We start from the raw sequence: 111,955 nt of genomic DNA, 5'->3' as shown, positions 1-111,955 counted from the left end.
ACAGGCCCAGATACAGCACAAAGAACAAAATGATGGGCTTGCGAAAGGCCGCCATGACTTCCTGTGGAGTGGCATTGCTGTTGTCCATCAACTGGGACAGCTCATTCACAAAAGGGAAAGTCGCCACAAAGCCGACGACCAGGCAGGCCAACAAGTAAATGATGCCCAGTTTGATCAGGCGGTTGCGTACCGGGGCGGGCTTCAAGGGCTCGGTCCACATGCCCAGGCGAATGACCTCGCCCTCATGAATGCGGCGACAGGCATTCTGAATGATAAAGGTCATGGTCGGGACCAGTACGATCAGTACCATCTGGCCGATGATGGGGAAAATATTGCTCAGATTGATCAGGATGGAGGTGATCAAGCTCCAGAAGAACAGAGCAGCTGGTTGCAGCTTGAACAAGCGCAATCCTTCCTGAATCCAGTACCACCCGTAAAGAAAGGGGAGCTTGGCAGCTTGCATATCAGTATCCGTGTTTATCGAGGGAGCGCCGGTACAGCATGGTCGCGACGCTGGCGCAGCACACGCTCAAAGTGCCGCGGGTCATGCGGCTTGAGGGTTTGAGCGGGGCGGGGCAGATAAAAGTCGTACAGGCGCGAGATCCAGAAGCGCAGCGCGGCGGCCTGGATCAGTATAGGCCAGGCGCTGTGCTCGGCTTCGGTAAAGGGCCGCACCTGGGCGTAGGACTCCAGCCAGGCCTGGGCTTTTTCCAGATTCAGGGCACCGCTCAGGCGGTCGATACACCAGTCGTTTACGGCAACGGCCACATCAAACAGCCAGGTGTCGCAACCGGCAAAGTAAAAGTCGATAATGCCGCCCATCTGGGGCGCTTCCGAGGTGCCGGCAAACAGCACGTTGTCGCGGAACAGGTCGCAGTGAGCCGGGCCTTGTGGCAAGGCGCGATAGGTGTCGCTGTCGGCAAAACGGCTTTGTTCTTGCAAGACGGTCTGGATCAGCTCGGACTGGCTCTCGTCCAGAAAGGGCAGAACCTGGGGAACGGTGGCTTGCCACCAGCTCAGGCCGCGCAGATTGGGTTGTTCCAGAGGGAAGTCCTGGGCAGCCAGGTGGGCCTGAGCTTGTGTACGGGCGATCTGGCGGCAGTGTTCAACCGTGGGCTCGGGCTCGTAACCACCACGCAGGCGCGTCACAATCGAGCAAGGCTTGCCGTGCATGACACAGATGCGTTTGCCATCGCGGCGAGTCATGGGCTCGGGCACTGGGACACCTTTGGCGGCCAGGTGGTGCATCAGCTCGATATAGAAAGGCAGTTGTTCCAGCGTCAGGACTTCAAACAAAGTCAGAACGTACTCGCCCTGGGTGGTGCTCAGAAAGTAATTGGTGTTTTCAATGCCGGCGGTAATGCCACGTAAGGAAACAAATTCGCCAATTGTGTATTGTTCCAGCAGTTCGCGGGCGTCAAGTTCGCTGACAGAAGTAAAAACAGCCATGCTTTCAGTGAGGGTCCGGTTGTTGGCGCACTATCAGGCGCGCAAGTATGTCAAACGGCCGATTTTAGACCAGTGCGCCCGCTTTTTGGAGCCTTGCGGCGATTTACCGCGCTTTATCTTCATCCTGTGGTCGGCTGAAACCATTAAAATGGGTGTTTTCCCTTTTTCACCAAGCCTGCAATCAGGCTATTTGCTCCCTGTTTATGACTAATTTTGTGAAGCCGGACAGCCAGATGTGGCGTTTGAGTGTGGCGCCCATGATTGATGTGACTGACCGCCACAGCCGCTTTTTTCATCGTCTGCTGGCGCCGCGCGCTTTGCTGTTTACTGAAATGATCACCACGGGTGCACTGACGCACGGCGATCAGGCACGTCATCTGGATTTTGATCAGGCAGAGCATCCGGTGGCCTTGCAACTGGGTGGCAGCGACCGGGACGCCTTGGTGACCAGCGCTCTGGCAGGTGAAAAGTGGGGCTACGACGAAATTAATCTGAACTGTGGCTGCCCCTCGGAGCGGGTTCAAAAAGGCGCTTTCGGTGCCTGTTTGATGAACGAGCCGCAATTGGTGGCAGACTGCGTCAAAGCCATGCAGGACGCGGTCTCTGTGCCCGTGACGGTCAAGCATAGGCTGGGGCTGGATTACAACGAGTCCTACGACTTTGTGCGGGACTTTGTGGGGATTTTGTTCGAGTCCGGGTGTCGAGTCTTTACGGTTCATGCCCGCAATGCGGTCTTGAAAGGCTTGTCGCCCAAGGACAATCGGGAGATTCCGCCTTTGCGCTATGACATGGCCATGCAGTTGAAAAAGGACTTTCCTGAAGCGCTGTTCATCTTGAATGGCGGCATTCAGGAGCCGGATCAGGCGGTAGAGCTGGAAGAACAGTTCGATGGCGTGATGCTGGGCCGGGCAGCCTGGCATACGCCAGCGGTATTAAGCGAGATTCATCGTCGCCTCTGGCCCGAGCATCCCTTGATGGACGAGGACGCTGTGGTGGAGCAGATGATTGCTTATGCCCGGCACCATGTTCAGGCAGGTGTGCCGTTACGCATTGTGATCAAGAGCATGTTGGGCTGGCCGCACGGCAAGAAGGGCGCACGTCAGTGGCGTCGTACCTTGTCAGATCACCATTGCTTGGCCAAAAACGATCCAGGCCTGCTTGCGCAGGCCTGGGAAGAATTGCAACGCCGTCAGTAAAGGCGGCCAGATCCAGGGGATCAGGATGCGCTGGCTTGCTCGGAATCGGTAGGCCAGTCGCGGATGTAGGCTTTGAGCATATTGTTCTCGAACTGCTGGGCGTGAACAATGGCGCGGGCCATATCAAAGAAGGAAATAACTCCCATCAGCACCGGACCGTCCATCACGGGCATGTAGCGTGCGTGGTTGTTCAGCATCAGGCGCTGCACCTCGTCGGCGCTGGTGTTGGGGGTGACGCTGACAGGGGCGTCATCCATGATGCTGCGCACCGTAAAGCCCTGGGCCTTGTCGCCCTGAGCGTGCCAGTGGCGAATGATCTCGCGAAAGGTCAACATACCCACCAACTGACCATGCTCCATGATCACCAGCGAACCAATATCCAGCTCGCTCATGCTCTGTACCGCTTTTTCAACGGTCATTTCGGGGGTGCCTGTATAAAGCGTGTCTCCCTTGACACGCAGGATTTCACTGACTTTTAGCATACTGGGTCTCCTGACCGGGATCGGCGTTTAGTATGGCTGGTTGTCCTGTCAGAATGCCTTGCGGCGACTCAAACAGTTCTTCCAGATTGGATAGTCGCTGATCGAAAAACTGAGAAAGATAATTGAATACATATTCTAGCGGACCCTCGTGGGTATGGGCGCGGTCCAGCAGAAATGCCTTGGTAAGTTGTTTCAGGCTGACCTGACGCAGATCGCAACTCAGTACCCACTGTTCGTCATTGTCTTGCTGGGTATCAGCAATCAGTCCCATGGACTTGAGCTTGCATAAAATGCCGTAGAGCTCGTCCGGGTCGCGTTCCAGCTTGTGGCTGAGTTCACGTACGCTAAGTCCCTGCTGGCTCTGACGGTTCAGCCACAGCTGGTAGAGCAGGTTCACGGCATCGGTAAAGGCGATGCCGGGCACATTGGTCTTGACCCAGTTGCGGCCACGCCAATCGGGCAAAATGGCCACCATGGAAGCGCCCAGCAGGACGATCAGCCAGGAAATGTAGATCCACAGCAGGAAGATCGGCAGGATGGCAAAGGCGCCGTAGATAATCGTGTAGGTGGGAAAGCGGGTCAGGTAAAAGGCGAAACCGGCCTTCATCAGCTCCAGCAAGGCAGCGGTAACCACCCCGCCAATCAGGGCGTCGCGCCACCATACGCGGCGGTTGGGCACGTACATGAACAGCGCCGTCAGCCCCAGGGCCGTAAACAGGAAGGGGACGTAAGACAGGGCAAAGGTCACTATGCCGGACAAGTCGCCGATATAACCCAAGGACTCCCTGGCCAGAATGGTCGTAGCCCACAGGCTGGCGCCGGTCAGAATCGGGCCCAGCGAAATAATGGCCCAGTACACCAGCAGGCGTTGCCCCAGTGGGCGTTGCACGTGTACCTGGAAAATATTGTTGAAGGTCTCGTCAATGGTCATGATCAGCATGATGGACGTGACAATCAGGAACAAGCTGCCTACCGCCGTCAGGCCTGACGCTTTGGAGGCAAACTGGTTCAGATACAACATGATGTTTTCTGACACCACTTCGGGCATCAGGTTACGGGTCAAAAACCCTTCCAGGGCACTTTCAAATTCCTGAAACAGTGGAAAGGCCGTGAACAGCGCCAGCACCACCGTCAGCATGGGGACAATGGCCAGGATCGTGGTGTAGGTCAGGCTGGAGGCCACCTTCATCAGATCTTTTTCGGCCACCCGCTTGATGGCAAAGCGCGCCACACTTAAAAAGTGATGTTTGGCAGTGGGGGCGGGCGAGGGCTCCTGCCGGGATACAGGATCGGTGTTATCTGGGTTCAAGTCTGTTTGTTCAGCTTGCTCAGAGGGCATAGGGAAGTTCTCGTCGTTTTTCATAGCGGTTTGATGCGGCGGACGCTGCTTTTCGACAGGGTTCAGGTGATAATAACAGCATGCATGAACCTTTAAACCCCATACTTCATCGAGTGGCGGCCCTGGCTTTGGTCGCCTTGATTGCTTTGTGCCTGGCCTGGGAGCTTCATTTTGCGCCCCTGAAACCCGGCGGCTCCTGGCTGGTGCTGAAAGTGATTCCTTTGGTGCTGCCGCTGCGCAGCGTGCTCAAGGGCAATTTATATACCCTGCAATGGACGTCCATGATGATTCTGCTGTACTTCGCGGAAGGGGTCATGCGTGCCTGGTCGGACCCGGTGGCTGAAGTCATGCCCTGGGCGATTGCAGAGATTGTTCTGTCCCTGATTTATTATTTCTGCGCCATTTTTTATCTCTGGCCTGCCAAGAAAGCAGCCAAGCAGCGCAGCAAGGCCGAAAAAGCCGAGGCTGCCAAAGCCGCCAAATCGGCCTAAGGGGGTCTGTATGTCCAGCTTGTTCGATGGCCTGGCCATCAGTCACCATTTTGCGGATTTGCCCTCGGCTTTCCATACGGCGGTTCCGCCGCAACCCCTGGCCAATTCCCGCCTGCTGCACGTCAATAAGGAATTGGCGGCGCAACTGGGCCTGGATGTCTCCCGTCTGGGGGAACAGGAATTTCTGGATGTAGTCAGCGGCCAAGCCCCCTTGCCGGGTGGCCTGACGGTCTCGGCTGTATACAGTGGTCACCAGTTCGGTGTCTGGGCAGGACAGTTGGGCGATGGCCGTGCGCATTTGCTGGGGCAAATCGATACCCCCACGGGCCCGCAGGAATTGCAGTTGAAGGGCGCCGGTAAAACCCCGTATTCCCGTATGGGCGATGGCCGTGCTGTGCTGCGTTCCAGTGTGCGCGAATATCTGGCCAGTGAGGCCATGGCCGGTTTGGGCATTGCGACCAGCCGGGCCTTGGCCCTGGTCACTTCGGATACGCCTGTGTACCGGGAAACCGTGGAAACGGGCGCGATTGTGACACGTGTTGCCCCCAGTTTTGTGCGTTTTGGCTCGTTTGAACATTGGGCCAACGACGCAAGCCGTGTGCGTGAATTGTTGGACTATGTGCTGCGCGAGTTCTATCCGGAACTGCTGGTCGAAGGCGATTCGGAGCAGGAGCGCGTCTGCCGCTTCTTGCAGGAAGTGACGCATCGCAGCGCAGAAATGGTGGCCGACTGGCAGACTGTCGGCTTTTGCCACGGCGTCATGAATACTGACAATATGTCCATTCTGGGCCTGACCATTGACTACGGTCCGTACGGCTTCATGGACCGATTCCGTGTGAATCACGTCTGCAATCACAGCGATAATCAAGGCCGTTATGCCTGGAATGCGCAGCCTGCGATTGTGCATTGGAACTTGTATCGCCTGGCCAGTGCCTTGATGGTGCTGGATCCAGATGTGGATGCGGTGAAAGAGCGTTTGCAGACCTTTGAAGCTAGTTTCCTGAAGCGCTATCACGCCAATTTGCAGGCCAAGTTCGGCCTGCGCACCTGGCAGGCGGATGACGCGCAACTGGTCGATGACTGGTGGCGCTTGCTGCACAACAGCGGGGCGGATTTCACCTTGTCCTTCCGTGCTCTGGCACAGGCCAGCAAGGCACCCGAGGCTTTCCTGAGTCTGTTTGAGGGTTCCGAAGATCAGGCCCAGGCCTGGTGGCAAGCCTATAGCCAGCGTCTGAAGCTGGACGGTTCCGACACGCCAGAGCAGCGCGAGTCCATGAATCGCGTCAATCCTTTGTATGTGCTGCGTAACCATTTGGCTGAGCAGGCCATCCAGGCTGCTGCCAAGGATGACGCCAGCGAAATTGACACCTTGCTGAAGCTGCTGCGCGACCCATACACCGAGCGGGCCGGTTTTGAGGCCTATGCCATGCCGCCGCCAGAAGGCAGTGCGGAGCTGGCCGTCAGTTGCTCTTCCTGAAAGACCGGGCGCGGCGCATGTCCGGATTCGGGAACAATGCCATAATCGTGCCTGTCTTTCATTTTTCCTCATCTCTTTGCGTTCACTTTCTCTATGTCCGGCAATACTCTAGGTAAAAGCTTCCGCGTCACGAATTACGGCGAATCTCATGGTCCAGCGATCGGCGCAGTGATCGACGGCTGCCCTCCGGGCCTGGAGCTGTCTGAACAGGATATTCAGTTTGAACTGGATCGCCGCCGTCCTGGCACCTCGCGCCACGTGACTCAGCGCCGTGAGCCGGATCAGGTGGAAATTCTGTCCGGTATTTACGAAGGTCGTACAACTGGCACGCCCATTAGCCTGCTGATTCGCAACTCCGATGCGCGCAGCAAGGATTACGGAAATCTGCTGGATACCTTCCGTCCCGGCCATGCGGATTACACCTACTGGAAGAAGTTCGAGAACCGCGACCCGCGTGGTGGTGGTCGCTCTTCAGCTCGCCTGACTGCGCCTACCGTGGCAGCCGGTGCAATTGCCAAGAAATGGCTGGCCGAGCACTTCGGCGTGAAGATTCGCGGCTATATGAGCCAACTGGGTCCCATCGCCATTCCTTTCAAAAGCTGGGATGTGGTCGAGCAGAATCCCTTCTACGCGCCAGACCTGGACGTGGTGCCGCAGCTGGAAGCCTATATGGACGAGCTGCGCAAAGAAGGCGAATCGATTGGCGCACGCATTGAAGTTGTGGCCGAAGGCGTGCCCGCTGGCTGGGGTGAACCTATTTACGACCGTCTGGATGCCGATATCGCCCATGCCATGATGGGTTTGAACGCGGTAAAAGGCGTGTCCATTGGCGCTGGCTTTGATTGCATTACGCAAAAAGGCTCGGAGCACGGTGATGCGCTGTACCCCGATGGTTTCAAGACCAACCAGGCCGGTGGCGTATTGGGTGGTATTTCCTCCGGGCAGGCCGTGACGGTTTCTCTGGCGATCAAGCCTACTGCCAGCATCCGTACCATGCGTCCTTCCGTGAATCGAGCCGGTGAAGCGGTTGAAGTACAGACACTGGGCCGTCACGACCCTTGTGTGGGTATTCGTGCCACGCCGATTGCCGAAGCCTTGCTGGCCATTGTGTTGATGGATCATTGTCTGCGTCATCGTTCGCAGTGCGGCGTCTGAAACTGAGGGTTTGTGCAGGACCCTAGCACTTCATTTTCTTGTCAGGTTTGTTTTTTGGAGCTGAGCATGAAAGGTATTGCGAAAGGAAAACGCCTTTTGGCGGCGGGTTTGATACTGGCCGTGACGGGCTGTGCCACGGTGCAGACGACGGAAAGCGGGACGGTAGGTGTCGAGCGCAAACAATTCATCTCCAATCTGGTGTCCGAGGCCGAGCTCAATCAGGCGGCGGCCCAGAATTATGCTCAGGTCTTGTCCCAGGCTCGGCAGCAAAAGGCGCTGGATACCGATGCGGCCCAGACTCGTCGGGTCAAGTCCATTGCCCAACGCCTGATCGATCAAGTCGGTGTTTTCCGTGCGGACGCCCGCTCCTGGAATTGGGAAGTCCACCTCATCAATGAGGACGAAGTTAATGCCTGGTGTATGCCGGGCGGCAAGATGGCGGTTTACAGCGGCTTGATCAAACGGATTCAGCCAACTGATGCGGAACTGGCTGCTGTCATTGGGCATGAGATTGCCCACGCCTTGCGAGAGCATTCGCGTGAGCAGGTTTCCCAGAAAATGGCGACTTCTTTCGGTTTGACGGTGCTCTCCGCCCTGACTGGTGTGCAGGCTGTGAACGATTTGGGCGGTACGCTCAGCGAAGTCATGTTTGAACTGCCTAATAGCCGCACTCACGAATCCGAGGCCGATCTGATCGGGGTAGAGCTGGCTGCGCGTGCAGGCTACGACCCGCGTGCTGCGGTCACCTTGTGGCAGAAGATGGGGGCCCTGGAGCAGGGTAGAAGTCAGCCGGAGTTCCTGTCTACTCACCCGGCTTCCTCAACCCGTATTGCGGATTTGCAGGCGATCTCGGAACGGGTCATGCCTTTGTATCAGCAGGCGGCCAAACCGTGAAAGACCGGCGTTAGAGGTACTAAATTTGAAACGAAGAACGCCCTCAATGTGGAGGGCGTTTTTGTGCCATGGTTCTGGCACTTGGTTTTGCTAAGTTGTGCTCAAGCCGAGCCTTATTCATGCCCGCCTGGTAATCAGTGAACTCGATATTTCGGCCACCGCTTTGCCAAGAATCAAATGCTGTTCAGGATCAAGGTGAACGCCATCGACCTTGCTGGAGCTAATGACACTGCCGGCATCAAAGAAATGGCAGTTCGCTTCCTCGCACACCTGACGATAGGCGTGTGCCAACCCGACACATTTGTGTTCGCCGCCCTGGAACTTCGGTGCGATAGGTCCTTTCGGGGTTTGAATGGCAGGTGGCGCCACGACCAGTATCGGGGGTATGGGCATGCCCGGCTCAATCGCTGCGCAGCGGATGGCGGATACCAGCGCCAGGATGCCTTGTGATGAATGCCATGCATTGTGTTCGTGCATGGACTGAAAGTCATTCGTCCCCAGCATCAGGATGACCAGATCAAGAGGGGAGTGGATTTCAATCCGCTGTGCCAAGCCTGTTAATCCATTGCGTCCAGGCTTGAAAGGGTCGTCCCATACGGTTCGTCGCCCATTCAAGCAGTCTTCAATAACCCGGACTTTCTGGCCTGCGGCGCACAGCGCAATCTCCATGACACCTGGCCAGCGTTGCTCGAAAAGCAGGCGCTTTCTGCTTGCAGGAATAATTCCCCATGACAAGGAATCAGAGTAGACAAGAATGTGTTTCATGACTGCTCCATAGCGTTTTTCCAGATACTTTATACCGTAGCAGGATCGAGTTTATTGATGACCAGGCCGCTTGATTGCTTTGCTAGGTGTCAGACCAGTGCATATCGCTTCAATGCCTCTGTTGCCTGTCGCATGGGCAAGAGGCCTTCATCACCAAGCGCCTTGAGCGCGGCGGCCACTATCCATGGCGCGCTGGGAAATCTACTTGCTTCTGGGAGAGAGTCGGCCCCCAGGGCGACAAAGCGGGCAGAAACAAAGCCGCCGATCTGCTCGGCAATGTATTGCCCATATCCGGTGACGGCTAACACGGGCGATGGCGTCGATCCAAGGCAGTTCTGAAGATGCGCTGTTTTTTTCTTGGAGAGCGGATGGAGCATGTTCCAGCGCTCCACCTCCTGAGCTTCTCGTGTCAGACGGGTATAGCTGGGGCAACTCCAGACCTCGCTGCTGATATTCCAGTCCTCGCGCAGGAGTCTGGCCGCTTCGACCACGTTTCCCAATGCCTGACCAGCTCCCAGTAAACGGATCGCCGAGTCGGGCGCAGCAAGAAGTTGGTACATGCCTTTGTACGCTTCCTGTACATCGGCTTGCCGTGAGGCTGGCACCTTTCCAGTGTCATCGTGCAGTGTCATAAAGAGAAAACCGGGCTCGTCGTCTACGTACATGGCTTGCAGGGCGGAACGCATAATAGCGAGCGCTTCCTGCCCAGAAGCAGGGTCGTAGGGGATGCCGTTCAAGCTGTTGGCCAGCCAAAGCGGAACGGCGGGCTGTACGCTTTTGGGCCACCGCGAGGTGGTGATCTCAGCGTCGTTGCACACAATGCCGCGCTCGGCGGCTTCGTATATCGCAGCGCGCAGTCCGGCGACGGATTCGGAACGCAGCAGATAGAGCAATGGGATCTCGACGTGTTCAGGCCCATCTCGAAACCAGAGCGGCCATGCGCTGATATTGCCTGTGTCCATGTCAGTCTTATCCGAGGCTGGCACGGATGCCTGACCTGGAGAAGCCCGCACGATCCACATTTTGCTATGGGTTTTATCGTCTTGTGCCAAGTCCTGGGCGATGACTTGAAGCGCACGGTAAGGAGAGGCAGCACGACAGGCTCGCTCCATGTCTTGCGTTGCCAGTTTTTCAAGGCACGTCGCCGCCGCCATCCGGGTTTGCGGCGTAGCGGTGGGCGGACGAAGACGCTCCAAATTCATGGTTTACCTCTGCTGATGGGTTTCTTGCATGACTGGATGTCATGATTTACGATTGCATTTGCAACTATTGTAATTGCAACTATATTCACCAGCAAGGATAGTCATGACGCAAGCCAGCGATCTCGTGTTCTATACGGCGGACACACCCAATGGGCAGAAGGTCAGCATTTTTCTCAAGGAGGCTGGACTGGTTTATGAGCAGTTTGACCTTGATCTTGATAGGGGAGATCAGCATCAAACGGATTTCCTCAAGATCAATCCAAACGGCAAGATTCCCGCCATCGTTGATCGGAAAAGCGGCCTGACTGTTTTCGAGTCTGGCGCGATTCTTTCTTATTTGTCATCCAGGACGGGATGCCTATTGCCCGCGACGGAAGCTGAAAACGTCGCTGTGCAGCAATGGTTGCATTTCCAGATTGGCAGCATTGGTCCGATGCTGGGGCAACTGTGGTGGTTTTTGCATGGCTCGAAAACAGGAAATGCCGAAGCGATACAGCGATACCAAACACAGTCGCTTCGGCTTTACCAGGTTGTGGACAGCAGACTGAGTGAATCCGCTTTTATCGCTTCGGAAAATTACAGCATTGCCGATATTGCTGCATTTACCTGGCTAAGAACCTGGGGCGAGCTGAGCCTGGATATCACCGCGTATACGCATGTGCAACGGTGGCTGGAGGTGATCGCTGCACGGCCTGCGGTGCAGGCGGGGTTGCTGGCCAATAAACCGACCGCTCCGTCTTGCCGCTGAACGGTCTGATTCCGCCTGACGCCTGGCTTGTTGCGTGGGACTTCTACTGCTTGTGCTGCAGGATCATCTCTTGTGGTTACTTGCGCATGCTGATGGCCAAGCGATTGAATGCGCTCATCAAGGCAATCGCAAAACTCAGATCCGAAATTTCCGTATCGTTGAAATGGGCTTTCAAGGGCTCGAAGTGCTCGTCGGGTGCATGAGTGTGAGCAACATCCACCACGGATTCTGCCCATTCCAGAGCCGCGCGTTCGCGTTCGTCAAAGTGCGCGCTGACACGCCAGCCTGCCAGACTGTCTATCTTGGCATTGAGCACGCCCGAGCTGCGCAAGGAGGCAGCGTGCATCTCCAGGCAAAAGGAGCAGCCGTTGATTTGCGAAATGCGCAAATTAACCAGCTCAATCAATTCTTTGCCCAGGCTGCTTTTGTCCAAAGCCAGCTTCGTTTGCAGCAGGCCTTGATAGGCTTTGGGAGACAGGGTGTCGTAGGGAAGGCGAAGTGCACTCATGGCGTATCCAATCGAAAGTAAGACAGGGGGCGGAGCAGGCCGGAGCTGTATGGGGCGGGATTAACTGTTTGCGTCAGTCTGAGTATCAAGCCGAGCTATCCGCTTTACTTGTTGATTATCCATGAGTAATGTCCTGGTCATCAGTGACAAGAAAACAATAATTGACTAGGACATGGGTATGGATCTACGCCACTGGAAACCCAGCCGGGAACCAGGCATTCCTGTTTATCAGCAGTTGTACGAGCGCTTTCGGGATGCGATTGCTGCAGGCCAATTGCGCCCCGGCGACCGGGTGCCATCCATACGTAGTCTGGCCAGTGAGCTGAATGTGGCCAAGGGTACGGTGGAGCAGGCCTATCAAATCTTGCTGGGTGAAGGCTACTTTCTGGCACGAGGGCCGGCAGGAACGGTGGTGTCACCGCAGTTGGCCAGTTTGGCTGCGAAAAGATATGCCAGTGTCCCTGCCTCATCCCTGCGTGCCTCGCCATATGTACCAGCAGAAGACTCACCCCCTTTGCCATTTCAGCTGGGCCTGCCGGCTTTGGATGCCTTTCCGCGCAAGACCTGGGCACGACTGGCCAACCAGAATCAGCGCTCTTTGGGGGGCGTGGCAATGCGTTACCCCGATCCGGTGGGCTATGCGCCGTTGCGGCGGGCTATTGCGGCTTATTTGGGCGTATCGCGCGGCATAGCTTGTCTGCCGGAGCAGATCTTTGTGACGGCCGGGTATTGGGGGGCGCTGGAGCTCGTGTGTCGTAGCGTTCTGAATCCGGGTGACGCGGGCTGGTACGAAAATCCTGGCTATATTTTTGCCCGCCAGTTCTTGAAGCAGGCCGGCATGCACGTGCATGCGGTGCCGCTGGATGAAGACGGCCTGAACCTTATAGCCGGACAGCAGCATTGCCCACAGGCACGCTTTGCCATCGTGACCCCCACTCATCAAAGCCCTATGGGCATGGCCATGTCCCTACCCAGGCGTTTGCAATTGCTGGAGTGGGCCAGACAGCAGCAGGCCTGGATTGTGGAGGACGATTACGACAGCGAGTTTCGCTATCACGGACGTCCTTTGCCTGCCCTGAAAAGTCTGGATAGGGACGACAGGGTGATCTATACCGGCACCTTCAGCAAGGTTCTGAATCCCGGTTTGCGGCTGGCGTACATGGTCGCACCTCTGTCCCAGGTGGAGCGTTTCCAGCAGGCGGCTCACTATTCAGGCGGGCCGGGTTCCATCCTGACGCAGGCTACCGTGGCGGACTTCATGGAGCAGGGCTACTTTGCGCGGCACTTGCGCAAGATGCGGGCTTTGTATGCACAACGTCGGGCTTATTTGGTGCAGGCTCTGCAACAGATATTGGGGGAGCGCTTGCAGGTGCAAAGCCAGGCAGGGGGGATTCATGTGCTTGCCAATTTGAGGAGGGCAGAAGATGACCGGCCTTTGGCCAAGGCTGCCCAGGAACATGGCATGGCCGTTCAGGCCTTGAGCGATTGGCAAATATCGCCTGCTGTGCATAAGGGGCTGTTGATGGGCTTTGCCAATATCAGCGATCAGGGCATGGCCGATGAATGGGTAGAACGTTTGAGCTTGGCCATTGCTGAACCTTCTTGAACAAGAGTCCGGCCTGCAGCAATCGCCAAGGCTGACGACGTTGGTCTCCCGGAGCCTTCTTTGACAAGGCTCCGGGAGACCTTTTTCAGGGGCATGTTTCTATTTAGGGTGGTAGTCCCAATACTAGTATGGAAACTGGTCTTGTCCCAGTTACTGCGCCTGTCATAATAAGAAAAAATTAATGTGCAGCCCGCTCTGTGCGGACTGTAATTTCAACTGAATCGCGAGAGCGCAATGGCAAAAACCTTATACGATAAGTTGTTCGACGAACACGTCGTGCATCAGGACACGGATGGCACCTGTTTGATCTACATTGATCGCCACTTGCTGCATGAAGTGACCAGCCCCCAGGCCTTTGAAGGCTTGACTCTGGCCGGCCGCAAGCCTTGGCGCATCAGTGCCAACCTGGCTGTGGCGGACCACAACGTCCCCACCACCTCCCGCCAGAACGGTATTGAAGACCCGATCTCGCGCCTGCAGGTCGATACCCTGGACGCCAACTGCGAAGAATTCGGCATTACCGAATTCCGCATGAACGACGTGCGTCAGGGCATTGTGCACATTGTCGGCCCTGAGCAGGGCGCGACCTTGCCTGGCATGACCGTGGTTTGTGGTGACTCCCACACCAGCACGCACGGTGCCGTGGGCGCTTTGGCCTTTGGTATTGGTACCTCGGAGGTCGAGCACACGCTGGCCACTCAGACCTTGCTGATGAAGAAAAGCAAAAGCATGCTGATCCAGGTGGACGGCAAGCTGCCTTTTGGCTGTACTGCCAAGGACCTGATCCTGTACGTGATCGGTCAGATCGGTACTGCTGGTGGTACCGGCTACGCCATTGAGTTCGGCGGCTCGGCAATTCGCGCCTTGTCTATGGAAGGCCGCATGACCGTGTGCAATATGGCGATTGAAGCCGGTGCACGTTCAGGCATGGTGGCTGTGGACGAGCAAACCATTCAGTATCTGCGTGGCCGTCCTTACTCGCCCAAAGGCGTGTTGTGGGATCAGGCTGTGGCTTACTGGAACACCTTGCACACTGACGAAGGTGCCGAGTTTGATCGCGTGATTCGCATCGATGCCAGTCAGATCACCCCTCAGTTGACTTGGGGCACCTCGCCTGAAATGGTGTTGCCTATCGACAGCCGCGTACCCGATCCAGAGAAAGAAAAAGACGAAGTCACCCGCAATGGCATGGAGCGTGCATTGGAATACATGGGCCTGACGCCCAATATGCCGTTGACCGACATCCGTATCGACCGCGTGTTCATCGGCTCCTGTACCAATGCCCGTATCGAGGACTTGCGTGCGGCTGCCAGCGTGGCCAAGGGTCGCAAAGTCGCTTCCAACGTCAAGCAGGCCATGATTGTTCCCGGCTCCGGTCTGGTGAAACGTCAAGCCGAGCAAGAAGGTCTGGACAAGATTTTCCTGAACGCCGGTTTTGAATGGCGTGAGCCTGGTTGCTCCATGTGTCTGGCCATGAACGCTGACCGTCTGGAACCGGGCGAGCGTTGCGCTTCGACCTCCAATCGTAACTTTGAAGGACGTCAGGGGCAGGGTGGTCGTACCCACCTGGTCAGCCCAGCCATGGCGGCTGCCGCTGCCATTGCCGGCCATTTTGTCGACGTGCGTTCGTTCAACTGAGGAAATCCACACCATGCAAGCATTTACTACTCATGAAGGTCTGGTCGCTCCCTTGGATCGGGAGAACGTGGATACGGACTTGATCATCCCCAAGCAGTTCCTCAAATCCATCAAGCGCACCGGCTTTGGCCCCAACTTGTTTGATGAGTTGCGTTATCTGGATCACGGCGAGCCCGGCATGGACAATTCCCGCCGCCCGCTGAACCCGGACTTTGTGCTGAACCAGGACCGCTACCAGGGCGCTTCCGTACTGCTGGCGCGCAAGAACTTTGGTTGTGGCTCCAGCCGTGAGCACGCTCCCTGGGCCTTGATGCAATATGGTTTTCGCGCCATTATCGCGCCGTCTTTTGCCGATATTTTCTTCAACAACAGCTTCAAGAACGGCTTGCTGCCCATCGTCCTGAACGAGCTGGATATTGCCCGCCTGTTCGATGAAGTCAAAGCTTTCCCCGGCTACAAGCTGCGTATTGATCTGGCCGAACAGCGCGTGATCACGCCTGAAGGCCGTGAATTGCCGTTCACTATCGATGCGTCGCGCAAGCACAGCCTCTTGAATGGTCTGGATGAAATTGGCCTGACCTTGCAGAAAGCGGACATGATCCGTCAGTACGAAGCCGAGCGTCTGGCCCGTCACCCCTGGCTGGTTGGCCAGCCTTGAGCCTGGGCGCAGGTTTTGTAGAAGCTTCGCTGTTGCTGCCTTTCTGGGGCAGCCAAGATGCTCCGGCCATCAGGCCGGAGTTCTTCACACTTATTCCCTAATTTTTACGTCCTACTCATCATGACTCATAAAATTGCAGTATTGCCCGGTGATGGCATCGGTCCCGAGATTACCGAACAGGCGCAGCGCGTACTGGGTGCTCTGGGCATGGATCTGGAAATGACCGTGGCTCCCGTGGGCGGCGCCGCTTACGATTTGCACGGCCACCCCCTGCCACCTGAAACGCTGAGCCTGGCTCAAAACTCCGACGCTGTGCTGTTCGGCGCCGTGGGTGACTGGAAATACGACTCTCTGGAGCGCCACCTGCGTCCCGAACAAGCCATTTTGGGTTTGCGTCGTGCCATGGGCCTGTTCGCCAACTTGCGTCCCGCCATCCTGTACCCGCAACTGGCTAACGCTTCTACCTTGAAACCAGAAGTTGTGTCCGGTCTGGATATCCTGATCGTGCGCGAATTGACAGGTGATATTTACTTCGGTCAGCCTCGTGGCGTGCGTACGGTGGAAGAGGGCAACTTCGCGGGCGAGCGTCAGGGCTTTGACACCATGCACTACGCCGAAAGCGAAGTGCGCCGTATCGCTCACGTGGGTTTCCAGGCCGCACAAAAACGTCAGAAGCGCTTGTGCAGCGTGGATAAATCCAATGTGCTGGAAACATCCCAGTTCTGGCGCGACATCATGATTGATGTGGCCCGCGAATATCCGGACGTGGAATTGAGCCACATGTATGTGGACAACGCCGCCATGCAGTTGGTGCGCGCACCAAAAGAATTTGACGTGATCGTCACAGGCAACCTGTTTGGCGATATCCTATCGGATGAAGCGGCCATGTTGACAGGCTCCATTGGCATGTTGCCTTCGGCATCTCTGAACGCATCCCAGCAAGGTTTGTACGAACCCAGCCACGGCTCGGCACCCGATATCGCCGGTCAGGACAAGGCCAATCCTTTGGCCACCATTTTGTCCGCTGCCATGTTGCTGCGCTACTCGCTCAATGCAGAAGACCAGGCCAAGCGTATCGAAGCGGCGGTTGCCAGCGTGCTCGAACAAGGTCTGCGCACCGGTGACATCTACGAGGACGGTTGCCAATTGCTGAGCACCAGTGCTATGGGGGATGCAGTGCTCAAGGCTTTGCGATAGTATCTTTTATCGTTTTATTTTTTTATATATCCAGGTGGTATTACCATGACTCAAGCGGTAGGTTTGGTCGGCTGGCGTGGGATGGTGGGCTCCGTGCTCATGCAGCGCATGCGCGACGAAGGCGATTTTTCCCTTTTTCAGCCGGTGTTTTTCTCGACTAGCAATGCTGGCGGCGCAGCTCCTTCGTGGGCTGACGGTGCTGGCCCATTGCAGGACGCCCACGATATTGACGCCTTGAAAAAGTTGCCAATTATTGTGACCGCCCAGGGTGGAGATTACACAAGCCAGATCTACCCCAAGCTGCGTGCCGCTGGCTGGAATGGTTTGTGGATTGACGCGGCCAGCACGCTGCGCATGGACGAAAACTCCGTGATCGTGCTGGACCCGATCAACCGTCCTGTTATCGATGCTGCACTGGCCAAAGGTGGCAAGCAGTTCATCGGTGGCAACTGTACGGTTAGCTGCATGCTGATGGGTCTGGGCGGTCTGTTCAACCAGAATCTGGTTGAGTGGATGACCAGCATGACTTACCAGGCTGCTTCCGGTGGTGGCGCACAGCATATGCGCGAACTGCTGACTCAGTTCGGTCTGATCAACCAGTCCGTCTCCAGCCTGCTGGACGATCCCGCATCGGCCATTCTGGATATTGACCGCGGTGTCTTGCAGACACAACGCGACCCCAATCTGCCTCAGAAAAACTTTGGCGTACCCCTGGGCGGTAGCCTGATCCCCTGGATCGACTCCGATCTGGGCAATGGCATGACGCGTGAAGAGTGGAAAGGCGGTGTGGAAACCAACAAAATCCTGGGCCGTGGTGCACAGGACAAGCACATTCCTATCGACGGTCTGTGCGTGCGTATCGGTGCCATGCGCTGCCACAGCCAGGCACTGACCATCAAGCTGACCCGCGATGTTCCGCTGGACGAGATCACCGACATCCTGGCTGAAGGTTCCAAGTGGGCCAAGGTTGTGCCTAACGAGCGTCAAGCCACGGTCCAAGCGCTGACTCCGGTTGCCGTCACCGGCACGCTGGATATCCCTGTGGGCCGTCTGCGCAAGCTGAACATGGGCCCCGAGTACCTGAGCGCCTTCACGGTTGGCGACCAGTTGCTGTGGGGTGCGGCTGAACCGCTGCGCCGCATGTTGCGCATCGCTTTGGGCGAGCTCTAATCATGGCTGGCCGTCTGCATCCTGTACGTACGCTGGGTTCGGCCCTGCTATTGGCCGGGATGCTGGCGGCTGCGCCGGTTTCCGCCCTGGAAATCGGTCATAGTCGTTTTGTGTCGGCTCCTAATCAGGTTTTCAAGCTGGATGTGGGCATTCGACAGATCAGCCCTGAAGAAAGCCTGTCCTTGAAGGTGACACCCGCCCCCTTGTCCGCCTGGCAACAGGCGGGCTTGACCCCTCCGGTTGATCTGGACTCCTTGAAGGCCGTGATCGAGCGGGATGGGCAGGGGCAAGTACGACGCATTCGGTTGTCCTCCGAGCAGATGTTCTCGGGCTCGGTGGCCGATGTGCTCTTGCAGATTCAAAGTGATAGCGGGCAGTTCCTGCATCAGGTCAGCGTACTGGCTCCGGCCCCGGTGGCCGTGAAGGCAGTGGCTCAGCCACAGGCAGCGTATCGGGCACCGGTATCCGTGCAGGCTTCTGCTTCGAGCTCTGTATCCAGTGTGCAGACCCAAAGTGCGGTACGCGTGAAATCGGGTGATACCTTGCATGCCCTGGCGCGCCGCCATGCGGTGGATGGTGTCAGCTCTTATCAGTGGATGATGGCGGTTCAAAAGCAGAACCCGAATGCCTTCATCGACCAGAATATGCATCGCCTGAAGGCGGGCCAAACGCTACAGATTCCTGATGCGGCGGCCATGTTGTCCATTGACGATGCCCAAGCTCGCCGCTTCTATGTTGACCAGGCTCAGGCCTTGCGCTCCGCTGCGCAAGCAGGGCAGGATCAGGCGGATGCGTCTCAAGGTGTAGCACAAACAGGCTCCGGCGAGCCAGGTGCTCAGGCGCAAGGCCAGGATCGTTTGCTATTGTCGGCAGGGGCAGAGGCCCGTGACGCCAAACAGCAATTGCAGCACGAGCTGCGCGAGACCGGCGATCGTGTCTCGCAGCTGGAAGAGAATGTTTCCACCCTGGGCCGTGCCTTGCAGTCCCAAGGCGAGGCCGCTAAAGATCTGATCCTGGACTCAGCGCAGGAGCTGGGTCTGGGTGACTCCGGCAGCGATGCCGCTACTGGTAATACTTCTTCTGGCGCCTCAGGCGCCGCTTCTTCTGCCGCCGTGGCAGGAGCGATTTCCGTGCCGTCCGAGCCCGAACAGGGCAAGATGGCCGGTGCAGTTAACAAGGCAAAAAAGACCGTGTCCTGGATTCAAGAACATATGTTGGCCGTGATGGCCGTGGTACTGGCGTTGATTGTGGTCCTGGTGACCTGGGTTTTGCGTCGTGCCAATACTGAAAATCGCCATGGCGATGATTCCCCTGCGCCTGTCAGTGAAGCGATGGTTCGGGAAAAGCTGGAAAAAATCAATCTGGACTTGGATCAGCCGCCTTCGGACGAGCCTCCCGTTCGTCAGTAAGGCATACCCACCATGAGACGTATTGCATTGGGTGTCTGCTATGAAGGGACGCCCTGGCTGGGTTGGCAAAGTCAGGCCGGTGGCAACACCGTTCAAGATGTTCTGGAGCAGGCACTGGGCCGTTTTACGGCCCAGCCTGTTTCTACGATCTGCGCCGGTCGCACCGACACTGGCGTTCACGCCCTCAATCAAGTCGTTCATCTGGACACGGCTGCCGAGCGCAGCCTGGAGTCGTGGGTGCGCGGCTTGAACGCCTTGCTGCCGGACTCCGTTGCCGTGCAATGGGCGCGCGAAGTGCCGGATGATTTTCATGCCCGCTTCTCGGCCCAAGGCCGTCATTACGTTTATCTGCTGCGCCAGCACCGGGTGCGTTCCCCCTTGTTGCATGGTCGAGTGGCCTGGGTGTTTCGTCCTTTGGACCTGGCTCTGATGCAAGAGGCCGCCCAGCACCTGGTGGGCGAACATGATTTCAGCGCGTTTCGTTCCTCGCAATGCCAGGCGGCCAGTCCGGTGCGCACCATGTCGCAGATCCGGATTGAACAGCAGGGCGACTTTTTCCTGTTCCGTTTCAGCGCCAATGCCTTTTTACATCACATGATCCGCAATCTGATGGGCGTGCTGATTTATATCGGCCAAGGCCGTCAGCCGCCTGATTGGGTGCTGCATTTATTGGCACAGCGCGATCGCCGCTTGTCAGCCCCGACTTTCGATGCCAGTGGCCTGTATCTGGCCGGGGTGGATTACCCCAAGCAGTTCGATATTCCCGCCAGCAATCCCTACGATTTGCTCTATGAGTTAAGTGGATTGCGTTTTGGTGAAACGGCCTGAAAAAAATCATGATTTAGTCCGTTTCTAAAGGGTTTATCCCCGGTATTCGAACCGGCTTCACATGCTTCAATCGTATAAAATGTGAAGCCATTTTCTTCTCTTACATTCTTATCTGTATAAGGCCGACCACCTTCGAGCATTAGCCACAAGCGAATCCTGAAGGCGACCATATCCTGAGCAAGGCCATGAAATTCTTCTTACGATTGTCTAGTTTGATCGACCGTTTGAATACGGTCGTTGGTAAGTCCGTGACTTGGCTGACCCTGATCGTGGTGTTGGTCAGTGCGATTAACGCCATCGTGCGTAAAGTGTTCGGCGTCAGTTCGAACTACTGGCTTGAATTGCAGTGGTATTTGTTTGGTGCAATTTTCTTGCTGGCCGCTGGTTATACCTTCTTTGTGAACGAGCATGTTCGGGTGGATGCTTTGGCGGAACGATTCCCGCCCCGGGTTCAGGTCTGGATCGATGTTATCGGCGTGATCTTTTTCCTTTTGCCCGCCACACTGCTTATTTTCTGGCTCTCGATTCCCTTTTTCCAGCAATCCTATGTGCTGAACGAACTCTCCTCCAATACCGGGGGGATGATACGTTGGCCGGTCAAGCTATTGATTCCCGTTGGCTTCTTTTTGTTAGCCCTGGCCGGTGTATCGCATTTGATCAAATGCATAGGCTTTTTGCGTGGTGCTTGTCCCAACCCCTTGTTAAGAAATGGGGGGCTGAGTGCCGAAGAAGAACTTGCCCAGGAAATCCGCGAGATTGCCCAGGCAAATGAAGCAACAATCTCTGTTTCCAAGGGCCAGTAACAATGGAATTCTTGACTGATAATCTGGCCCCGATCATGTTCATCAACTTGATCGTGTTTTTGCTGTTGGGCTTCCCGGTTACCTTCACGCTGTCTGCGATTGGTGTCCTGTACGGTCTGGTCGCCATCGAGCTGGGCATGATGCAGCCGGCCTTGTTCCAGGCCTTGCCGCAACGGGTCTTTGGCATTGTTGAAAACGATACCTTGCTGGCCGTTCCGTTCTTTACTCTGATGGGGCTTATTCTTGAGCGATCAGGAATGGCGGAGGACTTGCTGGAGACCATTGGCCAGTTGTTTGGCCCCCTGCGTGGTGGTCTGGCAATTGCCGTGGTGCTGGTGGGGGCCATGCTGGCCGCCACAACGGGTGTGGTGTCGGCTTCCGTGATTTCCATGGGCCTGATCTCCTTGCCCATCATGCTGCGTTACGGATATGACCGCAGGCTGGCAACGGGGGTGATTGCCGCCTCCGGGACCTTGTCGCAGATCATTCCGCCCTCCATCGTACTGATCATTCTGGCTGACCAACTGGGCCGCTCTATTGGTGATATGTACCGTGGCGCCATGCTCCCCGGTTTGCTGCTGACGGCAGTCTACATCCTCTACATCGTGGTGATGTCCTACATCAAGCCCAAATCGGCCCCGGCCTTGCCGCCCGAAGCGCGTATCTATGTTGAAGATAATGGTAGCCGCGGCCTGACATCCCTGATTGTGCTGACGCTGGTTGCAACCGCGGTGGCGTACTTCGGTTCGCAGCACTACTTTGCCACGCACCCTAATATCCCGATGGACGAGCACGTGGTTGTGGTGCTGCTGTTGTGGGGTATTACGGCCTGGGTGATCGCGCTGATCAACAAGCTGCTCAAGCTGAAAATGCTGTCCAAGATCGCCGAGCGTGTGGTCTTTGTGATGGTGCCCCCGCTGTTCCTGATCTTCCTGGTGCTGGGTACGATCTTTATTGGGGTGGCTACCCCGACCGAAGGTGGGGCGATGGGGGCGGTCGGCGCCATCATCATGGCGGTATCTCGTGGCCGTCTGTCCTGGAAGCTGCTGCGTCAGGCCATGGAATCGACGACTCGTCTGTCCTGCTTCGTGGTCTTCATTCTGGTGGGTTCTACCGTCTTTAGCCTGAGCTTCCGTGGCATCAATGGCGATTTGTGGGTGGAACACCTCTTGATCGACATGCCTGGCGGTGAGTGGGGCTTCCTGATTATCGTCAGTATCCTGACCTTCCTGCTGGCTTTCTTCCTGGACTTTTTTGAGCTGGCCTTTATTATTGTGCCGCTGCTCGGGCCGATTGCCGACAAGATGGGCATTGACCTGATCTGGTTCGGTGTCTTGCTGGCGGTCAATATGCAGACCTCCTTCATGCACCCGCCCTTTGGTTTTGCGCTGTTCTTCCTGCGTTCCGTCGCCCCCAAAGAGGACTACACCGACAAGGTCACGGGCGAGCGCATCAAGCGTGTGGCCACAACGGATATTTACTGGGGATCGGTACCGTTTATTATCATTCAGTTGTTGATGGTGGCAACGGTACTGGTCTTCCCCGGACTGGTTACGCACTATAAGCACGGCGAAGTTCTGCTGGAGGATTCGCAAATCCAGTTTGGTACGGAATCGACTTACGGTTCTGACAGCTACGGATTTGGAACGGATGACGCGGCCAGCAGTTTCCAATAAGCTTATTTCATGATTCACACGGGGGCATCTGGCCCCCGTTTTTTATTCAAGGATGTGTGATGTTCAGCCGTACCCGAGTCAAGATTTGTGGCTTTACCCGAGCGCAGGATATTGATGCTGCCGTGCAGTTGGGCGCGGATGCGGTGGGGTTTGTCTTTTACCCGAAAAGTGCCCGTATGCTGAGTACGGAGCAGGCTGTTGCCCTGCGCGCCCGTGTGCCGGCGTTTGTGCAGGCAGTCAGCCTGTTTGTGAATGCGTCCGAGAGCTTTGTTCGGGAAATTCTGGAACAGGTGCAACCGGACTTGCTGCAATTTCACGGTGAAGAAAGCCCGGAAGAATGCCGTCGCTACGCGCATCCCTATATCAAGGCTTTCCGAGTCGGTGCGCCTGGTCTGGATACGGTGGATGGCCTGCTGGAACAGTGCTTGAAGTATCAGGATGCCCGAGCCTGGCTGATGGATGGTTATCACGATGCCTATGGCGGCACCGGTACGGCTTTTGATCCGGAGCTGATTCAGGGGCTGCAGGCGCGTCTGGACGGCCAGGACGGACTGCCGCCGCTGGTTCTTGCCGGAGGCATGCGTATCGACAATGTGGCCGAACGAGTCGCCTTGCATCGTCCCTATGCGATTGATGTCAGCAGTGGAGTCGAGCTGGAACCCGGCATCAAATGCAAAACGAAAATGGGCCAATTCATGCAGATTTTGAGTAGCGCCTCCTGATTGAGGGAATCTTTTAGCAGCGACGCTGTCTGTACTTATTGCCCCGACCCGCTTATGGCGGGTCGATTTTTATTTGGTCTTGTCAGGATTTATGTTTATGCAAAGCATACAGCTCGGTCCCTTTACCTTTGCCACGTCTCTATTTGCTTTTATGGTCGCGGCATTGCTGGGGCTGTTTCTGGCCGCCTGGCTGGATAGACGCAAGCAGACCCGAGCTGAATCGGTGCTGTGGCGCGCGATGATTCTGGGTGTGCTGGTCGGTCGTTTGGGTTTTCTGATCCAGCAATGGCCGTTTTATCAAAGCGAACCCTTGAGCTGGCTGGATTTGCGCGACGGCGGTCTGATGATCCCGGCAGCCGTGACGGCAGGCTGGTTCTATGTGCTGTGGCGCGTGCTGCGTGACAAGGCCGTTTTGCCTGCTGTATCGGGAGGGTTGGCCGTTGGTGTGGCGGCATTTTCGCTAATCATGGTCGCGACAGGGCGAGGGGGAGTGGAAACCGCCATGCCATTGCCCGAGATAGACTTGATCCCTATGCAGCTTGATGTCAGTGCTCCGGAAAATCTGGATTTGTATAAAGGCAAGGTCACGGTCGTTAACTTGTGGGCCAGCTGGTGTCCTCCGTGCCGCCGCGAAATGCCTGCCTTCAAGCAAGTGCAATCCACCCGGTCCGACGTGAATATCGTGTTTGCGAACCAGGGCGAGGAACTGGTCGAGATCCAGAAGTACCTGATGGACGAGAATCTGGAGCTGGATAATATGTGGCGCGACCCGCAAATGCAGCTGGGCCAGGCCGTGCGCAGCCGTGGCTTGCCTACAACCTTGTTTTTGGACGAGCAGGGACGTTTGGTGGATGTCCGAGCCGGGGAGTTGTCTGCTGCAACTTTGAACGACAAGATCAATAAGCTGAAATAGAAATATTTTGCTGAGATTGATTCCGGTTTTTATTTTTGTTTTTTAACTGGTTTATTTATTTTAATAAACAAGTTTTATTCAAATAATATAAAGATACTAATTAGGCTGTCGCCTTGTTTTCGATTAGTTAATTCAATCGATAAACAAGCCTGGTTTCAGGTTTTTAACAGAATTCGACTGCTACTATAGGCCCTTGTTTTTTATCTGTTTACAAGGGTTTAGCCATGAATTTGACAGAGAAAGGAACGAAGACGGCGAAGCTTTCGGCGTCCGATAGAATTATCTATGCAGATAATCACCTGATCCATGGGCCAGATGATATTACGGCTTATATGAAAGGTGTGTGTTATGACGCCGCTGCCTATATGCGTTATTTATATAATGCGAAAATCAGTTTTGATCAGCTGACTTCCATTTCGGCGCAGAACTGGCTGCCGGTATTCAAGTTTGCTGAAGGCAGAATGTGGGATGGTCGGAATTCCTTGCCTGGCGGCAAGGCCATTGGCTTTTGTCGAGTCAAGGGCATGGAGTTCTTCCATGCTGCCGTCGCGGTTGGAGGGACCGAAATTCGGGCGATCAATGGCGGTTTGCTGGGAGCAGGTTGGCTACATCCGGTCGACTTGCGCAAGGTGCTCACTCAAAAGAATCCCGATGGCTCCTTCAAGTACGACGGCACCGATATCTTTGTCTACATTTCGAATCTATAAATAAAGAAACCGGCATCAAGCCGGTTTCTTTTTGTGCCGCTGTCTCCAAAGCAAGCCCCACGTGTCGGGGGGCTGCTGACGATAGAGTGCTATCAGGCCTTTTGCAAGCTGATCGCTTCCTCAGGAGTCTCAGGCCGTTGCGCATACTTATTCGCAATGAATGCACAAGCCATCAACTGGATCTGGTGGAAGATCATGATGGGCAGCAGGGCTGGGCCAATGGCGGCGCCAGTAAACAGCACTTGGGCCATAGGTACGCCAGTGGCCAGACTTTTCTTGGAGCCACCGAAGACAATCGTGATTTCGTCTTCTTTATTGAAGCCCAGCTTGCGGGCCAGCCAGGTGGTCAGGAACAGGATGATGGCCAGCAAGACCAGGCAGACTACGGCCAGAATCGCCAGGGACTTGGGCGGGACAGCTTGCCACAGGCCACCAATCACGGAAGCACTGAAAGCGGTGTAGACCACCAGCAAGATGGAGGACTGGTCCACGCTGCGCAGCCATTTACGGTTGCGATCCATCCATTTGCCAATCAGGGGGCGCATCAAGTGGCCGACCACAAAAGGCAACAACAATTGCAGACTGATCTTCTTGATGGCGTCCAGGGTCGAAGTGGCCGAACCACCGTCTGCATCAAGCAGCAGTTTCAACAAGACGGGGGTGAGCACAATACCGATCAGGCTGGAGGCCGAGGCGCTGCAAATCGCGGCAGGCACGTTACCACGAGCAATCGAGGTAAAGGCAATGGCCGATTGCACGGTGCCGGGCAGGGCACACATGTACAGAATGCCCACAAACAAGGGCATGCCCAGCAATGGCAGCAAGATGGGCTTGGACAGCAGGCCCAGCAGGGGAAACATGACAAAGGTGCAGCTAAAGACCAGCAGGTGCAAACGCCAGTGGGTGGCCCCAGCAATGATGGCTTCGCGGGATAGCTTGGCCCCGTGCATGAAAAACAGCAGGGCAATCGCCAGACCAGTGATCACGTCAAAGAACACCGCACCTTGGCCGTAGGCGGGAAAGAAACTTGCCAGTGCCACTACGCCGATCAGGATCAGGGTGAAGTTGTCAAAAAGCAGTCGCAGTTGAGAGAACATGGGTTTGTTAGAGGCTTGAAAGGCTTGCGTTATGAAAGGCCTCACTTTACCGTAGACCTTTTTGGGGGTTTATCGCTAAACGGATATGGATTATCGACAAACGGACATTCTGATGCCTGCGGAGCGAATTCCGGAGAGTTTGCAGCAGTTGCGCTATCTACCCAGGCCTTTATATGGTCAGGAGCGTACCTTGCCCAATCAGGCCATTGCCCGCCCACATCGGCATCCCTGGGTGCAGTTTTCCTATGCGCTGACGGGGGTGATCGAAGTGCGTACTGCCAGCGGGCGCTTCATGGCGCCGCCTCAGCAGGCGGTGTGGGTGCCTGCGGGTGTGGAACATGGGGTGCGTAGCTCGCCTGATGCGCAGATTCGTAGTCTTTATATTGATGTCAGCGCCTTGCCAGAGGCCCCTACGGTGTGTCGAGTGGTTGTGGTAGACCGCTTGCTGCGTGAACTGATACGCGAGTTCAGCCTTTTGCCTGTGCTGTACGAGCGCGAGGGGGCGCAGGGGCGTCTGGTGCAAGTCCTGCTGGATCGTTTGCTGGCGGCGCCTGAAAGTGGCCTGATTCTGCCTTGGCCTTCGGACCCGCGTCTTTTGCAGGTCTGCGAGCAATTGCAGGCCCAACCTTCAGGCGATTGGAGTTTGCAGGACTTGGCAGAGCAACAGGGTTTGTCAGAAAAAACCCTGAGCCGTCTGTTTCGTCAGCAGACCGGGCTGACGTTCCGGGTCTGGCGTCAGCGACTGCGCGTCATGAGTGCCTTGCCTTTGCTGGAGCGGCACGAGCGTGTCACTGATGTCGCGTTAGCTTGTGGCTATGAAAGCATGTCGGCCTTTGTGGCAGCTTTTCGGGATTTGATGGGTCAAACGCCCGGCGAGTTTTTCCGTCGGCCATTAGGGCCGCTGGACGAGTAAGCCTGTACAAAATTGCACAGCAGACGATGGGCGTCGGGCGTGTCCTGAATAGGGTCTGCCAGTGTTTGGGGATCTATGCCTTGGGCTCGCCAGGATTCGGCCTTGCGCAGCACGCAGTAACGTAGCAGGCCGGCAAAAAATTCAGGGTGAAACTGAATCGACCACTGCGCGGGGCCATAACGCAGTATTTGATGCGGATCATGCGCAGAGCTGCCCAGTATTTCCACATGCTCGGGCAAGCTCAATACGCTTTGTTGGTGCGTCAGCAGGGCAGGAAATTGCATGGGCAGATTGGCCAGCAGTTCATGCTCGTGGGCCTGCTCGGACAAGTGAATGGGCAGGTAGCCGACCTCGGCCCCTTTGGGGTGGTAATCCACGCACCCGCCCAAGGCGTGGGCCATTAACTGATGGCCATAGCAAATACCCAGCAAAGGCATGTGTGTCTGATAGCGTTCCCGAATCCAGGCGGCCAGGTTTTCGCTCCAGTCCAGCTTGTCGGTGACCATGCTCCAGGAACCGCTGATCACCACCGGGTCGGGGCAGTCCGGCGCAGGCAGGGCATCATCCTGATGGACTCGCCAGGTGTGGACATTGACATCCAGGGGCTGCAAAGCGCGTTTGAACCAGGCATTCTGGTTGCCAAAACGTTGCTCGACATCAGGAGGAGGGGAGCCGGCCTGAAGAAAATGGACGTCTATCATGCTTGCCCCCGAAACAGGCTCCACGTGGCCATGCCCAGACCCAGCATGAGCAGGGAACCGGCAACGTGGATGGCAATGCCGCCCATGGCCCACAGATAACGCTGCTGCATCATCAAGGTCATGATCTCGGCGGAAAAGGTGGAAAAAGTGGTCAGGCCACCCAGAAAGCCCGTCATGACGAACATGCGCCAGCCTTCGTGACCCAGGCCCAAGCCGCTGAAATAGGCCATTGCGATACCCATCAAATAGCCGCCAATCAAGTTAGCCAGCAAAGTACCGGGGGGCAGGGTGGGGAACAGGGCATTCAAAGCCTGACTCAAGAACCAACGCGCCAATGCGCCCAGGGCACCACCGGCGGCAATATACAGCATGGCTACGGGCATGAAGGGCCTTCAGGTAGGGGGCAAACTGTCAGCGAGCAGTCAGCCGGTCGCGATATATACCTAGGATAGCGTGTCATTATGCGCCTCTATGACTGAAAAGGCGACCTTGCCCAAAGGCGCGTAGCCAGCTAATGTAAGAGCGCAATTATCAGACGGACCGCCGTGAATTTCGGTTAGCCCGCCCTTTTTTGGAGACTTTGTGGTGAGTATTTACGATCAGGATTTGCCCCAGACAGACGCCAATTATCGTGTTTTGTCGCCGCTGGATTTCATCGAGCGCAGTGCTTTTGTCTACCCTGACTATCCGGCTCTGGTTTACGGGCCCGCCCAAAACGGCATCAAGATGAGCTGGTCTCAGCTGTATGCCCGTACTCGTCAGCTGGGCAGTGCGCTGTCCAAGGCTGGGGTTGGCAAAGGCGATACCGTGGCCGTGATGTTGCCCAATACTCCGCCCATGGTTCAGGCACACTTTGGTGTGCCCATGTGTGGTGCCGTACTGAATACCTTGAATACCCGTCTGGATGCCAGCACTATCGCTTATATGCTGGATCACGGCGAAGCGCGTGCGGTGCTGGTGGACAGCGAATTTGCCGCCGTCATGAAAGAAGCCTTGAGCCTGCGCGAAAGCAAAGAGCCCATTCTGGTCATCGACGTCGTGGACAATTATTTTGACACTGGCGCAGAACGTATCGGCTCGCAAACCTACGAAGAGTTCGTGGACGAAGGCGACCCGGATTACGACTGGCAATTGCCCGCTAACGAGTGGGATGCGATTGCCCTGAACTACACCAGCGGTACCACCGGCAAGCCCAAAGGCGTGGTCTACCACCACCGTGGCGCGTATCTGGGGGCCTTGTCCAATGTCTTGGAATGGGACATGCCCAAGCACGCGGTCTATCTGTGGACCCTGCCCATGTTCCATTGCAATGGTTGGACTTTCCCCTGGGTGATTGCAGCCCGTGCTGGTGTGAACGTCTGTTTGCGCAAGGTGGAAGCCCAGGCTATGGTCGACAATATGGTCGATTACGGCGTCACCCACTATTGTGGTGCGCCGATTGTGCACTCCCTGCTGGTCAACTCCGACGAAGCGCTGAAGTCCCGCCTGCCCAAGGGCGTGTCGGCCATGGTGGCAGGCGCTGCACCTCCGGCCACCATGATTGAAGGGATGGAGCGCATGGGCTTTGCGCTGACCCACGTTTACGGCCTGACCGAAACTTATGGCCCCGCCTCGGTCTGTGCGCAGCATGCACCCTGGAGTGAACTGGATATCCAGGAACGTGCTCAGCGCAATGCCCGTCAAGGTGTGCGTTATCACCTGCAAGGGGGCGTACAGGTTTTGAATCCGCAAACCATGGAGCCCGTTCCTGCCGATGGCGAGACTATGGGCGAGATCATGTTCCGCGGCAATATCACCATGAAGGGGTATTTGAAGAACGCGCAGGCCACCCAGGAATCCCTGGGCGGTGGCTGGTTCCATACCGGCGACCTGGCCGTGTGCGAGCCGGACGGCTACGTACGTATCAAGGACCGCAGCAAGGACATCATCATTTCCGGGGGCGAGAATATTTCTTCCATCGAGATTGAAGATGTCATGTACCGTCATCCAGCCGTGCAGGCGGCGGCCGTTGTAGCCCAGCCGGACGAGCGTTGGGGTGAAGCACCGCACGTTTATGTGGAGCTGCGCCCCGGTGCGGAAGTGACGGTGGAAGAACTGCGCGCGCATTGCCGTCAGTACTTGGCTGGCTTTAAAATACCGCGACATTTCAGTTTTATGGAGTTGCCCAAAACGGCAACAGGTAAAATACAGAAATTCGCGCTGCGTCAGCAGGCCAAGCAAGCCGCTTCGGACTAAGACCAGCGTTTTCTAAAAAGCATACAGGTCGCTTCACGCGGCCTGTCTGCACTTAAGGAACAGGACGGTTAGGAATGCCATCTTTTGACGTTGTATCCGAGGTCAACACCCACGAACTGCGTAATGCAGTGGAACAAGCCAGCCGCGAACTGGCTACCCGTTTTGACTTCAAAGGTACGGATGCCAAATTTGAACTCGAAGACGAGAACACCATTTTGCAATCGGCTCCCAGCGTGTTTCAGCTCGAGCAAATGATGCAGATTCTGCGTGGCCGTATTGCTGCCCGCGGTATTGATGTGCGCTGCCTGGAGACCGAGAAGGTTCTGGAAAACGTGGCCGGCGCGCGTCAGAAAGTGAAAGTGCGTCAGGGTCTGGACCAGCCTACATCCAAGAAACTGATCGCCGCCATCAAGAACGCCAAGCTGAAAGTGGAGACGCAGATTCAAGGTGAAAAACTGCGTGTAACCGGCAAGAAACGGGACGACTTGCAGGCTGCCATCGCTCTGTTGAAACAGACCGATGTGGAATTGCCTTTGCAGTACGATAATTTCCGCGACTAAACCGAGTGAAACGGCACGGTGGTGACGTGATGCCGCCGTGTATCAGCTATGAATGTACGAATTGAATTAATGCGTGTGCACGATCTGAGCCAGGTGCTGGAAGTCCAGGCGGATGTGTACGACGCGGATATTCTGGAAGACCGCAGCTTCTATCAGAACCGTCTGGATCTGGCTCCGGATAGCTGCTGGGTGGCACGTGATACCGACAATCAACTGCAGGGTTATTTGGTGTCCTACCCTTGGGCGGGCCTTTTGCCGCCGTCCCTGGGCGACGCGTTGAATAGCCTGCCTTCGCCCGCAGACCAATGGTTTATTCACGACTGCGCCGTGATGCGTCGCGCGCAAGGCCGTGGGGTGGCCGGAGCTTTGTTGCAAACCGGTCGCCGCTATGCCTGGCAGCGTGGCTTGCGTCGTTGCAGTCTGGTGTCTTTGGGACCGGCCGTGGGCTATTGGCAGCGTCTGGGCTACAAGCCGATTGAAGGGGTGCCTGCACCCGTGCTGGAAGCAAAGCTGCGTCAGTATGGAGAGCAAGCCAGTTTTATGGATTGCGCTGTGCATCCCGATTGAACTGTTCTGAGGAGACGTTCAGTATCTAGCGGCTGCGTGCCCTGTTCGAGTTCTCAAAAAAAGGCCGGGAAATATTCCCGGCCTTTTTTATTTACGGGCGCAATCGATAGCCCGTTTTGAAAATCCAGCCCGCCACGGCAAGAAACACACTTAAAAACAGCAGTGTCATGCCCAGGCTCAGCCACACATTCACATCGGCCAGATCAAAGAAACTCCAGCGAAAGCCGCTGATCAGGTACAGCACCGGGTTCAGCAAGGTCAGTTTCTGCCAGAACTCGGGCAGTATGTCGATGGAATAGAAGGTGCCGCCCAAAAAGGTCAGTGGCGTCAGAATCAGCATGGGCACGAATTGCAGCTTTTCAAAGTTGTCGGCCCAGATACCGATAATGAAACCCAATAGACTGAAGGTCAGGGCGGTTAAGGCCAGAAAGCACAGCATCCAGATAGGGTGGGCAATTTCGTAAGGCACAAATAGCCGCGCCGTGATCAGGATGATAGCCGCCAGAAACAGTGACTTGGTGGCTGCTGCGCCCACAAAGGCCAAGGTCACCTCGAAGTGTGAAATGGGGGCAGACAGAATCTCGTAGATATTGCGCGTAAAGCGCGGAAAGTAAATTCCGAAGGCGGCGTTGGAGACGCTATGGGTCAACACCGACAACATGGTCAGCCCAGGCACGATAAACGCGCCATAGGGCACGCCGCCGATTTCATTGATGCGATGGCCAATGGCAGCGCCAAACACCACAAAATACAAGGCGGTGGAAATCACGGGGGCTACGATGCTTTGCAGCAGGGTGCGTCGGGTGCGTGACATTTCGTAGCGATAAATGGCCAGGATGGCGTACCAGTTCATGACTGTGCCCCTACAAACTCAACGTAAATATCTTCCAGACTGCGCTCGCGGGTATGGATGTCGGTAATGGTCAGCCCCGCTTGCCCAACTGCCGCCAGCAAATTGCTCAGGTCATGACCTTGTTCGCGGTTGGTCAAGGGGTAAAGCAGGCTCATGCCGTCGGCAGTGCTTTGCAGTCCCAGCGTTTCCAGCGCAGCGGGCAGGGCGCTGATCGGCTCGGCCAGATTCAGGCTCAGGGTTTTACCGCCCAGGCGGCGCATCAGATTGTCTTTGGTTTCCACCAGTTGCAGTGAACCTTTATTGATGAAGCCGATGCGGTCGGCCATCTCCTGGGCTTCTTCGATGTAGTGGGTGGTCAGAATAATGGTGACCCCCTGGCTGCGCAGCCGTTTCACCAAGGCCCACATGCCTTGGCGCAAGGCCACGTCCACACCGGCGGTGGGTTCATCCAGAAACAGGATTTCCGGTTCATGGGAAAGCGCCTTGGCGATCAGGACGCGGCGTTTCATGCCGCCCGAGAGCGTAATCAAGGGACTGTCTTTCTTGTCCCATAGCGACAAGTCCTTCAGAATCTGCTCGATCAGGGCCGGATTGGGGGCTTTGCCAAACAGGCCACGGCTGAAGCTGACGGTATTCCAGACTGTCTCGAAGGAATCGGCGCTTAGCTCTTGCGGCACCAGGCCAATTTTCTGGCGGGCGCGCTTGTAGTCGGCGACATTGTCTGCGCCATCCACCAGAACGGTGCCGCTGCTGCGATTGACCAGCCCGCAGATAATACTGATCAAGGTGGTTTTGCCTGCGCCGTTGGAGCCGAGCAGGGCAAAAATCTCGCCCCGCCAAATATCCAGGTCCAAAGCGTGCAGGGCTTGATGCCCGTTTGCGTATTGTTTGCTCAGGCCTCGAACACGCAAAATAGCGTGAGAATCAGGAGTGTTCTGCATAGACAGTAAAATGACCCTTTTGCTGTGCCGACAGGGTTTGAATAACGCAATGGATTTGACGATGCCAACTAGCTTACCACCGCCAACAGAGAGTGACGTTTTGAGTGATGCTCAGGCTATGGCTTTAGCCTTGGAGCAGGCTCAACTGGCGGCCAGCATCGGCGAGGTGCCCGTAGGTGCCGTACTATTGGATGCGGACGGCAGGCTGCTGTCTGTGGGCTCCAATCGCACGGTTTGTGATCACGATCCCACCCAGCATGCCGAGATCGTGGCCTTGCGCGCCGCGACGCGTAAAGTTGGCAATTACCGTTTGCCCGGAGCCAGCCTGTTTGTGACTCTTGAGCCTTGCATGATGTGCTTGGGGGCCTTGTTGCATGCGCGTCTGTCGCGGGTGGTGTGGGCCGCAGCCGATCCGAAGACCGGAGTGTGTGGCAGTGTGGAGTCCTTGCATTTGCATCCTACTCTGAATCACCACACCCGTGTCTCGGGTGGTTTGATGTCCGAAGAGGCGGCCCAGGCCTTGCGGGATTTTTTCCGCGAACGACGCGAACAAAAGAAGTTGCAAAAGCAGGCTCAAACAGTCCAATCGCCGCTGGATGGCGCCCAGTAGTCTCGCTAAAATGTCAGCACTTTATTTTCAAGGTTAATCATGAGCAGCCCCGAGCACGACCATCATCACCATCACCACGAACATGGCCAGTGCCATTGTGGGCAGCAGGACAGTTCGGGCATTTACCTGTTTTCGCCCTCTGGCCAGATCCTTGAACCCAAACGCCTGGAGCTGGCAAGCCAGCGCCTGAACCAACTGGGCTTTGCCGTGGACATAGACGCGGATGCCCTGGCGGTGGATGAACGCTTTGCCGGCACGGACGCTCAGCGTCTGGCTGCGGTACAGCGTTCCTTGCAACAGCCTCAGCCCATTGTGATGGCGACACGCGGTGGCTACGGTTTAAGCCGCATTCTGGGCCAGATCGACTGGCGCGCGGTAGCCGACAGTGGCAAGCGTTTTGTCGGCATGTCGGATTTCACGGCCTTCAATCTGGCCTTGCTGGCGCAAACTGGCGCCATCAGCTACACCGGCCCCACCGCCATTGCGGACTTTGGTGGCGATGAAACCGATGAATTGACGACCGAACTGTTTGGCGAATTGATGCGTGGCGAGCTGGAGCTGTTCAGCTTTGAGTCCGAGGGTTCGGATGCCGTCGATGGTCACGGTGTTCTGTGGGGCGGCAATCTGGCCCTGGTTTGCTCCTTGCTGGGCACGCCGTACTTCCCCAATATCAACGGCGGTATCCTGTTCCTGGAAGACGTGGGTGAAGCACCGTACCGAGTCGAACGCATGTTGACGCAGCTCTGGCATGCCGGCGTGCTCAATCGTCAGATGGCGGTGGTATTGGGCCGTTTTACGGCTTACAAGACAGGCGCTTCGGATAACGGCTTTGATATGGATTCGGTGGTGCGCTGGTTGCGTGAAACCGTCAAAGTCCCGGTCGTAACGGGCCTGCCTTATGGCCATGTGGACGTCAAGGTCAGCCTGCCTATTGGCAAGGAAGTGGGCCTGGCTACCGAGGACGGCATGGCTTATCTGGTTCTGGATGAGCACGAACACTAACGGATTTCGCGCCTGCTTGATACACTACTGGGTTGAACTCAACCTTTTTCAAAGTACGTTTACGTGATCTCCACCGCTAATTTAACGATCCAGTTTGGTGCCAAGCCTTTATTTGAAAACGTCAGTGTCAAACTGGGCGGAGGCAACCGCTATGGCCTGATTGGTGCCAACGGGTCGGGCAAGTCTACCTTCATGAAAATCATTGGCGGCGACCTGGAGCCAAGCGGGGGTAATGTATCGCTGGATCCGGGCGTGCGCCTGGGCAAGCTGCGTCAGGACCAGTTTGCCTACGAAGACAAACGTGTGCTGGACGTGGTGCTGATGGGCCACACAGAGATGTGGAGCACCATGCAAGAGCGTGATGCCATCTACGACAATCCAGAGGCCACCGAAGAAGACTATATGAAGGCCGCCGAACTGGAGGCCCGTTTTGCCGAGTACGACGGTTATACCGCCGAGAGCCGTGCCGGTGAATTGCTGATGGGTCTGGAAATTCCGGTCGAACAGCATCAGTTGCCCATGAGCGAAATTGCTCCCGGCTGGAAACTGCGTGTGCTGCTGGCACAGGCCCTGTTCTCCAACCCCGATGTTCTGCTGCTGGACGAGCCGACCAACAACCTGGATATCAACACGATTCGCTGGCTGGAAGATGTGCTCAACAGCTACCAGAGCACCATGATCATCATCAGTCATGATCGTCACTTCCTGAATCAGGTCTGCACTCACATGGCTGACCTGGATTACGGCGAGCTGCGTGTCTACCCCGGCAACTACGACGATTACATGCTGGCGTCGGTGCAGTCGCGCGAACGTGTGCTGGCGGCCAACTCCAAGGCCAAAGAGCGTATTGGCGAGCTGCAGGACTTTGTGCGCCGTTTTGCCGCCAACAAGTCCAAGTCCCGCCAGGCTACCTCGCGACTGAAACAGATTGGTCGCTTGAAGGCAGAGACCATCGAAGTGAAGCCTTCTTCGCGTCAAAACCCGTTTATTCGTTTTGAACAGAAAAAAGTTCTGCACCGCCTGGCCGTGACGGTCGAGGGCTTGAGCAAGTCCTACGATCATCCCATCATCAAGAACTTCTCGGCCATGATTGAAGCGGGCGAGAAAATTGCGATTGTGGGTGCGAACGGTGTGGGTAAGACGACTTTGCTGCGTTTGCTGGCCGGTGATCTGACTCCTGACAGCGGCTCGGTGGTCTGGTCCGAGAACGCTGATATCGGCTATATGGCTCAGGACGTCTCGGACGAGTTCGATACCGAAGACAATGTGTTTGACTGGATTAGCCAGTTCCGTCAGGCCGGCGACGACGATCAGTCTTTGCGCTCGGTGCTGGGCCGCATGTTGTTCTCGGCCGATGACATCATCAAGCCCGTGAAAGTGCTGTCGGGTGGCGAGAAAAACCGCATGACTTTCTCGCGTCTGATGCTGGGTCGTCACAACGTCATGCTCCTGGACGAACCGACCAACCACCTGGATATGGAATCGATCGAGTCCTTGCAGATGGCCATGGAAAAGTTTGAAGGCACTCTGATCTTCGTGTCCCATGACCGCGAGTTCGTCTCCGGCGTGGCAACCCGCATTATCGAAGTGATGCCAGAAGGGCGTCTGGTGGATTACCGCGGTGGCTACGAAGATTACCTGGCCAGCCGCGAGCAGGACTGAGGCTAGGGGTGGCGGTCTTTACCCTGCGTGAGCCCACCAGCTTCGAGCAGGACATCAAAAAAAGCCGCTTTCTGGCACTGGCTGCGCCTGTAGACAGTGCCAGCCAGGCTTTGGCTTTTTTCCAGGCCAAGGGTGTGCCCGATGCCACGCATAATTGCTGGGCCTACAAGATCGGGTCGGAATACCGCTTTAACGATGATGGCGAACCCGGCGGCACGGCCGGGCGTCCCATTTTGCAAGCCATAGAAGGCCAGGATTGCGACCGTGTCGCGGTACTGGTGATACGCTGGTTTGGGGGCGTCAAGCTGGGTACGGGCGGTCTGGTGCGTGCCTATGGCGGCGTGGCCGCTCAATGTTTGCGTCTTGCTGACAAGCAGGAGCTGATTCCCATGGCGGCTTTGCGCTGCCGTTGCTCCTTCGCCGATCTGGCTTTGGTTCAATCCCGTTTCGACAGCTTTGGCGTTCAGGTTCAGGACGAGCAATTCGATGCTGAAGGTGTGCAGTGGCTGTTGAATCTGCCGCTCGAGCATAAAGCGGATTTTCAACAGTCCTTTATCAATATGACGCGTGGCCAGGGGGAATGTGAACCCCTGGAGCAAGCCTAAGTCACCCTCGGTTCTGCCCAAGGTCTGCAATGGACCTCTGGTCGCCATCTTCCTTGATGGAGTTTTCTGGACGAAAAGGTATCTTTTCCAGACGATTATCCCTCTGCACCGTCCAGGCAGTGGCCATACTAAATACCTCTGATTCCTTCTAAGTCTGTATCCAGCCTGCGGGTATGATCGGGTTTAGTCAGCATTGTGGGTGTAAGCCATGTCCTACGAGATCCATGCCAGCCAGTGGCTCAATACGACCGCTCCATTAAGCTTGGCGTCCTTGCGTGGCCGCGTGGTGGTGGTCACGGCCTTTCAGATGCTTTGCCCTGGTTGTGTCATCAACAGCCTGCCGCAAGCCAAGAAGCTGGATACGCTGTTCTCGCGCGATGATCTGCGCATCATAGGCCTGCATAGCGTGTTCGAGCATCACGACGTGATGGACCCTGCGGCTTTGCAGGCGTTTGCCCACGAGTACCGCTTGAATTTCCCCATTGCCATTGATCAGGCCTCAGACAGCGGCCCCTTGCCGCGCACCATGAAGGAGTGGGGCCTGGGCGGGACACCATCTACCATTATTTTTGACCGTGATGGCAATCTGGCCTTGAAGGAATTGGGCCATCTGGACGATCTGCGTCTGGGTGCGTTTGTCGGCCAGCTGATTGCTCGCCGCCCGGCGCAAGCAGACAAGAAAGAGGGGGTGGCGGACAAGCAGGATTCTTCCTCTTGCGGGCCGACCTGTACCTACTAGGTTTTTTGCTGAAAAGGGTTTGTCATGAAGATTGCGGTGTTTGATACCTACGTTGTGCGTCCTGACGGGCGTCGTATGCACTTTGATATCTTGGTCAGTGACGATGCCAAGGATATGGACAAGGTCTTGAGTTATGGTCAGCGTTATCTGGCGGCCAAAGGGGTGAATGTTGAAAACTTCACCTCGCGCGAGTGCCGCTTCTGCCATACGGAAATGGCTTCTGCGCCGGTCGAAAATGAAATCAAACGCAGTGGCTTCGCGATTATCGAGCTGGAAAACTGCGACTAAATCGCATTTCTGCAAAAAAAACGCCAGACAAACCGTCTGGCGTTTTTTCTGAGGCCGGGCAAATCAGGCCTGGTCAGGCTGCTGGTTTTGCTGGGCAGCAATTTCAGCGTGAACTTTTTCCATGTCCACAGCCTGGACTTGTTCGATCAGATCGTCCAGCTGGGCAGCGGAAAGGGCACCGGCTTGCGAGAACAGCAAGACGTTTTCACGGAAGACCATCAGGGTAGGAATGGAGCGAATACGCAGGCCAGCGGCCAGTTCCTGCTCTTCTTCCGTGTTCACCTTGCCAAAGGTCACGCCGGGGTGCTTGGCCGCTGCTGCGTCAAAGACAGGGGCGAATTGGCGACATGGACCGCACCAAGGAGCCCAGAAGTCGATGATCAGGGGTTTGCCGTCTTCTACTGCAGCCTGGAATGTTTCTTCGTTCAGTTCGACGATGCTCATGGGGGAGCCTCCGCAATAAAAAAGCGGCTGATGGTGTTCAGCCGCTTCGTTAAACATGCAATCAGTGTACTCGTTTTCCAGGCAGCCCTAAAGCGCCAAACGAGTTTGCTAAAGGGTTTTTCATTCCGTAGCGATTGCGTACTTGATCACAAACAAGATGGCGACAATCAGTGTGGCCAGGTGGATACTGCGCCAGCGGCCGGTTGTCAGCTTCAGGATCACGTAGCTGATAAAACCAAAGGCCAGACCGTTGGCAATCGAGTAGGTGAAGGGCATGGTGAAGGCAGCCAAGGCAGCAGGCACGGCCTCGGTCATGTCGTCCCATTTCACTTCAGTGATTTCGCGCATCATCAAGCACGCCACATACAGCAAGGCGGGGGCGGTGGCGTAACCGGGAACGGTCGCGGCCAGTGGCGAGAAAAACAGGGCTAGCAGGAACAGGACACCAATGGTCAGCGCGGTCAGACCGGTACGGCCACCGGCTTGCACACCCGAGGCGCTTTCCACGTAGGCGGTGGTGCTGCTGGTACCCAGCATGGAACCGGCCACAATGGCGGTACTGTCAGCCAGCAGGGCGCGGCCCAGGCGATTGGGCTTGCCTTCTTCAATCAGGCGGGCACGCTTGGCAACCCCGATCATGGTGCCGGTGGCATCAAACACTTCAACCAGCACCAGCACCAGAATCACGTGCACAAAGCCGGTGTGCAGGGCACCCATGATGTCCAGCTGCATGAAGGTGGGCATCAGCGAGGGTGGAGTGGAGACCACACCACCAAATTCGCTGTGACCGGTCAGCATGGACAGAATGGTCACGGCCAGAATGCCAATCAGGATTGCACCGCGCACCTTCAGTGCGTCCAGGGCGGCAATAATAAAGAAGCCCAGAATTGCGTACAGGGCTGCGGGCTGGGTCAGGTCACCCAGACCAATCTTGGTGGCAGGGTGGGCCACCACAATACCCGAGTTCATCAGGGCGATCAGGCCCAGGAACATGCCGATACCGGCGGCAATGGCGCTTTGCAGGGATTTGGGAATGCCCCGAATCAGCCAGGACCGGATGCCAGTCACCGTCAGGATCAGGAAGATCACGCCGGAAATAAAGACCGCGCCCAGTGCCTGTTGCCAGGTATAGCCCAGGGTGGCGACCACGGTGAAGGCAAAAAAGGCGTTCAGGCCCATGCCCGGTGCCATGCCGATAGGCCAGTTGGCCACAAAGGCCATGATGAACGTGCCCAGAGCAGCAGCCAGGCAGGTGGCTACAAAAATGGCATTGCGATCCATCCCTGTGGACGACAGGATGTCTGGATTCACAAAAATAATGTAGGACATGGTCAGGAAGGTAGTGATACCTGCCAGGACCTCGGTACGGACGTTGGTGCCATGCTCAGTGAGTTTGAAGAGACGTTCAAACATGGGCAGCCTCCTTGTGATTATTAGGCGATCGGAGCGTGAAATTATCGATGCGGGATTTTAACCACGAGTGTGCCACTGCGTCGCCCCCCTTTGTCGCGATGTATCGGCACAACCCAGACACTATCCGCTGATTGTCTTGAGGGGATAAATTCCTATTTTCCCCAATACAGCAGGCTAAAATAAGCGCCATGAATATTCTTGGATTTGAAAGTTCCTGCGATGAAACTGGCGTGGCGCTGGTCAGCACGGAACAGGGCCTGCTGGCCCATGCCTTGCACAGCCAGATCGCCATGCACCGTGAATATGGTGGGGTGGTGCCTGAACTGGCCTCTCGCGATCATATCCGTCGCGTCCTGCCTTTGACACGGCAGGTGTTGGCTTCTTGCCATATGCAGCTCGATCAGGTCGATGCCATTGCCTATACCGCCGGCCCCGGTCTGGCCGGTGCCTTGCTGGTGGGAGCCAGTGTGGCGCAGTCGATTGCCTGGTCGCTGAAAAAACCGACCATTGCCATCCATCACCTGGAAGGTCATTTGCTCTCGCCCTTATTGGCCGAGCCGCGTCCCGACTTTCCCTTTGTGGCCTTGCTGGTCTCGGGTGGCCACACTCAGCTGATGCGTGTAGATGGTGTGGGTCAGTATGAATTGCTGGGTGAAACGCTGGACGATGCAGCAGGCGAAGCCTTTGATAAAAGCGCCAAGCTGATGGGCCTGGGTTATCCCGGCGGCCCGGCCTTGTCGCGTCTGGCTGAACAGGGTGACCCCAGCGTCTACGAGCTGCCGCGTCCCATGATGCACAGCAAGGATCTGGATTTCAGCTTTAGTGGTTTGAAAACTGCCGTGCTGACGCGCTTGCGCAAGCTGGAAGCGGAAGAGGGCGGGATTACCGAACAGCAACGCGCTGATCTGGCTGCTGCAACCGAGGCCGCCATTGTGGACGTGCTGGCCGCCAAGGCGATCAAGGCCTTGAAGCAAACGGGCTTGAAACGTCTGGTGGTTGCCGGTGGTGTGGGCGCCAACCGCCACTTGCGGGCTTATTTACAGAAAGCCGTGGCGCGTTTGAAGGGCGAGGTGTTCTTTCCGCCGCTGGAATTCTGTACCGATAACGGTGCCATGATTGCTTTTGCGGCGGCCATGCGGGTCAAGCATGGTTTGGTGACTTTGGATGATAGCCAGCATGGCTTTGCCATCCGGCCTCGCTGGGATCTGGCTTGTGTGAACCAGCCTGTCTCCCAGCAAGAGCGTTAGTGCTTATTTTTTCTTGGAACCGATCTTGCTTTCTTTGCCCGTCATCAGACGACGAATGTTTTCCTGGTGACGCCAGAGCAAGAAGGCACTGATCAGGACCAGGGCCGTGGCAATAGAGGCATTCATGGGCCAGACCACCTTGGCACCGAGCAGGTAAAACAAGGGGGCAAACACGGCACTGATGATGGCTGCCAGCGAGGAGTAACGGCTGACATAAGCGATAATCAGCCAGGTGGCCGCGGTAGCCAGAGCCAGCCAGGGCAGCAGGGCCAGGATGACACCCAGCGCGGTTGCCACGCCTTTACCGCCTTTAAAGCCCAGAAAGACCGGGTACAAGTGACCCAAAAAGGCAAAAAAGGCGCTGACACCCAGTAAAGTCGGTGCCCAGCCCCAGTTGCTGATGGCCTGTTGGGTCAGAAAGACAGCCAGCCAGCCTTTGAAGGCATCGCCCAACAAGGTCAGGACAGCTGCTTTTTTATTGCCGCTACGTAGTACATTAGTGGCTCCCGGATTTTTCGAACCAAAGGTGCGAGGGTCTTGCAAGCCCATGATCTTGCTGACGATTACGGCAAACGGCAAGGATCCCAGTAAATAGGACAAGAGGGCGACAAGCGGGGCGGCCACAGCAAAAGAAACGGCGTTCATGAGGATTGAGCTCCACAATTATTGTTGCGCGGATTCTACCGGCCTTGCAGCAAAATACCAAAGGCAGCGGGTACAATTTGCTGCCCCTGTTAGATTTTTAACGGAAAAGTAAAGCATGCGTATTCTGGTCTCCAACGATGATGGCTATACAGCAGCCGGTATCGAGGCTTTGTATGAAGCCTTGCAAGGACTGGGTGAGCTGACTGTTATTGCACCCGAGACCAATTGCAGCGGTGCCAGCAATTCCCTGACCTTGAATCGTCCCCTGTCGCTGCGCCAGGCCAGCAATGGTTTTTATTTTGTTAATGGTACACCGTCCGATTGTGTGCACGTGGCCCTGACAGGCTTGCTGGATTTCCGTCCCGATCTGATTGTGTCCGGCATTAATAACGGCGCCAATATGGGCGACGACACCTTGTATTCGGGCACGGTAGCGGCCGCGATGGAAGGCCACTTGTTTGGTATTCCCGCGATTGCGTTTTCCCTGATCGAACGCGGCTGGAAGAACCTGGACAGCGCAGCGCGCGTGGCACGAGATCTGGTACAGCGCTGTCAGAAGAAGCCGTTGGCGGCCAATACCTTGCTGAACGTGAATATTCCGTGTTTGCCCTACGAAGCCTTGAAGGGCACGCAAGTCACCCGCCTGGGCAAGCGTCATCCTTCGGAGCCGGTCGTAAAAAGCCAGACGCCTTATGGCGAACCCGTGTACTGGATTGGCCGTGTCGGTGGTGTGTCCGATAGCGAGCAGGGCACAGATTTCGGTGCCGTGGAACAAGGTGCAGTATCCATTACGCCCTTGCGCGCGGACCTGACTCACCACGAGCAACTGGCCGGATTGCGGGACTGGATGCAATGACAAGTAAACCAGGCAAGCGCTATCCTTTTGCAGACGGCACTCGGAACCGGTTCGGCAAGTCCAGCCTGGGCAGTGGCCTGTCTGCCAGCAATAGCAATACCCGTATTGTGCAACGGGGCCAGTTACAACCGACACCCTCGGCCATTTTGTCACCGCAAGTGTCAACAAGTGTCAACTTGGGTTTGAACTCGGAACGCTCGCGTGGCATGATGATCGAGCGCTTGCGCCGACAGGGAATTACCGACGAACGAGTGCTGGCGGCCATGCAGGCAGTACCGCGCCATCAGTTTGTTGATCAGGGTTTGGCCAGTCGGGCCTATGAAGATGATGCCTTGCCTATCGGCTTTGCGCAGACCATCTCCCAGCCTTGGGTTGTAGCCCATATGATCAGCCTGGTGTGTGACCAGAAAATACCGACCAAGGTGCTGGAAGTGGGGGCCGGATGTGGTTATCAGGCTGCTGTTTTGGCACAATTGGTCAAAGAAGTGTATGCGGTAGAACGTATCAAAGGCTTGTGCGATATGGCTCGCGATCACATGCGCCAATTAGGGCTGTCGCAACGGGCTCGAATAATGTTTGGTGACGGAATGCAAGGTTACCCTGCCGCGGCACCATATGATGCTATTGTTGTGGCGGCAGCCGGTCCGGTCATTCCCAGAACCTTATTGGAACAATTAACATTGGGGGGGAGACTGATCGCCCCTGAAGGTACGACACAACAGCGCCTGGTTTTGGTGGAACGCACCGGACAGGCTACTTGGCGTCGTGAAGAACTTGATGCGGTTCGCTTCGTGCCGATGCGAGCCGGAACCCAGATTTAGTCAGATATTCTCAGGAGATTTATATGCAGCATGCAGTCAGGTTACCGTTAACCGCTGCTTCCACCGGTACACAGTGGTTCTTGACGCCCCGTCAGTGCCTGGTGGCGGCTGTGGTCACCAGTACCCTGCTGGCTGGTTGTGCAAGCCGTAATGAGCGCGCTCCAGTCACTGACCTGAGTTCCTCTTCGGCGGCAGGCAGCGTCAGCAGTGCCTCGGGTACCTATGTGGTACGCCCCGGCGATACGCTCTACAAGATTGCACAAGCGCACGGCATGGACGTGAATTCGCTGATCCAGTTGAACCAGATTACGGATCCTTCCATGTTGCGCGTGGGTCAAACCTTGCGTCTGGACGGCAATACCTCGATGGCGGCAGTGACGACTCGCCCAGCCGGTAGTGGTAGCACACAGACCTCGCCAGTCAGCCCGGCCACCCCGGTCAAGACTGAAACGCCCGTGTCTGCGCCTCGCGCCAGCGACGCGGCTCTGATCGCCTGGGGCTGGCCTGCCAGTGGCAAGATCATCCAGGGTTTCAATGCCTCGACCAAGGGTATTGATATCGAAGGCAAGGTGGGCGACCCCGTGGTTGCCGCAGCGGATGGCAAGATCATGTACGCCGGTAACGGTGTGCGCGGTTTAGGCTCCATGGTGCTGGTTGGTCACAGCAATGGCTTTATCACTGCTTACGCCCATAACAGTGTCTTGCACGTTAAAACGGGTCAGCAGGTGAAGAAGGGGCAGCGTATTGCCGATCTGGGTCAGTCTGACACCACCTCGCCACGACTGCACTTCGAGATTCGTCGCTCCGGTACGCCGGTCAACCCGATCTCGTACCTGCCTACGCGATAAGCTCGGTATCTGGACTGAAAAAAGCGGCTTCTGGCCGCTTTTTTTGTGCGCTCTGTTCGAGGGTGCTTAACGGAATGACTTTTTGAGTGCAGATTGCTCTTCCAACTTGAAGGCTATGCCTGTCGGGCGGGCGGGTCATTCAGAATTTAGTAGCGTTGTGGAACCGCTAGTGCCGCGTTGTGCTTGTTTTTACCCGTTGAGCCGAATGCTCATTGTAAAATCAGCGATTCGCCATCGTTTGCAGCAATGCAACTGCGCCATTCTGCTTGGCAGGACGCTTATTTAGGTTTTTATCGAATGTCTGACGTATTGTTAATTGAATCGCTGGATCTGGAAGGACGCGGCGTCGCCCATAAAGAGGGCAAAGTGGTGTTTGTGGAAGGCGCCTTGCCCGGCGAAGCAGTGCTGGCCGAGACGGTGCGCTCCAAGGATTCCTACGATAAAGCTCGCATGACGGCTTTGTTGAAAGCGTCGTCGCAGCGTGCTGAACCTCCCTGTCCCAACTTTGGTGTCTGTGGTGGCTGTGCCATGCAGCATCTGGAGCCCTCGGCCCAGGTTGCGGTCAAGCAGCGCGTTCTGGAAGATTCCCTGGGCCATATCGGCAAGGTGCAGCCGGGCCGTGTGTTGGCACCCTTGCACGGCCCTTACTGGGGTTACCGTTACCGCGCCCGTTTCTCTATGCGCTACGTGCCTAAGAAGGGTGGGGTGCTGGTCGGCTTTCGTGAAAAGAATGGCCGCTACGTGGTGGACATGACGGAATGTCGTGTCCTGCCCGCCAAAGTTTCTGCCTTGCTGGAGCCCTTGCGTTCCTGTTTGGCTGGTTTGTCCCGCCCGGATCGTTTGCCTCAGATCGAGCTGGCCATGGGCGACAAGATTACCACCTTGACCCTGCGTCACATGGAGCCGCTGACTAGCGAAGATATCCAGCGTTTGCAGAGCTTCGGTCAGGAGCACGACATCAGCTGGTGGCTGCAGCCCAAGGGTCCGGAAACGGCCCATCCTTTGCTGCGCGAAGATGCGGACAAGCTGGCCTACGCACTGCCCGAATTTGATTTGCGTATGCCGTATCGCCCGACGGACTTTACGCAGGTGAACCACGACATTAACCGCAGCCTGATCTCGCGTGCCTTGACCCTGCTGGACGTCAAGCCCGAGCATCGGGTGGCCGACTTGTTCTGTGGTCTGGGTAACTTCAGCCTGCCGCTGGCACGCCGTGCCGCCGAGGTGGTTGGCATTGAAGGCAGCAGCACCTTGACCGAACGTGCCGGTGAAGCAGCCTTGGCCCACAACTTGCAGGGCAAGGCAAAATTCACAACGCTGAATCTGTTTGAGGTGGACGTGCAATGGCTGCGTGACCTGGGTCATTTTGATCGCATGTTGATTGACCCGCCGCGTGATGGTGCCTTTGCGGTCGCCACTGCTTTGGCGCAGCTGGAAAAGCACGAACGCCCCGAGCGTCTGGTTTATGTGTCCTGTAGCCCAGGTACTCTGGCTCGGGACGCCGGTGTATTGGTTCACCAGGGTGGTTATACGCTGGAATCGGCCGGTGTGGTGAATATGTTCCCGCATACGGCACACGTGGAATCAATTGCCGTCTTTACACGCTAAGTACACCTAAGCAGGCTTCAACTAAAACGCCCTGCAAATTGGACAGAGTTCCAGTTTGCGGGGCGTTTTGTTTTTCCTGGAAGGTGTTGTCAGCTCGTTCGTCCAAGGTGCTGTTGCCTTTAACACCGACCATTTCGGTGGTATCACGTTTTAAAGGCTGGCGGAAGGGCTGGCTGAAGGATCAGTCGCGTTCAGGTGCTTTTCTCGAAATGTGGGCATGAGCCAGCCCGTGTCCTTGCCAAGGTGGCCGGCAGCTATATGCTTTTTATCAGCACGTTTGAAGGCTGGGCTGGCTGATCGGTTCTGTGTGTGTGATTCGGTCCGTTGCTGATTTTACTGCTTGGTGGCAGGTGTTGCCGCTTTACCAGCATGGACAATCAAGCCATCGTGTATCAGCTCCATCATCATCTTGAATACCTGCTCGGATTGCAGATGCACAAAGCGCGGCAGAATCTGGCGCAGCATAGGCACATCCTCGGCGGGCCATTGTTCCAGTTCGTTTAGCTCTTCTTCAGTCACCGGGCGGATAAGTCCACCCAACTCGCCCTGAATCAATCCATATAAAGCGGCATACCAGCCCACACAGGCGGCGGGGATTTCGGCATCGCTCAAACCGCCATCGCGCAAGGCCCTGTATACCTGCTCAAGAACCAGATAGTCGGCCTTGCCGGTATTCAGAAAACGCTGCATTTGCTGAAAAGTCTGTGGGTGGCCCAAGGCCAGCTCACGATACTGTCGGGCCAATTCATACAAACGCTCTGTCCACGATAGCTCCGTATCTACGGCCTGAATGCGTCCCGTCAAGTAATCCGCCATTGCGCGCAGCAAGCCGTCCTTGGACTTGAAGTGATAGAGCACGGCCATTGGATCGCAACCGACTCGTTCCCCCAGTTTGCGTAAAGAAAAGCCGCTGTCGCCGGCTTCCTCCATCAAGGTGACGGCGGCGATGACCAGCTCGTCCTTATTCAGTTTGCGTGTGCGCGAGGCGGGTGCTTGGGCCAATAGAGTTCCTTTGATAGGGAAAGGGCAGATTTGCCAAGTTTAACTCTACAGAGTAGAATAAATTAATTCTACATCGTAGAAGAAGATCGTTCCACCCCGTTTTTACAACGGGGTGTTGATAACGAGACAGAACGGAACGCCGCGTTGACGGGGCGTCACCGGAGCATTCCGCTCTGTGATCCAGGCGGCCAAAAGGCCGTAACAGACACAGGACATTTATGCTTATTTCTAAACCGACTCTTTTAAACGATGTTTCCAGCGCAGAGAGCTTGTTGGTCAGTAATCCCCGATTGTGGAACTGGCGAAAAGGCCATCTGAACGAAGCCGTCGCGCCCGCGACGTATTACGAAGCATCGCTAGCCCCCTGGACCCGCTTTGATCCTCTGCAAGCCGACACGCAATGTGATGTGCTGGTAGTGGGTGGTGGCTTGCTGGGGGCCTCTACCGCCTTGCACCTGGCCCGCTCCGGCCTGGACGTGGTGCTGGTAGAAAAAGACAGTATTGGCTCTGCCGCTTCAGGTCGAAACGGTGGTCAGCTGACTCCCGGTCTGGCCCGTTGGGAAGCCGCAGACATGATTGCCCATCTGCCTTTGGATGAGGCCCGTCGCTTGTGGCGCTTTGCCTCGCATGAAGCCATGGATCTGCTCGATCAAATTGCTCAGGATTACGAGCTGGATTTTGATCGTCGTCGTGGTCATTTAACGGCTGCCATTCACGCAGGCCATATGGGCGCATTGGTAGAGGGGGCGGATGCCCGACGCTATCTGGGCGATACCAGCGTGGAAGTTGTGGGTAGCTACGAGCTGGAGCAGGAAATCCGCTCGCCCTTGTATCACGGTGCTGTGGTGGATACTCTGGGCGGTCAGTTGCATCCCTTGGCACTGCTGCGTGGTCTGGTGTATGGCTTGGCTCAACATGGAGGTCGAGTTTATGAAGGCAGCCCGGTCGAAGAAATCGAGCAGACGGAAAAGGGCGCTTTGGCTATCACCCCCGGTGGCACGATTCTGGCCCGTCAGGCCTTGGTGCTGGCCGTGCATGACACGACTTCGCAGTTTTTGCCGACGCAATCCAATACCACTGTTCCGTTCTATACCTACGTAGGTGTGACTGAACCTCTGGAGTGTCCAGTCAGCGAGTTGCTGCCTACAGACCGTGCGGTGTATGACACGCAATTCCAGATCGACTATTACCGCGCCGTGCGTCAAAACCGCCTGTTGTTTGGCGGGCAGGGCACCGGCACCAGTTGGTCCCCCGAACGTATCAATGACTACCTGCTGGATCGTATCCAGACGGTTTTCCCGCAGCTGGAACAGGTACAGCTGGACTTTTCCTGGAGCGGGATCAGTGACTTTACTCTGAACGGGGCAACTGACTCGCGCAAGACCGAGGATGCGGTACCTGTGTACATGGTGCATGGCTGGAGTGGTCACGGCGTGGCGCAAACCGTGCGTATTGGTAAAGCCATTAGTGACGACGTCATGGGTCGCAACGAAGACTTTGCCATGCTGACGGATATCACCCATCGCAGCATTCCTCTGGGCCATCAGTTATCCGGCCTGGCGATCCCAGTGGTCAAGGCCGCCATTGGCATGATGAGTGCAGTGAATCCTGGTCGTCTGGTGTCCTTCTAAGTACGTTTTCAAGCCCTTGCTTAGCAGCGCTGACTAGGGCAAGCCCTTACTTGTTTTCGATCCTGATTGTTTTACATTGTGATTTCCTATTCGTATTGGCTTCAATATTTTAGGTTCATAAGAATTTTCAGTATCATAAAAACAAGGGACAGATATGCAGAAAAGGCTTGTTCGTACCGGGGCTGCGGCCGCTGGTTTGATCTTGGGTTTGGCGTGGGCACCAGCCCACGCGCAGGTGCAGTCGGTAGAAGTGATGCGCGACAGCTATGGCGTTCCGCACGTCTTTGCCGACAGCCACTATGGCTTGTATTACGGCTATGGTTATGCGGTTGCCCAAGATCGTCTGTTCCAGATGGATATGGCGCGTCGCTCCTTTGTGGGCACAACTGCCGCTGTCCTGGGCCCTGGCGAGCAGGATGTCTACGTCAAGTACGACATGCAGGTGCGGCAGAACTTCACACCCGCTTCGATACAGCGGCAGATCGCAGCCCTGTCCAAAGATGAGCGCGACATTTTCCGTGGCTATGCCGATGGCTATAACGCCTATCTGGAGCAGGTACGCCGTCGTCCTGAACTGCTACCCAAAGAATATGTGGATTTTGATTTCCAGCCCGAGCCACTGACGGACTTTGATGTGGTCATGATCTGGGTGGGCTCCATGGCCAATCGCTTTTCCGACACGAATCTGGAAGTGACGGCACTGGCCATGCGTCAGTCTCTGGAAAAACAGCACGGCCCGGAACGTGGCCGCGCCTTGTTTGATGAACTGCTGTGGATCAATGACACAACAGCCCCCACCACCGTTCCGGCACCCGCTGCCGAGCGCAAGCCACAGGCGCAAGCAGGGACGCAGAATCTGGCTCATGTTTCTTCACAAGTGCTGGCTGCCGAGCTGGAGCGTCAGGACAAGCATTGGGGTGGCCGTGGCCCGGACTTTGCACCTAAAGCCAGTAATCTGTGGAGCACCCGCCCCGAGCGCGTTCAGGATGGTTCTACGGTTCTGATCAACGGCCCGCAGTTTGGCTGGTACAACCCGGCTTACACCTACGGTATTGGCCTGCACGGCGCGGGCTTTGATGTGGTGGGCAATACGCCTTTTGCTTATCCGATTGTTCTGTTCGGTACCAACAGCGAGATTGCCTGGGGGGCGACTGCTGGTCCCCAGGACGTGGTGGATATGTATCAGGAGAAACTGAACCCGGCGCGTGCCGATCAGTACTGGTTCAACAATGCCTGGCGCACGCTGGAGCAGCGCAAGGAGCGTATCCAGGTACGCGGTCAGGCTGATCGTGAAATGACGATATGGCGCACCGTACACGGCCCCGTGATGCAGTTTGATTACGAACAGGGCACGGCTTACAGCAAGAAGCGCAGCTGGGATGGTTATGAGGTGCAGTCCTTGCTGGCTTGGCTGAATGTAGCCAAGGCGCGCAACTGGATGGAGTTTCTGGATCAGGCCAGCAAGATGGCGATTTCCATTAACTGGTACTACGCCGACAAGCACGGCAATATCGGCTACGTATCGCCTGCTTTTCTGCCCCAGCGTCCTGCCAATCAGGACATCCGCGTGCCAGCCAAAGGGGACGGCAGCATGGAGTGGCAGGGCATCAAGAGTTTTGACGCGATTCCCAAAGCCTACAATCCGCCGCAAGGCTATCTGGTCAACTGGAATAACAAACCTGCGCCTGACAAGACCAATACGGATACCTATTACTGGACCTATGGCGACCGAATGAACGAGTTGACCAGCCAGTATCAGCAGAAAGATGTGTTCAGCGTGCAGGAGATCTGGGCGTTCAACAAGAAGGCGTCCTACAGCGATGTGAACTGGCGCTACTTCCGTCCGCATCTGGAAAAGCTGGCGCAAAGTCTACCTGCCAATGACGCTGGTCAGGCGGCGTTGACGACCTTGCTGGCCTGGGATGGTATGGAACGCGATAAAGCTGGAGAAAATGCCGGACCGGCTCGGGTGCTATTCAAAACCTGGCTGGAAGAAATGTACAAGCAAGTCCTGATGCCGGTGGTGCCTGAATCGCATCGCGCCATGTATAGCCAGACGGGTTTTGCCACGCAGCAAGGTCCCAACCCTGGTTCGATCAACTTGAGCATGGGCACCAAGGTACTGTTGCGTGCCTTGGCCCTGGAAGCCCATCCTGATCCCAAGCGTGTGAATGTCTTTGGTGAGCGTTCGTCTCAGGAAATCATGTACACAGCTTTGCAAAATGCGCAGGCCCGCTTGAGCCAGGAGCAGGGTGCTCAGATGGAGCGCTGGACCATGCCGACCTCGGTGCATCGCTTCAGTGACAAGAACTTCACGGGCACTCCGCAGACGACGTCGGGCAATACCTTTGCCTTTACCGGCTATCAGAACCGTGGCACGGAGAACAACCGTGTGGTGTTTGATGCCAAGGGCGTGGAGTTCTGCGATGCCATGCCGCCCGGCCAAAGCGGTTTCACCGACCGTAATGGTGTCCGCAGCCCGCATTATGAGGATCAGCTGAAGTTGTACGAGAACTTCGAGTGCAAGACGATGGATGTGACGCATACGGACATTCGTCGTAATGCGCAAAGCAGCACGATGCTTTTGATTCAGCCGCAGCCTTAACGTTGAGTGCGGCACCTGCACTTTTTGGGGCGGTGCCGTTTCTTCGATCGCTGCTGGGGGGGTTTAGCAGGCCTGGAGATGCACCCCTCAGAGGGAATTCGCAAAGGTAGCTTGCCAGTATCAGCAGCGAAGCTGAGTACGAAGTCTAAGTTGCCAGTCCGGGCAGGCAGGATTGGAAGTAGGTCGAAGCGGTATAAATCTATTGACTCTGGTTGATCTAACAGAAGCTGGCAGATCTATCGGGCAGAAAACGACCCAAACCGGAAGTTCGTCTTGCACCAAAGCGGTCATTCAGCCCGTACCCGGCGCCCACAAAAAAGCACCAAGGACATGACTCCCTAGTGCTCTAAAAAGCCAGCGGCCATCAATTACCGCCAGCTATAGGCGCAGCTTTCGCTGCATTGCAATCGTCACGCCATCACTAGCGGCGCATGTACAGGCCGAGCGCTGCAAAGCCCAGCACCATCACCGACAACAGCAGCCGCTCCCACAGTTCGCCAAACAGCGGCACCGGTGTGGGAGTTGCAGGAACCTCCACAGCCGCTGTCACGTTAATGCTTTAAGTCTGTACCACTGTGGGCACTCATGGTGAACTAAGCCGCCTCCGGCATTCAGCGCATCTCGAAGATGCAGGACGGGGTTCATCACGGGTTTGAACCCGAATTTTGCATACGCCGGCGCACACCACGGAACATCTTTAAAAGTCGTCAGCGTCAGCGCAGCCAAGCCGGTCTCCACCGCATATTGGTAAGCGCTGCGAAGCAGTCCCGTGCCAACACCTTGTCGTTGCCAACCGCCATGAACAGAAAGCTCCCAAATGTGAAGCTCATGATTCAAAACTTCGGCATTCAAAAATCCGACCAGGTCGTCCTGCGATGTCTCAGCGACCCAAACGCTTCTCTTGAGAATGAGCCGCTCATGTTCAGCCCGCGCGATGACCTGGCCAGCTGCCAGCCAATCCAAATGGGGGATAGCTCGATAGAGCTCGCTGGCGGACTTTTCGATTCGCGGCAAATATGCCGCGTCCTCAAGGGTGGCAACACGAATGAACATGTGGGCGGAAATGACCGGTCAATTGGAAGGCTGCACCCGCGCCAGTGAACCAGGCACTTTAGTGAGGTGCAGTCCTCCACAACGATTGTGGGGTAGCATCTGCACGCAAACTGTACAGATGCTCTTGGTCAGTCTATCGCTTGACCGCACTCAGATAACGGAAGCCGCCGCCTGCAATCTGCAAGCCATCTCTGCGGCCCGCGAAATAGCGGGCGTTGAGTTCTGCCGGCCCCAAGTCTTCATCGACTTCAAAGCCCGCAAATGACAGCAGTTCACGCATGCGCTCCGGCGTGCAAGATGATTGCCACGGCTCGCCTCCCGCAGCCATCATGCTGGCCGTGAACTGCATCATGACTCGCTCCACAGGATGCAGTTGGGCCTCATCCAGGCGGTAGTCCAGCGTAACGGTGGAGCCTGGAGCAAGTTGCTGTAACGCAGCAATCTCGCGCTCAACCACATCGTTGCAAAGGTAGACGAGCACCCCCAGCACAGACAGGCTGACAGGCTTGGCAAGGTCTGCTCCACCTGCGAGAAGACCATCAACACTGGTCATCTCCCGCAAATCGGTGGCTACATAGCGCAGGCTTGCGGGCTGAGCCCATCCGTTGTCTGTATAAAGGTCTGTCTTCCATTTCTGCATTGAAGGCTGGTCCAGTTCAAACGTGGTGACGGCAGGAAGCGTGGACGCACTGCGCAGTGCCCATGTATCCAGACCTGCCCCGACTATGCCGTATTGCACAGTTCCGTTGGCAATGGCTTTCAGCAAATGGTCTTCCGCGAATCGTGAGCGGGCTACGATGCCCGCCCGCATGGAGCGTGACGGGACATCGTTTTGCACCATTGGTTCGCGCATCAGTGATGCAGCATTGGCACTTCCCAAAGACGCTATGGCGAAGGGATCCTTGAATACCAGGTCGCCTTCGAGAATCTGGTGCGCTGCTCGTGAAGTGGCGACACGCATGGCCGAGGGGCTTGGACAGTCAGTGTATTTCATTGGAATACTCCTGTTGTTGGTTCAACGAAAGGAGTACTTTCAGACCTGACGTAACGCTAGGGTCAAGAGGCAGCAGCTTCGAGGTATGCCCTCAATTGTGGACCAACAAAGTGACCGAGCGTCAATATGGGCTCCGAGGTATAGGCCTGCTTCAGCTTGACCGCAAGCGACATATCCTGCGCTACGGTTCTAAGCGAGAGTTCGCGATATCGCGCTACCAACTCGCGCGCAGCCTTTGTCTTTGGAGAGACTCTATTGGCGAGCAGCCTCTCTCCTTGAGCCGCAAATGTCTCCCACTCAGGCCCTGTAGAGCCATCCAGTCTGTTAAGTTCGTCTGGCGAGAGATGACGGCGCAATGCTTCCAGGCGCAACTCGATGGCTTGTTCAAGGTATTGCATGAGCTCTGGCTCAAGTCCAGCGTGCCGCGCCGTCTCAGGCGCTTCCCGATGCATTCGCGCCCAATCAAGGATGGCGCCCAGCCGTCCTCCGAAAACAGACATTGCGATGTTCATCCACCGTTGTGCGAGCAACTGCGTTTGCGCTGCATCGACCGGAACATCGCCGCTTCGGCATGCAAGCAATTTTCCGGCAACTGGCTGCCATCGGGCCTTGGCGCGACGCCAGTGCGCAAGCAGCCGCCGTACGTCCTCTGAGGGAAGGTACAACTGATGAGTCTCAAGGAGGCGAATGCCGTCGAGCAAATCACCGGCCGATGCGTTTTGGCGAGAGACAGCGTGCTCCAGAAACAGCAGCTTTTCTTTGAGCTCCTGGATTTCCACCAGCTTGCGCGTAGCATCTTCTACCTGGCGACGCAGTAACACTTGAGGTGTGACTTCACCTCCAGTCAATGTTGCCGCAATCGCTTCGAGGCTGAGTCCTAGTTGTTTGAGGGACTGAACGGCATGCAATCGCTCGATGTCGTTGGCACTGTAGAGGCGATACCCCGACTCGCTTCGAGCACTGGGGCATACCAATCCGATATGGTCGTAATGATGCAGAGTACGTACAGTGATACCCGCACGCTTGGCGACTGCTCCTATGGTGAGATGAATGGCGTCCACGGTTTACACGGTTTGTCAGATTTACCACGATTGTCTGGTAAAGGTCGAGCCTGTAGGGGGTAACCGCCCTAAAGCGGGCTTAGCGTTCTTTCAATTGCCGGCATGGCGGGTTAACCTAAGTCTGCGACACACGCTCAAGGCCATCCGAAGCTTCCGGCCCGTAGGTGCCAAACGACAACTTGATGCCGCGCTGCGCTGGTGTAAGCATGCTCTCGGGTGAAAGCTCCATGCCCTTGCTATTATTGTCCATGAACCATCCGCAGAACAGGTCAACACGAAACCGAGTCACGATGTCACCCTAAACCGCTAGGTCCGACGTGACTTGACCAAGCAACTCCGAGACCTGACCATCCAAGTCTTCTGGCTCGGTCTCCTTCGCCCTTAGACGCCACATGCCAGAGTTCTTCGTGCCAATGCGGCCCGATGGGCTCTAAGGAATCTGCGGCCCTTTCACATGAGCTGACGTCGGCATTGCACTGAGTAGCCTCGAAATTTCCTCAGGCACTAGTTCGTCACCCATGATGCGCAACGTTGCCACAGACCGTTCGAGATGAACCATTAGTGAAGCCTATTCAGATTGACGAAGGACCGCTGTTGGCTCCATTGTGCCCGTGGAGCGAATGTCGGGTCATGGCCGAAAGCAGCAGTTCCAGTCCTAACCCTAACGCAACTGACAAAACACGTCAGATCAAATCTGAGTCAATGCCTAAAAAAAAGCCGCTCCTAGAACAGGAGCGGCTTTTTCTGCTTTCAGCAGTCGCTGCTTATCAGCCTGGAATACGATCCAGAATACGCTGTGCTTCGATACGGACACGTTCGGGGGCGGTGCCACCGATGTGTTTGCGCGAAGCGACCGAGCCTTCCAGCGTCAGCACGCCAAAAATATCCGACTCGATACGGCTGTCGAATTTCTGCAGCTGTTCCAGGTTCAGATCAGCCAGATCGCAACCCAACTGTTCACACTCGCGCACGGCCAAGGCCACGGTTTCGTGGGCATCACGGAAAGGCAGGCCTTTCTTGACCAGGTAGTCGGCCAGATCAGTAGCAGTTGCAAAACCTTGCAGCGCAGCAGCTCGCATGGCTTCAGGCTTGACCTTGATGCCCGAGATCAGGTCTACAAAAATGGTCAGGGTGTCGCGAATGGTATCAGCCGAATCGAACAGACCTTCCTTGTCTTCCTGGTTGTCCTTGTTGTAGGCCAGCGGTTGGCCTTTCATCAAAGTCAGCAGGGCAATCAGGTGACCATTGACGCGACCGGTCTTGCCACGGGCCAGTTCGGGAACGTCGGGGTTTTTCTTTTGCGGCATGATGGAGCTGCCGGTGCAAAAACGGTCAGCCAGATCAATAAAGCCCACGCGTGGGCTCATCCACAGCACCAGCTCCTCGGAGAAGCGGGAAATGTGCGTCATGATCAGGGCGGCAGCGGCGCAGAATTCGATGGCGAAGTCGCGGTCCGACACAGCGTCCAGCGAGTTGCGGCACACATCGTCAAAATCCAGCAGCTTGGCAACCATTTCACGGTCGATCGGGTAGCTGGTGCCGGCCAGAGCGGCCGCGCCCAATGGCAGGCGGTTCACGCGCTTGCGGCAGTCTTGCAGACGCTCGGCATCGCGCTGGAACATTTCGGCGTAGGCCAGCAAATGGTGCCCAAAAGTAACGGGCTGTGCCACTTGCAGGTGGGTGAAACCGGGCAAAATAGTGTCTGCCTGAGCCAGTGCCAATTCAGCCAGCTTGCGCTGCATCTGGGCCAGCAGGTCCAGGGCAATGTCGATTTCATTGCGCAGCCACAGGCGGATATCGGTGGCGACCTGGTCATTGCGCGAGCGGCCAGTGTGCAGGCGCTTGCCCGCATCGCCAATCAGCTCGACCAGACGTTTTTCAATGTTCAGGTGCACGTCTTCCAGATCCAGCAACCACTGGAACTGGCCTTGGGCGATTTCGTCCAGAATCTGGCTCATGCCGCGTTCGATGTCGGCCTTGTCCTGCTCGGTGATCACACCGACGGCGGCCAGCATGCTGGCGTGGGCCAGGGAACCCTGAATATCAAAGCGAGCCATGCGCTTGTCAAAGTCCACCGACGCTGTGTAGCGTTTGACGAGGTCAGAGACGGGCTCGGAAAAACGAGCCGACCAGGCCATGGCCTTATTGGCGAACTGGTCTTGGGAAGAGGAGGGGGTGTTTGATGACATAGAGGGCAATTATAGTGGATCGGACGGGCTGACGCAGGTCATCCAGTCCCGCAGGAAACAGACGCTGTGCAGTATATTAGATAGTTTTCAGACTCTAGGAAACCATGCGGGCCCTTTTTGGGGCTGGCTGGACAAGGAAGAATACATGGAGCAAGAACGCACCTTTGCCGATTTGTTGGGATGGCAATGGATCGAAGCGTATTTACCGCAGGATCGCTGGGTACAGATTTTGGCCGGTTTGGCCATGCTGACGGTGCTGGTCTGGATTGTCAGCTGGTTGACCAGTTCCGTACTCTCGCGCCTGGTGCGGCGCTTGCTGAAAGTGGCGGGCAAGGACGATTGGGCGCGTGCCCTGGTCAAGAAGCGCTTTGTGCGCAACGTGGGCTATGCCGTGCCCTTGCTGGTGGTCAGTTCCAATCTGACCTTGCTGCCCCTGGCCAAGACCTTGCTGGAAATCATAGAGCGGGTGGCCTTGCTGGGCTTTCTGGTCTTTCTCATCATGGCGATTGTCAGCCTCCTGGGGGCCTGGCAAGAGGTCTACGCCAATTCCAGCAAAGGGCGCACCAAGTCCATCAAGGGCTATGTGGAAGTGGCCAAGATAGCGGTGTGGGCGATTGGCATTATTGTCATGATCTCCATCATTCTGGATCAATCGCCCGTTCTGTTGCTCTCCGGTTTGGGTGCACTGTCGGCGGTGCTCTTGCTGGTCTTTAAAGACACTTTGCTGTCGCTGGTGGCCAGCACGCAGATGAGCACCAATGACATGTTGCGCATCGGCGACTGGATCGAAATGAAGCAGGCCGGGGCGGATGGTTTTGTTATTGATATGGCGCTGCACACGGTCAAGGTCCAGAACTGGGACAAGACGGTTACCACCATTCCCACTTACAAGCTGTTTTCCGAGAGCTATCGCAACTGGCGTCAGATGTTTGAATCGGGCGGCCGTCGTATCAAGCGCACCCTGAGCATCGATGCCTCCAGCGTTCGGTTTTTGACTCCAACTGAAGTCGATAGCCTGTCGCGCTTTGCCTTGTTGCGCGATTACCTGAACGAGAAAAAAGAAGATCTGGAGCGCTCCAACCAGGAGCTGAGCCGTGCCGGTCTGGATGCGGTCAATTACCGTCGCCTGACCAACCTGGGCACCTTCCGCGCTTACTGCATGGCTTATATCAAGCGTCACCCTGAAATTCATCAGGACATGATTCAGATGGTGCGCATGATGGAGCCCACGGCGGACGGTATTCCTATCGAGGTGTATTGCTTTACCAATAAAACCGCCTGGGTGGACCACGAGCGCATCCAGGGCGATATTTTTGACCACATTCTGGCTGTGCTGCCTGAGCTTGGCTTGCGTCTGTTCCAGTCGCCTACCGGTCGCGACTTGAGCCTGGGCTTGAGTCTGGCAGCAGAAAGTCATCGTCCGTCCTTGCCGGGCGCTGCCAAAGATCCTCTTTAAATTTGACGTGCGAGTAACCATGAAACAAATTACGGCCATCATCAAACCCTTCAAGCTGGATGAAGTTCGCGAAGCCCTGGCAGAGCTGGATGTTAACGGCTTGACCGTGACTGAAGTGAAAGGCTTTGGTCGCCAAAAGGGGCATACCGAGCTGTACCGCGGTGCCGAATATGTGGTGGATTTTCTGCCCAAGATTCGTGTGGACATCGTGGTGGCAGCTGATCGCTGTGACGCGATTATCGAAGCCATTATCAAAGCCGCCCATACGGGCAAGATTGGCGACGGCAAGATTTTTGTGACGCCGGTCGAGCAGGCTATCCGTATCCGTACTTCGGAGAGCGGTCGCGACGCCTTGTAAGGGGGGGCGCAGTTGGGCTGGTTTGGACAGTAGTTATGGAAGGACAAGCTGATGCGATATGAAAAACTAGGGTCGGCACCACGTGTTTCGCGGGTGGGCCAAGGCAGTTGGTATGTGGAGCAGGCCGATTGGGCGCAGAGCGTGGCCGCGTTTCAGGCCGGGCTGGACGCTGGCATGAACCATATCGACACCGCCGAGATGTATGGTGACGGGCAAGCAGAAACCTTGATCGGTCAGGCCCTGCAAGGTCGTCGGCACGAGGCGTTTCTGGTGTCCAAGGTCTTGCCCTTCAATGCCAGCCGTCAGGGCGTAATCCGCGCTTGCGAGGCCAGCCTGAAGCGTCTGGGTACGGACTACCTGGACCTGTATTTATTGCACTGGCCCGGTCAGGTTCCTTTGGAAGAAACCTGCGCAGCCTTTGACAAGCTGGTTCAGCAAGGCAAGATCAAGCAATGGGGCGTCAGCAATTTTGACGTGCCGGATCTGGAAGAGCTGTACGACATCGTGGGGCCGGGTGAAATTGCCTGCAATCAGGTCTTGTATCACCTGAACGAGCGCGCGATTGAACACGCGGTCATGCCCTGGTGTCAGGAGCATCAAGTCAGCGTGGTGGCTTACAGTCCCTTCGGTCACGATGATTTTCCCGAGCCGGACTCTCAAGGCGGGGCCTTGTTGGCCGAGATTGCGAGCCATTATCAGGCTACTGCGCGGCAAGTGGCTTTGGCTTTTTTGCTGCGTGACCCCAATATGTTTGTGATTCCCAAGGCCTCGCGCGCGGTTCATGCCCAGCAAAATGCCGCTGCCGGGGATCTGGTGCTGCAGCCCGAGCATATTCAGGCATTGGACGCTCAGTTTCCACGCGGCCCCAAGCCTGCTTATTTACCGATGATTTGAACGCAAGAGGAACGGCCCCCAAGCCTGGATGAAATCCAAGGCTTGGGGGCCGTTTTTCATGAGCCGTTGCTTTGCGGCTGTCGCTTTGCTTAACTGGCGAAGTAGGGCTGACGCTTATTCTTGAAGTACAACCAGGCCAAAGCCAGCATGACTACGGCCGAGATCGGCAGCGTCCAGGTATTGACCCCATACCAGCCATACACGGCCAGCACGCGGCCCGAGGTGAAGGAGGACAAGGCCACACAGGTAAAGATGATGAAGTCATTCAAAGCCTGCACACGGCCACGCTCTTCGGGGCGGTAGCAGTCCACCACCATATTGGTGGCACCAATAAACCCGAAGTTCCAGCCCAGACCCAGCAAAATCAGGCTGACCCAGAAATGCGGCACCGTCATGCCCAGCAGCGCCACAATGCTGGCCAGTCCCAGCAAGAGCACGCCCGCAAAGGTGACGGGGATCTTGCCAAAGCGCTTGATCAGATTGCCGGTAAAGAAGCTGGGGCCGAACATGGCCAGAATATGCCACTGAATCCCCAAGGTGGACTCTTTCAGGCTATGGCCGTGCATGACCATGGCCAAGGGCGAAGCCGTCATCAGAAAGTTCATCAGCACATAGGAAGCGACTCCGGCCAGGAGCGCAATGATGAAGTAGCTATTGGAGGCAATTTCGCGTAAGGGGCGTCCGGTGTAGGGGATTTTCTCTTGCTGATTCCGTGTGCCGGGTGCCAGGCGCAGGCCAAAGGCGAAGGGCAGGACCAGGGCTGCCAAGGCTGCTTGTGCCAGGAAGGCGGCGGCAAAAGGGTGCTCCGGCCAAATGTCCTGGGTATGGATAATGGTCTGGGTGGCGATAATCGCGCCCAGCAGCCCTCCGGCCATGACCCAGGAAATGGCCTTGGGACGGAAGGCATCACTGGCGTCATCGGCCGCGGCAAAACGATAGCTTTGCACGTAAGAGGCATACAGCCCGGCCAGCAGAGTGCCCACACAGAACATGACAAAGGACAGGCTGTAGATCCCGGCGGCGGCCAGCAGGCCCGCCCCTATGCCCAGCAAGGCACCAATGATATAGCCACCCTGGCGTCCCAAGCGGCGCATCAGGTAGGCCGCTGGCAAAATGCCCACAGCCAGACCCAGGTTGAAAATGCCTACCGGCAAGGTTGCCAGATCCGGGCTGCTGGCCATTTTTTGGCCCACCAGACTGCTGAGTGCGACCACCAAGGCCGGGTTTGCCCCGCCTAATGCTTGCATCCCGGAAAGAATAAAGGCGTTGCGTCGGCTTGGATCGGCTTGCGTGGACATGGTCAGGTTCTGTATATAACTTTGTTTTATTAGTTAATGTTGAATTTGAGCTAAACCAGTGTAGCACCGCGTGCCCAGAAGGCTGGCATAAAGGATTCGGCCACCAGGAGGGGTTGACCGTGCCGCCAGAAGACGGAGCAGCGCGACAGAATCTGCTGAGCCTGCGGAACCGGCTCGCCACAGGGATTCAGGGCGCGCTCAATCGTGCGAAAAAAGCTCATACCGCGATTCAAACGGCAGCTTAAAAAGGCGGAACGTTGTATCTGGGCATCGTTATAAAGCATGTCGGCCAGCGGACGGCTGCGCAGCCGCCGTATGCCTTGCCAGACGCTGTGTGAGGCGGGCAGGGGGGTGAAACTGCGGGCAATCACGCAGCGGATTCCGTCCACCGCCATGGACACCTCGCGTATCCAGGCCAGCGTGCCTGGCGGCTTTTGAATCAAAGCGGCTTCTTGCGGGTTCAAGCGGCAAGCGTATTCGCTGACCACTTCCAGATCGACCTTGCCCAAGCGGCGCAGACCGCCAGTCAGGGCGCCGGGACGGTGTAGCCAGTACTTTTGAGCAGGGGTGGCAGAGGGGTGAACCTGCTCATGCCAGGGTTTTTTTGTGCTGGAGGGAAATTTCATGTCCTGTATTATCGCCAAAGCCATAAAATAGCGCTCATGGAAAAAGAACGTATCTCAAAATTAATGGCCCAGCGCGGCATGTGTTCACGCCGTGAGGCGGATGCTTTCATCGAGCGCGGCTGGGTTCGTGTGGACGGTCAAATCGTCTCTGAACTGGGGAGCAAAGCCTACCCCAATCAGAAAATCACACTGGAAAAACAAGCGCGTCAGCGTCAGACCCAACGTGCCACTATCTTGCTGCACAAGCCCGTGGGCTATGTGTCGGGGCAAGCCGAAGCTGGTTATCGCAATGCGGTTTCCCTGATCGGCGCTTCCACGCAGTACAAGGGTGGTCGCGGCAGCCAGCGCTTTGATCCGGCGCATTTGCGCGGTCTGGCGCCGGCTGGTCGTCTGGATATCGACTCCACCGGATTGCTGATTCTGACTCAGGATGGTCGTATTGCGCGGCAGATTATTGGTGAAGACTCGGTCATCGACAAGGAATATCTGGTGCGTGTAACCGGCAAGCTGAGCGAGCGTGGCCTGGAACTGCTGAACTTTGGTTTGAGCCTGGATGGCAAGCCCTTGCTGCCCGCCCAGGTGTCCTGGCAGAACGATGACCAGCTGCGTTTCATTTTGCGCGAAGGCAAGAAACGCCAGATTCGCCGCATGTGTGAACTGGTCGGTCTGAAGGTTGTGGGTCTGAAGCGCGTGCGTATTGGCGATCTGGTGCTGGGCGACCTGCCTATGGGCCAGTGGCGCTACATGAAAGAATCCGAGAGCCTGGCCTAAAGGCAAAGGGGCGGCTTACAGCCCCGAGTGATGAAGTTGAAAGCTGGCCTTGTCATCCTGGGCCAGCGTTTTTGTTAACCACGGCATGCTTTGTTCCAGAGCTTTGAGCAGCGTCCAGGGAGGATTGCTGATGAACAGGCCACTGCCATGCAAACCCAAACCATTTTTGGCCGGAGCACGAACCGACAGGCTGACATGCAGCCAGGGCGTATCCAGTTGCTCCAGCTTGCGTTGCAAGGCTTGTACTTCGGGCCGCTGCACAATGGGATACCACACGACAATACAGGCTTGAGCAAAACGCTTGAGCGCGTTTTTGACACTGTTCAAGACCTGCTGGTAGTCGGATTTGGCCTCGTACGAGGGGTCCATTACCACGATGGCACGTCGCGAGGGCGGCGGTAGCAGGCGTCCCAACTGTTCAAACCCATTTTCCGGATACAGGCGCACCCGACGGTTTCCCTGGGGAAATAGTTGCGCGACGTTGTCGCTCAAGACTTCGAATTCAGATGGGTGCAGTTCAAAGCCGTGAAAGCTGTCCTGCGTGCGCAAGCGCTCCAGCGCCAGCCAGGGCGAACCGGGATAGTAGCGCGCGGTACCGTCCGGGTTCAGGTCGGCAATGGCATCAATATAGTGTTCCACCAGCTCCGGGTAGTCGTCCTGCTGCAAGACCCGGTCCAGGCCGTCGTAGAACTCGCCCTTGGTTTGCGCCCAGTCGTGCTCCAGATCATAGATACCGGCACCACAGTGGGTATCGATGATGCTGAAAGCGCTGTCTTTTTGAGCGTAGTAATTAAAGATATGCAGCAAGGTGGCGTGCTTGAGCACGTCTGCATGATTGCCAGCATGAAAGGCGTGACGGTAACTGAACAAGAGAAATCCTGGTGTTGCGGTTTAATTAAAGAGTGTCGGGGCGAATGGTGGTGACTTTATCAGTGAAAATGCCATTGCACCCCCAATCCAGCAGTTCGCGCACCCGCTCGGCATCGTTCACGGTCCAGACAGCCACGGTGTAGCCTTTTTGTCGAATTGCCTGAACCAAAGCCTGAGTGACAAAGCGGTCATTCAGATTCAGACCCATGCAGCCCAGACGCTCCAGACGTTCGGGCCAGTCGGCCGGAACCTCTTCTTCAATCAGCAGGGCACGGGGCAGGGTGGGGGCGGCTTGTTGGGCTGCTTCCAGAGCCTCTTCAGAAAAGGACGACAGCAGCGGCGGCAAGCTGGCCTGCGCCCACAAGGCTTGGGCGGCCAGGGCGACCAGTCGGCCCGTTTCGGCTTCGTCCCCGGTAGTCGGCTTGATTTCGATATTGCTGTGAACCTGATTGGCCAGGGTGAAGGCGGCTATCGAACTTAATGTGGGCATGGGCTCCCCGGCGTAGGCCGAGGAATGCCAGGCACCGAAGTCCAGGGCGGACAGCTCGGCCAAGGTTAGCCTGGAAGCAATACCCTGACCATTGGAAGTACGGTCCAGCTCGTCATCGTGCAGCAGCACGGGAACCGCATCACGGCTTAGTTTGACGTCGTACTCCATCATGCGAAAACCGTTCTGGGCACCGACCCGAATGGCGGCCAAGGTGTTCTCCGGGGCAATCTTGCCGGCGCCACGGTGGGCGATCAAAGCGGGGTAGGGCCAGTGATGATTCATTGAAGACATGGCAGACTCGCAAGAGGCGTGATAAAAAGCCAATGTACTATTTTAACCGGGGCTGTACACTGTACGGTTTTCATATACGGTATATTTTCAGGCCGAGCCGGCTTACCGGCCTGATGCGCCACCCGCAGCGCCCTGCTGCAAGCGAAAGTAGGTGATGATTAATGTTCGAGATTATCCGTAAGAACCAACGCGTTATGCAGCTGGTCCTGTTAGTGCTGATTCTGCCGTCTTTTGTACTGATCGGCGTCAGCGGCTACTCCAGCTACGTTTCGGGCGATAGCGATATTGTCAAAGTTGGCGATAGCGCCATTACGTCCCAGGAATTTGATCGTGCGCGCCGCATGCAGCTGGACGATATGCAGCGCAACAATCCTTCCGGTTTTGATCTGGCCCAGGCTGACAGCCTGGAAAGCCGTCGTGCATTGCTGGAATCCTTGATTGATCAGCGTGTACAAATTGAAGTGGCTACTGCCGCTCGCTTTAACGTCTCCGACATTGCGCTGCGCGACTACATCGCCACTATGCCGGAATTTCAGGAAAACGGTTCTTTCTCGCCCGCCCTTTACAGCCAGGTTCTGGCTTCGGCTGGCATCAATACCCGTGATTTCGAGCAAAGCCAGCGCGGCCAGATGGCCCTGCAACGCGTGCTCGGTCCCGTGGCTGCCAGCTCCTCCATGCTGCCCAGCGTGATGAACAAGTTGGAAATCGCCCTGACCGAAGAGCGTGGTGTACGCACACGCAGCTTCCTGACCCGTGATTTCGAATCCAAGGTTCAGATCAGCGATGCCGATCTGCAAGCCTGGTATGACGCCAACAAGCAATCGCTGGAACTGCCCCAGCAAGTCAAAGTGGAATATTTGCTGCTGAATGAAGCGGCAGCCTCCAAAGATCTGGCGACGCCTACCGACGATCAGCTCAAGCAATACTATGAGCAAAACAAGGCTCGTTACGTGCAAGCTGGCCGTGTGAACATCAGTCACATTCTGGTGACATTGCCTGCCGGTGCCTCCGATACCGAACGTGAAGCGGCCCAGACCAAGGCTCGCGAACTGGCTGAAAAAGCCCAGGCCAATAAAGAAGGCTTTGCCGACCTGGCCCGTGCCAACTCCCAGGACGAGGGTAGCGCCCGTGAAGGTGGCGAACTGGGCTGGATCAGCAAAGGCTCCTGGCCGTCCGTGCTGGAAAGCGCTGTATTTGCCTTGAAAAAAGGTGATGTGTCGGGCGTGATTGAAGGCCCCAACGGTTTCCACATTTTCAAGAGTAACGAAGTTCAGCCCGAACAAGGCGAGTCCTTCGAGCAAGCTCGCAGCAAGGTGCAGGACGAAGTGCGCAAGCAACTGGCTTCCGAGCGCTTTGCCGATATGGCCAGCAAGCTGACTAATCTGGTTTACGACAACGAAGACAATCTGGAAGCCGCCGCCAATGCCTTGGGCCTGACTCTGAAGCAGGCTGAAGGGATCAGCCGCCAAGGTTTGATTCCTGCTTCGCAAGTTGAAGGTGAGCTGGCTGCCGCCAAGAGCCCTGATGCAGCCGTGCTGGATGACAGCCGTGTTCGCCAAGCCTTGTTCAATGCCGAAACTCTGGCTTCGCGCAAGAATGCAGGCGTTGTAGAAGTGTCGCCTGACACCTTGATTGCCTTGCGCGTAACCGACGTTACCGAGGCTCATGTGCCTGCACTGGATAAAGTACGCACTATTGCTGAGGAAAACCTGCGCCGTGAAAAAGCGGCTGCCTTGGCGGTTCAGGCCGGTGAGGACTACCTGAAGCAGTTGCAAGCGGGTACCGAACCTGAGAACTTCTCGGCCCAGTTTGCCGTGAGCCGTGCGGAATTCCCCGAGATGGACGAAGCCTTGCTGAACAAGGTTCTGGCCAACCCCGTGGACAAGCTGCCTGCCTATGTGGGTGATCGCCAGCCCCAGGGCTACACTGTGGTGCAGATTCTGAGTCATGAGCCTGGCAAGTCCGGCAACCCTGGTCTGGACATGCTGACAGCACAGTTGACCCAAGCCATGGCCCGCACGGAGACCCAAGCCGTTCTGCAAGCCATGCGTGTGGAAGAGAAGGTTCAGATTCTGCCAGAAGCAGAAAAAGAGTTGACCTCCACAGGTGAAAATGAATAAAGCGGCTTGAGTCAGAGCCTGTAACCCTGGAGCCAGCAGGCTCCAGGGGTGTTTTTCAAAGAGCATTCTGATGAATCACACTGATATTTCCCTGGTACGGCGGCGCCTTTTAGGCGCCGCAACTGTTTGGGGCCTGACGGCACCGTACTTGGCCTATGCTGCGCCTGGGCAGGGCACCTTTATCGAGCGCACCTTGCATCGCCCTGTGCCAGGCGGGGTGGCAGTGCTGGACCTGGGAGCGGGTGGCTCAGCGCCGGTGGTGCACTTCAATGGCAACCGTGTGCTGGTGATTCAGGATGCTGATCAGCGTTGGAAAGCGATAGTCGGACTGGACTTGAAAACCCAACCAGGCCAGCACAGCATATCCGTGCAAGGACAGTCGGGCGTGGCGTTTCAGGTTGGCAGCAAGCGTTACCGCGAGCAGCGCATCACCCTGAAAAACAAGTCGCATGTGAATCCGGATCCGCAACAGCAAGCCCGTTTTGAGCGCGAATACGAGGAGCAGATGCAGGCATATGCCAGCTTCCGCACTGAAGGCCCCAGCAATGTGGTCTTTGAAAAGCCGGTACCGGGTCGCCTGACCAGTCCGTTTGGTTTGCGCCGTTTTTTCAATGGTGAAGAGCGTAACCCGCATTCGGGTCTGGATTTCGCCGCACCTACCGGCACGGCGGTCAAAGTGCCTGCTGACGGGATTGTCACCATCGTGGCGGATTACTTCTTTAACGGTAAAACCGTATTTGTGGATCATGGTCAGGGCCTGATCACCATGTTCTGTCACTTGTCGGCTTTTGATGTGCGCGTGGGTGATCGTGTCAGCAGGGGCGATGTGGTGGCGCGTTCCGGCGCAACGGGCCGTGCGACTGGCCCTCATTTGCACTGGAATGTCAGTCTGAATAACGCACGGGTGGACCCCGCCATCTTTATTGGTGCATTCCAGGCCTAGGCAGGCCCTGCAAGGTTTTTCATGATTATCGGTTCGGCATATCGACGGGGCTTGCGAGACAGCGCCTCTATCGCCCTGGGCTATGTCCCCGTCGCGATTTCTTTTGGTTTGACCGCTGTGCACGCGGGCTTGTCACCCTGGCTGGCAGTGATGGTGTCCCTGATCGTGTACGCGGGGGCCAGTCAGTTCATTTTGATCAGTCTGCTGGTGGCAGGCGCCGCCTATCCCAGCATTTTAGGTATTGTGCTGCTCATGAATCTGCGCCATGTGTTCTATGGCCCAACCTTGATGGGCTTTTTTACCGGCCCAAGAACTGTCTCCAGTCTGTTCATGGCTCCTGGCCTGACCGATGAGGTCTTTGCCGCTTCTGCAGCCGGAGTAGCCCGCCAACCGGCCCAGGAGCAGGAGTCCTGGTACTGCGGCTTGCAACTGGGCTCTTACCTGTCCTGGGTGCTGGGTACCGCCGTGGGGGCCTTCTTCGCCAGCGATTTGCTGGGTCAATCTCCCGTGCTGGAAAAGACGCTGGGTTTTGTCTTGCCCGCCTTGTTCTTTGCCCTGTTGCTGGAAATCCGCCGATCTGCACCTTTGCCGGTGTTGGTGGCTGCCGCTGTAGGGGCTGTTCTGGCCATGGCTTTCTTGCCATCATATCTGGCGATTATTGTCGGCATGCTGGCCGGTGGTTTGATGGCCCTGCGCCGCGCTTAAGGAGTGGAGATGGATTGGAGTTTTCTGCTCATGATTGTGCTGGCGGGCCTGGGCACATTTTTGATTCGTTACTTGCCCTTGCGTCTGGGTGGACGACAAGGAAAGGCGGACCCCAGCCGCGTTTCGATCTGGCCACGCCTGTTTGGAGCCATTGGTCCGGCAGGTGTGGTGTCCTTGCTGGTTGTGTCCCTGATCTCCTTGCTGCGCCCTGAACATATGTCCCTGGACTTGCCGCCTTTGCTGGCAGGTCTGGCAGGGGTACTGCTGGGCCGGCGCTGGCCAGGTGGCATTGCGGGTTCAACACTGACTGGCGTGCTGGCCTACGGCCTGTGCGTGGCTTACGTTGGCGTTTAGCTAGGCCTTATTTTGCCCTTGAAGCAGGTTGCAGGCTGAAGGCAGGTCGGAAGTGGATTGCTGAGCTTGCCGCTGCCTGCCTGGGCCTTTTCAAGGGCGGTTTGATTCCTGTTTAAAACTTGCTGAAGTTTGGCTGGCTTTGGATGACTGTCTGCCAATGCTCGAACTCTTTCTTGCCTTTGGCGTCCAGCTCCTCGGGGGTGCTGCTGGCACTTTGCATGCCCGCCAAACGCAACTTTTCTTTTACCGCGGCGTTGTTCAAGGTCGTGGCAATGGACGCTTGTGCTGCTTGTACAAGCTCAGGCTGGGTGCCTGCAGGCGCATAGAAGGCCAGCCAGCCATTGATCTCCAATTGCGGATAACCCAGCTCGGCAATGGAAGGGGTGTCCGGCAACAAGGGGTCCCGCTTGCTGTCAAATAGCGCCAGTACCTTGATCTTGCCTGCTTCGGATTGCTGGATCAGCTCTCCAATATTCAGTACCGCTGCCGGGACTTGTGCGCCAACCAGAGCCACGATGGCTTCGCTGGCTCCTTTGTAGCCTACATGTTCCAGTGCTACGCCCAGAGTCTGTCCCAAGTACAGTCCGGCCAGATGCTGACCGCTGCCGGTAGAGGAACTGGCAAAAAAGGTTTGATTCGGGTCGGCTTTGATGCTTTGCACATAGTCCGCAAAGTTCTTGATGCCCGAACTGCTGGGCACAGCCAGCCCCAGGTTCCAGTTCACCGCATTGCTGACAGGAGCCAGATCCTTGAAGGGCTCGTAGCGTAGCTCGGTGAAGGTATGCGGATAGAGGGTGAGCGCCACTCCGGGAGTCAAAATAAAGGTTGAGCCATCAGGTGCCGAGGTGGTGGTCAAATTGATTGCCAGTCGCCCGGAGGCTCCCGGTCGGTTGTCCACGATCACCGGTCGTCCCAATGCTTTGGATAGATCAGAGGCAATCAGTCTTGCGACCAGATCCACATTTCCCCCGGCTGGAAAGCCAACCAGAATCCTGGCGCTTGCCGCCGAGTCAGCCTGAGCCGTCCCCACGCCCCCAGCGCAGAGAAAGGAAGTAATGATTGCTGCGCCCACATTTATTTTGATTTTTTTCATAATGTCTCCCGATGTCGCGCTCTGCCTTGAAATCAGAGTGCGGCGGTTATTTCAACTTCGACTTGGTATTGTGGAAAGGCAAGCTTGGATTCAACGCAGGAACGGGCTGGTTTTTTGTCAGCGGGAATCCAGGCATTCCAGATCTCGTTCAATAAGGGCCATTTCTTGTAGTCGTCGATCCAGATCATGGCACGCAGAATGTGACTGCGGTCTATGCCGATTTCCTCAAATTGCTCGTCAATCTGACTCAGAATCTGGTGCAGCTGTTCTTCGAACGAGCCGGATGGGTCCATGGCGACTTGCCCCGACATATACACAATTTTGTCGTGAATGACGTACTTGCTCATGTTCTTGTTTTGGTGAAAGCGTTCAATGCTCATGTTGATCTCCTGATGATTAAAAGAAAGAATTAGGCAATCGTGGTATTCAGGGTGCCCAGACCGCTGATGTGAGCGTGCAGTCGGTCGCCGGGGGCCAGGAACTCGCCTCGTGCTGCACCGACACCCGCTGGGGTTCCTGTCAGGACGATGTCGCCAGGTTCCAGCGTCATGATTTCTGTCAGGCGCACCAGTTGCTCGCGCAGGTCAAAAATCATGCCGGAGGTGTTGGCCTCCTGTTTGATCTGGCCGTTCAGTTCCAGCTTCAGATCCAGATCTTGCGGGTCGCTGACAAAGCAGGCGGGTATCAGGGCAGGGCCGATGGGGCAACTGGCGTCATTGGCTTTGGCGGCGACCCAGTCAAATTTGTAGAACTGCTCGGGGGCGCGGGCAAAGTCCCGGGCCGAGAGGTCAATGGCAATGGTGTAGCCCGCCACGTGCTCCATCGCATTTTCCAGCGTCAGGTCCTTGGCGGTTTTGCCGATCACCATGGCCAGTTCAATTTCCCAATCGTATTTTTGGCAGTTCTTGGGGATGGCGGCGTACTGGCCGTCGCCAATGGCAGCCTGGCGTGCGGGCTTGAAAAAGAAGAACAGGCGCTGGTCTTTTTTCTCTGCGGGCACACCCATTTCTTGCAGATGGTCGTAGTAGTTGGCACCGGCACACAGAATCTTGCCGGGATACAGCACGGGCGGCAGGGTGGCGTTTGCTTCGCTCAGAATCAGGTCCGTATGAGCTGTCGCTTGCTCAGCCAAGTTCTTTAGTTTGGGCAGATGCGTCTCCCACTGTGTCAGCAGATCAAGCACGCTGTCAGGCAAGGCAGGGGAGTTCACACGCTGGCACAAGGCGGTAATGGAGTAGTCCTTTCCGTCTATCGATAAACAGGCCACAGGGGCTTGGTCGATCAGCAGGGTTTTAAGGGAAAACATAGATAAATCAGGGTAACTGTTGAACATGAAGTTCATGGTATGCTCGGCCATCCATTCCCAGTTAATGAAAAATTCACGTCTTGTTATAACTATGATGAATACCAGAAACGAATTTTTCTTTGTGTTTTTCCCTGCCTGATGAAGCGGCTTGAACCGCGTCAGCTCTTGGTTTTGGCCGCCTTAGGGCGGAATTCCAGTATCCATAGTGCTGCGCGCGATTTGTCCTTGACCCAATCTGCAGTCAGTAAGGCCTTGGCCGAGATCGAGGCGCAGATGGGTGCGACTTTGTTTACACGCAGTCGGCAAGGCATCGAGCCAACAGCACTAGGCAAATTGGTTTTACGACGTGTGGGGCATTTGCTGGATGTACTTGATCGGGGTGCTGGGCATCACGAGAAACAAGCCCCTGTTCTCAAGATTGGCTATATATCGGATTTACACGGCATGGCGCTTGGCAATGCCTTTGTGCGCTGGCGTCAGTCCCAATCCTTGAAGCTGCGTTTGCTGGATCTGGAGTTTGAACAGGTGTTGCCGCTTTTGCTTCAGGCGGACCTCGATGCTGTTTTGCTGGACGAGCCTTTGAATGATGAATGGACTGGACAGTTACGGATCAGCAGTCGCGTGGTGCCTGTTTTAAGAACACATCATCCCTTGTTGAAGGCGGGTAAGTCTTTGAGTCCCAAGGATGTACAGGCTTTGGATTGGATTTTGCCAACGTTAGCGGTTTCTTGGCACCGGGCGTTCCAGGACTGGACGGCCAAGGTCGGCATGGAAGCGCCTGCGCGCATTTGGAAGATCCCCGCCGGGCACGGTCTGAGTACAGTAGTGGCCCAATCAGATGCCGTGGCCTGCTTGCCAGCGGCTCAGGCGTCTTTTATGCAGCAGGCTGGAGTGGTGAGGCCGATTGAACTAGCAGGTGACTCAGGCATTGATGTCCCTGCATTCTTGGTGCCGGGCCCCCATGTTCGGGGTGACCCGGCGCTGCATCAAACCTTGGTTCAATTTGCTCAGTTTCTGGGGAGCAGAGAAGCTGCTTACGGAGAGTAAAGATATGGCGGATAGAAGTATTTCCCCCCAACTTCCTCCCTTGTCGCGTCGTATTCGTTTGCGACATCTGGAGTTGCTGGCAGCATTGGGGGAACATGGCAGCCTGAAGCACGCGGCAGAAATGATGGGCATGAGCCAGCCGGCGGCCAGTAAACTTTTGTTGGAGGCCGAGTCCTTGGTCGGTGCCACTTTGTATGAACGCAGTAATCGTGGGGTACTTCCCACTGCAGCCGGTGCAGCCTTGGTGCAGCGTGCTCAGCGCTTTCTGGGGCTAGTTGATGGTTTGGGCGAAGAGGTTCAGGTCGCCCAGCAAGGTGCAAAGGGTCGGGTTCGAGTGGGGGTGTCGCCGGCCTGCGGGGCGGTGATTCCGGGAGCCTTGGCCGCCATGCGGGTGGCTGCTCAGGATGTGGTTTTGCGTATCGAGGAGGGTAGCAGCGCCAGTCTATTGGAGCGTTTGCGGGACGGGCGCCTGGATTGTGTCTTGGGTCGGGTGCTGGATAGCCAGGACCTGGAAGACTTTGACACCCTGCATTTGTATAACGAATCTATTGTGATGGTGGCCGAGCCGCAGCACCCTATTTTTTCCAAACCAACGGTGGATTGGGAAGATGCCCTGAGCTATGAATGGGTCCTGCCCCCTCAAGGTGCTCCTTTGCGTCGTACTTTGGCTTTCTGGTTGGCCCGTCAGGGGTTTCAGGAGCCTCGCTGTCTGCTGGAGTCGACCTTGACCTTGGCGAACCTGGCGGTGCTACGCGAGAACCAGGCATTGGTTTTGCTGGGTTCTATTTCAGCCCGACAATTCAGCGAACAGGGCGTCGTGCGAGTAGTCCCCTTGCCTTTCGACGGAATTGCATTGCCGTCCGTTTCCTTATTCTTGCCGCAGGACGACTATGCGCATGAGCCAGTGGATATTTTTATTCGGGCCTTGGAACAACATGTGCGCGAGACCCTGGCCTAGTAGCGGACTTTGATCGTATTTGAACCATAAAAAACGCCTGCTATTGAGCAGGCGTTTTTTGTACGGCTGAAAGCTGGTTTGCAAGCGGGTTTAGCCCTTCACACGCACAATCTTCTGAACCTGCGGTACGTGACGGATGGCGCGAATCACGCGTGCCAAGTGAGTACGGCTATCAACCTGAACGGTCAGGTGCAGTACCGAGGTCGCAGCCGATTCGTCCGGCATGGAAATATGCAGGATATTGGAGTCGGCATCGGTAATTTCAGCAGCCAGACGGCCAAGAACACCACGCTCGTTGATCGCAGTGACATCCAGACGGGTGGACAGGTGGCGGGCGGTATTGCTGTCCCACATGACAGGAACCCAACGTTCGGGCTCTTTGGCCTGGGCGCGTTGTGCCACCGCACACTCAGCCATATGAACAACCAAACCGTGACCCAGACGGATGCCGCCAATAATGGCGTCACCAGGCAGGGGGCCACAGCACGGTGCCAGCTGTACAGCCTGACCTTCGTTACCGTGAATCAGAATCGGTGCAGAAGTGTTGGCGTTAATTTCGTCAAACTCGGCCGCAGTGGTTTCCAGCAAGGGGTTTTCCGGAGCAAAGCGGCGCGCCACGACGGCGGCCAAACGTTTGCCCAGGCCAATATCGGCCAGAATTTCTTCACGGGATGCAGCGCCCGAACCCTTGGCCAGTTTGTCCCAGTTGGGATCGTCGTCGGTGGCATGTGGCAGGCTTAGCTGGTCAAAGGCTTGATCCAGCAGACGGCGGCCAAAAGCCACGGATTCTTCGTATTTAACCGTGCGCAGGTAATGGCGGATTTCCGAACGGGCGCGGCCCGAACGGACGTAGTTCAGCCACTGAGCGCTTGGGCGAGCGGCGGGGGAGGTAATGATCTCTACCGAGTCACCGCTTTTCAGCTCGGTGCGCAGCGGGGCAAACTCGCCATTGATTTTGGAAGCAACAGCGTGATTGCCGATATCGGTGTGGATGCTGTAGGCAAAGTCCACCGGAGTCGCACCACGAGGCAGGGAAATAATCTTGCCTTTGGGCGTATGGACGTAAACAGCATCGGGGAACAGGTCAACTTTGACGTGTTCCAGGAATTCTGTGGAGTCGCCTGTCTGGCTTTGGATATCCAGCAAGGATTGCAGCCAGCGGTGTGTGCGCTTTTGCAGATCGTTCAGGGTGACGTCGTCTTCTTTGTACAGCCAATGAGAGGCCACGCCTTCTTCTGCCACGTGGTCCATTTCGCGGGTTCGGAACTGGAACTCGACAGGGGTGCCGTAGGGGCCAATCAAGGTAGTGTGCAGGGACTGGTAGCCATTCACTTTGGGGATGGCAATGTAGTCCTTGAATTTGCCCGGTACGGGGCGATACAGCTGGTGCAGCGTACCCAAGGACAAATAGCACTCGGGCAGGGTATGCACAATGACGCGAAAGCCGTAAATATCCAGCACGTCCGAAAAGGACTTCTTCTGCTCGACCATCTTGCAGAAAATACTGTAGAGCGACTTCTCACGGCCGGAAATTTCGGCATCAATCCCGGCAGCAGGCAGGGCGATCTTGACGGCTTCGGTGATCTTGCCCAACACTTCACGGCGATTGCCACGCGCTGCCAGCAAGGCCTTGTGCAGCACCTTGTAGCGATTGGGGTAGATCGCCTTGAAGCAGCGATCCTGCAGCTCGCGGAACAGGGCGTTCAGGCCCAGGCGATGCGCGATCGGAGCGTAAATATCCAGCGTTTCCTGGGCGACGCGGCGGCGTTTTTCCGGCTTGACCGCATCCAGGGTGCGCATATTGTGCAAGCGGTCGGCCAGCTTGATCAGAATCACGCGCACGTCACGCGACATGGCCAGCAGCATCTTGCGGAAGCTGTCGGCCTGTTGCTGTGTCTTGGTAGCAAACTCCAGGCGTTCCAGCTTGGACAGGCCGTCCACAATCTCGGCCACATCGGTCCCGAACTTCTCAGCCAGTTCCTGCTTGGTGACGTCCTGATCTTCGATCACGTCATGCAGCAGGGCCGACATCAAGGCATCGGTATCCAGCTTCCAGCCCGCACAGATTTCCGTGACGGCAATGGGGTGCGAGATATAGGGCTCGCCACTGGCGCGAAACTGCCCCAGATGGGCCTGATCGGAGAAACGATAGGCCTCCCGTACCCGTTCTACATCTTTCGGGTCCAGGTACTGCGAGATGATCTTGTGTAGCGGAGCCAGTGAGGCAATAGGAGGACTGGCACTTTCCTGGGCAGCTTGTGCCAGTGCCGGGGTGTTCTTGTCTTTAGGCTTGCGACGACCTAGCCGTGAACCTTTTTTAAGGACGGCCAACAGCCCAGACGATGCGCCCCGTAAACCAGAAAATGCCATACCGTGCTCCGCCTGTGCCTATCAGGTAGGAACTTTGCGCAGCATTTCCAGACCGGTCGCGCCGGAGGCGATTTCTCGCAGGGCGGTAACCGTAGGCTTGTTCTTGCTTTCCAGGCGTGGTTCGTGGCCTTGAGCCAGTTCGCGCGCACGGTAGGCGGCTGCCAAGGTGAGCTTAAAGCGATTGGGGACTTGCTCCAGGCAGTCCTCGATAGTGATGCGAGCCATAGTAGACCTGTTATCAAAAAGTAATAAGAAGGAGATCAGCCCTGATTCAGCAGGGCATCTGCGCCTAATTGTTGAAAGAGTTGGCGATGCCGTACTGACTGAGTGGCAGTGCGCAAACGACTGGCCTGCACAATACTCAATAGCTGCTGTAATGCCGTATCAAAATCCTCATTGATAATAGCATATTGACAGTCATGAACATGGGCGATTTCGTGCTCGGCAGCCTCGAGGCGGCGGGCGATGATCTCTTCGCTATCTTGTCCACGTTTGCGCAAACGGGCCTGCAAGGTGGGCAAGGAGGGCGGCAGAATGAAAATGCCGACGGCTTCGGGGAAATGTTCACGCGCCAGGCGGGCGCCTTGCCAGTCAATTTCCAGCAACACATCACGGCCTGCATTCAGGGCTTTCTGAATGGGTTCGCGGGGCGTGCCGTAGTAGTTGTCATGCACCTTGGCCCATTCCAGCATGGCGTTTTCTGCGACCATGTTTTCAAAACGCGCTTTGTCCACAAAGAAGTAGTGCTGGCCGTCGCTCTCGCCGGGACGGGGGGCACGTGTAGTGGCCGAGATGGACAGCATGATGTTGGAATCGTTGGCCAGAAGGGCGTTGACCAGACTGGATTTACCCGCCCCGCTGGGGGCGACAACCATAAAGACGGTGCCAGGATAGCTCGTGGACATGGAGAGCAGACTCTAGAAGTAGATTTTTATAAAAGAATTAATTGCTGCTTGGGTCGGTTTGCCCAAACTCATTCAAAACGGCCAGGATGCTGGCCTGGTCCGCGCACAGAAAGACCACCGTGTCATTGGGATTCATGGAGAACAAAACGTCTTCCACTTCCTGCGGGGCATCTTCGGGCTGGGCAATGGCCATCACGTGCACATCGCCACCGGCTTCGAATTGCTCGGGCGGGACAATATGGGCGACCGCATCCAGATCAGGCTCGCTGATGGCCAGATAGGCCCAGACCTTGTGCTCCTCTTCCAAGGTGATCTCAAGCACATAGGCCGAGTCAGTCTGCTCGATGATTTGGCTTTGAATTTGCATAATGAAAAGAGTGTGTCAGCTAAAAGACAAGGTAGCGGTAACGGGAGCGTGATCCGAGGGCTGCTCATTGGCGCGCGGCTCGCGGTCAATATCGCAGGCCGTGCAACGGGCCTTGAGCGCGTCGGACAGCAGGGCGTGGTCAATACGCAGCCCGGCATCGCGGCGGAAGGCAAAACGACGATAGTCCCACCAGGTAAAGGGACTACCGCTTTGCTCAAACAGACGGTAGGCATCGTGCAGGCCCAGTGCCAGCAAACGCTCGAACGCGGCGCGCTCGGGCGGGGATACCAGAACATCGACTCCCCATTTGACCGGGTCGTAAACGTCCTGGTCGGCTGGGGCAATATTATAGTCGCCCAGAATGGCTAGACGGGGATACTGCTGCAATTCTTTTTCCAGCCAGTCGTGCAAGGCGGCAAACCATTCCAGCTTGTAGGTGTACTTTTCGCTTTCCAGCGATTGCCCGTTGGGGCAGTAGGCACAGATCACACGCACCGGGCCGTCAGGCGAGGGGTACGTGGCGGCCAGCAAACGCTGCTGGGGGTCTTCGTAGTTGGGTAGATTGCGTTGCACATCCGTGCCAGGCTCACGCGAAATCAGGGCCACGCCGTTATAGGTTTTCTGACCCGCCCAGTGAGCGTGATAACCCATTTCCTGAAAAGCCTCCAAGGGAAAACGCTCGTCGGGCAGTTTGAGCTCTTGCAGACACAGCACGTCTACGGGGTTGGCCTTGAGCCAGTCCAGAACTTGGGGAAGACGGACGTTCAGGGAGTTCACGTTCCAGGTGGTGAGTTTCATGGTGTCAGACAATCTCGGTAAATCAGAGAAAGCCGCTTGTACAGGGCTTTGTCGATAAAGGTAGTGCAGAGGCGGCCGTCAGCGTGTTGGAAACGGGCAGGATGGCGTTTAGCGTGCGCGAATGCCGCCATCATATCAGCGCTAGCCAGGGACTGGTTTTAAAGCCAGCGCCACCGACAGGATGAAAATGGCCGATGAGCCTGGGCTTTGTTCTAGGTCGTAGTAAAAAACAGACATTTTCAGACAATAAATTTGCCCTCAAACTATCTGCATGTAACAGCCATAAAGTCAGGCGGCAAGACCCAAAGCGCGCTTGGGGCAGATTGATGTTTTTAGGGTACGAAAAAGAGGGTTTTTTGCGCAGATCACGCGCCTGCTTGTGTTAAATTGCAGGCCAAGTTGGAACGGTGGGCCAAAACCGATGGAAGGGCTTGGCCGCAGCGCGTAGTACAAGGATTTGATATGCAGGAAAAGGGAATAAAAAAATCGCCGTAATGGCGACTTTTTCTGTGTGCTCAAAACCGGAAAGAAGGCCAGTTTTGTCTGTCTTGAATGCAAGCAAGATGGAGGCGTGTGCTGGAATCGAACCAACCTGAACGGATTTGCAGTCCGTCACATAGCCAATCTGTCACCACGCCTTTTGTTTTGTCCTGGGACATGTAGAATTATGCCCAAGGACGTAGGGAAAAGCAAGTGTCACATGACGGGACGTGAAACACGGTACGATCTGCTGCGCAAAAGCGACTGACGTCCCTCCCTTTTTTTGCCGCCCCTGCGGCACTCCCTTGTATTAAGGACATGGCATGCAATATCAATTCCCCATTGTGATCATCGATGAGGATTTTCGTTCTGAAAATGCGTCTGGTCTGAGCATTCGTGTATTAGCAGATGCGATCGAGGCCGAAGGCTTCGAGGTGTTGGGAACCACCAGTTATGGCGATCTGAGTCAATTTGCCCAGCAGCAAAGTCGTGCCAGCGCGTTTATTTTGTCCATCGATGATGAGGAGTTCACGCAAGATGGAGACAGCGCCCCGGCGCTGGTCAATCTACGTGCCTTTATTCGGGCTGTGCGTCGTCGCAATACCGATGTGCCTATTTATGTGTATGGCGAGACTAAAACGGCTCGTCATATGCCAAACGATATCTTGCGCGAGCTGCAAGGCGTCATTCACATGTTCGAGGATACGCCCGAGTTCGTGGCGCGCCACATCGTGCGTGAAGCGCGCAGTTATGTGGAAGGCGTCAAGCCTCCATTTCTGAAAGCCTTGCTCGATTACGCCGAGGATGGCTCGTATTCATGGCATTGCCCCGGTCATTCCGGCGGCGTAGCCTTTCTGAAAAGCCCGGTCGGGCAGATTTTTCACCAGTTTTTTGGCGAGAACATGCTGCGTGCCGACGTCTGCAATGCCGTTGAAGAACTGGGCCAACTGCTGGATCACAACGGGGCCATTGGCGCCAGCGAACGCAATGCTGCGCGTATTTTCAACGCTGATCACTGCTTTTTCGTGACCAACGGCACCAGCACCAGCAACAAGATTGTCTGGCACCATGCCGTGGCTCCGGGTGATGTGGTGGTCGTGGACCGCAACTGCCACAAATCCATCCTGCACAGCATTGTGATGACGGGGGCTATCCCCGTGTTTCTGCGTCCTACGCGTAACCACTTCGGGATTATTGGCCCGATTGCGCGCAGCGAATTTGATATCGAGACCATTCGCGAGAAGATCCGCAAGCACCCCTTGCTCTCGCATCTGGATGCCGATACGGTCAAACCCCGTGTGCTGACGCTGACCCAGTCCACCTACGACGGCATTATTTACGACACCCAGGTGATCAAGAATGCCGTGGATGGTTACGTGGAAGTGCTGCATTTTGATGAAGCCTGGATTCCGCACGCGGCTTTCCATCCCTTCTATGGTCAGTTTCACGCCATGGGCAAGAACCGTCCGCGCCCGCAGGAAACCATGGTGTTCTCCACCCAGTCCACGCACAAGCTGCTAGCCGGTTTGAGCCAGGCCAGCCACGTGCTGGCACAGGACTCGGTCACTCGTAGCCTGGATCGTCATTTGTTCAATGAAGCCTATCTGATGCACACCAGCACCAGCCCGCAGTACGCGATTATTGCGTCTTGCGACGTGGCCGCTGCCATGATGGAGCCACCCGGTGGTCGTGTGCTGGTTGAGGAAAGCATTATTGAAGCTCTGGATTTCCGCCGTGCCATGCGCAAGGTCGAATCGCAGTTTGACGAAGACGATTGGTGGTTCAAGGTCTGGGGCCCGCCAACACTGGCAGAAGACGGTGTGGGCAAGCCTGAGGACTGGATCATTACGGACGATGCGGAGCATAGCGAGTGGCACGGTTTCGGCCCGCTGGCTGATGGCTTCAATATGCTGGATCCGATCAAGGCCACGATTGTTACCCCCGGCCTGGATCTGACAGGCACATTTGGTGAAACCGGCATTCCGGCTTCTATCGTGACCAAGTTTCTGGCGCAACGTGGCGTGATTGTGGAGAAGATTGGCCTGTACAGCTTCTTCATCATGTTCACCATCGGCATTACCAAAGGCCGCTGGAACTCTCTGGTCACAGCGCTACAGCAGTTCAAGGACGATTACGACCGCAACTTGCCTGTCTGGCGTGTTCTGCCGCAGTTTGCGCGCCAGTATCCTTGTTACGAGGAAATGGGCTTGCGCGATTTGTGCCAGCATGTGCACCAGTTGTACGCCAAGCACGACATTGCCCGTTTGATGACCGATATGTACCTGTCGGATGTGGTGCCTGTCATGCGTCCGGCTGATGCTTTTGCCTGCATTGCGCAGCGTCGTACGGAACGGGTCGAGATTGATCAGCTGGAAGGTCGCGTGACTACCAACTTGATCACACCTTATCCCCCCGGTATCCCGCTCCTGATTCCTGGTGAAGCCTTTAACAAGACGATTGTGGATTTCCTGAAGTTCTCGCGTGAACTGCATCGCCAGTGTCCGGGCTTTGGTACGGATATCCACGGTTTTGTGGAAGAGGTGGATGCCTCCGGTCAGAAGCGTTACTACGTGGACTGCGTGGCACAGTAAAGCAGTTTGCTATCCAGGGCCGGGGCAGAGCATCGGCCTTTGGGTAGAGCAGTGAAGCAAGCGGGCCTGATGAGGCATGTTCAGGGTTCTGGAGGAATTCCAGACTTGAAGTGTCTGTCATCAGGCCCGTTTTTTATGGGCTGTCTATCTGCCACGAATCCTTGCGACAGGTTCGTGTTGCAGAGGCTTGTTACAGACTTTGCGCTGTGCGCAAGGCACATTCCAGCAGCCGTGAAGTCAGTGCTTGGGGATCACGGTCTGCCCGCAAGATCGCCACAACCCGGCGTTGCAGGGCAGGTTGCTCAATCGGGTATTTATGCAGATTGTGCTCGTGCAGCAGGTTGTCGGGAATGCGGCTCGGCAAGATACAGTCTCCCAATCCTGACGCCACCAGTCGCAACATGGCATCTATGGTTTCGACCTCCGCCACAAATTCGGGGTGCAGGCCGCTGCTGTGAATCATGCGGCGCAGGGCGTAATGGGGCGGAAAACCGATCAGGCGCAAGGCCTGGTGGCTTAAATCTGCACTCGGAAAAGGCTCCAGCTTGGCAGAGATGCGGCACATTTGGTCGTCAAACAGGGTGTGCGAGATCAAGCCGCCACAGTCCACCGCCGAGTCGTATACAAAACCCACATCGGCTTTGCCGCTTTCCACCAAAGCCACTACCTCGGGCGAGCTGCGTCCCAATAAGGACAAATTCACGCCAGGGTGGGCACTCATGAACGCGGCAGCGACATCGGACATGAAGTAGTAACTCAGGGTATGGACGGTGGCCAGCCGCACAGTACCTGAATTGACGCCGTGCTCCTGACGCACGGCATGGATAGCGCTGTCAATACGGCTATAGGCCGGTTCGATTGCTTGGCGCAGCAGCTCGCCCGCATCATTCAGGCTGACTCCGCGCCCGGTACGGGTAAACAGGGTTTGGCCCAGGCTTTGTTCCAGCGAGCTTAATTGTTTGCTCAGGCTGGATTGGCTTTGTCCCAAATCATCAGCCGCTTTGCTGACCGAGCCTAATTGTGCAATGCGTAAAAAACAGCGCAAGGAGCGATCCAGATGATCGGTGGGGCGGGAATCGTGCATGCCATTGTCTCTTTATTGTTGTACTCAAATGGGTGAAAAATGAGTTTTCAAGGGTGCCTGGGGTCTAGGCGAGCCGTAAGATATTCAGGGCAGTTATTTTGGCTTGAATTGTCTATGAAAAAGTCTTGTTTTGAATTGCCTTTATTTTGTCCTAACGTCGCCTAATTTGCATCCATAATGCGCCCATATTATGGCCAAAATTGATTTGTGGTCTAATCATTGATATAATAAAGAAATCGGGGCGCTAAGGGCAGCGCCCCCTGTCGATATTGAGCAGGAGTTATTCGTGAGCAAATCGAAACCAGTACGTCGTAAACAGGCCTTTGAGGTTGAGCCCCTGAATTGGGTGGCTCCCAAGAAAGCAGTCGTAGAAACCGATCAGGAAGCCAAAGTGGACGCGTCCAGCGACCAGGCTCAGGACAGCTAAGTTCTGACTGAAGGGTTAAAAAGCGCAAGCCTTGCAGCTTGCGCTTTTTTTATGCCTGCCTGTCTTGTATCAGGACCAGCGGCGATGGGCTTGGGTGGCCGGCAGATGCCCTTGCTCCAGCAGTTGCAGGCTGGCCTCTTCAAAGCGGTTCCAGGTGGCCAGAGCCAGTTGTGACCCTGTGCTGACACGGCGTACACCGATGGCGGCCAAATCGGGCACGTTCAGTCCCGGATGAATCAGCAGCACATTGAGGGGCGTAGGTGCCAGTGCCTGGACCACTTGGGCAATATCGTCCAGATCGCGTAATCCGGGGGCGTAGACCACATCGGCGCCTGCCTGGGCAAAGGCTTTTAGCCGGGTTATGGTTTGTCCCAGATCCAGCGCGTCAATCAGCAGGCCTTCGCTGCGTCCTATTAACAGAACGTCCTCGCCACTGTTGAGAATCGCTTGCTTGGCAGCCCGTATGCGGGCCACAGCCAACTCAAGGTCATACAGTTCGTCGCCATGGCGATCTTCAATGGACAAGCCTGCAATGCCGGTTTCAATGGCCAGGCGGACGTTTTCGGCGACCTGTTCGGGCTCATCGGCAAAGCCATTTTCAAAGTCGGCGTTCAGTGGCAGATTCGTGCTGGCCGCCAGTTCTCGCAAATGCGCCAGCAGGGCATCCCGGCCCACCTCAAAATCTTCCAATCCCTTTGACCAGGCAAACGCAGCGCTGCTGCTGGCAATTGCCTGTGCACCCAGTCGTTCCAGACGCTTGGCTCCACCTATATCCCAGGGGTTGGGCAAAATCAGTAAGCCACTTTCATGCAAGGCTCGAAAACGGCGTCGTTTTTCCTGTGTGCTGACGTTCATGCGGGACTCCTGAGAATAAAAAACGCAAACCGGAGTTTGCGTTTTGATGCCTGGCCGCGTTTTATTTTTTCTTGGCTTTCTTGCGGATCACCAGAACGGGGATTTCCGAGTAGGTCAGAACGTGCTGGGTTTCGCTGCCCAAGAGCAGGCGCTTGTAGCCCTTGCGGCCATGCGAGGACATGACGATCAGGTCAGCTTTCTGCTTTTCAGCGGTAGAAATAATGGCATCGGCCACCAGTTCGGACTTCACCACCAGGCCCTTGACCGAGACACCAATGTCTTTACCGGCCTGCTTGACGGCGGCCAGCTCGGATTGGGCGTGCTCTACCCAGGAGGCTTCGATACGGCTATCGAGCTTCTGGTCGATAATGGGGCCGCCCTCCAGGTAGCTTTGGCGATAGCGCGGAATGACGCGCAGGGCCAGCAATTTGGCGCCGCTGGTCTTGGCCAGATTCAGGGCATGGGTGACAGCGTGGGCGGACAGTTCTGAGCCGTCGGTACATACCAGGATACGCTCGTACATGAGGGGGAATCCTATAAAAAGGGTTATCAAGAACGTGTCTTGTGGGTAAGGTATCAAACCATACTGCGAATTACGGTCTTTGTGTCTGCTTTATGGTTTTCCATGGCAGCCGTGTATATTCGAGTGGACGTTTTTGTCAGCTTGGCTTTTTTATGCTGGTCATCATATCCCAATGGGATTGAGGGAGATTCATATGAAAGAAGTGGTTGTAGTCCAGGCATGCCGTACCGCGATTGGTGATTTTGGTGGTGGACTGAAGAATGTGTCGCCAATCGAAATGGGAGCCACGGTATTGCGCGCGGTACTGGACAGAAGTGGCGTATCGGCAGCAGACGTTCAGCATGTAGTGATGGGGCAGGTTATTCAAACCGAGCCGCGCGATATGTACTTGTCGCGTGTGGCTTCGGTGCAGGCGGGCGTGGGCCACGGAACACCGGCCATGAACGTCAACCGTTTGTGCGGTTCGGGTCTGCAAGCCATTGTGTCGGCCGCGCAGGGCATTCTGGTCGGTGATGCCAAGGTGGCTTTGGCAGGCGGAGCAGAAAGCATGAGCCGTGCGCCCTATATGTCCAGTGCTCATCGCTGGGGCGCTCGCATGGGGGACTCGGTCATGATGGATATGATGACTGGTGCACTGACGGATCCTTTTGATCGCGTTCATATGGGCATTACGGCCGAAAATGTGGCCCGCCAATACGGCGTGACCCGAGCCGATCAGGACGAGCTGGCATTGGAATCGCACCAGCGTGCCCGTCGCGCGATCGAGCAGGGCTATTTTAAAGAGCAGATCGTGCCCATTATCCAGAAAAGCCGTAAGGGCGAGATCGTGTTTGATCAGGACGAGCACGTACGTCTGGACGCCACGATGGAAAACTTTACCGGCCTGAAACCTGTGTTCATGCCTGAAGGCGGCAGTGTTACGGCAGGTAATGCCTCGGGCCTGAATGACGGTGCAGCCGCTGTCTTGCTGATGTGCGCGGAAGAAGCTCGCCAGCGTGGGCTGAAGCCTTTGGCCAAGCTGGTGTCCTGGGGGCATGCCGGGGTGGATCCCAGCATTATGGGTATTGGGCCTGTGCCAGCCAGCCGTCTGGCACTGGAGCGCGCCGGTTTGAGCGTGTCGGATCTGGATGTGATCGAGTCCAACGAAGCTTTTGCCGCCCAAGCGTGCGCAGTTGTGCGTGAACTGGGTCTGGATCCGGCACGGGTGAACCCCAATGGTAGTGGTATCAGCCTGGGCCACCCTATTGGCGCGACCGGCGCCGCTATTACAGTCAAGGCCTTGCATGAACTGCAGCGTGTCCAAGGTCGTTACGCGCTGGTCACCATGTGTATTGGCGGTGGGCAGGGGATTGCGGCGATTTTCGAGCGTCCTTGAACCTTGCTGATTATTTCTCTTTAAGCTTCGTTTAAAGCGCAGAAAAGCCGGAAGTGCTACGAGTCACTTTCCGGCTTTTTTTCGGCATATACAAGTAAATCTTATAAAAACGCCGACTTGATTATTTGTTTTTGTAGTGGAGCCTCGTATCCAGCCAATTGCATTGAATTGTTTTAAAAGTAATGCATGGCTTGGGTGACTGAGCATGAAGCCCTTGTTTTTTCTCATCGGAATAAAACGGAATAAAAGGAGATTCATATGCAAGAAGTCGTTCTGGTTCAGGCTTGTCGAACCGCTTTTGGTAATTTTGGTGGCTCGTTACGGAATGTGCCCCCCATTGGGATGGGGGCGGCGGTCATGCAGGAAGTGTTGGGCAGAAGTGGAGTATCTGCCTCGGAGGTGGAGCAGGTAGTGATGGGGCAGGTGGTGCTGACCGAGCCCCAGGATGTCTATGTGGCGCGTGCAGCCTCCATGAAAGCAGGAGTGGCTCATGAGGCGGTTGCCATGAATGTGAACCGCTTATGTGCATCCGGTTTGCAGGCCATTATTTCGGCAGCGCAAGCGATTGTATTGGGTGAGGCTCGGGTGGCCTTGGCCGGCGGTGTTGAAAGTACCAGTCGAATGCCTTATCTGGCGCCAAGCCAGCGCTGGGGGAGTCGCATGGGCAGTGTGGCCTTGGTAGATGTCTTGTCGGAGATTTTCATCAGTCCTTTGACTCGGGAGCATGTGGGGGTGACGGGGGAGAATGTCGCCAGAAAATACGGTGTGTCCCGCTGTGAGCAAGATCAGTTGGCCCTGGAGTCGCACCGTAGAGCGGCTCGTGCCATTGAAAATGGGTACTTTGAGGAGCAGATCGTCCCGCTGGCGGCCCACGATGGGAGCATCTTCGAGCAGGATGAGCATGTTCGGCATGATGGCAGTCTGGAGCAGCTTGCCGCCTTGAAGCCTGTTTTCCAGAGCGACGGGGGGACGGTGACGGCCGGTAATATCTTGGGTCTGGCGGATGCGGCGGCGGTGGTGCTGATGATGGAAGAGGGGCAGGCACGTCGTCAAGGCTTGAAGCCTTTGGGCAAGCTGCGCTCATGGGCGCATGCGGGCGTGGACCCTCAATTTGCGGGAATGGGGCCGGTGCCATCGACTCGCTTGGCGCTCAAGCGGGCGGGACTGATGGTAGCCGATATTGATGTGATCGAGTCCAATGAGGCGTTTGCAGCACAGGTGTGCGCCGTTGCCAAAGAATTGGATTTTGATCCGGAGCGAGTCAATCCAAATGGCGGCAGCATTAGCATGGGGCATCCTTTGGGGGCGACAGGAGCGGCACTGGTAGTCAAGGCCTTGCATGAGTTGCAGCGCATCCAGGGGCGGTATGCTCTGGTCACCATGTGTCATGGCGGTAGCGAGGGAGTAGCCATGATTATCGAACGTCAGTGAGCCGTTCCCCATCAAGTGATCGCTGTTATGATGGCGCCTTGCTAAAAACGCCGGAAGTGGCGCAATGCCGCCTTCCGGCGCTGTTTTCTCTGTCGTCAGGCCATATCCAGGTTCAGGATTATGTGGGGTGCCACGTTGCTCCCGTGTGAGCCGGGCCGCCTGACTGCTTTGCAAGGAAGAGTTTCATGGCTGGTGAGCAGGGGGACGATAGTCCTACGTTGTCGGAAAGCGAAGGGATCCGTTATCTGCACTTTGGAACGGAGTGGATTCAAGGTGCAATGCGTATTCGCAAGCCCGCTGAATTGGTCTTGGCCTACACACAACAAATGATGGCCTGGCTGCTATTTATGGAAGACCCCAAACCCGAGCACAAGCTGGCTATTCTGGGGCTGGGGGCGGGTTCCCTGCTGCGTTTCTGCCTGAAGCAGACCAGCAGTCAGGTGCAGACGGTGGAATGGAATCCGTCGGTGATCGGCATGTGCAATGCCTTTTTCCGGCTGCCGCGCAGCCCGCGGTCCCTGATTGATCAGGCCGATGCCGGTGTCTGGGTACAAGACAGCGATCAGCACAGTCAGTATCGTGCCTTGATGGTGGATTTGTACGACGCTCACGCCGAAGGCCCGGTACGTGACAGTCTGGAGTTCTATCAGGATTGTCGTGCGGTGCTGGATGATGAGGGCATCATGACCGTCAATCTTTTTGGTGCCCACCCCAGCTTCAAACATAATATTGACAACATTCGTGAAGCCTTTAATGGCAAAGTATTGCTCTTGCCTGAAATGGACGAGGGCAATCAGGTGGTTCTGGCCTTCAAAGGCAGCACGCTGGAGATGACAGCCGGAGAGCTGCTGAGTCGGGCCGAACAAGTGCAGGCCGATTATGGTTTGCCGGCTACACGTTGGGCCAGGGAACTGCTCTCGTTCCGTCGCCAGATGCAGGACCAGTAGGAGAGCGGGGCAGGGATTACCTGAAGGGTCAAAGTCCTGTCGTTCGCGTTAGACTAAACACCTAAAATTTTCGTTTTTTTGCATCTAAGGAGTATTGGATGAAACTGATCAGATCGGTGCATCAGGTGGCGGCCGCTTTGGCTTGTGTAGGATTGATGTCGGGCGCTGCAGTTCATGCGCAATCTGTATCGGTATCGTCGATTGTGGAACATCCGGCTCTGGACGCCATTAAGGATGGAGTACACAAAGCGCTGACCGATGCTGGTTATAACGAAGCCTCCGGCTTCAAATGGCAGTTTCAGACCGCCCAGGGCAATCCGGCGATTGCCGCTCAGATCGCTCGTAAGTTCGTCGGTGACAAGGCTGACGTGATTGTGGCCATTTCCACTCCTTCGGCGCAGGCCGTGGTGTCGGCAACCAAGACTATCCCTGTGGTGTATTCGGCCGTGACCGATCCTGTGGTGGCACACCTGGTGCCCAGCATGGCACCGTCGGGCACCAACGTGACAGGCGTGTCCGATGCGCTGGCACTGGAAGCCCAGGTTGATCTGATCAAGAAAGTCGTGCCTGATGCCAAGCGCGTGGGTATGGTTTACAACCCTGGCGAAGCCAACTCCGCCGTGGTCGTTAAAGAAATGAAAGAATTGCTGCCCAAGCACGGCATGACGCTGGTGGAAGCCACCGCGCCTCGTACCGTGGACGTGGGGGCGGCTGCTCGTAGCCTGGTGGGCAAGGTCGATGTGATCTACACCAATACCGACAATAACGTGGTGTCGGCCTACGAGTCCCTGGTAAAAGTAGGCGTGGACGCCAAAGTGCCTTTGATCGCTTCGGACACCGACAGTGTGGCCCGTGGTGCTATCGCAGCTCTGGGCGTGAACTACTACAACCTGGGTCTGCAGACCGGTCAACAGGTCATCCGTATTCTGAAGGGTGAAAAACCCGGTGATATGGCTTCTGAAACCAGCAGCAATCTGGAACTGTATGTCAATCCGGGCGCTGCCAAGCGCCAAGGCGTTTCGCTTAACGAGGACTTCGTGAAGTCCGCAACAAAAATCGTCGAATAAGCCTGATTTGACTGCTTCTTGCAGGTGGGTTGCCACAAGCTGCCCGCCTGTTTCTTTTGTATCCTAGACGTCCAACAATATGTCTATTTATTCAATGTGGGGGGCCCTGGAGATTGGTCTGATTTTCGGACTGGTTGCTCTGGGTGTTCTGATTTCTTTTCGCATCCTGCGATTTCCTGACCTGACGGTCGATGGTAGTTTTCCTTTGGGTGGGGCGGTTGCCGCCATCCTGATCAGCCAGGGCAATGATCCTTTCCTGGCGACTGTAGTGGCCACTTTTGCTGGTGCCATTGCCGGCACGATTACTGGCTGGTTGAACGTACGCCTGAAAATCATGGATCTGCTGGCCAGTATCCTGATGATGATCGCCTTGTATTCCATCAACCTGCGCATCATGGGTCGTCCCAATGTGCCCCTGATCATGGAGCCGACGGTCTTCACGATTCTGCAGCCCGAATCCATCGCTGACTATATTGCTCGTCCCTTGATGCTGATTGGGTTGGTAATCATTGCCAAACTGGCGCTGGATTGGTTTTTCGGTACGCAAACTGGCCTGGCCATGCGCGCTACCGGCGCCAATGCGCGTATGGCCCGTGCTCAAGGTGTGGCAACTGGCAATATGCTTTTGCTGGGCATGGCTATTTCCAATGCCCTGGTCGCCTTGGCCGGTGCCTTGTTTGCACAATCGCAGGGTGGGGCGGATATCTCCATGGGCATCGGGACCATCGTGATTGGTCTGGCTGCCGTGATTGTGGGTGAAAGCATCTTGCCCGCCCGCAAACTGTTCTACGCCACCTTGGCCGTGGTGCTGGGTGCGATTCTGTACCGTTTCTTTATTGCTTTGGCTCTGAATGCCGATGTGATCGGCCTGAAAGCGCAGGACTTGAACCTGGTCACCGCTTTGCTGGTTACCGTGGCACTGGTGATTCCATTGCTCAAGAAAAAGCGTGCTCGTAAACAGAAGGGGGCCCAGTAATGTTAGAAGCAAAAGATCTGTCCCTGACATTTAATCCAGGTACGCCCATTGAAACCCGTGCCTTGCGCGGTTTGTCCCTGACCATTCCGGAAGGGCAGTTCGTGACCGTGATCGGTTCCAACGGTGCGGGCAAGTCTACTTTTCTGAATGCGATCTCGGGCGACCAGTCTGTTGATGATGGCCAAATCATGATCGACAAGGTAGACGTGACTCGCCGCCCGGTCTGGGAGCGAGCCAATTGGGTAGCACGTGTGTTTCAGGATCCGATGGCCGGGACCTGTGAAGATCTGACCATTGAAGAAAATATGGCGCTGGCCACCTGCCGTGGCAGCCGCCGTGGGCTGAGCCGTGCCGTGCGTCACTCCATGCGCGCTGAATTTGCAGAGCGTCTGGAAACCTTGGGTCTGGGTCTGGAAAACCGTCTGACAGACCGCATCGGTTTGTTGTCCGGTGGCCAACGTCAGGCCGTCAGCCTGTTGATGGCGGCCTTGCGTCCTTCCAAGATCTTGCTGCTGGACGAGCATACGGCTGCGCTGGACCCGCGTACGGCTGACTTTGTTTTGCAACTGACCAATCGTATTGTGCGTGAAGGTGGCCTGACCACCATGATGGTCACGCACAGTATGCGTCAGGCTCTGGATGTGGGTGATCGCACGGTCATGTTGCACCAGGGCAAGGTGGTGCTGGATGTCAGTGGTGAACAGCGTCAAGGCCTGGATGTGCGAGATCTGCTGGAGATGTTCGAGCGGGTTCGGGGTGAGACTTTAGCCGACGATAGTTTATTGCTAGGTTAGAAAGCACTATCCCGGATTTGGAAAACCGCGTGAACTCTAGGGGTTAAACGCGGTTTTTTTATATTCAAAAAACCCTAGGTATATGATAATACGTGTTCTTTTGGCATAGGCAGACAGCGGAGCGGGTGCAAGGGGGTAGCTGGCTAATCGTAGTCGCCAAATAATGGCAGGATCGAAATGAGTCTCATCGCAAATTTTCCTGTTTGATTTGCGCTTTTTCGACATATACTTGCTGCTTGTCCAAACCATACAATCCAGTCAGTTTAAGCGTTAAACTCCCATGCAACGCTTAGCTCAGGAGTTCTTCATGTCATTTCAAAGCTTGTTGGGTCGGCAGACTTTTCGTATTGCTGCCTTCTCTTCCTTGGTTCTGCTCGCCGCTTGCGGCAACAAAGAGCCTCAAGCTCCGGCCGGCGGGATGAAGGTCCCGGTCAGTGTGATTACCGTCCAACCGACTTCTACCGAGTTGTTCTCCGAGCTGCCTGGACGAGTCGAAGCAATTAAAGATGCACAAATCCGCGCCCGTGTTTCCGGGATTGTGGAAGAGATCAACTTTGAGCAGGGCGCTGATGTCAAACAAGACCAGCTCTTGTTTACCATTGACCCGGCTCCGTACCGTGCAGTTCGTAATCAAGCTGCAGCCCAGCTGAAAAACGCCCAGGCTGACGCACAAAGTGCCAAGCAATTGGCGCAGCGTTACGAGCGTCTGATCAAGGAAAATGCGGTTTCCCGCCAAGATTACGACAACGCCAAGGCCCGCGCCATGCAGGCCGATGCCGCCATTGCCGCTGCACAGGCGACCCTGGACAGCGCCAATATTGATCTGGGCTACACCAAGATTGTGTCGCCCGTGTCGGGCCGTATCGGCAAGTCCCTGGTTACCGAAGGTGCTCTGGTTTCTGCCGCCAACGCCACCCATATGGCCACCGTGCAGCAACTGGACCGTGTCTATATTGATGTGACGCGTTCCACCGCTGAGCTGACGCAACTGCGTCGTGCCATGGCTGCTGGTACGTTGAAGTCGGCTGGTGAAGGCCAGGCCAAAGCCAAGGCCGTGCTGGAAGATGGCTCCCTTTACGATCAAGATGGCGTTTTGCTGTTTAGCGGTGTCAGCGTGGATCCTTCCACTTCGCAAGTAACCTTGCGTGCCGTGTTCCCGAACCCTGATGAAATTCTCTTGCCCGGTATGTACGTACGCGTTCGTCTGGAACAAGGTGTGATTCCGGATGCCTTGCTGGTGCCCGCGCAGGCTGTTCAGTACACCTCGGATGGCGCTTCTAATATTTACGTGGTTCGTGAAGAGAAAGCCCAGTCTGTACCTGTCGTGTTGGGACCCGAAAGCGATGGTCAGTATGTAGTGGACAAAGGCCTGCAAGCCGGCGACCAGATCATTGTCGAAGGCTTCCAGAAGATTCGTCCCGGTGCCCCTGTCCAGACGATGCCTTGGAAGGGCAACAAGTCAGCCGCTGCACCTGCTCCTGATGCGGCCCCCGCACAGGAACCGGCCGCCGCTGCTGAGCCAAACGAAGCCAAGTCTAGCGAGTAAGCGACATGCCTCAGTTTTTTATTGAAAGGCCCATTTTTGCATGGGTCGTTGCCTTGGCGATCACGCTATTTGGCTTATTGGCTTTGCCCAATATGCCTGTAGCGCAGTATCCCGATGTGGCACCACCTTCGGTCACCATCCGGGCGACCTACCCAGGTGCAACGGCGGAAGATGTTGCCAGTACGGTAGCCAGTGTGATCGAAGATCAGCTGAACGGTGCCAAAGGCCTGCTGTACTACGAGTCCGTCAGTGACTCCTACGGCTCGACCGAAATCACCGCCACGTTCCGTCCTGGTACCAATCCTGACATGGCTCAGGTGGACGTCCAGAACCGGGTCAGCAACATTACCGCGTCCTTGCCGACAGCGGTGATGGAGCAGGGCCTGCACGTGGAGCAGTCCAGTACCGGCTTTCTGCAAGTGGTGACCTTGTCCTCCACGGACGGCAGTCTGGATCAGACAGCTCTGGCTGACTACATCGAACGCAATATCAAGAACACGATTTCTCGTGTTCCTGGTGTGGCTCGCTTCCAGCTGTTTGCAGCCGGTCGCGCCATGCGTGTGTGGCTGGACCCTGCCAAGCTGGTCGGTTACCAGATGAGCCCAGCGGACGTGACCAACGCCATTCGTCAGCAAAACATGCTGGTGTCTGCCGGTATTCTGGGTGGCCCACCCAATCAGGACAGTCAGCGTGTGGCCGCACCCATTACGGTGAACGGTCAGTTGGCAACCGTGGAAGAGTTTGAAAACATCATTCTGCGCTCGCAGCCTGATGGCTCGACCGTGCGTATTAAAGACGTCGCTCGTGTGGAAGTGGGGGCGGACAACTACCAGTTTGGTGCCCGTCTGAACAGCAAGCCGACAGCGGCTTTTGCTATCTCCTTGTTGCCTGAGGCGAACGCGCTGGATACTGCCGCGGCAATTAAAGTCGAAATGGAGAAGTTGGCCGAGTTCTTCCCGGAAAACATCCGCTACGACATTCCTTACGACACCTCGCCCTACGTGGACAAGTCCATCACCCAGGTGGTTTACACCTTGCTGGAAGCCATGGTCTTGGTGTTCATCGTGATGTACGTGTTCCTGCAAAACGTGCGCTACACCCTGATCCCCGCACTGGTGGTGCCGGTGGCTATCTTGGGGGCTTTCGCGGTGATGCAGGTGCTGGGTATGTCAGTGAACGTGCTGACCATGTTCGCGATGGTGCTGGCCATTGGTATTTTGGTGGACGACGCGATCGTGGTGGTGGAGAACGTCGAACGTATCATGGTGGAAGACGGGCTCTCGCCTAAGGAAGCGACCAAGAAAGCCATGCCGCAAATTAGTGGCGCTATTGTGGGTATTACGCTGGTGCTGTCGGCCGTGTTCTTGCCCCTGGCATTCATGGCCGGTTCGGTGGGGGTGATTTACCGTCAGTTCTCGGTGGCCATGGCCGTGTCGATTGCCTTCTCCGGCTTTTTGGCACTGACCTTTACACCTGCCTTGTGCGCGACTTTGTTGAAACCTATCCCCAAGGGCCATCACGAAACCAAGCGTGGCTTCTTTGGCTGGTTCAACCGTGTCTTTACGCGTACCACTAATGGTTACGAAAGCTTTATTGGCAAGACCTTGCGTCGTGGCGGTCGGATGATGTTCATCTACCTGATCATGGTGCTGGTGCTGGGCTTCCTGTACATGCGTATGCCAACCGCGTTCTTGCCCGAGGAAGATCAGGGCTACGTGATTGCCAACATCGAACTGCCTGCCGGTTCGACGGCCAACCGTACGATTGAAACCATCTCCAAGGTAGAGGACTACTTCAAAGAGCAGCCTCAGGTTGAAAACATCATTGCCGTGCAAGGTTTCAGCTTTAACGGTAGTGGTTTGAACTCGGCGATTGCCTTTGTGCCCTTGAAAGACTTCAACGAACGTAAAGGCAAGGAAAACTCGGCTCAAGCCATTTCCGGCAAGGCCATGGGCCAATTGCTGTTCGGTTTGCCCGACTCCATGGTGATCGCGATTGTGCCCCCCGCTATTTCTGCTCTGGGTAACTCCTCGGGTATTGATATGCGTCTGGAAGACCGCGGTGGCATGGGGCACGATGCCCTGATGGCAGCCGCGGATCAGTTGCTGGCCCTGGCCAAGGCAAGCCCTGTGTTCGATCCACAGAGTGTGCGTATCACGGGCTTGGGACCTGGCAAACAGATCCGTCTGGAGATTGACCGTGACAAGGCGGCTGCCCTGGGTGTGAACTTCAGCGAAGCCTCTGCCTTGATCAGTGGCGCCCTGGGCTCGTCTTTTGTGGGTAAATTCACCAACCAGGGGCGTGTGCAAAGTGTCTGGGTACAAGCTGATGCGCCATATCGCATGACCATCGACGATGTGCTCAAGCTCAACGCTCGCAACAGCGAAGGCAAGATGGTTCCGCTGTCGGCCTTTGTCAGCCAGACGACCGAACAGGGTCCGGTACAGATCGTGCGCTACAACAGCTACGAGTCTGTCCGTATCGGTGGTGGCCCCGCTCCAGGCTATACCTCGGGTGAAGCCATGATCGAGATGGAAAACCTGATGAAGCAGTTGCCTAGCGGCTTTGGTGTGGACTGGACAGGTCTGTCTTATCAAGAGCGTCAGGCCGCAGGCCAGTCCGCTATCTTGATGGGCTTGGCGGTTCTGGTGGTGTTCATGCTGCTGGCTGCCTTGTACGAAAGCTGGGCGATTCCGCTGTCCGTGATGCTGGCCGTACCGCTGGGTATGCTGGGTTCGGTCTTGCTGGTCTCCGGTCTGGGTATGCCTAACGACGTGTACTTCCAGGTGGGTATCGTGACGGTGATCGGTCTGTCAGCGAAGAACGCGATTCTGATTGTGGAGTTTGCCAAGGATGCCTACGCACGTGGTGCTACCTTGATCGACGCCACTCTGGAAGCCGCTCGCTTGCGTTTCCGTCCTATCTTGATGACCTCTTTCGCCTTTGTGCTGGGTGTGGTGCCTCTGGCTACCTCCACTGGTGCGGGTGCTGCCAGCCAGAACGCCGTGGGTCTGGGTGTGCTGGGTGGTATGTTGGCCGCAACGCCTTTGGCTGTCTTGATGGTGCCGACCTTCTTTGTCGTGATCCTCAAGCTCTTTAAAACTAAACCCCGTCTGTTTGGCGAAGCCGCTAAATTGCACGAGGAAGAACAGGCCAAACAAGCTGCACAGCCGGCCGGTTCGCAAGGAGGACAGCACTGATGTCTAGCATGTTTTTACGTAGCCCCTTGGTGCTGGCCGTGGCGTTTGCCTTGTCGGCTTGCTCCTTGGCACCGAAGTACGAGCGTCCTGATTCTCCCGTGCCCGCACAATTCCCTCTGGCCCAGCAGGGCCAGGCGGATGCGGCACAGGCTGCTGATCTGGGCTGGCGTGAATTCTTTACGGATCCGCGTCTGCATGCCCTGATCGAGCAGGCTCTGGAGAATAACCGCGATCTGCGTATTGCCACCCAGCGCATCGAGGAAGCTCGCGCGCAATACGGCGTGGCACGCAGTGACCAGTTGCCCAGCATTGGTGTGCAGGCGGCCGAGCAGGCCACCCACACACCGGCTGAACTGCGTCCAGGTGGCCCAAATTCGGCCCCCGTAACCCGTACGTTCCAGGCCGGTGTCGGTATCACTGCTTTCGAGCTGGACTTCTTTGGTCGAGTGCGTGATCTGGCTCGTGCTGCTCAAGAACAGTACTTTGCCACCGAGCAGGCTCAACGTACCGCCCATATCGCCCTGGTGGCGGGCACCGCCGAAGCCTACTTCAAGGTGCGTACGGCCGAAGAACTGCATGCTTTGATGAGCAATACCTTGCGCAGCCGTCAAGAGACATTGCGCCTGGTGCAGTCTTCTTACGATGCCGGTACGGTGTCGGCGCTGGACCTGAACCAGGCCAAGGTGCAATACAACACCGTGCGTTCCGATATGCAGGCTGTCGAGCGTGATCGTCAGCGTGCACTCAATGCCTTGCAGGTTTTGTTGGGCGGTGAAATACCGGCTGACTTGCCAGCAGGCTTGCCCTTTACCCGTGCTCAGCTGATGCCTAGCTTGCCTGTAGGGTTGTCGGCCGAGTTGCTGGAGCGTCGTCCTGACATCCTGGCCGCCGAGCACGTCTTGCGTGGTTCCAACTACAGCATCGGTGCAGCACGCGCTGCTTTTTTCCCGCGTCTGAGCCTGACCGGTCTGCTGGGCTTCATGAGCCCCGAGCTGGGTGGTCTGTTCAGTTCGGATAACCGTTACTGGCAATTCCAGCCGCAAATTACCATGCCGCTGCTCTCGGGCAGTACCTGGGCCAATCTGGATCTGGCCGAGGCTCGTCGTGACATTGCGATCAGCCAGTATGAAAAAACCATTCAGGAAGCCTTCCGCGAAGTGGCTGATGCTCTGGCGGGCGAAGCCACCTACGGTCAGCAGATCGACGCCTTGCAAGAGGTTGATCAGGCTGCCAGCGAAAGCTTGCGTCTGGCCAAGCTGCGTTACGAAGTGGGTATAGACAGCTTCCTGCAGGTGCAAACGGCGGAAGTCAGCCTGTACGGTACGCGTCAAGCCTATATTCAGACTGGCTTGGCATCCCTGATGAACCGGGTCGAGTTGTACAAGGCTTTGGGTGGCGGCTGGACAGCTGAAACCGTCAAGCCTGAAACAAAGACCCAGGCCACTGGGACAGCACCGGAGTAAACAGGCGATAATACGTCTGGTCATTCATCCCTGAAACTACGGAGGTCCTTGGGGAATGTTAGAACTGGGCGTCAATATCGATCATGTGGCGACGCTGCGCCAGCAGCGTCTGACCACATACCCTGATCCAATTCAGGCCGCTTTGCGAGCAGAAGAAGCCGGAGCGGACCTGATCACCTTACATCTGCGTGAAGACCGGCGTCATATTCAGGATGCCGACGTCGAGGCCCTGCGCCCCGTACTGCGTACCAGGATGAATCTGGAATGCGCCATCACCACCGAAATGCTGGACATTGCCTGCCGTATCAAACCGGACGATGTCTGCCTGGTTCCCGAACACCGTGCTGAACTGACGACCGAAGGTGGTCTGGATGTGGTCGGTCATCTGGATCAGGTCAAGGCCGCTGTTCAGCAACTGCAGGCTGCTGGCATTCGTGTCTCGCTGTTCATTGATGCCGACCCAGCGCAAATCCGAGCCGCCAGCGACGTGGGTGCCACCGTGATCGAACTGCACACTGGCACCTATGCGGATGCTCAAACGCCCGAGCAGGCCGCCAGCGAACTGGAACGTATCCGTGCCGGTATTGCTCAAGGTGTGTCGCAAGGTCTGCGTGTGAATGCGGGTCATGGCCTGCACTACGGCAACGTACAAGCGATTGCCGCCTTGCCGGGGCTGACGGAGCTTAATATTGGTCACGCCATTGTTGCCCAGGCTGTCTTTGACGGTTGGGAAAAAGCCGTGCGCGACATGAAAGCCCTGCTGGTGCAAGCGGGCGCTCCTGCTCAAGCCTGACTGAGCCCTGCCATCTGGGCAGGGCACTCTTAACTGATTCTGGAAGCACTATGAGTACCATTGATTCCCTATTGTCCCGCCGCTCTATCAAGCTGGTGCAAGGCCCTGGCCCGAATGAGCAAGAGCTGGACCTGATTTTGCGCGCGGCCATGGTCGCTCCTGACCATGGCCGTTTGCAGCCATGGCGCTTTTGCCTGATCCGCGGTGAAAACGTGCAGGCTCTGGGTGAACTGGCCATTGCCGCCAATGAGCGCGCCGGTAATCCCTTGACCGAGCAGAAAGCTGCCAGCGTCCGCGCCTGGCTGGCCAAAGTGCCCATGCTGATCGCCGTGGCCAGCCACATTGATCATGGCGAAGAAAAAATTCCTGAACTGGAGCGTGTCCTGGCAACGGGCGCAGCCGTCAGCAATATGCTGCATGCTGCTCACCAGTTGGGCTTTGGTGCTTTCTGGAGCACTGGCCTGGGCACCTATGGTGAAGAAGTTCCTGAAGCCCTGGGCTTCGATTCCCTGGATTACCAGTTCCTGGGCTTTGTGTCGGTGGGTACGCCTATTCACAATCTGGGTCCTGCCCAGCGTCCCGAGCCACAAAAGTTTGTGACGGAGTGGCAAGCTGCTTGAGTCCAGCTGATGATGAACCGGTTCTAAAATAGCGCTGTTTCCATGGCATCACCCGGAGTGGTGATTGCTTTGGAACGTTTTAAATAGCCTGAATCCTTTCTGGATTCGGGCTTTTTTTGTGCCCTAGGGTTTGTACTGATAGGCATGAACCTAACCACGCTTTTATCATTATTCCATACATTAGAATGACATTCCGTTAAACGGAATATAAACAGGAAAATGATGAAACAAGTCAGCACACAGCACTTGATGCTTCCCGATGGGGCCGAACTGCATTACGCAGAAATTGGGCGGCCCAGCGCATCTCGTCCATCCGTGCTCATGCTGCACTCCCTGTTTTTCAATGGAGGCATGTTCCTGCCCGTGATTCAGGCGTTGCAAAACGAATGGCACATTATTTGCCCGGATCATCGTAATCAGGGCTTGAGCACCGCAGGCCAGAAGCCCGCCACCATGCATCAGTTGGCACAGGACTACGCGTTCCTGGCCCAAGCACTGCGGATTTCTTCCTTGCATGTAGTGGGTAGCTCGATGGGAGGTTACGTGGCTCAGGAGCTGATGCAGCGCGCACCTCAGTTGGTCCGTTCTGCTGTCCTGTCTTGCTGCACCTCGATGGCAGAACAGCAGAAAGAGCGCTTTGACCAACTGGAAGCGCAACTGCGTCGAGATGGCGGTGCGCCTTATGTCTCGGCCTTGCTGCAAACCATGTTTGGAGACGCCTTTCTGGCAAGCACAGACCTGGCTGCTCAGGCTCAGCAGGAGCAGTGGCGCGACTACTTCACACACTTGCCTCCCAGCATTGCCAACTCAGTCAATGGCGTGTTTGCCCGTCCTGACTATCAGTCTCTTTTGGCAGGCAATACCACCCCTCATTTGTTGATCAGCGGTGCTTTGGACAGAGCTAAAAAGCCCGCTGATATGGAGCATATGCACAGCTTGCTTCCACACAGCACACATACGGTATTTGAGCAGTCCGGTCACACGGCGCCGGTTGAAGTGCCCGAAGCCTTCGCACTGCAAATTGAGAATTTTTGGAATCAAGTTAATTAATGCTGCAAGGATTAATTCATGCCAGTTACTGAATCTACTGAGCTGCCGACGGCGATGGCTTTCGGTGCAAATGCACAGCCGATACGAGATATTGCGTCAGACCAGGCTAGCCAGTTTGTTATTGAAGATGGAGCGGTCTTGTTGCGTGGCAGCCAGAGCCGTTCCAGCGGCAGCAAGGCTTTTCCTGTCCGTGAAGTGTGTATGGAAACGGGTGCTCGAGACATGCAAGACATGTTTTTTGGCCCATTTGGAAAGCTCTACAGTTTTTCCACCATTTATGTTTCCGCGTCGCGTCCCACGCCTTACACCTTGGGATATGTAGATTTTCCTAACGGAGTTCGTGTTTTGGCACACGTACGTTGTGAAGACCTGAGCGCCTTGTATTGCGATATGCCTGTCAGTACTGCCACCGATGGCAATGACTGGTTTGTAACTCCTATGTCGGCGGAGAAGTAAGGTGAGTGAAGCATATGTAGTCGGCGCGGCCATGATTCCCATGGCTCGTCATAAAGAATCCAGCTATACCGGTTTGGCCTTGCCAGCAATCCTTAACGCGATGGCCAGTGCCGGTGTACAGGCTCAGGATATTGATGCTGTTGTTTGCGGCCACGCCTTTGGTGGCATGTTGACGGGACAGCGTCTGGTCAAGGAAATCGGTATTGGTACAGTGCCTGTCGTCAATTGCGATAACGCCTGCTCGGGTGGGGCCACGGCCATTCACTTGGCGTGGAAAGATATCCAGGCTGGCCGACACGATATCGTGCTGGTGATCGGTGTGGACAAGCTGACGCAGTTTGGCGGAGGCACCTTGCCTTTGGTGCAGGAGGATCCCGAGGTCCAGCAGGGCTTGGTGATGCCTGCAGTGTATGGCATGCGTGCTCGTCGTTACCTGCATGAACGCAATCTGGGGCCAGAAGTTCTGGCGCAAGTCTCCATCAAGGCTCGCACACACAGTCAACATAATCCCTATGCACAGTATCGTGATCCGCTGACGGTGGAACAGGTGCTGGCATCTCGTCCTATTTGTGACCCGCTGACCTTGCTGCAATGTTGCCCTACGGGTGACGGCGCGGCAGCCTTGATCATGGTGTCCGAGCGTGCCCTGAAACGCTTGCAGAAACCTGCCATGCGGGTCGCTGCGTCGGTGCTGCATTCCGGTCAGGCGACCAGCGGTTTTCGCGACATGACTCGTCCCGAGATTTCGGCGGAATCCGCCCGCGACGCCTACAAGATGGCGGGGATTACAGCCAAGGATCTGGATGCGGTTGAGCTGCATGACGCGTTTACAATCGCCGAACTTATTTATTACGAAGCACTAGGTTTGTGTGAGGTCGGGCAGTCTGCTCAGTTTCTGCTGGATGGCCGTAGTACCTACGGCGGTGATGTGGTGGTGAACCCCAGTGGCGGTTTGCTGGCCAAGGGTCACCCAGTGGGAGCAAGCGGTGTGGCCCAAGCCGTGGAAATGTACTGGCAACTGACACACCAAGCCGGAGAACGTCAGGTTCCTGATGCTCGCTACGCCATGACTCACGTCACGGGTGGCGGTATTGCGGGCCTTGATCATGGTGCTTGTGCAATCCATATTTTTGAAGCCCAGATATGACCACACAAAACACGTCCACCTCTACTAGTTCAACCGGAACCGTAAGCCGTGCGCTTCAGCTATTGGCTGTCTTGGCAGAGTCCAACGGCCCGGTAACCGTCAAGCAAGTGTCCGAGCAAATGGGCCTGGCCCCTTCAACAGCTCACCGCTTGCTGAATCTGCTGCGTAAAGATGATTTTGTTGCGGTGGTCAGCGGTGGAAGTGGTTTGTACAGCATTGGGCCTGAATTTTATCGAGTAGCGGCGCAAGTGATGAGCGCTGAATCCAAGCCTGCATTGGCACAAAAATCGCTGGACGAGATTGCTTCCGAGTTCAACGAGACGGTCCTGTTTGGCACGTATGCCGTCAGCGAGTCGGCCATGAGTTTTGCCGCCATCGCACGAGGCGAGCACAAGCTGCAATATCAGATTGATTTGCACAAGCCCATGTCCCTGGTCTGGGGGGCTTCCGGCAAGGCTATTTTGGCGTATCTGGATCAGGACACGATAGAGCGTGTGTATGCCAAGGCCGAGACCTCTCCGGCGCAAGATGCACCTTTGCCTGCTTTGGAGTCGCTCCTGGCAGAGCTGAGCGAAGTGCGCCAGAACGGCTATGCCCACAGCATGAGCGAGAAGTTGCCTGATGCACGCGGGGTTGCTGCCCCTGTTTTTGATAACCACGGCATTGTGGGCTGTATTTGTTTGACCATGCCCACCACCCGTGTGCCCAGTGCAGGTTTGAGTGCCATTACCGCTGCCGTTATTCATCATGCCGAAAAACTGTCCGAGATGTTCGGATACCGACATAGAAAAACCAAATTATGAGTCATACCGCTACCGCGCAGCCCCTGGCAGGCTATAAGGTCATCGACCTCACTACCTTTTTGTCCGGCCCCTTCTGCACACAAGTGCTGGGGGATCTGGGGGCTGAAGTGGTCAAGATCGAGGCACCGGAAGGTGACTCCAGTCGCAGTATTCCCCCCCATTTTGTGGGTGAGGATAGTGCTTACTATCTGAGTATTAATCGCAATAAAAGCAGTTTGGCGGTAAATCTGAAAACCGCTGAAGGGCTGGACCTGGTTCGACAACTGATCCTGAAAGCGGATGTGGTTGTGGAAAATTACCGCCCGGGCGTGGCGGCCCGTCTGGGCCTGGACCCACAAGCCTTGTGTGAAGAACACCCCGGTCTGGTCTGGGCGTCCATTAGTGGTTTTGGGCAAACCGGCCCGGACCGTGACAAACCTGCTTACGACATGATTGTGCAAGCCTTGTCAGGCGTCATGAGCCTGACCGGCGAAGAAGGCAGACCAGCCGTACGTTTGGGCATTCCAGCCGGTGATACGGTCGCTGGCTTGTACGCGACTATCGCCATCAATGCCGCCCTGGTCGACAGGGAACGTACCGGTAAAGGCCGGATTGTGGATGTGGCGATGCTGGATTGCCAGTTGGCCATGCTGTCTTATCAAAGTGCCTATGCCTTGATTGCGGGAGTGACGCCCGCTCCCCAGGGCGCCAAGCATGACTCCATCCCTACCTACCGCTCTTTCCGGGGTGGTGATGGCCGCGAGTTTGTGGTGACGGCCAATACCGAGAGAATGTGGCAAGGCTTGTGTCGTGTACTGGGCCTGGAGTCGCTCATTGACGATGAACGCTTCCAGACTGGCGCCAGTCGCCTGAAAAACAAACATGCCTTGTGGGAGCAGCTTGAAAGCGCTTTCGCGACACAGGCGGCTGCTCATTGGATTCCATTATTGGAAGAGCACAGTGTCCCGGTTGCGCTGATCCAGTCCGTGCCAGAGGCATTGGCACATGCACGCGATTCAGAACGCAGCATGATTCTGGCCCTTCAAAATGAAGATCACAGTATTGAGGTCGTTGGAAACCCCATCAAATTTGTGGGCGCCGAAGCAACTCCATCTCGTTTCCCTCCCAGGAAGGGCGAGGATGATGCACGCGTGTTGGGTGAGTGGTTAAGCCTGTCTGCTGAGGCCGTGTCGTCTTTACAAAGTAAAGGCGTGTTGTTGAACAGCACGTGTAGCCAAGCATGACGACCCCATTGGCCAGGCTTCCTTACCCCGGGTCCTTGCTCGTTGCGCAGAAGGGCACGAGCGGCGATGAATGTGTCATTGCCTTGCACTCCATCGGGGTCGATGCGCATTCCTTTGACGCACTGTTCAGCCACTTGGCTGCCGATTATCCGTGTCTGAGTTACGACCTGCGAGGCCATGGCTCGGCCGCTGCGTTGTCGCAGTTCGACCTGGATACCTTGGTGGATGATGCCGTCAAGGTGGTGGAGTCCTGCCGTTTTGACAAGGTTCATTTGCTGGGGCATTCGATTGGTGGGGTGATTGCGGCGTTGGCAGCGGCCAGGCTGGCCGATCTTCCCTCTAAAAAGGTGCAAAGCCTGAGCATTATTGCCAGCCCGCCAATGGGCTTGGCGGTCTTTGGTGAGCGGGCCCAGGCCATGCAGCATGAAAGTCGTCAAACCATTGTAGAGACCACCATGCAGCGCTGGTTTGGTGGCCTGGAGACCAGCCCTGAGCTAACCCAGGCCATGCAGTACGCAGAGCAACAGCTCAGCCTGGTTCCGGTGCAGACATTGCTGAGCAGTTGGCAAAGTCTTGCCCAGTTTTCCGGGTACGGTGAGCTGGCGGCGCACTTGCCGGCCACTTTGCTGCTGACGGGCAGTCACGATCTGTCTACGCCCGCCAGTGCCATGCAGATCATCCTGGATGACTTGCACAAGGCGGGCAGAACACAGACAGCCTTGCACATTCTTGATGGGGGAGGGCACATGTTGCCACTGACCCCGCCCGATACCTTGATGGCCTTGTTATTGGCGCATTTCAAGGCATCTGGCACCACACATTTTCGCTAGGAACGCTTATGTCAGACTTTACAGGCCGAATTGTTGTTGTCACAGGTGCCGCAGCAGGCATAGGCCAGGCTGTATGCCAGCACCTGCTGGAACTGGGCGCCATTGTTGGCGGTATTGACCGTCAGCCTGAGGGCATCCCGGAAGGGGTTACGGCTTTGACTGCCGATGTGACCGATCAGGAGTCCTTGAATCGAGCGCTGGCCGGATTCGCCCAGGAACAGGGTCGTATTGATGTCTTGGTCAACAACGCCGGTGTGAGCTTTGTGGGCACGATAGAAGATGGCAGTGACGAAGACTGGCTGCGGATTTTTAACATCAACGTGCTGGGCTATATGCGTAGTACGCGTGCGTGTTTGCCGTATTTGCGTCAGTCGAAAAATGCCGTGGTCGTCAATATGTCTTCCTGCACCGCGATCAATGGTTTGCCCGAGCGTGCGCTGTATTCAGCCAGCAAAGGGGCGATCCAGTCCATGACGCTGGCCATGTCCGCCGATTTGATTGCCGAGCAGATTCGCGTAGTGGGCATTGCCCCCGCCACCGTAGACACCCCCTTCATGACCGAGCTGGCCAATCGCACTAGCGATCCGGTGGCCAAGCGCAATGAGTTTCACCGTCGCCAACCCACCGGGCAAATGGTTCAGCCCGAGGAGGTGGCTCGCCTGGTTGCCCACGTTGCCCATCCGGGCGCGCTGTCTTACACCGGCACCATCATCAATATTGATGGTGGTATGGCTACCTTGCGTATGCCTGCCTGAACACATTCATACCCATACCAATAAGGAACTATCGTGAGATTTGAAAATAAAACAGTGATTATCACCGGAGCAGGCCAAGGGATTGGTCGTGCCTACGCGCAAGAATTTGCCAAGGCAGGTGCTGCGGTGGTGGTTGCTGATTTGAACATCGAAAAAGCACAGGCTGTTGCAGCAGAAATTCAGGCAGAAAATGGTCAGGCCCTGGCCGTCAAAGTTGATGTGTCCGATGACAAGAGTACGGCCGAGATGGTTGCGCAGGCAGTCAAAGCCTTCGGCACAGTAGACGTGCTGATTAACAATGCGGCCGTTTTCTCGACTCTGAAAATGAAGCCATTTGAAGAAATCGACGCAGACGAGTGGGACTTTGTGATGGGCGTCAATGCCCGTGGTGTCTTTAACTGCATCAAGGCGGTATCGCCCTTCATGAAGCAACAGCAAAGCGGCAAGATCATCAATATTTCTTCCAGCGTTGTGGTTACGGGCCGTGCGAATTACGCGCACTACGTGGCCTCCAAAGGGGCGGTTGTCGCCTTGACCCGCGCCCTGGCTACCGAGCTGGGTGAATACTGCATCAACGTCAATGCCATCAGCCCGCACGGCATTGTGACCGAAGTGCCACGCGACACCATTCGTCCAGAGCAATGGGACGCCATCATCGCTGCCCAAACCCTGAAGCGCAAAGGGGATGTCAGCGACATGATCGGCGCCACCATGTTCCTGGCTTCCGATGAAAGCAAATACATCACTGGTCAGACACTGAATGTGGATGCTGGTCTGCGTTTTAACTAATCCCACTTGGCAAGAGGCTTCCAAACATGAGTGCACATAACTTCACCATCACCCGTTCTTCCAACCGCAAACACCTTATCGCTGTGATTGATGGCCCGAACATGTCGAGCCTGGGTAAGCGCAGCAAAAAAGTCTATGGAAACATTCAGTCCCTGGACGAGCTCAAGGAGTGTGTGCGCAACTTTGGTGAGCAGTTGGGTGTAGAGGTAGAAAGTTTTTCATCCAACCACATGGGCGATATTTTGGAATACATCCACGAGTCCGCTCATCGGGTAGATGGCTACCTGATCAATCCTGCTGGCCTGACCACGATTGGGGAAGGTGTGCGTCATGCCCTGGAAGACACTGAGCTGCCTGTGATGGAAGTTCACTTCTCGAATATTGCTGCAAGTGCAGGCGCGGCCCGTGGTTTGGGCGGTGGCAGCATTCAGTCCAGCTTCACTCATACCGCTACTGGCATTTGCATGGGCATGCGTCATTACAGCTATCTGGCTGCCTTGACCGCCATGACCCTGGCTCTGGATGATCAAAGCTTCCTGGGCCGTCCTTCCGGTCAGTAGTCCACCTCTTTTCATATAACGATTAATACGGAGGAAGACATGAAAAAGTTTTCTCTACTCGCTACCGTTTTTGCCGCTGTTGGTTTGTTCAGCAGTGTTGCCGCTCAGGCAGAAATCAAACCCGTTACGCTGAAGTTTGCGCATATCTATGCTGCCCAGGACCACTGGGGGCAAACCGCAGAGCGCTTCAAGGCTGCTGTTGAAGAGCGTTCGGGCGGGAAAATCAAGATCAATATCGACGCCAATGGCTTGACCGGTGACTGGCCTCAGTCCATCGAAGGTTTGCGCATGGGTACCAACCACATTGTGCTGCAAAGTGTGGGAGCACTGGACCGCTACGCAAAATCGGCCGGTGTCGAAGCCTACCCCTACCTGATTCGCGATATGGATCACTACCGTGCGGTTTATACCGGTCCAGTCGGCCAGGAACTGTATGACCAGATCGCCAAGGAAAGCGGGTTCAAGCTGGTGGGGGCGGCCTATCGTGGCGCTCGCTATCTGACTTCGAACCGGGTGATTCAAAACCCGGACGATTTGCATGGCCTGAAAATGCGTGTCCCGCCACTGCGCATGTATCGCAGCACCTGGACCACGCTGGGTGCCAGCCCGGTGCCTATGGGCATGGCTGAGCTGTTCACTTCCCTGCAGCACGGCATGATTGATGGTCAGGAAAACCCCCTGGAAGTGATCAAGAACGTCAATCTGTTCGAGGTTCAAAAGAACGTGGCTGAAACCCAGCACACCATCGGCGCCATGACCTTGATCTACTCGGACGCCTACTTCAAGAAATTGCCCGAGGAAACACGTCAGATTCTGCAGGAAGAGGGCGAGCGCGTCATGAAGGAAGCCACGGATCGCATGATCGTGGAAGAAGAAAACATGAAGCAGTTTCTGATCGGAAAAGGCATGGCATTTAACGCGGTCGACCGCGAAGCCTTTGCGACCAAGATTAAAGCCATGGATGCAGAGTTCCCCGAGCTGCAGGTTTGGCTGGATAAAATCCGCGCCGTTCAATAATGAAAAGATCGGGACATGCGTCACCCTCATGTCCCGACCCCACAGGTAAAAGTTATGACAACTAACAACGTACCGACCAAAACAGAAAATTGGGCCGATAAAAGCGCGTCTGTTATTGAAAAGGCGCTGGATTGGATTATCGGCAGCATGATGTTTGTGATGTGTGCGGTTATTGCATGGCAGATCTTCTCTCGCTACGTCCTGAAAGATATGTCCTCCTGGAGTGAGGAAGTTGCTCGCTTCTTGATGGTCTGGATTTCCTTGCTGGGCAGTGCAGCGGTATTGCGCCGCAGTGGTCACGTGACAGTCACGATCTTTCTGGACCACATCTCAAGCAAGCTCAAACGACGCGTCTTGATTATTCGCGACCTGCTGATGCTGGCGACCTTGCTCAGCATCACCTACTACGGTTGGGAGTTTGCGCAAATCAACGCGGTTCAGCTCTCGGCAGCGATGGATATCCCCATGTCCTGGGTCTATGCGTCCCTGTGGCTGGGAATGGGCTTGTGCGTGGTGATTTTGCTGTTAATCCGCTTGGGCAGTCAGCCTGATTGGACATCTGGCAGCATCGACGAGCATCCCTAAGTACGGAAAACACTTTTTATGATCACCGTAACCTTAATTACCCTTCTGACGCTCATTCTCATGCTGATTGGCATGCCGATCGGCTTTGCCATCACGGCGGGCGTTCTGGCTGCTTTGGTAGCACTGGGTGATATCAGCTTGATGGCGGTTCCTCAGCAATTGTTCAGCGGACTGGACAGTTTTTCCTTGCTGGCCATTCCGTTCTTTGTTCTGGCCGGTAGCCTGATGACCTCCGGTGGCCTGACCAGTCGACTGCTGGATTTTGCCAATGCCTTGTTGGGCCGTTTCAAAGGTGGTCTGGCGATGAGCGGCGTGCTGGCCTCGGGCATGTTTGCCGGGATCTCCGGCTCGGCCGTGGCAGATACCAGTGCTCTGGGCCGTATCATGATTCCTGCCATGATCCGCTCTGGCTATCCACCCGGTTTTGCGGGCGGCGTCATTGCAGCCGCGAACGTGGTGGCTCCCATCATTCCGCCTTCCATCCCATTTATTGTGGTGGCCGTACTGACAGGCCAGTCCATCACGACCTTGTTCTTGGCCGGTGTGGTACCAGGCATTCTTTATATGCTGTCCATGCTGGTGATGAGCTGGTGGATCAGCAAGCGTAATAATTTCCCAACGCAAGGCAAAGCCTCAGGCCGGGAAATCTGGATTACCTTTAAGAACTCGGCCTTTGCCTTGTTGCTGCCAGTCTTTATTCTGGGCGGCATTCGCAGCGGTATTTTCAACATTACCGAAGCGGCCATCATGGCGGTGATTTATGCCTTGGTCGTCGGGACGCTGGTTTACCGTCAGATCACCTGGAAAATCTTTGTAGATAGCCTGGTTGGCGCCGCTCATACCACCGCTGTGATCATGATCATCGTTGCAGCAGCGCGTGTCTTTAGCTGGCTGTTGGCGTACGTCAGTATTCCCGAAGCCATTTCAGCTTTCGTTTTGGAAAACATCAGCAACCCGCTTGTGTTCCTGCTGTTCGTCAATGTGCTGTTGCTGATCGTGGGTATGTTCCTGGAAACCAACGCCGCCCTGGTGATGTTGATTCCTGTGCTCTATCCCATTGCGATGAAGCTGGGGATTGATCCGACTCACTTTACCGTGGTTGCCGTCGTGAACCTGTGTATTGGTCTGATTACACCACCAGCCGGTTTATGCCTGAATATTTCGTCCTTGCTGGCTCGCATCTCGTTGGAGCGGGGTGTGGTGGGGATTGCTCCCTTCCTGTTCACGGCCTTGCTGGTACTCATTATCTTGACCCTGTTCCCGCAAGTGTCGGTGTGGCTGCCTAATGTGGTGGCTGGTTCCTAGCCTATTTGGAGATTTGGCACGATGCCGCTGCCTCTCAAGCCTTGTGGAAGGTTTGAGAGGCATTTTTTTTACCGCTTTGTTTAAGAGATTCGGGGGAGTATGCCGACGAGCGGGGCACGTGTCTGGAGGAGCCCGCGCTCAGGCTGTGGTTTTTACCGACCCGGAGCAATGGCCGCCTTCCAAACCATCCAGGATGGGGCAATCAGGATGCTGGTCCCCCTGGCATTGTTCAGCCAGCACCCGCAGCTTGGCCGCCATGTCCAGTAAGAGGGCAGCGCGGCTTTCCAGTGCTTTGATATGTGCCTGAGCCAGTTGCTTGACCTCGCTGCTGGGACGTTGCTGGTCGCGCCACAGGCTGGTCAGTTGCTGAATGTCCGCCAGATTGAAACCCAGGTCCTTGGCGCGAACAATAAAGTGCAAGGTATCCAGGTCCTGATCCTGGTAGACGCGGTAGCCATTGGGGGCACGGTCACTATTCAAGAGTCCCAGATCTTCATAGTGCCGGATCATTTTGGGTGTCAGGCCGGTTACGCGGGCCGCTTCACTAATCAGCATGGGCTTTCCTCGGGCAGTGCAAGGGGACTGCGTTATGATTGAAAGAGTCAATTCTGCACATTGTAGAACGGGTGGTCGGGCAGGTCATCAGGCCCCTGATTGCCTTAGTATGGACTCAAGGAGCGGTTATGAAAGAAATTCAGTGTGATGTTGCCGTGATTGGAGCGGGGACAGCAGGCATGACAGCGTATCGTACGGCCAAACGCGCCGGTAAACGAACGCTGATGATTGAATCAGGCCCCTATGGCACCATGTGCGCACGTGTTGGCTGCATGCCATCCAAATTGCTGATCGCAGCAGCGGACGCTGCCCATCATGCCCGCCATACCGCTCCTTTCGGTGTTCACGTAGACGGCAATATCCGCATTGAAGGCAAAGAGGTCATGGATCGCGTGCGTCGCGAGCGGGATCGCTTTGTGCAATTTGTGGTGGACGATGTGGAAGGCTTTGATGCCGAAGACAAAGTGCGTGGTCATGCCCGCTTTGTGTCCGAGCATGTGCTGGAAGTGGATGACCATACCCGTATCACCGCAGGGCACGTGATTATCGCCACTGGCTCTACACCCGTGCGCCCCAAGGAGCTGGAGCCGCTGGGGGCTTTGCTGATCAATAACGAGGATGTTTTTGACTGGACGGATTTGCCGGAAAGCGTGCTGGTTGTCGGTACGGGCGTGATTGGCCTGGAGTTGGGTCAGGCGCTGGCGCGTGTGGGCGTGAAGGTGTCCATTATCAACCGCAGCCAGAGCCTGGCTGGGCTTTCGGATCCCGAAGTGCGTGAAGCCGGACGAGCGATTTTCAATCAGGAACTGAACATTCGCGCTGACGTAACCGTGTTGGGCAGCGAAGTCGTCAATGGCAAGGCGCGCGTGCGCTTGCAGGTGGATGGCAAGGAACTGGTCGAGGATTACGACTACGTTCTCGGTGCCGCAGGCCGCAGACCACAGTTGGATAATTTGGGGCTGGACAATACCCCTGCACAGTGGGATAGCAAAGGACGAGTAGTGTATGACCCTGCCAGCCTGCAGCTGAAAGGCACTTCCATTTATCTGGCCGGTGATGTGAACCAGCGTGCGCCGATCTTGCACGAGGCAGCGGATGATGGTCGTCTGGCCGCTTTGCAGGCCGTCAGCAATGGCCAGGACAAGCCCATGGCGCGTCGTGCGCGCATGGCAGTGATGTTCACGGATCCACAGGTGGCCGTGGTTGGCACGCCCTTTAAATCCCTGCCAGAAGGCGCGGTGACAGGGAGTGTGAACTTCGGCAATCAGGGCCGTGCCCGCGTGATGCTGGTCAACCGTGGCTTGTTGCACGTTTATGCGGACAAGGCGGGCAAGTTTCTGGGGGCCGAGATGGTGGGGCCTCAAGCTGAACATATTGCTCACTTGCTGGCCTGGTCCTTGCAGATGGGACTGACGCTGGATCAGATGCTGGCCATGCCGTTCTACCATCCCGTATTGGAAGAGGGCTTGCGTACGGCCTTGCGCGGTGCGCAATCTGCTTTGCGAGGCAAATAAGTCAGCCTGCACGGGTTTGATCCCGTGTTCGGGCTCTGGCCCCGAGAGTCTTGACCCTGTATGTGAGCTGCCCGCCAAAAGTTGGACATTGATCCGACCTTTGGCGGGCAGTTTGATTTTCAGGGTGCTTTTATTATTTAGCGGCGTTTTGTAGATGCTGCGCGGTGGTCGCCTCGGTTACCGGGTCATTTTCCAATGCGCCCAGCAAGGAATGCAGCAGGCCGGGAAAGCGGTCCTCCAGATCGTCCTTGCGCAGCGACAGCAGGTTCTCTCGTCCAGAAGGTCGCTGCCAGATTACGCCGCTATCACGCAGGACGCGCCAGTGATGCGTCATGGTGGATTTGGTTTGGCCTTGCAGTAGCGAGCCACAGGCGCGTTCGCCTTCGGAGGCCAAAGCACGCACAACGGCCAGACGCAAGGGATTGCCTAGGGCAGTCAGTACATTTTCCAAGCGAATCTGTGCGCGCTCGGGATGATTGGGAAGCATATCGAGTCCTGTCATTATTCGTCGCGGTGATTGTACCTGTGTCCACGTACCGTTTTCGCGCTGTGGTGTGGATGCACGGCGCGTGGAAAAAATCTTGTTAATAGTACGATTGTAGGCGTACTATCTGATTGTTATCAACCACTGAAACAACAGGAGCCCAGGTGCCTTGCACTGCAAGGCAGGACGACTCCAAGGACAATCATCATGGCTCGCCATACACCCATCACTCGCTATCGGAACATTGGTATCTCGGCGCATATTGACGCTGGCAAAACCACCACGACCGAGCGCATTCTTTTCTACACCGGCGTCAGTCACAAGCTGGGGGAAGTGCATGACGGGGCGGCCACGATGGACTGGATGAGCCAGGAGCAGGAGCGTGGTATCACCATTACCTCGGCGGCCACCACCTGCTTTTGGCGAGGCATGGATGGCTCGCTGCCCGAGCACCGCATCAATATCATCGACACCCCCGGCCACGTGGATTTCACCATCGAGGTTGAACGCTCCATGCGCGTGCTGGACGGCGCGGTCATGGTGTATGACGCGGTCGGTGGGGTACAGCCCCAATCTGAAACGGTTTGGCGTCAGGCCAACAAGTACAAGGTTCCGCGCCTGGCTTTCGTCAACAAGATGGACCGTGTCGGGGCGGATTTCTTTCGTGTACGTCAGATGATGGTGGACCGCCTCAAGGCCAATCCTGTGCCTGTTGTGATTCCCATGGGGGCTGAAGAGGGTTTCAAGGGTGTGATCGACCTGCGTTTGATGAAAGCGATTGTGTGGGACGAGGCCTCTCAGGGCATGAAGTTCAGTTTTGAGGACATCCCTGCGGATTTCGTCGCCCCGGCCAAGCAATGGCGTGAGCGCATGCTGGAAGCAGCGGCAGAAGCCAATGAAGAGCTGATGAATCAGTACCTGGAAACGGGTGAGCTGAGCGTGGCCCAGATCACGCTGGGCCTGCGCTTGCGCACCATTGCCGGAGAGATTCAGCCCATGCTGTGTGGCTCGGCCTTCAAGAACAAGGGTGTGCAACGCATGCTGGATGCGGTGGTGGAGCTGCTACCTTCTCCCGTAGATGTGCCTGCAGTGCAAGGCGTGGACGAGGCTGGCGAAATCGTCACTCGCCAGTCTGACGACAATGAGAAGTTCTCGGCATTGGCCTTCAAGCTGATGACGGACCCTTATGTCGGCCAGTTAACCTTTGTGCGTGTGTATTCCGGTGTGCTGGCCAAGGGCGATAGCGTCTATATTCCCGGCCGTGGCAAGAAAGAGCGTATTGGCCGGATTGTGCAGATGCATGCCAATGACAGGCATGAAGTCGATGAACTGCACGCCGGTGATATTGCCGCCTGCGTTGGCCTGAAAGAGGTCAGCACAGGGGAAACCTTATGTGATCCTTCGGCCATTATCACCCTGGAGCGCATGGAGTTTCCCGAGCCGGTGATTCGTCAGGCTGTGGAGCCCAAGACCAAATCCGACCAGGAAAAGATGGGGATTGCGCTCTCGCGCCTGGCTTCTGAAGATCCGTCCTTCCGTGTCAGCACGGACGAGGAGTCGGGCCAGACGATTATTGGCGGTATGGGCGAGCTGCATCTGGAGATCATTGTGGATCGCATGAAGCGCGAGTTTGGCGTGGAAGCGAATGTGGGCAAACCTCAAGTGGCCTATCGCGAAACCATCAGCAAGACCGTGCGTGATATTGAAGGCAAGTTTGTTCGTCAGTCTGGCGGTAAAGGACAGTACGGCCATGTGGTCTTCACCCTGGAGCCGCAAGAGGCGGGCAAGGGCTTTGAGTTTGTCGACGCCATCAAGGGCGGGGTGGTTCCGCGTGAATACATCCCGGCGGTGGAAAAAGGCGTGCTGGAGGCCCTGAACAGTGGTGTGCTGGCGGGCTATCCCGTGGTGGATGTGAAAGTCACTTTGACCTTCGGTTCCTATCATGACGTGGACTCGTCCGAGCAAGCCTTCAAGATGGCGGCGATCTTTGGTTTCAAGGAAGCGGCCAAGCAGGCATCACCCGTGATCCTGGAGCCCATGATGGCGGTGGAAGTGGAAACGCCTGAAGACTATGCCGGCAATGTGATGGGCGATCTGTCCAGCCGTCGGGGCATGGTGCAGGGTATGGATGACATGGTGGGGGCGGGCAAGCTGATCAAGGCGGAAGTGCCTTTGTCCGAGATGTTTGGCTATGCCACTACGCTGCGTTCCATGTCCCAGGGCCGTGCGACGTACTCCATGGAGTTCAAACGCTACGCGGAAGTGCCCAAGTCCATGGTGCAGGATCTGGTGGCTGAACGTCAGAGCGCACGACACGGAGGCTGATACTAAAGGGGGCGGGTATTCCTGTGTCTAACCAGGCACGGGAACGCCCGCCCCGATGCTTTGCCTGTTGTTGTTGTTGTTGTTGTTGTTGTTGTTGTTGTTGTTGTTGTTGTTGTTGTTGTTGTTGTTGTTGTTGTTGTTG

General features: G+C 56.1%; 109 protein-coding genes and 1 tRNA gene (1 of these 110 cut by a window edge). 72 read left to right on the top strand and 38 right to left on the bottom strand.

The window, feature by feature from the left end:
• On the bottom strand, positions 1-463 hold the 5' portion of the coding sequence (locus ACLPGZ_RS10605) for a BPSS1780 family membrane protein (RefSeq protein WP_026483380.1). Its footprint begins 314 nt before the window's first position; the window shows 463 of its 777 coding nt (coding positions 1-463); it begins with the start codon at positions 461-463; its stop codon lies off the left edge, out of view.
• A gap of 14 nt (positions 464-477) precedes the next feature.
• A complete protein-coding gene (locus ACLPGZ_RS10600; protein ID WP_021446523.1) occupies positions 478-1,449 on the bottom strand; it encodes a homoserine kinase in 972 nt (323 codons plus the stop codon).
• 203 nt (positions 1,450-1,652) lie between these two features.
• Between ACLPGZ_RS10600 and dusA the strand changes: the two genes are divergently transcribed.
• Positions 1,653-2,645: a tRNA dihydrouridine(20/20a) synthase DusA gene (gene dusA, locus ACLPGZ_RS10595; protein ID WP_230940543.1), complete on the top strand. Its 993-nt coding sequence runs from the start codon at positions 1,653-1,655 to the stop codon at positions 2,643-2,645.
• A 20-nt stretch (positions 2,646-2,665) separates the two neighbouring features.
• Here the strand turns inward: dusA and ACLPGZ_RS10590 are convergent, their stop codons facing one another.
• Positions 2,666-3,127, bottom strand: a complete 462-nt coding sequence (locus tag ACLPGZ_RS10590; RefSeq protein WP_009462173.1) for a CBS domain-containing protein — start codon at positions 3,125-3,127, stop codon at positions 2,666-2,668.
• A complete protein-coding gene (locus ACLPGZ_RS10585) occupies positions 3,111-4,466 on the bottom strand; it encodes a YihY family inner membrane protein (RefSeq protein ID WP_240688288.1) in 1,356 nt (451 codons plus the stop codon). The genes ACLPGZ_RS10590 and ACLPGZ_RS10585 overlap by 17 nt, the downstream gene beginning before the upstream one ends.
• An 80-nt stretch (positions 4,467-4,546) precedes the next feature.
• Here ACLPGZ_RS10585 and ACLPGZ_RS10580 point away from each other — a divergent pair, with 80 nt between their 5' ends.
• The 4 genes from ACLPGZ_RS10580 to ACLPGZ_RS10565 all read left to right on the top strand — a co-directional run bounded on the left by ACLPGZ_RS10580 (position 4,547) and on the right by ACLPGZ_RS10565 (position 8,483).
• A complete protein-coding gene (locus ACLPGZ_RS10580; RefSeq protein WP_009462169.1) occupies positions 4,547-4,957 on the top strand; it encodes a DUF2069 domain-containing protein in 411 nt (136 codons plus the stop codon).
• Between the two features lie 10 nt (positions 4,958-4,967).
• Positions 4,968-6,434 carry a protein adenylyltransferase SelO gene (locus tag ACLPGZ_RS10575; protein ID WP_137430286.1) on the top strand — a complete coding sequence of 489 codons (1,467 nt, stop codon included), beginning with the start codon at positions 4,968-4,970 and terminating at the stop codon, positions 6,432-6,434.
• Positions 6,435-6,527: 93 nt separating this feature from the next.
• Entirely contained in the window at positions 6,528-7,589 is a 1,062-nt protein-coding gene (gene aroC / locus ACLPGZ_RS10570) for a chorismate synthase (RefSeq protein WP_045929988.1), read from the top strand.
• 66 nt (positions 7,590-7,655) lie between these two features.
• Positions 7,656-8,483: a M48 family metallopeptidase gene (locus ACLPGZ_RS10565; protein ID WP_115633778.1), complete on the top strand. Its 828-nt coding sequence runs from the start codon at positions 7,656-7,658 to the stop codon at positions 8,481-8,483.
• A 117-nt stretch (positions 8,484-8,600) separates the two neighbouring features.
• On the opposite strand, the gene ACLPGZ_RS10560 is transcribed toward ACLPGZ_RS10565, so the two are convergent.
• Positions 8,601-9,248: an SGNH/GDSL hydrolase family protein gene (locus tag ACLPGZ_RS10560; protein ID WP_203145778.1), complete on the bottom strand. Its 648-nt coding sequence runs from the start codon at positions 9,246-9,248 to the stop codon at positions 8,601-8,603.
• Positions 9,249-9,337: 89 nt separating this feature from the next.
• Entirely contained in the window at positions 9,338-10,450 is a 1,113-nt protein-coding gene (locus ACLPGZ_RS10555; protein WP_429641207.1) for a transketolase-like TK C-terminal-containing protein, read from the bottom strand.
• A gap of 103 nt (positions 10,451-10,553) precedes the next feature.
• Here ACLPGZ_RS10555 and ACLPGZ_RS10550 point away from each other — a divergent pair, with 103 nt between their 5' ends.
• On the top strand, positions 10,554-11,198 hold the full coding sequence (locus tag ACLPGZ_RS10550; RefSeq protein WP_239054321.1) for a glutathione S-transferase family protein: 645 nt from the start codon (positions 10,554-10,556) through the stop codon (positions 11,196-11,198).
• Between the two features lie 76 nt (positions 11,199-11,274).
• Here ACLPGZ_RS10550 and ACLPGZ_RS10545 read toward each other — a convergent pair whose 3' ends face one another.
• A complete protein-coding gene (locus ACLPGZ_RS10545; RefSeq protein WP_115633773.1) occupies positions 11,275-11,706 on the bottom strand; it encodes a carboxymuconolactone decarboxylase family protein in 432 nt (143 codons plus the stop codon).
• Positions 11,707-11,884: 178 nt separating this feature from the next.
• Between ACLPGZ_RS10545 and pdxR the strand changes: the two genes are divergently transcribed.
• The 12 genes from pdxR (at position 11,885) to ACLPGZ_RS10485 (ending at position 25,033) form a co-directional block, all read left to right on the top strand.
• Complete coding sequence (gene pdxR / locus ACLPGZ_RS10540; RefSeq protein ID WP_239054320.1) at positions 11,885-13,312, top strand: MocR-like pyridoxine biosynthesis transcription factor PdxR; 1,428 nt, start codon at positions 11,885-11,887, stop codon at positions 13,310-13,312.
• Positions 13,313-13,546: 234 nt separating this feature from the next.
• Positions 13,547-14,950, top strand: coding sequence for a 3-isopropylmalate dehydratase large subunit (leuC, locus tag ACLPGZ_RS10535; protein ID WP_009462151.1), 1,404 nt, complete (start codon positions 13,547-13,549; stop codon positions 14,948-14,950).
• A 13-nt stretch (positions 14,951-14,963) separates the two neighbouring features.
• A complete protein-coding gene (leuD, locus tag ACLPGZ_RS10530) occupies positions 14,964-15,608 on the top strand; it encodes a 3-isopropylmalate dehydratase small subunit (RefSeq protein ID WP_009462149.1) in 645 nt (214 codons plus the stop codon).
• A 120-nt stretch (positions 15,609-15,728) separates the two neighbouring features.
• Complete coding sequence (leuB, locus tag ACLPGZ_RS10525) at positions 15,729-16,805, top strand: 3-isopropylmalate dehydrogenase (protein WP_009462147.1); 1,077 nt, start codon at positions 15,729-15,731, stop codon at positions 16,803-16,805.
• A 45-nt stretch (positions 16,806-16,850) separates the two neighbouring features.
• A complete protein-coding gene (gene asd / locus ACLPGZ_RS10520) occupies positions 16,851-17,975 on the top strand; it encodes an aspartate-semialdehyde dehydrogenase (RefSeq protein WP_009462145.1) in 1,125 nt (374 codons plus the stop codon).
• Positions 17,976-17,977: 2 nt separating this feature from the next.
• Positions 17,978-19,384, top strand: coding sequence for a type IV pilus assembly protein FimV (locus tag ACLPGZ_RS10515; protein WP_115633771.1), 1,407 nt, complete (start codon positions 17,978-17,980; stop codon positions 19,382-19,384).
• A gap of 12 nt (positions 19,385-19,396) precedes the next feature.
• The gene (gene truA, locus ACLPGZ_RS10510) at positions 19,397-20,212 is read left to right on the top strand and encodes a tRNA pseudouridine(38-40) synthase TruA (RefSeq protein ID WP_115633770.1); all 816 of its coding nucleotides are present in this window, start codon (positions 19,397-19,399) and stop codon (positions 20,210-20,212) included.
• Positions 20,213-20,397: 185 nt separating this feature from the next.
• Positions 20,398-21,015 carry a TRAP transporter small permease subunit gene (locus tag ACLPGZ_RS10505; protein WP_035272797.1) on the top strand — a complete coding sequence of 206 codons (618 nt, stop codon included), beginning with the start codon at positions 20,398-20,400 and terminating at the stop codon, positions 21,013-21,015.
• Between the two features lie 2 nt (positions 21,016-21,017).
• Positions 21,018-22,691 carry a TRAP transporter large permease gene (locus ACLPGZ_RS10500; protein ID WP_083053440.1) on the top strand — a complete coding sequence of 558 codons (1,674 nt, stop codon included), beginning with the start codon at positions 21,018-21,020 and terminating at the stop codon, positions 22,689-22,691.
• A gap of 59 nt (positions 22,692-22,750) precedes the next feature.
• A complete protein-coding gene (locus tag ACLPGZ_RS10495; protein ID WP_035272792.1) occupies positions 22,751-23,413 on the top strand; it encodes a phosphoribosylanthranilate isomerase in 663 nt (220 codons plus the stop codon).
• A gap of 97 nt (positions 23,414-23,510) precedes the next feature.
• Positions 23,511-24,326: a TlpA disulfide reductase family protein gene (locus ACLPGZ_RS10490; protein WP_268379908.1), complete on the top strand. Its 816-nt coding sequence runs from the start codon at positions 23,511-23,513 to the stop codon at positions 24,324-24,326.
• A 224-nt stretch (positions 24,327-24,550) separates the two neighbouring features.
• Positions 24,551-25,033, top strand: a complete 483-nt coding sequence (locus tag ACLPGZ_RS10485) for a hypothetical protein (RefSeq protein WP_022983149.1) — start codon at positions 24,551-24,553, stop codon at positions 25,031-25,033.
• Between the two features lie 92 nt (positions 25,034-25,125).
• Here the strand turns inward: ACLPGZ_RS10485 and ACLPGZ_RS10480 are convergent, their stop codons facing one another.
• A complete protein-coding gene (locus ACLPGZ_RS10480) occupies positions 25,126-26,130 on the bottom strand; it encodes a bile acid:sodium symporter family protein (protein ID WP_429641204.1) in 1,005 nt (334 codons plus the stop codon).
• Positions 26,131-26,215: 85 nt separating this feature from the next.
• Here ACLPGZ_RS10480 and ACLPGZ_RS10475 point away from each other — a divergent pair, with 85 nt between their 5' ends.
• The gene (locus ACLPGZ_RS10475) at positions 26,216-27,043 is read left to right on the top strand and encodes an AraC family transcriptional regulator (RefSeq protein WP_115633768.1); all 828 of its coding nucleotides are present in this window, start codon (positions 26,216-26,218) and stop codon (positions 27,041-27,043) included.
• On the opposite strand, the gene ACLPGZ_RS10470 is transcribed toward ACLPGZ_RS10475, so the two are convergent.
• Positions 26,992-27,744 carry a glutamine amidotransferase gene (locus ACLPGZ_RS10470; RefSeq protein ID WP_247966758.1) on the bottom strand — a complete coding sequence of 251 codons (753 nt, stop codon included), beginning with the start codon at positions 27,742-27,744 and terminating at the stop codon, positions 26,992-26,994. The two genes, ACLPGZ_RS10475 and ACLPGZ_RS10470, sit on opposite strands and share 52 nt — an antisense overlap.
• Positions 27,741-28,127, bottom strand: a complete 387-nt coding sequence (crcB, locus tag ACLPGZ_RS10465) for a fluoride efflux transporter CrcB (RefSeq protein ID WP_009462127.1) — start codon at positions 28,125-28,127, stop codon at positions 27,741-27,743. Before crcB ends, ACLPGZ_RS10470 begins: the two co-directional genes overlap by 4 nt.
• 199 nt (positions 28,128-28,326) lie before the next feature.
• Here crcB and ACLPGZ_RS10460 point away from each other — a divergent pair, with 199 nt between their 5' ends.
• The 3 genes from ACLPGZ_RS10460 (at position 28,327) to ACLPGZ_RS10450 (ending at position 31,106) form a co-directional block, all read left to right on the top strand.
• On the top strand, positions 28,327-29,979 hold the full coding sequence (locus ACLPGZ_RS10460) for an acyl-CoA synthetase (RefSeq protein WP_268379901.1): 1,653 nt from the start codon (positions 28,327-28,329) through the stop codon (positions 29,977-29,979).
• Between the two features lie 74 nt (positions 29,980-30,053).
• Complete coding sequence (locus ACLPGZ_RS10455) at positions 30,054-30,539, top strand: YajQ family cyclic di-GMP-binding protein (protein ID WP_009462123.1); 486 nt, start codon at positions 30,054-30,056, stop codon at positions 30,537-30,539.
• 48 nt (positions 30,540-30,587) lie between these two features.
• Positions 30,588-31,106: a GNAT family N-acetyltransferase gene (locus ACLPGZ_RS10450; RefSeq protein ID WP_429641202.1), complete on the top strand. Its 519-nt coding sequence runs from the start codon at positions 30,588-30,590 to the stop codon at positions 31,104-31,106.
• Positions 31,107-31,197: 91 nt separating this feature from the next.
• On the opposite strand, the gene ACLPGZ_RS10445 is transcribed toward ACLPGZ_RS10450, so the two are convergent.
• Positions 31,198-31,959: an ABC transporter permease gene (locus ACLPGZ_RS10445; RefSeq protein ID WP_429641200.1), complete on the bottom strand. Its 762-nt coding sequence runs from the start codon at positions 31,957-31,959 to the stop codon at positions 31,198-31,200.
• A complete protein-coding gene (locus ACLPGZ_RS10440) occupies positions 31,956-32,900 on the bottom strand; it encodes an ABC transporter ATP-binding protein (protein ID WP_009462116.1) in 945 nt (314 codons plus the stop codon). Before ACLPGZ_RS10440 ends, ACLPGZ_RS10445 begins: the two co-directional genes overlap by 4 nt.
• Before the next feature lie 61 nt (positions 32,901-32,961).
• Between ACLPGZ_RS10440 and tadA the strand changes: the two genes are divergently transcribed.
• The 6 genes from tadA (at position 32,962) to ACLPGZ_RS10410 (ending at position 37,806) form a co-directional block, all read left to right on the top strand.
• Positions 32,962-33,510 carry a tRNA adenosine(34) deaminase TadA gene (gene tadA / locus ACLPGZ_RS10435; RefSeq protein WP_051359103.1) on the top strand — a complete coding sequence of 183 codons (549 nt, stop codon included), beginning with the start codon at positions 32,962-32,964 and terminating at the stop codon, positions 33,508-33,510.
• 39 nt (positions 33,511-33,549) lie between these two features.
• The gene (locus ACLPGZ_RS10430; protein WP_060185160.1) at positions 33,550-34,512 is read left to right on the top strand and encodes an LD-carboxypeptidase; all 963 of its coding nucleotides are present in this window, start codon (positions 33,550-33,552) and stop codon (positions 34,510-34,512) included.
• A 63-nt stretch (positions 34,513-34,575) separates the two neighbouring features.
• Positions 34,576-36,174 carry an ABC-F family ATPase gene (locus ACLPGZ_RS10425; RefSeq protein WP_203145785.1) on the top strand — a complete coding sequence of 533 codons (1,599 nt, stop codon included), beginning with the start codon at positions 34,576-34,578 and terminating at the stop codon, positions 36,172-36,174.
• A gap of 8 nt (positions 36,175-36,182) precedes the next feature.
• Positions 36,183-36,779 carry an IMPACT family protein gene (locus ACLPGZ_RS10420; protein WP_203145786.1) on the top strand — a complete coding sequence of 199 codons (597 nt, stop codon included), beginning with the start codon at positions 36,183-36,185 and terminating at the stop codon, positions 36,777-36,779.
• Positions 36,780-36,987: 208 nt separating this feature from the next.
• Positions 36,988-37,518 carry a peroxiredoxin family protein gene (locus ACLPGZ_RS10415; RefSeq protein WP_239054313.1) on the top strand — a complete coding sequence of 177 codons (531 nt, stop codon included), beginning with the start codon at positions 36,988-36,990 and terminating at the stop codon, positions 37,516-37,518.
• Positions 37,519-37,542: 24 nt separating this feature from the next.
• A complete protein-coding gene (locus ACLPGZ_RS10410) occupies positions 37,543-37,806 on the top strand; it encodes a DUF2024 family protein (protein ID WP_009462104.1) in 264 nt (87 codons plus the stop codon).
• Between the two features lie 63 nt (positions 37,807-37,869).
• Here ACLPGZ_RS10410 and trxA read toward each other — a convergent pair whose 3' ends face one another.
• Together trxA and ACLPGZ_RS10400 are read right to left on the bottom strand one after the other, a co-directional pair.
• A complete protein-coding gene (trxA, locus tag ACLPGZ_RS10405) occupies positions 37,870-38,250 on the bottom strand; it encodes a thioredoxin (RefSeq protein ID WP_009462103.1) in 381 nt (126 codons plus the stop codon).
• Between the two features lie 120 nt (positions 38,251-38,370).
• Complete coding sequence (locus ACLPGZ_RS10400) at positions 38,371-39,663, bottom strand: NCS2 family permease (RefSeq protein WP_021446536.1); 1,293 nt, start codon at positions 39,661-39,663, stop codon at positions 38,371-38,373.
• Between the two features lie 188 nt (positions 39,664-39,851).
• On the opposite strand from ACLPGZ_RS10400, the gene tsaD reads away from it, so the two are divergent.
• A complete protein-coding gene (gene tsaD, locus ACLPGZ_RS10395) occupies positions 39,852-40,910 on the top strand; it encodes a tRNA (adenosine(37)-N6)-threonylcarbamoyltransferase complex transferase subunit TsaD (RefSeq protein ID WP_009462097.1) in 1,059 nt (352 codons plus the stop codon).
• A 3-nt stretch (positions 40,911-40,913) separates the two neighbouring features.
• Here tsaD and plsY read toward each other — a convergent pair whose 3' ends face one another.
• Positions 40,914-41,555, bottom strand: a complete 642-nt coding sequence (plsY, locus tag ACLPGZ_RS10390) for a glycerol-3-phosphate 1-O-acyltransferase PlsY (RefSeq protein WP_026483344.1) — start codon at positions 41,553-41,555, stop codon at positions 40,914-40,916.
• A 115-nt stretch (positions 41,556-41,670) separates the two neighbouring features.
• Here plsY and surE point away from each other — a divergent pair, with 115 nt between their 5' ends.
• From surE to rlmD, 4 genes are all read left to right on the top strand, one after another.
• Positions 41,671-42,411, top strand: coding sequence for a 5'/3'-nucleotidase SurE (gene surE / locus ACLPGZ_RS10385; protein WP_035271813.1), 741 nt, complete (start codon positions 41,671-41,673; stop codon positions 42,409-42,411).
• Positions 42,408-43,232: a protein-L-isoaspartate(D-aspartate) O-methyltransferase gene (locus tag ACLPGZ_RS10380; RefSeq protein WP_009462090.1), complete on the top strand. Its 825-nt coding sequence runs from the start codon at positions 42,408-42,410 to the stop codon at positions 43,230-43,232. The genes surE and ACLPGZ_RS10380 overlap by 4 nt, the downstream gene beginning before the upstream one ends.
• A gap of 23 nt (positions 43,233-43,255) precedes the next feature.
• A complete protein-coding gene (locus tag ACLPGZ_RS10375) occupies positions 43,256-44,080 on the top strand; it encodes a peptidoglycan DD-metalloendopeptidase family protein (RefSeq protein WP_009462088.1) in 825 nt (274 codons plus the stop codon).
• 297 nt (positions 44,081-44,377) lie between these two features.
• On the top strand, positions 44,378-45,688 hold the full coding sequence (rlmD, locus tag ACLPGZ_RS10370) for a 23S rRNA (uracil(1939)-C(5))-methyltransferase RlmD (RefSeq protein ID WP_239054312.1): 1,311 nt from the start codon (positions 44,378-44,380) through the stop codon (positions 45,686-45,688).
• A gap of 333 nt (positions 45,689-46,021) precedes the next feature.
• Here the strand turns inward: rlmD and ACLPGZ_RS10365 are convergent, their stop codons facing one another.
• The gene (locus ACLPGZ_RS10365; RefSeq protein WP_239054311.1) at positions 46,022-46,690 is read right to left on the bottom strand and encodes a TetR/AcrR family transcriptional regulator; all 669 of its coding nucleotides are present in this window, start codon (positions 46,688-46,690) and stop codon (positions 46,022-46,024) included.
• A gap of 218 nt (positions 46,691-46,908) precedes the next feature.
• On the opposite strand from ACLPGZ_RS10365, the gene ACLPGZ_RS10360 reads away from it, so the two are divergent.
• Positions 46,909-48,321: an NAD(P)/FAD-dependent oxidoreductase gene (locus ACLPGZ_RS10360; RefSeq protein ID WP_239054310.1), complete on the top strand. Its 1,413-nt coding sequence runs from the start codon at positions 46,909-46,911 to the stop codon at positions 48,319-48,321.
• A gap of 154 nt (positions 48,322-48,475) precedes the next feature.
• A complete protein-coding gene (locus ACLPGZ_RS10355) occupies positions 48,476-50,926 on the top strand; it encodes a penicillin G acylase (protein ID WP_239054309.1) in 2,451 nt (816 codons plus the stop codon).
• Positions 50,927-51,472: 546 nt separating this feature from the next.
• Here ACLPGZ_RS10355 and ACLPGZ_RS10350 read toward each other — a convergent pair.
• The 4 genes from ACLPGZ_RS10350 to argH all read right to left on the bottom strand — a co-directional run bounded on the left by ACLPGZ_RS10350 (position 51,473) and on the right by argH (position 56,223).
• The gene (locus ACLPGZ_RS10350) at positions 51,473-51,979 is read right to left on the bottom strand and encodes a GNAT family N-acetyltransferase (protein ID WP_239054308.1); all 507 of its coding nucleotides are present in this window, start codon (positions 51,977-51,979) and stop codon (positions 51,473-51,475) included.
• Between the two features lie 133 nt (positions 51,980-52,112).
• The gene (locus ACLPGZ_RS10345) at positions 52,113-52,973 is read right to left on the bottom strand and encodes a class I SAM-dependent methyltransferase (protein WP_239054307.1); all 861 of its coding nucleotides are present in this window, start codon (positions 52,971-52,973) and stop codon (positions 52,113-52,115) included.
• 62 nt (positions 52,974-53,035) lie between these two features.
• Entirely contained in the window at positions 53,036-54,034 is a 999-nt protein-coding gene (locus ACLPGZ_RS10340; protein WP_239054306.1) for a MerR family transcriptional regulator, read from the bottom strand.
• Between the two features lie 767 nt (positions 54,035-54,801).
• Positions 54,802-56,223 carry an argininosuccinate lyase gene (gene argH, locus ACLPGZ_RS10335; protein ID WP_026483337.1) on the bottom strand — a complete coding sequence of 474 codons (1,422 nt, stop codon included), beginning with the start codon at positions 56,221-56,223 and terminating at the stop codon, positions 54,802-54,804.
• A 145-nt stretch (positions 56,224-56,368) separates the two neighbouring features.
• Between argH and ACLPGZ_RS10330 the strand changes: the two genes are divergently transcribed.
• Genes ACLPGZ_RS10330 through ACLPGZ_RS10320 form a run of 3 tightly spaced genes read left to right on the top strand, consistent with a single transcriptional unit; the run spans position 56,369 to position 58,931 of the window.
• Positions 56,369-57,679 carry a mechanosensitive ion channel family protein gene (locus tag ACLPGZ_RS10330; RefSeq protein ID WP_009462068.1) on the top strand — a complete coding sequence of 437 codons (1,311 nt, stop codon included), beginning with the start codon at positions 56,369-56,371 and terminating at the stop codon, positions 57,677-57,679.
• Positions 57,680-57,698: 19 nt separating this feature from the next.
• The gene (locus ACLPGZ_RS10325; protein WP_003799650.1) at positions 57,699-58,037 is read left to right on the top strand and encodes a P-II family nitrogen regulator; all 339 of its coding nucleotides are present in this window, start codon (positions 57,699-57,701) and stop codon (positions 58,035-58,037) included.
• Between the two features lie 51 nt (positions 58,038-58,088).
• The gene (locus tag ACLPGZ_RS10320) at positions 58,089-58,931 is read left to right on the top strand and encodes an aldo/keto reductase (protein ID WP_239054305.1); all 843 of its coding nucleotides are present in this window, start codon (positions 58,089-58,091) and stop codon (positions 58,929-58,931) included.
• An 89-nt stretch (positions 58,932-59,020) separates the two neighbouring features.
• Here the strand turns inward: ACLPGZ_RS10320 and ACLPGZ_RS10315 are convergent, their stop codons facing one another.
• Positions 59,021-60,229 (bottom strand): MFS transporter, encoded by a 1,209-nt coding sequence (locus ACLPGZ_RS10315; RefSeq protein ID WP_035271794.1) that lies wholly within the window; start codon positions 60,227-60,229, stop codon positions 59,021-59,023.
• Positions 60,230-60,279: 50 nt separating this feature from the next.
• On the bottom strand, positions 60,280-60,855 hold the full coding sequence (locus tag ACLPGZ_RS10310; protein WP_115633756.1) for a chorismate--pyruvate lyase family protein: 576 nt from the start codon (positions 60,853-60,855) through the stop codon (positions 60,280-60,282).
• Positions 60,856-60,891: 36 nt separating this feature from the next.
• On the opposite strand from ACLPGZ_RS10310, the gene ACLPGZ_RS10305 reads away from it, so the two are divergent.
• Entirely contained in the window at positions 60,892-61,626 is a 735-nt protein-coding gene (locus tag ACLPGZ_RS10305) for a pseudouridine synthase (RefSeq protein ID WP_009457119.1), read from the top strand.
• Positions 61,627-61,641: 15 nt separating this feature from the next.
• On the opposite strand, the gene ACLPGZ_RS10300 is transcribed toward ACLPGZ_RS10305, so the two are convergent.
• Positions 61,642-62,496 (bottom strand): 23S rRNA (adenine(2030)-N(6))-methyltransferase RlmJ, encoded by an 855-nt coding sequence (locus ACLPGZ_RS10300; protein WP_239054304.1) that lies wholly within the window; start codon positions 62,494-62,496, stop codon positions 61,642-61,644.
• A 25-nt stretch (positions 62,497-62,521) separates the two neighbouring features.
• Positions 62,522-63,268 carry a glycerophosphodiester phosphodiesterase gene (gene ugpQ, locus ACLPGZ_RS10295; protein WP_080748050.1) on the bottom strand — a complete coding sequence of 249 codons (747 nt, stop codon included), beginning with the start codon at positions 63,266-63,268 and terminating at the stop codon, positions 62,522-62,524.
• A gap of 170 nt (positions 63,269-63,438) precedes the next feature.
• On the opposite strand from ugpQ, the gene ACLPGZ_RS10290 reads away from it, so the two are divergent.
• From ACLPGZ_RS10290 to ACLPGZ_RS10275, 4 genes are all read left to right on the top strand, one after another.
• The gene (locus tag ACLPGZ_RS10290; RefSeq protein ID WP_035271790.1) at positions 63,439-65,397 is read left to right on the top strand and encodes a SurA N-terminal domain-containing protein; all 1,959 of its coding nucleotides are present in this window, start codon (positions 63,439-63,441) and stop codon (positions 65,395-65,397) included.
• A 70-nt stretch (positions 65,398-65,467) separates the two neighbouring features.
• Positions 65,468-66,340, top strand: a complete 873-nt coding sequence (locus ACLPGZ_RS10285) for a M23 family metallopeptidase (RefSeq protein ID WP_203145790.1) — start codon at positions 65,468-65,470, stop codon at positions 66,338-66,340.
• A gap of 21 nt (positions 66,341-66,361) precedes the next feature.
• Positions 66,362-67,045, top strand: coding sequence for an AzlC family ABC transporter permease (locus tag ACLPGZ_RS10280; RefSeq protein WP_009457111.1), 684 nt, complete (start codon positions 66,362-66,364; stop codon positions 67,043-67,045).
• A gap of 9 nt (positions 67,046-67,054) precedes the next feature.
• Entirely contained in the window at positions 67,055-67,399 is a 345-nt protein-coding gene (locus tag ACLPGZ_RS10275; RefSeq protein WP_060185141.1) for an AzlD domain-containing protein, read from the top strand.
• Between the two features lie 112 nt (positions 67,400-67,511).
• On the opposite strand, the gene ACLPGZ_RS10270 is transcribed toward ACLPGZ_RS10275, so the two are convergent.
• From ACLPGZ_RS10270 to ACLPGZ_RS10260, 3 genes are read right to left on the bottom strand one after another with little or no spacing between them, the layout of a single operon-like run.
• Positions 67,512-68,492, bottom strand: coding sequence for a tripartite tricarboxylate transporter substrate-binding protein (locus tag ACLPGZ_RS10270; protein WP_239054303.1), 981 nt, complete (start codon positions 68,490-68,492; stop codon positions 67,512-67,514).
• Positions 68,493-68,524: 32 nt separating this feature from the next.
• Positions 68,525-68,872, bottom strand: a complete 348-nt coding sequence (locus ACLPGZ_RS10265; protein ID WP_239054302.1) for a RidA family protein — start codon at positions 68,870-68,872, stop codon at positions 68,525-68,527.
• A 29-nt stretch (positions 68,873-68,901) separates the two neighbouring features.
• A complete protein-coding gene (locus tag ACLPGZ_RS10260) occupies positions 68,902-69,798 on the bottom strand; it encodes a fumarylacetoacetate hydrolase family protein (protein WP_239054301.1) in 897 nt (298 codons plus the stop codon).
• 39 nt (positions 69,799-69,837) lie between these two features.
• Between ACLPGZ_RS10260 and ACLPGZ_RS10255 the strand changes: the two genes are divergently transcribed.
• Complete coding sequence (locus tag ACLPGZ_RS10255; protein ID WP_239054300.1) at positions 69,838-70,845, top strand: LysR family transcriptional regulator; 1,008 nt, start codon at positions 69,838-69,840, stop codon at positions 70,843-70,845.
• A gap of 4 nt (positions 70,846-70,849) precedes the next feature.
• Positions 70,850-71,803 (top strand): LysR substrate-binding domain-containing protein, encoded by a 954-nt coding sequence (locus ACLPGZ_RS10250; RefSeq protein WP_239054299.1) that lies wholly within the window; start codon positions 70,850-70,852, stop codon positions 71,801-71,803.
• Between the two features lie 90 nt (positions 71,804-71,893).
• On the opposite strand, the gene ACLPGZ_RS10245 is transcribed toward ACLPGZ_RS10250, so the two are convergent.
• The 6 genes from ACLPGZ_RS10245 to ACLPGZ_RS10220 form a co-directional block, all read right to left on the bottom strand.
• Positions 71,894-74,173 (bottom strand): RelA/SpoT family protein, encoded by a 2,280-nt coding sequence (locus tag ACLPGZ_RS10245; RefSeq protein ID WP_009457108.1) that lies wholly within the window; start codon positions 74,171-74,173, stop codon positions 71,894-71,896.
• 21 nt (positions 74,174-74,194) lie between these two features.
• Positions 74,195-74,398, bottom strand: coding sequence for a DNA-directed RNA polymerase subunit omega (rpoZ, locus tag ACLPGZ_RS10240; protein ID WP_003799665.1), 204 nt, complete (start codon positions 74,396-74,398; stop codon positions 74,195-74,197).
• Positions 74,399-74,433: 35 nt separating this feature from the next.
• Positions 74,434-75,078 (bottom strand): guanylate kinase, encoded by a 645-nt coding sequence (gene gmk, locus ACLPGZ_RS10235; protein ID WP_021446541.1) that lies wholly within the window; start codon positions 75,076-75,078, stop codon positions 74,434-74,436.
• A 37-nt stretch (positions 75,079-75,115) separates the two neighbouring features.
• Positions 75,116-75,445 carry a hotdog family protein gene (locus tag ACLPGZ_RS10230; RefSeq protein WP_009457104.1) on the bottom strand — a complete coding sequence of 110 codons (330 nt, stop codon included), beginning with the start codon at positions 75,443-75,445 and terminating at the stop codon, positions 75,116-75,118.
• A 15-nt stretch (positions 75,446-75,460) separates the two neighbouring features.
• On the bottom strand, positions 75,461-76,243 hold the full coding sequence (gene xth / locus ACLPGZ_RS10225; RefSeq protein ID WP_203145797.1) for an exodeoxyribonuclease III: 783 nt from the start codon (positions 76,241-76,243) through the stop codon (positions 75,461-75,463).
• A 564-nt stretch (positions 76,244-76,807) separates the two neighbouring features.
• Positions 76,808-76,881, bottom strand: a tRNA-Cys gene (locus tag ACLPGZ_RS10220).
• Positions 76,882-77,046: 165 nt separating this feature from the next.
• Here ACLPGZ_RS10220 and ACLPGZ_RS10215 point away from each other — a divergent pair.
• On the top strand, positions 77,047-79,314 hold the full coding sequence (locus ACLPGZ_RS10215) for an arginine/lysine/ornithine decarboxylase (RefSeq protein WP_021446542.1): 2,268 nt from the start codon (positions 77,047-77,049) through the stop codon (positions 79,312-79,314).
• A 190-nt stretch (positions 79,315-79,504) separates the two neighbouring features.
• On the opposite strand, the gene ACLPGZ_RS10210 is transcribed toward ACLPGZ_RS10215, so the two are convergent.
• Positions 79,505-80,398 carry a LysR family transcriptional regulator gene (locus ACLPGZ_RS10210; protein ID WP_035271774.1) on the bottom strand — a complete coding sequence of 298 codons (894 nt, stop codon included), beginning with the start codon at positions 80,396-80,398 and terminating at the stop codon, positions 79,505-79,507.
• A gap of 286 nt (positions 80,399-80,684) precedes the next feature.
• Here ACLPGZ_RS10210 and ACLPGZ_RS10205 point away from each other — a divergent pair, with 286 nt between their 5' ends.
• Positions 80,685-80,825 (top strand): hypothetical protein, encoded by a 141-nt coding sequence (locus tag ACLPGZ_RS10205; RefSeq protein ID WP_021446543.1) that lies wholly within the window; start codon positions 80,685-80,687, stop codon positions 80,823-80,825.
• A gap of 69 nt (positions 80,826-80,894) precedes the next feature.
• On the opposite strand, the gene ACLPGZ_RS10200 is transcribed toward ACLPGZ_RS10205, so the two are convergent.
• Positions 80,895-81,680 carry an isocitrate lyase/PEP mutase family protein gene (locus ACLPGZ_RS10200; RefSeq protein ID WP_197314381.1) on the bottom strand — a complete coding sequence of 262 codons (786 nt, stop codon included), beginning with the start codon at positions 81,678-81,680 and terminating at the stop codon, positions 80,895-80,897.
• 61 nt (positions 81,681-81,741) lie between these two features.
• On the bottom strand, positions 81,742-82,203 hold the full coding sequence (locus tag ACLPGZ_RS10195) for a universal stress protein (protein WP_009457090.1): 462 nt from the start codon (positions 82,201-82,203) through the stop codon (positions 81,742-81,744).
• Between the two features lie 193 nt (positions 82,204-82,396).
• Here ACLPGZ_RS10195 and ACLPGZ_RS10190 point away from each other — a divergent pair, with 193 nt between their 5' ends.
• The 23 genes from ACLPGZ_RS10190 (at position 82,397) to ACLPGZ_RS10080 (ending at position 106,935) form a co-directional block, all read left to right on the top strand.
• Positions 82,397-83,578 (top strand): acetyl-CoA C-acyltransferase family protein, encoded by a 1,182-nt coding sequence (locus tag ACLPGZ_RS10190; protein ID WP_060185136.1) that lies wholly within the window; start codon positions 82,397-82,399, stop codon positions 83,576-83,578.
• 258 nt (positions 83,579-83,836) lie between these two features.
• Entirely contained in the window at positions 83,837-85,009 is a 1,173-nt protein-coding gene (gene bktB / locus ACLPGZ_RS10185) for a beta-ketothiolase BktB (protein ID WP_429641189.1), read from the top strand.
• A gap of 185 nt (positions 85,010-85,194) precedes the next feature.
• Complete coding sequence (locus ACLPGZ_RS10180) at positions 85,195-85,956, top strand: class I SAM-dependent methyltransferase (RefSeq protein ID WP_035271766.1); 762 nt, start codon at positions 85,195-85,197, stop codon at positions 85,954-85,956.
• A gap of 98 nt (positions 85,957-86,054) precedes the next feature.
• Positions 86,055-87,023: an ABC transporter substrate-binding protein gene (locus ACLPGZ_RS10175; RefSeq protein ID WP_009457081.1), complete on the top strand. Its 969-nt coding sequence runs from the start codon at positions 86,055-86,057 to the stop codon at positions 87,021-87,023.
• A 79-nt stretch (positions 87,024-87,102) separates the two neighbouring features.
• Positions 87,103-87,999, top strand: coding sequence for an ABC transporter permease (locus ACLPGZ_RS10170; RefSeq protein WP_009457079.1), 897 nt, complete (start codon positions 87,103-87,105; stop codon positions 87,997-87,999).
• Entirely contained in the window at positions 87,999-88,793 is a 795-nt protein-coding gene (locus ACLPGZ_RS10165) for an ABC transporter ATP-binding protein (protein WP_009457077.1), read from the top strand. The genes ACLPGZ_RS10170 and ACLPGZ_RS10165 overlap by 1 nt, the downstream gene beginning before the upstream one ends.
• A gap of 307 nt (positions 88,794-89,100) precedes the next feature.
• Positions 89,101-90,339 carry an efflux RND transporter periplasmic adaptor subunit gene (locus ACLPGZ_RS10160; protein ID WP_060185133.1) on the top strand — a complete coding sequence of 413 codons (1,239 nt, stop codon included), beginning with the start codon at positions 89,101-89,103 and terminating at the stop codon, positions 90,337-90,339.
• 5 nt (positions 90,340-90,344) lie between these two features.
• The gene (locus tag ACLPGZ_RS10155) at positions 90,345-93,539 is read left to right on the top strand and encodes an efflux RND transporter permease subunit (protein ID WP_060185132.1); all 3,195 of its coding nucleotides are present in this window, start codon (positions 90,345-90,347) and stop codon (positions 93,537-93,539) included.
• The gene (locus ACLPGZ_RS10150; protein ID WP_115633748.1) at positions 93,539-95,002 is read left to right on the top strand and encodes an efflux transporter outer membrane subunit; all 1,464 of its coding nucleotides are present in this window, start codon (positions 93,539-93,541) and stop codon (positions 95,000-95,002) included. The genes ACLPGZ_RS10155 and ACLPGZ_RS10150 overlap by 1 nt, the downstream gene beginning before the upstream one ends.
• A 55-nt stretch (positions 95,003-95,057) precedes the next feature.
• On the top strand, positions 95,058-95,795 hold the full coding sequence (gene pdxJ, locus ACLPGZ_RS10145; protein WP_009457072.1) for a pyridoxine 5'-phosphate synthase: 738 nt from the start codon (positions 95,058-95,060) through the stop codon (positions 95,793-95,795).
• Between the two features lie 50 nt (positions 95,796-95,845).
• Positions 95,846-96,415 (top strand): nitroreductase family protein, encoded by a 570-nt coding sequence (locus tag ACLPGZ_RS10140; RefSeq protein WP_042480868.1) that lies wholly within the window; start codon positions 95,846-95,848, stop codon positions 96,413-96,415.
• A gap of 222 nt (positions 96,416-96,637) precedes the next feature.
• Positions 96,638-97,465, top strand: coding sequence for an alpha/beta fold hydrolase (locus ACLPGZ_RS10135; protein WP_239054297.1), 828 nt, complete (start codon positions 96,638-96,640; stop codon positions 97,463-97,465).
• An 18-nt stretch (positions 97,466-97,483) separates the two neighbouring features.
• Positions 97,484-97,921, top strand: a complete 438-nt coding sequence (locus ACLPGZ_RS10130; RefSeq protein ID WP_060185129.1) for a Zn-ribbon domain-containing OB-fold protein — start codon at positions 97,484-97,486, stop codon at positions 97,919-97,921.
• Position 97,922: 1 nt separating this feature from the next.
• Entirely contained in the window at positions 97,923-99,068 is a 1,146-nt protein-coding gene (locus ACLPGZ_RS10125; RefSeq protein ID WP_060185128.1) for a thiolase family protein, read from the top strand.
• On the top strand, positions 99,065-99,871 hold the full coding sequence (locus tag ACLPGZ_RS10120) for an IclR family transcriptional regulator (protein WP_080723684.1): 807 nt from the start codon (positions 99,065-99,067) through the stop codon (positions 99,869-99,871). The genes ACLPGZ_RS10125 and ACLPGZ_RS10120 overlap by 4 nt, the downstream gene beginning before the upstream one ends.
• Entirely contained in the window at positions 99,868-101,094 is a 1,227-nt protein-coding gene (locus ACLPGZ_RS10115) for a CaiB/BaiF CoA transferase family protein (protein WP_239054296.1), read from the top strand. Before ACLPGZ_RS10120 ends, ACLPGZ_RS10115 begins: the two co-directional genes overlap by 4 nt.
• A complete protein-coding gene (locus ACLPGZ_RS10110) occupies positions 101,091-101,924 on the top strand; it encodes an alpha/beta fold hydrolase (RefSeq protein WP_239054295.1) in 834 nt (277 codons plus the stop codon). Before ACLPGZ_RS10115 ends, ACLPGZ_RS10110 begins: the two co-directional genes overlap by 4 nt.
• Before the next feature lie 8 nt (positions 101,925-101,932).
• Positions 101,933-102,679, top strand: a complete 747-nt coding sequence (locus ACLPGZ_RS10105) for an SDR family NAD(P)-dependent oxidoreductase (protein ID WP_239054294.1) — start codon at positions 101,933-101,935, stop codon at positions 102,677-102,679.
• A 33-nt stretch (positions 102,680-102,712) separates the two neighbouring features.
• Complete coding sequence (locus ACLPGZ_RS10100) at positions 102,713-103,468, top strand: SDR family NAD(P)-dependent oxidoreductase (protein WP_042480846.1); 756 nt, start codon at positions 102,713-102,715, stop codon at positions 103,466-103,468.
• A gap of 26 nt (positions 103,469-103,494) precedes the next feature.
• Positions 103,495-104,028 (top strand): type II 3-dehydroquinate dehydratase, encoded by a 534-nt coding sequence (locus tag ACLPGZ_RS10095; RefSeq protein ID WP_060185124.1) that lies wholly within the window; start codon positions 103,495-103,497, stop codon positions 104,026-104,028.
• A 39-nt stretch (positions 104,029-104,067) separates the two neighbouring features.
• Positions 104,068-105,045 carry a TRAP transporter substrate-binding protein gene (locus ACLPGZ_RS10090; protein WP_045929919.1) on the top strand — a complete coding sequence of 326 codons (978 nt, stop codon included), beginning with the start codon at positions 104,068-104,070 and terminating at the stop codon, positions 105,043-105,045.
• A 54-nt stretch (positions 105,046-105,099) separates the two neighbouring features.
• Positions 105,100-105,630 (top strand): TRAP transporter small permease, encoded by a 531-nt coding sequence (locus ACLPGZ_RS10085; RefSeq protein ID WP_045929918.1) that lies wholly within the window; start codon positions 105,100-105,102, stop codon positions 105,628-105,630.
• Positions 105,631-105,648: 18 nt separating this feature from the next.
• Positions 105,649-106,935 (top strand): TRAP transporter large permease, encoded by a 1,287-nt coding sequence (locus ACLPGZ_RS10080; RefSeq protein WP_088450107.1) that lies wholly within the window; start codon positions 105,649-105,651, stop codon positions 106,933-106,935.
• Between the two features lie 138 nt (positions 106,936-107,073).
• Here ACLPGZ_RS10080 and ACLPGZ_RS10075 read toward each other — a convergent pair whose 3' ends face one another.
• Positions 107,074-107,490 (bottom strand): MerR family transcriptional regulator, encoded by a 417-nt coding sequence (locus tag ACLPGZ_RS10075; RefSeq protein ID WP_088450105.1) that lies wholly within the window; start codon positions 107,488-107,490, stop codon positions 107,074-107,076.
• A 128-nt stretch (positions 107,491-107,618) separates the two neighbouring features.
• Between ACLPGZ_RS10075 and ACLPGZ_RS10070 the strand changes: the two genes are divergently transcribed.
• The gene (locus ACLPGZ_RS10070) at positions 107,619-109,004 is read left to right on the top strand and encodes a dihydrolipoyl dehydrogenase (RefSeq protein ID WP_239054293.1); all 1,386 of its coding nucleotides are present in this window, start codon (positions 107,619-107,621) and stop codon (positions 109,002-109,004) included.
• Between the two features lie 133 nt (positions 109,005-109,137).
• Here ACLPGZ_RS10070 and ACLPGZ_RS10065 read toward each other — a convergent pair whose 3' ends face one another.
• On the bottom strand, positions 109,138-109,491 hold the full coding sequence (locus ACLPGZ_RS10065; protein WP_035271750.1) for an ArsR/SmtB family transcription factor: 354 nt from the start codon (positions 109,489-109,491) through the stop codon (positions 109,138-109,140).
• A 204-nt stretch (positions 109,492-109,695) separates the two neighbouring features.
• Between ACLPGZ_RS10065 and fusA the strand changes: the two genes are divergently transcribed.
• Positions 109,696-111,813: an elongation factor G gene (gene fusA, locus ACLPGZ_RS10060; RefSeq protein WP_429641184.1), complete on the top strand. Its 2,118-nt coding sequence runs from the start codon at positions 109,696-109,698 to the stop codon at positions 111,811-111,813.
• Positions 111,814-111,955: the final 142 nt, after the last annotated feature.

The sequence above is a fragment of the Alcaligenes sp. Me129 genome (assembly GCF_050487245.1).
Classification (GTDB): domain Bacteria; phylum Pseudomonadota; class Gammaproteobacteria; order Burkholderiales; family Burkholderiaceae_B; genus Alcaligenes; species Alcaligenes phenolicus.
The sequence above is the reverse complement of the archived record's forward strand: the minus strand, read 5'-3'. Positions and strand labels throughout refer to the sequence as shown.

Coding starts and splice junctions, on each gene's coding strand:
- crcB (WP_009462127.1), bottom strand. CDS start 28,127: ATGCCCGTAGCCATGCTGTATATTGCCGCCGGTGGTGCCCTGGGCGCA.
- dusA (WP_230940543.1), top strand. CDS start 1,653: ATGACTAATTTTGTGAAGCCGGACAGCCAGATGTGGCGTTTGAGTGTG.
- ACLPGZ_RS10490 (WP_268379908.1), top strand. CDS start 23,511: ATGCAAAGCATACAGCTCGGTCCCTTTACCTTTGCCACGTCTCTATTT.
- ACLPGZ_RS10150 (WP_115633748.1), top strand. CDS start 93,539: ATGTCTAGCATGTTTTTACGTAGCCCCTTGGTGCTGGCCGTGGCGTTT.
- ACLPGZ_RS10105 (WP_239054294.1), top strand. CDS start 101,933: ATGTCAGACTTTACAGGCCGAATTGTTGTTGTCACAGGTGCCGCAGCA.
- aroC (WP_045929988.1), top strand. CDS start 6,528: ATGTCCGGCAATACTCTAGGTAAAAGCTTCCGCGTCACGAATTACGGC.
- ACLPGZ_RS10195 (WP_009457090.1), bottom strand. CDS start 82,203: ATGTACGAGCGTATCCTGGTATGTACCGACGGCTCAGAACTGTCCGCC.
- ACLPGZ_RS10325 (WP_003799650.1), top strand. CDS start 57,699: ATGAAACAAATTACGGCCATCATCAAACCCTTCAAGCTGGATGAAGTT.
- ACLPGZ_RS10380 (WP_009462090.1), top strand. CDS start 42,408: ATGACAAGTAAACCAGGCAAGCGCTATCCTTTTGCAGACGGCACTCGG.
- ACLPGZ_RS10080 (WP_088450107.1), top strand. CDS start 105,649: ATGATCACCGTAACCTTAATTACCCTTCTGACGCTCATTCTCATGCTG.
- ACLPGZ_RS10485 (WP_022983149.1), top strand. CDS start 24,551: ATGAATTTGACAGAGAAAGGAACGAAGACGGCGAAGCTTTCGGCGTCC.
- ACLPGZ_RS10095 (WP_060185124.1), top strand. CDS start 103,495: ATGAGTGCACATAACTTCACCATCACCCGTTCTTCCAACCGCAAACAC.
- ACLPGZ_RS10600 (WP_021446523.1), bottom strand. CDS start 1,449: ATGGCTGTTTTTACTTCTGTCAGCGAACTTGACGCCCGCGAACTGCTG.
- ACLPGZ_RS10320 (WP_239054305.1), top strand. CDS start 58,089: ATGCGATATGAAAAACTAGGGTCGGCACCACGTGTTTCGCGGGTGGGC.
- xth (WP_203145797.1), bottom strand. CDS start 76,243: ATGAAACTCACCACCTGGAACGTGAACTCCCTGAACGTCCGTCTTCCC.
- ACLPGZ_RS10360 (WP_239054310.1), top strand. CDS start 46,909: ATGCTTATTTCTAAACCGACTCTTTTAAACGATGTTTCCAGCGCAGAG.
- ACLPGZ_RS10550 (WP_239054321.1), top strand. CDS start 10,554: ATGACGCAAGCCAGCGATCTCGTGTTCTATACGGCGGACACACCCAAT.
- ACLPGZ_RS10255 (WP_239054300.1), top strand. CDS start 69,838: ATGCTCGGCCATCCATTCCCAGTTAATGAAAAATTCACGTCTTGTTAT.
- argH (WP_026483337.1), bottom strand. CDS start 56,223: ATGTCATCAAACACCCCCTCCTCTTCCCAAGACCAGTTCGCCAATAAG.
- ACLPGZ_RS10135 (WP_239054297.1), top strand. CDS start 96,638: ATGAAACAAGTCAGCACACAGCACTTGATGCTTCCCGATGGGGCCGAA.
- rlmD (WP_239054312.1), top strand. CDS start 44,378: ATGTCTGACGTATTGTTAATTGAATCGCTGGATCTGGAAGGACGCGGC.
- ACLPGZ_RS10330 (WP_009462068.1), top strand. CDS start 56,369: ATGGAGCAAGAACGCACCTTTGCCGATTTGTTGGGATGGCAATGGATC.
- ACLPGZ_RS10560 (WP_203145778.1), bottom strand. CDS start 9,248: ATGAAACACATTCTTGTCTACTCTGATTCCTTGTCATGGGGAATTATT.
- ACLPGZ_RS10130 (WP_060185129.1), top strand. CDS start 97,484: ATGCCAGTTACTGAATCTACTGAGCTGCCGACGGCGATGGCTTTCGGT.
- ACLPGZ_RS10515 (WP_115633771.1), top strand. CDS start 17,978: ATGGCTGGCCGTCTGCATCCTGTACGTACGCTGGGTTCGGCCCTGCTA.
- ACLPGZ_RS10230 (WP_009457104.1), bottom strand. CDS start 75,445: ATGCAAATTCAAAGCCAAATCATCGAGCAGACTGACTCGGCCTATGTG.
- ACLPGZ_RS10175 (WP_009457081.1), top strand. CDS start 86,055: ATGAAACTGATCAGATCGGTGCATCAGGTGGCGGCCGCTTTGGCTTGT.
- ACLPGZ_RS10165 (WP_009457077.1), top strand. CDS start 87,999: ATGTTAGAAGCAAAAGATCTGTCCCTGACATTTAATCCAGGTACGCCC.
- ACLPGZ_RS10355 (WP_239054309.1), top strand. CDS start 48,476: ATGCAGAAAAGGCTTGTTCGTACCGGGGCTGCGGCCGCTGGTTTGATC.
- truA (WP_115633770.1), top strand. CDS start 19,397: ATGAGACGTATTGCATTGGGTGTCTGCTATGAAGGGACGCCCTGGCTG.
- ACLPGZ_RS10450 (WP_429641202.1), top strand. CDS start 30,588: ATGAATGTACGAATTGAATTAATGCGTGTGCACGATCTGAGCCAGGTG.
- gmk (WP_021446541.1), bottom strand. CDS start 75,078: ATGTCCACGAGCTATCCTGGCACCGTCTTTATGGTTGTCGCCCCCAGC.
- ACLPGZ_RS10580 (WP_009462169.1), top strand. CDS start 4,547: ATGCATGAACCTTTAAACCCCATACTTCATCGAGTGGCGGCCCTGGCT.
- ACLPGZ_RS10410 (WP_009462104.1), top strand. CDS start 37,543: ATGAAGATTGCGGTGTTTGATACCTACGTTGTGCGTCCTGACGGGCGT.
- ACLPGZ_RS10480 (WP_429641204.1), bottom strand. CDS start 26,130: ATGTTCTCTCAACTGCGACTGCTTTTTGACAACTTCACCCTGATCCTG.
- ACLPGZ_RS10245 (WP_009457108.1), bottom strand. CDS start 74,173: ATGGCATTTTCTGGTTTACGGGGCGCATCGTCTGGGCTGTTGGCCGTC.
- ACLPGZ_RS10555 (WP_429641207.1), bottom strand. CDS start 10,450: ATGAATTTGGAGCGTCTTCGTCCGCCCACCGCTACGCCGCAAACCCGG.
- ACLPGZ_RS10565 (WP_115633778.1), top strand. CDS start 7,656: ATGAAAGGTATTGCGAAAGGAAAACGCCTTTTGGCGGCGGGTTTGATA.
- ACLPGZ_RS10265 (WP_239054302.1), bottom strand. CDS start 68,872: ATGAGCATTGAACGCTTTCACCAAAACAAGAACATGAGCAAGTACGTC.
- ACLPGZ_RS10590 (WP_009462173.1), bottom strand. CDS start 3,127: ATGCTAAAAGTCAGTGAAATCCTGCGTGTCAAGGGAGACACGCTTTAT.
- ACLPGZ_RS10085 (WP_045929918.1), top strand. CDS start 105,100: ATGACAACTAACAACGTACCGACCAAAACAGAAAATTGGGCCGATAAA.
- ACLPGZ_RS10075 (WP_088450105.1), bottom strand. CDS start 107,490: ATGCTGATTAGTGAAGCGGCCCGCGTAACCGGCCTGACACCCAAAATG.
- ACLPGZ_RS10170 (WP_009457079.1), top strand. CDS start 87,103: ATGTCTATTTATTCAATGTGGGGGGCCCTGGAGATTGGTCTGATTTTC.
- ACLPGZ_RS10210 (WP_035271774.1), bottom strand. CDS start 80,398: ATGCACGATTCCCGCCCCACCGATCATCTGGATCGCTCCTTGCGCTGT.
- ACLPGZ_RS10250 (WP_239054299.1), top strand. CDS start 70,850: ATGGCGGATAGAAGTATTTCCCCCCAACTTCCTCCCTTGTCGCGTCGT.
- ACLPGZ_RS10305 (WP_009457119.1), top strand. CDS start 60,892: ATGGAAAAAGAACGTATCTCAAAATTAATGGCCCAGCGCGGCATGTGT.
- ACLPGZ_RS10290 (WP_035271790.1), top strand. CDS start 63,439: ATGTTCGAGATTATCCGTAAGAACCAACGCGTTATGCAGCTGGTCCTG.
- ACLPGZ_RS10270 (WP_239054303.1), bottom strand. CDS start 68,492: ATGAAAAAAATCAAAATAAATGTGGGCGCAGCAATCATTACTTCCTTT.
- ACLPGZ_RS10090 (WP_045929919.1), top strand. CDS start 104,068: ATGAAAAAGTTTTCTCTACTCGCTACCGTTTTTGCCGCTGTTGGTTTG.
- ACLPGZ_RS10470 (WP_247966758.1), bottom strand. CDS start 27,744: ATGATAGACGTCCATTTTCTTCAGGCCGGCTCCCCTCCTCCTGATGTC.
- pdxR (WP_239054320.1), top strand. CDS start 11,885: ATGGATCTACGCCACTGGAAACCCAGCCGGGAACCAGGCATTCCTGTT.
- ACLPGZ_RS10500 (WP_083053440.1), top strand. CDS start 21,018: ATGGAATTCTTGACTGATAATCTGGCCCCGATCATGTTCATCAACTTG.
- ACLPGZ_RS10505 (WP_035272797.1), top strand. CDS start 20,398: ATGAAATTCTTCTTACGATTGTCTAGTTTGATCGACCGTTTGAATACG.
- ACLPGZ_RS10065 (WP_035271750.1), bottom strand. CDS start 109,491: ATGCTTCCCAATCATCCCGAGCGCGCACAGATTCGCTTGGAAAATGTA.
- ACLPGZ_RS10260 (WP_239054301.1), bottom strand. CDS start 69,798: ATGTTTTCCCTTAAAACCCTGCTGATCGACCAAGCCCCTGTGGCCTGT.
- ACLPGZ_RS10215 (WP_021446542.1), top strand. CDS start 77,047: ATGCAATATCAATTCCCCATTGTGATCATCGATGAGGATTTTCGTTCT.
- ACLPGZ_RS10160 (WP_060185133.1), top strand. CDS start 89,101: ATGTCATTTCAAAGCTTGTTGGGTCGGCAGACTTTTCGTATTGCTGCC.
- ACLPGZ_RS10475 (WP_115633768.1), top strand. CDS start 26,216: ATGGATTATCGACAAACGGACATTCTGATGCCTGCGGAGCGAATTCCG.
- ACLPGZ_RS10495 (WP_035272792.1), top strand. CDS start 22,751: ATGTTCAGCCGTACCCGAGTCAAGATTTGTGGCTTTACCCGAGCGCAG.
- leuD (WP_009462149.1), top strand. CDS start 14,964: ATGCAAGCATTTACTACTCATGAAGGTCTGGTCGCTCCCTTGGATCGG.
- pdxJ (WP_009457072.1), top strand. CDS start 95,058: ATGTTAGAACTGGGCGTCAATATCGATCATGTGGCGACGCTGCGCCAG.
- surE (WP_035271813.1), top strand. CDS start 41,671: ATGCGTATTCTGGTCTCCAACGATGATGGCTATACAGCAGCCGGTATC.
- ACLPGZ_RS10280 (WP_009457111.1), top strand. CDS start 66,362: ATGATTATCGGTTCGGCATATCGACGGGGCTTGCGAGACAGCGCCTCT.
- ACLPGZ_RS10415 (WP_239054313.1), top strand. CDS start 36,988: ATGTCCTACGAGATCCATGCCAGCCAGTGGCTCAATACGACCGCTCCA.
- ACLPGZ_RS10315 (WP_035271794.1), bottom strand. CDS start 60,229: ATGTCCACGCAAGCCGATCCAAGCCGACGCAACGCCTTTATTCTTTCC.
- ACLPGZ_RS10445 (WP_429641200.1), bottom strand. CDS start 31,959: ATGAACTGGTACGCCATCCTGGCCATTTATCGCTACGAAATGTCACGC.
- ACLPGZ_RS10190 (WP_060185136.1), top strand. CDS start 82,397: ATGAAAGAAGTGGTTGTAGTCCAGGCATGCCGTACCGCGATTGGTGAT.
- leuC (WP_009462151.1), top strand. CDS start 13,547: ATGGCAAAAACCTTATACGATAAGTTGTTCGACGAACACGTCGTGCAT.
- ACLPGZ_RS10545 (WP_115633773.1), bottom strand. CDS start 11,706: ATGAGTGCACTTCGCCTTCCCTACGACACCCTGTCTCCCAAAGCCTAT.
- ACLPGZ_RS10585 (WP_240688288.1), bottom strand. CDS start 4,466: ATGCCCTCTGAGCAAGCTGAACAAACAGACTTGAACCCAGATAACACC.
- ACLPGZ_RS10375 (WP_009462088.1), top strand. CDS start 43,256: ATGCAGCATGCAGTCAGGTTACCGTTAACCGCTGCTTCCACCGGTACA.
- ACLPGZ_RS10140 (WP_042480868.1), top strand. CDS start 95,846: ATGAGTACCATTGATTCCCTATTGTCCCGCCGCTCTATCAAGCTGGTG.
- asd (WP_009462145.1), top strand. CDS start 16,851: ATGACTCAAGCGGTAGGTTTGGTCGGCTGGCGTGGGATGGTGGGCTCC.
- ACLPGZ_RS10120 (WP_080723684.1), top strand. CDS start 99,065: ATGACCACACAAAACACGTCCACCTCTACTAGTTCAACCGGAACCGTA.
- tsaD (WP_009462097.1), top strand. CDS start 39,852: ATGAATATTCTTGGATTTGAAAGTTCCTGCGATGAAACTGGCGTGGCG.
- ACLPGZ_RS10155 (WP_060185132.1), top strand. CDS start 90,345: ATGCCTCAGTTTTTTATTGAAAGGCCCATTTTTGCATGGGTCGTTGCC.
- ACLPGZ_RS10310 (WP_115633756.1), bottom strand. CDS start 60,855: ATGAAATTTCCCTCCAGCACAAAAAAACCCTGGCATGAGCAGGTTCAC.
- tadA (WP_051359103.1), top strand. CDS start 32,962: ATGCCAACTAGCTTACCACCGCCAACAGAGAGTGACGTTTTGAGTGAT.
- ACLPGZ_RS10430 (WP_060185160.1), top strand. CDS start 33,550: ATGAGCAGCCCCGAGCACGACCATCATCACCATCACCACGAACATGGC.
- ACLPGZ_RS10070 (WP_239054293.1), top strand. CDS start 107,619: ATGAAAGAAATTCAGTGTGATGTTGCCGTGATTGGAGCGGGGACAGCA.
- ACLPGZ_RS10275 (WP_060185141.1), top strand. CDS start 67,055: ATGGATTGGAGTTTTCTGCTCATGATTGTGCTGGCGGGCCTGGGCACA.
- ACLPGZ_RS10200 (WP_197314381.1), bottom strand. CDS start 81,680: ATGAACGTCAGCACACAGGAAAAACGACGCCGTTTTCGAGCCTTGCAT.
- trxA (WP_009462103.1), bottom strand. CDS start 38,250: ATGAGCATCGTCGAACTGAACGAAGAAACATTCCAGGCTGCAGTAGAA.
- ACLPGZ_RS10115 (WP_239054296.1), top strand. CDS start 99,868: ATGAGTCATACCGCTACCGCGCAGCCCCTGGCAGGCTATAAGGTCATC.
- bktB (WP_429641189.1), top strand. CDS start 83,837: ATGCAAGAAGTCGTTCTGGTTCAGGCTTGTCGAACCGCTTTTGGTAAT.
- ACLPGZ_RS10400 (WP_021446536.1), bottom strand. CDS start 39,663: ATGTTTGAACGTCTCTTCAAACTCACTGAGCATGGCACCAACGTCCGT.
- ACLPGZ_RS10285 (WP_203145790.1), top strand. CDS start 65,468: ATGAATCACACTGATATTTCCCTGGTACGGCGGCGCCTTTTAGGCGCC.
- ACLPGZ_RS10110 (WP_239054295.1), top strand. CDS start 101,091: ATGACGACCCCATTGGCCAGGCTTCCTTACCCCGGGTCCTTGCTCGTT.
- ACLPGZ_RS10455 (WP_009462123.1), top strand. CDS start 30,054: ATGCCATCTTTTGACGTTGTATCCGAGGTCAACACCCACGAACTGCGT.
- plsY (WP_026483344.1), bottom strand. CDS start 41,555: ATGAACGCCGTTTCTTTTGCTGTGGCCGCCCCGCTTGTCGCCCTCTTG.
- ACLPGZ_RS10575 (WP_137430286.1), top strand. CDS start 4,968: ATGTCCAGCTTGTTCGATGGCCTGGCCATCAGTCACCATTTTGCGGAT.
- rpoZ (WP_003799665.1), bottom strand. CDS start 74,398: ATGGCTCGCATCACTATCGAGGACTGCCTGGAGCAAGTCCCCAATCGC.
- fusA (WP_429641184.1), top strand. CDS start 109,696: ATGGCTCGCCATACACCCATCACTCGCTATCGGAACATTGGTATCTCG.
- leuB (WP_009462147.1), top strand. CDS start 15,729: ATGACTCATAAAATTGCAGTATTGCCCGGTGATGGCATCGGTCCCGAG.
- ugpQ (WP_080748050.1), bottom strand. CDS start 63,268: ATGAATCATCACTGGCCCTACCCCGCTTTGATCGCCCACCGTGGCGCC.
- ACLPGZ_RS10440 (WP_009462116.1), bottom strand. CDS start 32,900: ATGCAGAACACTCCTGATTCTCACGCTATTTTGCGTGTTCGAGGCCTG.
- ACLPGZ_RS10345 (WP_239054307.1), bottom strand. CDS start 52,973: ATGAAATACACTGACTGTCCAAGCCCCTCGGCCATGCGTGTCGCCACT.
- ACLPGZ_RS10350 (WP_239054308.1), bottom strand. CDS start 51,979: ATGTTCATTCGTGTTGCCACCCTTGAGGACGCGGCATATTTGCCGCGA.
- ACLPGZ_RS10180 (WP_035271766.1), top strand. CDS start 85,195: ATGGCTGGTGAGCAGGGGGACGATAGTCCTACGTTGTCGGAAAGCGAA.